The following is a 115343-nucleotide window of genomic DNA, read 5'->3' as shown; positions in this document are numbered from 1 at the left end:
GAAGCTCAGCCAGGTGCTCATCATCCGGCGGTTCTGCGGTTCGCTGAACGATGAGCCGATGCGGATGCTCACGGTCTCGATGCCGTAGCGATCGAAGTAGAAACTGGCCATGTCCTCGCCGTAGGATTTGGACAGACCGTAGTAGCCGTCCGGGCGACGCGGGGAGAGGGCGTCGAGGGCTTCGTCCTGCTTGTAGAAGCCGATCACGTGGTTGGAGCTGGCGAAAATCACCCGCTTGACCCCGTGCTTGCGGGCCGCTTCATAAAGATGGAACACACCGCTGATGTTGGCCCCGAGGATTTCTTCGAATGGCCGTTCAACCGACACGCCGCCAAAGTGCAGGATCGCATCGACGCCTTCCACCAACTGGTGCACGGCCTGTTTGTCGGACAGGTCGCACAGCATCACCTCTTCACTTTCATCGATGGCCGGGGCCATGTTGGCAATATCCGACAGGCGAATGTGTCGGGCGAATGGCTTGAGGCGTTCGCGCAGAACCTTGCCCAGGCCGCCGGCGGCCCCGGTCAACAGCAGGCGATTGAAAGGATGACGAATGTGTGTGGTAGTCATGGAGTTACCTGAGCGAACAGTGAGAGGTATCAGTTATAGGTTGCCGTTTTGACCGCTGGAAAAAGTCCTTGCCGTGGTAACGACCGAACCCATCTACGCCGCCATTTCCCTGTGGGAGCGAACTTGCCCGCGAAAGCGTTGGGTCAGCCCGCATCGATGTTGAATGTGACGATGCCTTCGCGAGCAAGCCCGCTCCCACATTGATCTTCAGCGGCCACAGGAATTTACGTACAGCACAAATCCCCTGTGGGAGCGGGCTTGCCCGCGAAAGCGTTGGGTCAGCTTGCATCGATGTTGAATTTGACGATGCCTTCGCGAGCAAGCTCGCTCCCACACTGATCTTCAGCGGCCACAGGAATTTACGTACAGCACAAATCCCCTGTGGGAGCGGGCTTGCCCGCGAAAGCGTTGGGTCAGCCCGCATCGATGTTGAATGTGACGATGCCTTCGCGAGCAAGCCCGCTCCCACACTGATCTTCAGCGGCCACAGGGATTTGCGTACAGCACAAATCCCCTGTGGGAGCGGGCTTGCCCGCGAAGACGGTGGCACCGTCACCACCTGAGTCAGCAGACCCACCGCAACCGCCTTACAACAAGCTGATCGGGTAGCTGATGAAAATGCGGTTTTCATCGAACTCGTTGGTGCTGAAATCCCGCCGCATCGTCGAGTTGCGCCATTTCACGTTGAGGCTTTTCAGCGCGCCGCTCTGCACGGTGTAGGCCAGTTCGGTTTCGCGGCCCCATTCCTTGCCATCGTCGACGGTAGCGGTGTGCACATTGTCGCCGCTGATGTAGCGGTTCATCAGGGTCAGGCCCGGCACGCCGACGGCGGCGAAGTTGAAGTCGTGGCGCAGTTGCCAGGATTTTTCCTTGGCATTGTCATAGCTGGAGTTGTAGCTGTCGTTGGCCAGGGTGCCGCCGCTGGTGCCGTTGACGCGCATCCACGCGTCATCGCCGCCGACTTTCTGCAGGCCGACGTAAAAGGTGTTGCCGCCGTACTTGGCCGAGAGCATGGCGAACGCGGTTTTGTTGTCCAGGTCACCGGCCAGTGCGCTGCCGTCTTCCTTGCCGATGAAGTAGCCAAGGTTGGCGCCCAGGGTCCAGTCGCCGATGGGCTGGCTGTGGGTCAGGTTGAAATACTGCTGCTGGTAGATGTCGGACAGCTCGGCGTACCAAACCCCGACCTGGGTGCGCTTTTCATTGAAGGCGTATTCGCCGCCGCCGAAGTTGAAACGGTCGGAGGTGAAGGCGCCCCGGCCGTTCATCGACATGTCTTCCATGCTCGCGTCGTTGCGCGGGCTGTTGCCGCGGAACTGACCGCCGTAGAGGCTCAGGCCGTTGATCTCGGTGGAGGTCACCTGGCCGCCACGGAAGGTCTGCGGCAGGGATCGGCCGTCGTCGGAACGCAGGATCGGCAGCACCGGCATCCATTCACCGACCTTCAGTTCGGTCTTCGACACCTTGGCCTTCAGGGCCACGCCCAGACGACCGAAATCATCGGCCGGACGACCGTCGTCATGCACCGGTAGCAACTGCGTACCCGCCGTGCCGCGACCGCCGTCGAGCTTGACCGAGTACAGGCCCAGCACGTCCACGCCGAATCCCACCACGCCCTGGGTGAAACCGGACTTGGCGTCGAGGATGAAGTTCTGGGTCCATTCCTCGGCTTTGCCCTGGGCGTTGTTCGGGTTGGTGAAGTTGCGGTTGAAATAGGCGTTGCGCAGCGTCAGCGTGGCCTTGGCGTCGTCGACGAAACCTTCGGCATTGGCCATGGTGGGAAGGAATGCGGCCAGGCTGCTGCAACCGAGCAGAATCAGGGTGGGACTGGTAGTGCGGAGGGTACGGCGGGTCGAACGGTGGTCGGGGGAAAAACGGACACGTGTGCTCACTATGACGGCTCCCTACTTTTTTGTTGTTTTTATTTGTCATACGTCGTCGTACAACATGTGGAAGATTATTGGTCGGCGCTAAGCGTTGTCAACTGGCCATGATCGGAATTATCCAATGGCTGGTTTCTTCAAAATAGGCTGGGTCAATGGTTTCAGCACAAGGGTGTGCAGAGATGGGCCCTGGCGACGGCTCTATCGCGGAGCTTCGAAGATGGCGTGGTCATGCGATGACTGGTCTAAGACATTAGTCGAATAAACCCTTCAAGGGGCTCTGGCAGCCCCTTGTGGCGAGGGAGCTTGCTCCCGCTGGGCGGCGCAGCCGCCCCAACATGAGTTGACACGGTGTACCTGAAACGCTGTGCCAGTCCGTTTTACGACTGCTGCGCAGCCGAGCGGGAGCAAGCTCCCTCGCCACAAAAGAGCGTCTGCGTCCGCTGGCCTGGTCACTTACTGTAGGGCTGTCTTGAACTCAATTCTGAGTGCCTATAGAGGAACGTACCGGTTCATGTTCGCTGACGAATTTTCCTGTTTGTCCTGTTGGCCCGCTCAGTCTTTCTAAACAGTTCTGGTTTGGCTGTTCGAAAAGCATCGCTCTTAACTGCAAGTTTAGCTTTCGCAACTGCTGATGTAAGGTTTGAGTCCGTCATTTTTTGGCCTCTTGAACCTCGTACAGTTCCACCTTTTCGGAAAACTTCCAGGTTTTTGTTAGTGAATTCAAGTCGTCTTAGATATTTTGGTTTAGCGTCTATGGTTGTGTCTGGATTGTTTCTTACAAATTGATCCCACATCCGCGCACCTTGTACGCGTCTATCGTAAAAACGCTGTTGTCGTCGCTGAGCTGGAGTTGGATTTGGATTTCGGTAAAGAGGTTGTCTACCCAGCTTTTCGGGCTCTAGATTTGCCGCCACACTACGTGTCCTTGGGGCAACTGAAGGATTGAGAATATCAGTCGAGGCGGATAATGGCGCGATATTATGTCGAGAAACAGTTAAATCAAGTGCCGCGCTAGGCATAGATAGGTCCAAGGGGACTTGTTGTGCTGGTGGAAGTGCGGATCTAAGTCGTTGTATTACATGAAACGGGATGTTTCCTGAAGGATCATACCGATTAACCGGATCCCCACCACAATAAGCATACGCATTGATCCCACCCTCCCCAAACGGGCTCAACTCATCCGGGCTGTTAAACCGCATCAACACCGGATTAAAAGCCCGATTCCCCTGTCCTAACAAATAGTGCCCTGTGACCGAGTCACTCCGCTCACCATTGAATCCCAACAAACAACTCAACCCACTTTCTCCTGAACGATGTCCATAGGCGGTATAAGCCATCCGCTGCGAATCCGTGTCTGTCAAAGCCACCAACGGCGAACGCTGTTGGTCCGTCGCTAACAGCGCCGTCTCGCTAACACCCATGACACTCAACCGCTGCGCCAGCGGCTGTTCCCCATGGCGCACAATCGTCAGCTGGGCCTCGCTGTCGATTTCATTGACCAGTTCGTCGTTCTGATAGAAGCGCTGCACGCCTGGGCTTTGCAGCGGTGTCAGGCCGCTGAGGCGGTCCAGAGGGTCATAGTGGTAGCGGCACAGGATCTTCATTGATGACGGTGGCATGGGTGGTTCTTCCTAGAGAAGGCGATGCTGTCAGGCTCTGGGATTTCTGAACGTGCGTCTACTAGCAGAACTGTTAGTCATGGTAGTGAGCCGCTCTTTGTCCTGTTGCGGACGAGCCCCGCTGCTGAAAGTCTAGAAGGATGTAGCCGATGTGTCTGACCTTTCTTGACTATGGAGGTGAGCCCAGATTATTCGGTACCTACCTACGAATCCTCTTAATATGTTGTTCCAAAATACCTTGCTTAAGGCGCTTTAGCGCGTGTCTCCGATTGTGGTCTGCGCGATGGATTTCCTCTTTCGACGCTTGTATAAGTTCGAGTTGTTGTAGTTCTTGACTGTGTAATATGTAACGCTCCCTGTCTACCTCGAGTCCCATTGTTGGGCTATGCGGCGGCATATAGTCATCGTAATAGCGTGCCTGCTCTGCAAGGGTTCTTTTATTCTCATAATTAGCTTGCTGTGTCGGGGTCCGCGTTGACTTTCTTGGTAGTGTATTTCGAGCTGCTCCTTCTCGAGGTAATTTGATTTTTCGATATGCTTCGCCCGCAGAAACTGTCGGAGGCAGATTATTTGGAACAGTGGCGGGCATGGCTGTAACGGAAGACTGATGTGACGAGTGCTGAAGCAAGAGAGAAACGGTGTTTGGTCGGCTGTGCGTACTATTAGGGGTATCCTCCCACGGCCGGTGTAATCTTTTAGGAACAGGAACAGGAACAGGAACAGGAACAGGAACAGGTGTAGGTGTAGGTGTAGGTGTAGGTGGAGGTGTAAAAGTAGTTCTGTTTTTTAGAAAGAACAAAGCACCGTTCCCACTCGGATCATACCGATTAACCGGATCCCCACCACAATAAGCATACGCATTGATCCCACCCTCCCCAAACGGACTCAACTCATCTGGACTGTTAAACCGCATCAACACCGGATTAAAAGCCCGATTCCCCTGTCCCAACAAATAATGCCCTGTGACCGAGTCACTCCGTTCACCATTGAACCCCAACAAACAACTCAACCCACTTTCCCCTGAACGATGTCCATAGGCGGTATAAGCCATCCGCTGCGAATCCGTGTCTGTCAAAGCCACCAACGGCGAACGCTGTTGGTCCGTCGCTAACAGCGCCGTCTCGCTAACACCCATGACACTCAGCCGCTGTGCCAGCGGCTGTTCCCCATGGCGCACAATCGTCAGTTGGGCCTCGCTGTCAATTTCGTTGACCAGTTCGTCGTTCTGATAGAAGCGCTGCACGCCGGGGCTTTGCAGCGGTATCAGGCCGGTGAGGCGGTCCAGGGGGTCATAGTGGTAGCGGCACAGGACCTTCATCGATGACGGGGGCATGGCGCGATCTTCCTGGGGCAGGCGATGCTCTCAGGCTCGGGGATTTGCGGGGTGGCGTCTACTAGCAGAACTGTTAGGTTTTGCGGGATTTGGGTGGGGTTGGTGGCTTCTTCGCGAGCAGGCCAGGCACTGCCGGTTGGCGACCCCGCGCAGGCAATGGGCGTGGATTTCAGCCATGCCGATAGGGAACGTGCCAGCGCGACGAGTGGTCGTATTTTTCATGCGAGCTGATCACACGGAGACCCGATGAACCAAGACGTCCCGAACACCGATACCAATCGTCGCCAATTGCTGCAGATCATCGCCGGCCTGTCGGACGGGGTGATGCTGGTCGAAGTCGACCAGACCATTGCCTGGGCCAATGACGCGGCACTGGCCATGCACGGGGTGAAGACCATCAGTGAGTTGGGCACTAATGCCGACGAGTACGCCCGGCGTTTCAATTTGCGCTACCGCAACAATCATCCGCTGACCGAGGACAATTACCCCATCGCCCGAGTGGCCCGTGGCGATGAGTTCAGCGACGTGTTGGTGGAAGTCACGCCCGAGGCTGACCCAGACCGTACCTGGGTGCACCGGATCCGCAGCATGGTGCTGACCGATCGCAGCGGTGAGCCGGAGTATCTGGTGCTGATCCTCAGCGACGCCACCGACTGGGCCAGCGCCGAGCAGCGTTTTGAAAGAACCTTCGGGGCCAATCCGGCACCGGCGGTGATCTGCCGTCTCAGCGACCTGCGCTACATCAAGGTCAACCAGGGCTTCCTGGAAATGACCGGCTACAGCCGCGAGCAGGTGATCGGGCGCTCGGTGTATGAGCTGGACGTGCTTGAAGCCGCCGAGCGGCGTGAGCTGGCCGTCGAGCGACTGGGGCAGGGCGCGACCATTCCGCAAATGGCGGCAGAGTTGAAATTGCCCGATGGCACCAGCAAGCAAGTGATCGTCGCCGGCCAACCCCTGGACCTGCACGACGAAGATTGCATATTGTTTTCGTTCATGGACATGGAGCCCCGGCGCAAGGCCGAAACCGCCCTGCGCCAGAGCGAGGAGCGCTTTGCCAAGTCGTTCCGCCTGTCGCCGGTGCCCACCTTCGTGTGCACGGCCGAGCAGTTGTTGCTGGAGGTCAACGAGGCTTTCGTCAACACCACCGGTTATGCCAGCGAAGAGTTGATGGGCAAGACCGTTGAAGAGATCGGCTTTCTCGACAAGGACGCCAGTGCGTCGTTGTTCGCCGTGCTGGAAAAAAGCGCGAGTGTCTCCGGTGTCGACGTCAAGGTGCACAAGAAGGGGGGAGAGCGCATCGACTGTGAAGTGGCGGCCGACACCGTGGTCATCCAGGACAAGCCGTGCTACTTGCTGGTGCTGATGAATATCACCGAACGCAAGCGCTCGGAGCTGGAACTGGTGGCGGCGATCGAGGAAGTGATGAAAGACGCTTCGTGGTTCAGCCGCACCCTGATCGAAAAACTGGCCAACGTGAAGAGCATCAACGCGCCATTGTCCTCGGCGTCGTTCACCGAGCTAACGGCTCGCGAGCGTGACGTGCTGGGGCTGATCTGCCAGGGGCTGGCGGACAAGGAAATCGCTGCGCGCCTGAAACTGGCCCCCAATACCGTGCGCAATCACGTGGCGACGTTGTACTCCAAACTGGATGTCCATAGCCGCAGCGAGGCGATCGTCTGGGCGCGTGAGCGGGGTTTGTTCGCCAACGAATGGCGCAACAAGGCACATTGATGGCCAGTGCATATGCACTGGCTGCGTTGGTGCAAATTCGGGTTCTGCTGCGGATGCCGGCTCCCTAGGCTGGGAGAGTGCGGCAATGTTTGTGAAGCCGCGTCCCCTACGTAACAATCAAGGAATACCGCCTAAATGCGCAGTAAACGATACAGCCGTACCATCGACAGGATGTCTGCAAAAGTCCTCCACCCGAACTTTCCCACCGCGCTCTTGCGACCTTGATGCCGAGGTGCAACCCATGACCCAATTGGCCCCTTTGCGCGCCCGCCTCGAACAAAGCTTCTCGCCGCTCGCTTGCGAATGCAGCCTCAATGGCGACGGCACCCTCACGGTACGCCTCTATCACCGCGACAGTGGCGAGGTAGACCTCGTGGTCAGCGGCATGAGCCTGGACAGTGTTCGTTCCGAAGAAAGCCTGGCTAAGCTGATCGACGAGCTGCGCTATGAGCTGCAGAACACGCCGTTGCATCGAGACGACAAACTCTGACTGCACCCACCGTGGCGAGGGAGCAAGCGCCCTCGCCACGGTTTGCAGGTAATAGGCGGCTACAGCTACAACAACGTCGCCCGACAATCGAGTAGCAACCGCGCCCCGCCATATTCGCTCCTGCCCACGTCCAGCGTGAACCCGTGCAGGTTGACAATCGCCGCGACAATCGACAAACCCAGGCCAAAACCGCCGTGCTGGCTGCTGCCTTCGGCGCGGTAGAAGCGCCGGAACACCGCCTTGCGCTCGGCTTCAGGGATGCCGGGGCCGGAGTCGAGCACTTCGATGCGGGTACTGTCGCCCTGATCGACCCCACGCAGGATCACCGTGCCGCCCGCCGGGGTGAACTTGATCGAATTGCTCAGCAGGTTCGACACCGCCTCGAACAACAAGGCCCGGTCGCCGGTGAGCAGGGGCAGGGTGTCGGGGACCTCCAAGGTGAACGTCAACTCGCCTTCCTCGGCCAGTGGCAGGTAGAAGTCGTGCAATTCCTGCAACAATTGCAACGGATCGAGGCGCACGAAGCCTGAACGACGCTGTTGGTCTTCCAGTTCGGAAATCCGCAACAAGCCGCGAAACCGCGCCATCAGGGTGTCGGTCTCGGCGATCACCTGGTCCATCTGCAACGCTTCGGGCGAGCCGTCCGGGGCTTGCTGCTGGATGCGATACAACTGCGCCCGCAGGCGGGTCAGCGGTGTGCGCAGGTCGTGGGCGATGTTGTCGCACACGCCCTTGACCTCGTTCATCAAGCGTTCGATGCGATCGAGCATGGCGTTGACGATCGCCGCCAGCATGTCCAGTTCATCGCGCCGGCTCGACAGCGGCAGGCGATGCTTCAGGTCCCCGGCGACGATGGCCTCGGCGCTGGCTTGCAGCTTGCGGATGCGTTGCAGCGGCCGGCGCCGCAGCAAATGCCAGCCGGCAATGCCCGGCAGGATGGTCAGCGAGACGCCCCAGAACAATGCATGCAGGATGATCCGCGTCACGGCGAACAGCGAACCGTTGTCCCGCGCCAGGATCAGCCAGCGGCCGTCCTGCACGCGGGTCGCCACCGCGTCGCAACTGTCGGAAGGAAGGCTGGGATCGTCGGAGTCGACGCAGCCGCCGAGCATGTGGATTTTGCCGTCCAGCGGCAGGTCGGCGGGGACGCGCATGATCGGCCCGCTCAAATGCCGCAGTTGCGGGTCGAACAGGCCGTAGGCGTCGACGCCACGCTCGTCCAGCGTCAGGCTGGCCATCAGCGCGTCTTCCAGTTGATCGCCGTGGATCCGGGCGAACAGGTGCTGGCGCTGCATCAAGGAGTGCTTGGCCAGGTTGTCGAGGTAGCCAAACACTTCGTAATACATCACGCCCATCAGGATCGCGCTCCACAGCACGAACAGCGCACTGTACAGCGCCAGCAGGCGACTGCTGGAGGAGCGCCAGCCCTTAGCGGGGTTCAGCAATGACATAGCCGGAACCCCGCACCGTGCGAATCAGCGGTTCCAGGCCCGGCGGGTCGATTTTCTTGCGCAGGCGCCCGATGTGGACGTCGATCAGGTTGGTGCCAGGGTCGAAGTGGTAGCCCCACACTTCCTCGAAAATCATCATGCGCGACAGGATCTGCCCGCAGTTGCGCATCAGGAACTCCAGCAACTTGTATTCGGTGGGCAGCAGGCTGAGCAATTGCCCGTTGCGGCTGGCTTCGCGGCTGATCAGGTTCAGCTCCAGGTCCGCCACCCGCAGCACGGTTTCCGGTTCCCGGGCACCATTGTTGCGTCGCAGCAGCACCTCGACCCGGGCGGCCATCTCATCGGTGGCGAAGGGCTTGGTCAGGTAGTCGTCGCCACCGGCCCGCAGGCCGCGCACGCGTTCATCGACGTCGGAGAGGGCGCTGATCATCAGGATTGGCGTGGCCACGCCCATGGTGCGCAGGGTGGTGACGATCACCAGGCCGTCGAGCTCGGGCAACATGCGATCGAGGGTGATCAGGTCATAGTCGCCGCTCACCGCGCGTTCCAGGCCTTCGCGGCCATTGTCGACCCAGTCGACGTCCAGGCCGTTGCGGGTCAGTTCGGCAACGATTTCACGGGCGGTCACGGCGTCGTCTTCAATGGTCAGGATGCGATTCATGGGCGGTACCGTGTTGAGAAATTCGCGCTATTGCGCAGCATTCTGCCAAAGAAAACCTGTCGGCTTTCTGAAAAAAAGTTCATGAGCCCGGCGGCCGGATTCCCTGGCCTGGATCAACACTTGGTCACAAATAATCCCTAACATAAATTTCGCGCGCATTATCCTGATGCGTCCGTTGCCCTGTTTTGGCGCGTTGTCGCGAGCAGGGGACGGACATGAATCGTTGGATGATGTACCGCAAGGAGCCTAGTCCTCACTGAACCTTCAAGGAAGAGCTGCATGATGCAACCTCAAGACTTTCTACGCCGAAAATTTGATATCCAGCCATTGGCCCGGGCCGACATGACGGTGCGCCTGGACGGTCGGGCCGTCAACGCTGCCGAGGGCGAAACCGTCCTCACCGTCATCCAGTCCCTGGGCCAGCGCCAGGTGGCCCGCAACGATCACGACCAGCTCAGCGGCGCCTATTGTGGCATGGGCGTGTGCCAGTGCTGCCTGGTCAAGATCGACGGGCGCCACAAGCGGCGCGCCTGCCAGACCCTGGTGCGCCCGGGCATGCAGATCGAAACCCGGGCCAACCGCATCACCGAATCGGAGGCGCCATGAGCCTGGGGCCAGTGATTGTCGGCGGTGGGCCGGCGGGTATGGCGGCGGCCATCGAGCTCGCCCGCCACGGGGTGCGCTGCACCTTGCTCGAAGAGGCGCCGCGCCTCGGTGGCGTGGTCTATCGCGGGCCGCTGCGCGAGGGTGTGCAGCTGGATTACCTGGGGGCACGCTACAGTGAAGCCCTGGAAAAACTCCATGGGGAATTCCAACGTTACGCGCAACTGATTGAGGTGCACGTAAACAGCCGGGTCATCGGCGCCGAAGGCTTTCGAGCGCTGATGGTCCTCGATGCCGAGGAGCGCCTGCGGGAAGTGGCCTATTCGCATCTGGTCCTGGCGGCCGGTTGCCATGAGCGCAGCGTGCCGTTCCCGGGCTGGACCCTGCCGGGGGTGATGCTGTTGGGTGGCCTGCAATTGCAGATCAAGAGCGGGGTGGTCAAGCCGCCGAGCCCGGTGGTGATCGCCGGGACGGGGCCGTTGCTGCCGCTGGTGGCCTGCCAGTTGCACGCGGCGGGGGTGGCGGTGGCCGGGGTCTATGAGGCCTGTGCATTCGGCCGGATTGCCAAAGAAAGCCTGGCCTTGTTGAACAAGCCGCAACTGTTCCTCGATGGCCTGGGCATGCTGGCCTACCTCAAGCTCAAGCGCATTCCCATGCACTATGGCTGGGGCGTGGTGGAGGCCCATGGCGAAGGTGAGCTGGGCAGCGTGACCGTCGCGCCATATGCCGACAACTGGGCACCGGACCTGACGCGCGCCGAACAGGTGCCGGCCCAGACGCTGGCGGTCGGCTACGGGTTCATCCCGCGCACCCAACTGAGCCAGCAGATGGGCCTGGAGCACGGCTTCAGCGAAGACGGTTACCTGCGGGCGGTGGCGGACGCCTGGCAACAAAGCAGCGAGGCTCACATCCATCTGGCCGGCGACATGGGCGGGATTCGCGGCGGTGAAGCGGCCATGCTCAGCGCTCGCATCGCTGCGCTGTCGATCCTGCTGCAACGCAACGAGCTGGATTCGGCCACGGCCCTCGATCAGCGCGAGCGCTACCAGGCACAGCTCGATCGCATCATTCGCTTCCGCGCCGCCGTGGATCGCTACACCCAGCGGGGTGCCGGGCAGATTACCTTGCCGGCGGCCGACACGGTGATCTGCCGCTGTGAACACGCCACCCGCGCCGACATCGATCGCGCCCTGGAGCAGGGTGTGCAGGACATGGCCGGACTTAAGATGCGTACCCGCGTCAGCATGGGCGATTGCCAGGGGCGCATGTGCGTGGGCTATTGCAGCGACCGTTTGCGTCAAGCCACCGGGCGGGCCGATGTGGGTTGGCTGCGACCGCGATTCCCGATCGACCCGATTCCCTTTTCCGCGTTCAAGGACGTTGGCACGGAGAGCCACCATGACTAAGCAACCAGACCTCAAGGACTATGACGTGGTCATCGCCGGCGGCGGTGTGATCGGGGCCTCCTGCGCCTATCAACTGTCCAAGCGCAAGCACCTGAAGATCGCCCTGATCGACGCCAAGCGTCCCGGCAATGCCACCCGTGCCTCGGCGGGCGGCCTGTGGGCCATCGGTGAGTCGGTGGGCCTGGGCTGCGGGGTGATTTTCTTTCGGATGATGTCGGCCAATCGCAAGCGCCAGACCCAGGGCGCCGCGGTGGCGGTGGACGCCAGCACGCCGCACATCCTGCCGCAGTCGTTCTTCGATTTCGCCTTGCAATCCAACGCGCTGTACCCCCAGTTGCACCGCGAGCTGATGGAGAACCATGGCATGGACTTCAAGTTCGAGGAGACCGGGCTCAAGTTCGTGATCTATGACGACGAAGACCGCTCGTACGCCGAGCACATCGTCGCCTGCATCCCGCACCTGGCGGACCAGGTGCGCTGGCTCGACCAGGCGGCCCTGCGAGAGGCCGAACCGAGTGTCAGCCATGAAGCCCAGGGCGCTCTGGAGTTTCTGTGCGATCACCAGGTCAGCCCGTTCCGCCTGGCTGACGCCTACACCGAAGGCGCGCGGCAGAACGGTGTCGACCTGTTCTTCAATACCAATGTGATCGAGGTGCTGCGCAGCGGCACGCGGGTCATCGGGGTGAACACCGCCGAGGCGGGTACTTTCCACTGCCGAACCTTGATCAACGCGGCCGGTGCCTGGGCGGCGGACCTGAGCGAGCAGGCCACGGGCGTGCGCATTCCGGTCAAGCCGGTCAAGGGGCAGATCCTGCTGACCGAGCGCATGCCGAAGATCCTCAACGGCTGCCTGACCACCAGCGACTGTTATGTGGCGCAGAAGGACAACGGCGAAATCCTCATCGGCAGCACCACCGAAGACAAAGGCTTCGACGTGACCACCACCTACCCGGAAATCGAAGGGCTGGTGCAAGGCGCGATGCGCTGCATTCCGCAACTGGCCGACATCAACCTGAAGCGAACCTGGGCCGGCCTGCGCCCAGGTTCGCCCGATGAGCTGCCGATCCTGGGGCCGATGCGCGGGGTAGAGGGCTACCTCAACGCCTGCGGCCACTTCCGCACCGGCATCCTCACCTCGGCCATCACCGGCGTGCTGCTGGATAAACTGGTGAACCACGAACCGTTGCCGCTGGACATCACGCCGTTCCTGGCAGACCGCTTCGAGGTCGCCCCGGTCAAACAAGCGAAGGCAATGGAACCAGCGTGAAGCCCCGCTGTGGGAGCGGGCTTGCTCGCGAAGGCGGTGTACCAGTGGGTGATGCTGCCGGCTGTGCCACCGTCTTCGCGAGCAAGCTCGCTCCCACAAAAGCGTCGGGGGATGTCCAGCATTTGCGTGAAATCCACTATCTCCTGTGAGAGCGGGCTTGCCCGCGAAAGCGGTGTACCAGTGGGCGATGCTGCTCGCTGTGCCACCGTCTTCGCGAGCAAGCTCGCTCCCACAAAAGCGTCGGGGGATGTCCAGCATTTGCGTGAAATCCACTATCTCCTGTGGGAGCGGGCTTGCCCGCGAAAGCGGTGTACCAGTGGGTGATGCTGCCGGCTGTGCCACCGTCTTCGCGAGCAAGCTCGCTCCCACAAAAGCGTCGGGGGATGTCCAGCATTTGCGTGAAATCCACTATCTCCTGTGGGAGCGGGCTTGCCCGCGAAAGCGGTGTACCAGTGGATGATGCTGCCGGCTGTGCCACCGTCTTCGCGACCAAGCTCGCTCCCACACAGGTGACAGCGGTGAACGCTTAATTTGCGGCGTACCAAGCATCCCCTGTGGGAGCGAGCTTGCTCGCGATGACCGCGGGTATGTTGGCGTCGATGCCTACTGCATCGGGGTGTCGATGAACACTTCCAGCCCTTCGGCATAGGCGGTATAGGCGCTGATCAATGGAAATGACCGGCCCTCCACCTGGTCCGGCACCACCAGGTTGGAGAAGCTCCAGGCCACTGCCAGCGTGATACCGGCCTGATCCAGCGTGCCATCAGTGGGCAGCGGCGCTCGCTGCAGTTCCTGTTCCAGCATCCCATAGGCAGCCGCGAGCTGGCCTTCCACTCGCTCTACCCAGGGCGCGTGCTGGATGTCTGTGGGCCGCAGGTTGCGTTCGTAGTAGATCTGCACCGATTTCTCACACGCCGCCAGCGCCAACCCGATCAGGCGCAGTGACCGCAACCGCTGCCCGGCATCGTCTGGCATCAGGCGCTTTCCTGGTGCTGCCAGGGTTTGCAGGTAATCGATGATCAACGTCGAATCCATCAGTACGCTGCCATCGTCCAGCACCAGGGTCGGTGCCTTGACCACCGGGTTGATTCGCTGGAACTGCTCGAAATGCCGGAACACCGAAACCGACTCATGCTCCAGGGCGATGCCCAGGCATTTGGCGGACAGGGCGGTGCGGCGTACATAGGGCGAATCCAGCATGCCGATCAGTTTCATGGCTTCTCCTTCAGCGGTGGGTGATACATCAGTCCTCGAACCCGACTTGTTCATGGATCTCATCGACCTTGAGCTCCAGCCGGTAGGCCACGGCAATGAACAACGCCTGGCACAGGCACAGCGTGGCGCTCAACGAGCGGAAGGCGAACGAACTGCCTTCGTTCACCAACAACACCGCGTTGGCCCGCTTGGCTAGGGGCGACAGGTTGCTGTCGGTGATGATCAGCGTCTTGGCCTGGTGGTGCTGGGCGATGCGCAGGCAGTGCTGGGTTTCCTTGCCGTAGGGCGTGAAGCTGATGGCGATGACCAGGTCGTTGGCCCGCACGCTGCGCATCTGCTCGCGGTAGCTGCCGCCCAGGCCGGACACCAGGTGAATACGCTTGTTGGTGTGTTGCAGGTTGTAGACCAGGTAGTCGGCCACCGCAAACGAACGGCGTACGCCCACCACATAGATGTTGTCGGCGTTGACCACCAGGTCCACGGCTTTTTCGAAGGCTTGGTCGTCGAGCTCCAGCCCCAGGCGTTCGATGCCCGACAGGGTCGCGTTGACGCATTCGCGGGCCAGGTCGCCGCCACTGGCTTTCTGCGACTTGTTGGCGATCATGCTGCGGATGCGTTGCTGGTAGTTCTGCACCGGCGTGGTCTTGTGGGTGTACGCCTCGCGAAACAGCGCCTGCATTTCGCTGAACCCACTGAAGCCAAAGCGCTGGGAGAAACGCACGATGGCCGAGGGGTGCACTTCGCATTCGCGGGCGATGTCGCTGATCCGGTCGACCATGATCCGGTCGCTCTGCTGGCTCATGTAGCTGGCAATGCGCTTGAGCTGGCGGGGCAGGCTTTCGTACTCCTCGGTAATCAGTTGCAGCAGGCGCTCGGCATTGATCGGAGGGCTCGGGAGCGTGGCGTCGGACGCGCGCTCGGACGGTGCCGGCAGATCATCGGGGCGGGTCATAGAAAATCCTTCTGGCTTTGTTCTTATAGGGCGGCTGTCACACACGGCCCTCGACAATAGGTTGGCTGATCGCAGTCTACAGCGTAGGCGCTGGGAAAATCATGGGTAGGGCAACGTTGGCGCCGCTGCTGAAACGATGCACTGCGTCTGGTCCGCTTCGGCTATAGCGTATTGGAAAAAATATTCCACGTAAAAAATATATAGAATAATTATTGATTATTGCCCGCGGCTCGTTTTAGTCTGCACCCACCAAGAGCGTTGGCGCCGGTTTCGGCGGCATGCGCAGGCTGATAAAAATAACAGGAGCCAGCATGGGCCAGACTCGTTTTGCCAGTGGGCGTCAATTGGATGTGATCTGCCTGGGACGCCTGGGCGTGGACCTTTATGCGCAGCAAGTCGGCGCACGCCTGGAAGATGTCAGCAGTTTCGCCAAGTACCTGGGAGGCTCGTCGGCCAACATCGCGTTCGGCACGGCGCGCCTGGGGCTCAAGTCGGCGATGCTGAGCCGAGTGGGCGACGACCACATGGGCCGTTTCCTGGTGCAATCGCTGGCGCGCGAAGGCTGCGATGTCAGCGGCATCAAGGCCGATCCGCAACGCCTGACAGCAATGGTCCTGCTGGGGATCAAGGATCGTGAGACCTTTCCCCTGGTGTTCTACCGCGAAAACTGCGCCGACATGGCGCTGCGGGCCGAAGACATCGACGAGTCTTACATTGCCTCCAGCAAGGCCCTGCTGATCACCGGCACGCATTTCTCCACCGACGGCGTCTATAAGGCCAGCATCCAGGCCCTGGACTATGCGCAAAAGCACCAGGTCAAGCGCATCCTCGATATCGACTATCGGCCGGTGCTCTGGGGCCTGACAGGCAAGGCCGACGGGCAGACCCGTTTTGTCGCCGACCAGAACGTCAGCCGGCACGTGCAAGGCATCCTGCCGCGTTTCGACCTGATCGTCGGCACCGAGGAAGAGTTTCTGATCGCTGGCGGCAGCGAAGACTTGCTCACGGCCCTGCGCACCGTGCGTTCGCTGACGGCGGCGACCCTGGTGGTCAAGCTCGGCCCGCAGGGCTGCACGGTGATCCATGGGGCGATCCCGGCGCGGCTCGAAGACGGCGCGATTTACCCGGGCGTTCGAGTCGAAGTCCTGAATGTGCTGGGCGCCGGCGACGCCTTCATGTCGGGGTTTCTCGCCGGTTGGCTGGAGGACGCCAGTGACGAGCGTTGCTGCCAGTTGGCCAATGCCTGCGGCGGCCTGGTGGTGTCGCGCCATGCCTGTGCCCCGGCCATGCCGACCCGGGCGGAGCTCGACTACCTGTTCAGCAGCCCGGTGCCGATCACCCGGCCGGACCAGGACGCCGTGCTGCAACGCCTGCATCAGGTCAGCGTGCCGCGCAAAGCCTGGAAGCAACTGTTCATTTTCGCGTTCGACCACCGTGGACAGTTAGTGGAACTGGCGCAAAAGGGCGGCCGCGACCTGAGTAGCATCGGCCAGCTCAAGCAACTGTTCATCCAGGCGGTGGAGCGGGTCGAAGCCGATTTGCAACGCCAGGGCGTCGAGGCCGATGTCGGCCTGTTGGCTGACCAGCGATTTGGCCAGGATTCGCTCAATGCGGCCACCGGGCGCGGTTGGTGGGTCGCGCGGCCGGTGGAAGTCCAGGGTTCGCGCCCGCTGGCGTTCGAACATGGGCGTTCCATCGGCAGCAACCTGATCGCCTGGCCGCAGGAACAGATCATCAAGTGCCTGGTGCAATTCCACCCCGATGACGAGCCGCTGTTGCGCCTCGAACAGGAAGCGCAGTTGATGGGGTTGTACAAGGCCTCCCAGGTCAGCGGCCATGAATTGCTGTTGGAAGTCATTCCGCCCAAGGATCATCCGTCGCCGCACCCGGACGTGCTGTATCGCGCCCTCAAGCGCCTCTACAACCTGGGCATCTACCCGGCGTGGTGGAAGATCGAGGCCCAGAGCGAGCAGGAATGGGAGCAGCTCGACGAGTTGATTCAGCAACGCGACCCGTATTGCCGCGGCGTGGTTTTGCTGGGCCTCAACGCCCCAGCCACGGCGCTGGCCGATGGTTTTCGCCAGGCCAGCCAGAGCACCACCTGCCGAGGGTTCGCCGTAGGCCGCACGATCTTCCAGGAACCGAGCCGAGCGTGGATGGCCGGGGAAATCGACGATGAAACGCTGATCCGGCAGGTGCAAGACCGGTTCGTGGAATTGATCGAGGCGTGGCGGGCGGCGCGGGCGTGACAGCGGCGCAAGAGCTTTTTTGTGGCGAGGGGATTTATCCCCGCTGGGCTGCGAAGCAGCCCCAAAACCCTACAACTCGGTGTGTCAGGCAGCCCACATTCAGCCGTTCGAGGGGCCGCTTCGCAGCCCAGCGGGGATAAATCCCCTCGCCACAGTTATGTATTCACAAATGGCTTTCGACATTCAGTTTGAAAACAATAAAAAGGTGCAGCCATGCCCGCTATTCGAATTGGCATCAACCCGATTTCCTGGAGCAACGACGACCTGCCTTCCCTGGGCGGTGAGACGCCGTTGAGCACCGCGCTGAGCGAAGGCAAAGCCATCGGCTACGAAGGCTTCGAGCTCAACGGCAAGTTTCCCAAGGACGCCAAGGGCGTTGGCGATGTATTGCGGCCCTATGACCTGGCCCTGGTTTCCGGCTGGTATTCCGGTCGCCTGGCCCAGCGTTCGGCAGCCGAGGAAATCGACGCCATTGCCAGCCATGTCGAGTTGCTGGCGCACAACGGCGCCACGGTGCTGGTGTACGGCGAAGTGGCCGATTCGATCCAGGGCCAGCGGATTCCCCTGGTCGAACGGCCGCGTTTTCACACCGACGACGCCTGGCAAGGCTACGCCGACAAACTCACCGAGCTGGCGCGCTTCACCCTGTCCAGGGGCGTGCGCCTGGGCTATCACCACCACATGGGCGCCTACGTCGAGTCGCCCTCGGACATCGACAAGCTGATGGCCCTGACCGGCAGCGAGGTGGGCCTGTTGTTCGATTCCGGCCACTGCTACATGGGCGGCGGCGAACCCTTGCAGGTGCTGCGCAAACACATCGAGCGTATTTGCCACGTGCATTTCAAGGACGTGCGCAAACCGGTGGTGCAGTTGGCGCGCAACCACCTCTGGAGCTTTCCCGACTGCATCATCAACGGCACCTTCACCGTGCCGGGCGATGGCGACATCGATTTTGCCGCGTTGCTGGACGTGTTGCTGGCTGCCCGTTACGAGGGCTGGCTGGTGGTGGAAGCCGAGCAGGATCCGGCCGTCGCGCCGAGTTACGCCTACGCCAAAAAAGGCTACGAGACCCTGCGCGCCTTGTTGCAGGAAAGGAGTGCGTCATGAGCCTGTTGATCAAGAGCCACGCCAGCGGCCGGACCATGGTCGAGCTGCCCGCCGGCGAGCTGGAATACGTCGGCTTCGCCGCCTATCGCCTGAGCCTGGGCGAAACCCTCGCGGTGGCGGCCGATGACAAGGAACTGTGCCTGGTGCTGCTCAGCGGTCGCATCAGCCTCAAGGGCGAGGCGCCAGGGCAGGGCGCGTTCGACTGGGACAACCTGGGCGACCGCCAATCGGTGTTCGAGGACAAGTCACCCTACGCCGCGTACCTGCCGCCCGGCAGCCAGGCTCAGGTCACCGCCCTGAGTGACGTGCAACTCGCCGTGTGTGCGGCGCCGGGGGCAGCCGGGGATCGCTACGCTCCACGGCTGATCCGCCCCGACAGCATGAAGCGCAGCGTGCGCGGCAAGGGTGCCAACACCCGCTACGTCTGCGACATCCTGCCGGACAGCGAGCCGGCCCATTCGCTGCTGGTGGTGGAAGTGCGCACGCCATCGGGACACTCGTCGAGCTACCCGCCCCACAAGCACGACACCGACGACCTGCCGCACCAGAGCTTCCTGGAGGAAACCTATTACCACCAGGTCAACCCGGCCCAGGGCTTTGTGTTCCAGCGGGTCTACACCGATGACCGCAGCATCGACCAGGCCATGGCCGTGGAGAACAGCGACCTGGTGGTGGTGCCCAAGGGCTATCACCCGGTCAGTGTGCCCTACGGGTACGAGTCGTACTACCTGAACGTCATGGCCGGGCCCAAGCGCGTCTGGCAGTTTCACAACGACCCGCAGCACAGTTGGCTGCTGGACCTCTGAATTGCACCATCCCCACGGAGAACAGGAACAATGAGCGACGCCCCGGTAGTAGGCCATTACCTCAACGGACAGGTGCAGGAACGCGACGCCACGCGCTTCAGCCCGGTCTTCAACCCGGCCACCGGTGCGGTCCAGGCACGGGTCGCGCTGGCCGAACCCGCCACTGTCGAGGCTGCGGTCGCCTCGGCACTGGCGGCGTTCCCGGCCTGGTCCGAACAGTCATCGCTGCGCCGTTCGCGGGTGATGTTCAAGTTCAAGGAACTGCTCGACCGCCACCATGACGAGTTGGCCGCGATCATCAGCCGGGAACACGGCAAGGTGCTGTCCGACGCCCACGGCGAAGTCACCCGGGGCATCGAGATCGTCGAGTACGCCTGTGGTGCGCCCAACCTGCTCAAGACCGATTTCAGCGACAACATCGGCGGCGGCATCGATAACTGGAACCTGCGCCAGCCCCTGGGCGTTTGCGCTGGCATCACGCCGTTCAACTTCCCGGTGATGGTGCCCTTGTGGATGATCCCGCTGGCGCTGGTGGCCGGTAACTGCTTCATCCTCAAACCCTCGGAACGCGACCCATCCGCCAGCCTGCTGATGGCCCGGTTGTTGACACAAGCCGGCTTGCCGGACGGCGTGTTCAACGTCGTCCAGGGCGACAAGGTGGCGGTGGATGCGCTGTTGCAGCACCCGGACATCGAAGCGGTTTCCTTCGTCGGCTCCACGCCCATCGCCGAATACATCCACCAGCAGGGCACGGCGAATGGCAAGCGCGTGCAGGCCCTGGGCGGTGCGAAGAACCACATGATCGTCATGCCCGACGCTGACCTCGACCAGGCGGCCGATGCATTGATCGGCGCCGCCTACGGCTCGGCCGGCGAGCGCTGCATGGCCATTTCCATTGCCGTGGCGGTGGGTGACGTGGGCGATGAACTGATCGCCCGCCTGTTGCCGCGCATCGATCAACTGAAGGTCGGCAACGGCCAGCAGCCGGGCACCGACATGGGGCCGCTGGTCACCGCCGAACACAAGGCCAAGGTGGAGGGGTTCATCGATTCGGGCGTGGCCGAAGGCGCGCGCCTGATCGTCGACGGGCGAGGCTTCAAGGTGCCCGGCGCCGAGCAGGGGTTCTTTGTCGGGGCGACGTTGTTCGACCAGGTCACCCCCGAGATGAGCATCTATCGGCAGGAGATCTTTGGCCCGGTGCTGGGCATCGTGCGCGTGCCGGATTTCGCCACGGCGGTCGCCCTGATCAACGCCCACGAGTTCGGCAATGGCGTGTCCTGCTTCACCCGTGACGGCGGCATCGCCCGGGCGTTTGCCCGCAGCATCAAGGTTGGCATGGTCGGCATCAACGTGCCGATCCCGGTGCCCATGGCCTGGCATTCGTTTGGCGGCTGGAAGCGCTCGCTGTTCGGCGACCACCACGCCTATGGCGAAGAAGGGCTGCGCTTCTACAGCCGCTACAAGAGCGTGATGCAACGCTGGCCCGACAGCATCGCCAAGGGCCCGGAGTTCAGCATGCCGACTGCCCAATAACCTGCTCGTACGAATGCCGGAGGGATAACAACAATGAACAAACCCCTGCGTTTTGCCCTGAACCGAATGGTCGCCCCGCGCCTGTCGCTGCCGGCCTTCATCGACCTGGCGCTGGCGTTGAAGACCGATGCCATCGAGATCCGCAACGACCTCAAGGGCGTCGAGATCGAAGACGGCATGCCGCCGGCCCAGGTGCGTGCGCTGTGCGAGGCACGCGGCATCAAGGTGTTGTCGATCAATGCCCTGTACCCCTTCGATGTGTGGAACGACGAACGCCGTGCCCAAGCCGTGCGGCTGGCCGACTACGCCCGCGAGTGCGGCGCCGAGGGGCTGGTGATGTGCCCGCTCAACGATCGCGCCGATCCGCGCAGCGAAGCGCAACGCGCGGCCGGCCTGCGCACCGCGTTGGGTGAACTGGCGCCGATCCTGCGGGCCTTCGGCATCTACGGTTTCATTGAGCCGCTGGGTTTCGAAGAATGTTCGTTGCGGCGCAAGGGCACGGCGGTGGCGGCGATCGAGGCGGTGGGCGGACTGGATGTGTTCCGCCTGGTGCACGACACCTTCCACCATCACCTGGCGGGCGAGCAGGCGTTCTTTCCCGAACTGACCGGCCTGGTGCACATCTCCGGTGTCGAGGATGCCCAGGCCCCGCTGGCGACGATCCGCGACGGCCACCGGGTGCTGGTGGGTGAGGCCGACATTCTCGGCAACGCCGCGCAGATCCAGGCGTTGCGGGCCGGAGGCTATGACGGCTACCTGTCCTTCGAGCCCTTCGCCGAGAGCATCCATGAATTGGCCGACATCCGCCAGGCGCTGGGGGCGAGCATGAGCCATTTGCAAAACCCGCAGGCCTGACACGATTGTTGGCCTGACGCAGATCCAAATGTGGGAGCGGGCTTGCTCGCGAAAGCAATGGCACATTCAACTTCGAGTTCGCCTGGTACACCGCTTTCGCGAGCAAGCTCGCTCCCACAAGGTTCTGCGCCAGCCGCCAGATTTTTGCATTCCAGGATAGGTGCAAGCATGACCACAACACGACTGACCATGGCCCAGGCCCTGGTGAAATTCCTCGATAACCAGTACGTCGAGGTCGATGGTGTTCAGAGCAAATTCGTCGCCGGGGTGTTTACCATTTTCGGCCACGGCAATGTGCTGGGGCTGGGCCAGGCGCTGGAGCAGGACGCCGGCGATCTGGTGGTGCACCAGGGCCGCAACGAGCAAGGCATGGCCCATGCCGCCATCGGGTTCGCCAAGCAGCACCTGCGGCGCAGGATCTACGCCTGCACCTCGTCGGTCGGCCCCGGCGCGGCGAACATGCTGACCGCTGCCGCCACGGCCACGGCCAATCGCATTCCATTGCTGCTGTTGCCCGGTGACGTCTATGCCAGCCGCCAGCCGGACCCGGTGCTGCAACAGATCGAGCAGTTCCACGACCTGAGCATCAGCACCAACGATGCGTTCAAGGCCGTGAGCAAATATTGGGACCGCATCAACCGCCCCGAGCAGCTGATGAGCGCCGCGATCCAGGCCATGCGCGTGCTCACCGACCCGGCCGAGACCGGCGCGGTGACCCTGGCGCTGCCCCAGGACGTGCAGGCCGAGGCCTACGATTATCCAGACTACTTCCTGCAAAAGCGCGTACACCGGATCGACCGTCGCCCGGCCACCGAGGCGATGCTCGACGACGCCCTGGCGCTGTTCAAGGGCAAGCGTCGGCCGCTGATCATCTGCGGCGGTGGCGTGCGCTATTCCGGGGCCAATGCCGCCTTGCAGGCGTTTGCCGAACGCTTCCAGATTCCGTTCGCCGAAACCCAGGCCGGCAAGAGCGCGGTGGTCTCCAGCCATCCGCTGAACGTCGGAGGTGTGGGCGAAACCGGTTGCCTGGCGGCGAACCTGCTGGCCGCGGAGGCGGACCTGATCATCGGTATCGGCACGCGCTACAGCGATTTCACCACCGGCTCCAAATGGCTGTTCCGCCAGCCGGGCGTGCGATTCCTTAACCTCAACGTCAGCCCGTGCGATGCGGTGAAGCTCGACGGCGTGCAGTTGCTGGCCGACGCGCGCGTGGGCCTGGAGGCGTTGGCCGGCGTGCTCGGCGACTATCGCGCCGAATGGGGCGGCCAAGTCGCCGACGCCAAGGCCCGGTTGGACGCCGAGGTGGATCGGGTCTACCAGGCCGATTACCAGGTCGAGGATTTCGTCCCGGAGGTGCGCGATCACCTGGACCCGGCGGTGTTTCGCGAATTCATCGAACTTACCGGCTCCTGCCTGACCCAGAGTCGCGTGCTGGGTACCCTCAACGAAAGCCTCGCCGATGACGCGATCATCGTCGCCGCCGCCGGCAGCTTGCCCGGTGACTTGCAGCGCAGTTGGCGCAGCAAGGGGGTGAACACCTATCACCTCGAATACGGTTATTCGTGCATGGGCTATGAGGTGAATGCGGCGCTGGGGGTGAAACTCGCCGAGCCGGATAAAGAGGTGTACGCGCTGGTGGGCGATGGCTCCTACATGATGCTGCATTCGGAGCTGGCCACCTCGATCCAGGAGCGGCGCAAGATCAACGTGGTGTTGCTGGACAACATGACCTTCGGTTGCATCAACAACCTGCAGATGGGCAACGGCATGGACAGCTTCGCCACCGAGTTCCGTTTCCGTAACCCGGACACCGGCAAGCTCAATGGCGGTTTCGTCCCGGTGGACTTCGCCATGAGCGCGGCGGCCTACGGCTGCAAGACCTACAAGGTCCGCACCCTTGACGAACTGCACGCGGCCCTGGCCGATGCACGGTTGCAGACTGTGTCCACCCTGATCGACATCAAGGTCCTGCCCAAGACCATGATCCACAGCTACCTGTCCTGGTGGCGGGTCGGCGTGGCGCAAGTGTCCACCAGCGCCCGCACCGACGCCGCCGCCAAAGCCCTCAATGAACGATTGGCCGAAGCTCGCCAATATTAACTGCCTCAACCGAATAAGGAGTTCCACATGTCTTTGAAACTGGGCGTCATTGGCACTGGGGCCATTGGCCAGGACCATATCCGGCGGTGCAGCCAGACGTTGCTCAATAGCCAGGTGGTGGCGGTGACCGACATCAACCTTGCCCAGGCGGCGAAGGTGGTGGCGGATTTGAACCTGACCGCCGAGGTCTACCCGGACGGGCACGCCCTGATCAAGGCGCCGGATGTCGAGGCGATCCTGGTCACTTCCTGGGGCCCGAGCCATGAGGAATACGTGCTGGCGGCGATTGCGGCCGGCAAGCCGGTGTTTTGCGAAAAGCCCCTGGCGGTCACCGCCCAAGGGTGCCGCCGGATCGTCGACGCGGAGGTGGCCCACGGCACACGCCTGGTACAGGTCGGCTTCATGCGGCCGTACGACGAAGGCTACCGGGCCCTCAAGGCGGTGATCGACAACGGTCAGATCGGCGAACCGCTGATGCTCCACTGTGCCCACCGCAACCCCAGGGTCGGCGAGAACTACAAGACCGACATGGCAATCACCGACACGCTGATTCACGAGCTGGATGTGCTGCGCTGGCTGTTGGCCGATGACTACGTTTCGGTGCAAGTGGTGTTCCCGCGCAAGACCAGCAAGGCCCTGGCCCACCTGCGTGACCCGCAGGTCGTGTTGCTGGAAACCGTCAAGGGCACCCGCATCGACGTGGAAGTGTTCGTCAACTGCCAGTACGGCTACGACATCCAGTGCGAAGTGGTGGGGGAGACGGGCATCGCCAAGCTGCCGGAACCGTCCCAGGTGCAACTGCGCAGCGAGGCCAAGCTGTCCAACGCGATCCTGATGGACTGGAAGGACCGCTTCATCGCCGCTTACGACGTCGAACTGCAAGCCTTCATCGACGGCGTGCGCGCCGGCCAGGTGGGCGGGCCATCGGCCTGGGACGGCTTCGCGGCGGCGGTGGCGGCCGATGCCTGCATCCAGGCGCAGCAGAGCGGGCAGATCGTTCCCATCGAATTGCCTGAGCGCCCGCGTTTCTACGGCTAACCCCAATCCTTGTGGGAGCGGGCTTGCTCGCGAAGACGGCGGCACATTCAACATTGATGTCGACTGACACTACGCCTTCGCGAGCAAGCCCGCTCCCACAGGGTCGATGTTTATCCAATGACTTTCAAGGGGGTTTCATGCGAATCGGACTGGTCGGCTACGGCAAGGGAGGGCGGTTTTTTCATGCGCCGTTGATCAGCAGTTTGCCGGGGGCGACGTTTGTCGGCGTGGTCACGCGCTCGGCTGAGCGGCGTGCGCAACTGGCAGGCGACTACCCGAACGCCCGCGCGTTTGACACGCTTGAGCAATTGGTGGCGGCGGGGGTCGACGCGGTGGTGGTGTCTACGCCGTTGGACAGTCGTCCGGCGGTGGTGATGCAAGCCATCGAGCACGGCGTGGCGGTGGTCAGCGACAAGCCATTTGCCCGTGACGCGGCCGAGGCCGAGGCGCTGGTAGTGGCGGCCGAGCGGGGCAAGGTGCCGTTGAGCGTGTACCAGAACCGTCGCTGGGATTCGGACTTCCTGACCTTGCGCAAATTGCTGGCCTCCGGTGCCCTGGGCCAGGTCATGCGCTTCGAGTCCAGTGTCGAGCGTTACTCGCCTTCGTCGGTGGGTAAAGGCAGCGGCGGCGGATTCCTGCGCGACCTCGGCAGCCATCTGGTGGACCAGGCACTGCAACTGTTCGGGCCGGTGGCGCGAGTCTACGCCGAGCTGGATTACCGAACGCCCGGCCAGGTTTTCGACAATGGCTTCTTTATGTCCCTGACCCATGTCGGTGGGGTCGTTTCACACCTGAGCGGCCATTGCCTGCAAAACGCCCCGCGCCCACGCTTTCGGGTCAGCGGCACCCACGGCTGCTACACCGTCGACGGCCTGGATGGCCAGGAGGCCCAGGCGCTGGCCGGATTGAGCCCGGCCAGCGCGGGCGAACGCTGGGGCGCCGAGGAACATCGGCGCTGGGGCTGGTTCGAGCACGGCAACGAGCGGGAGCGGGTGACCTCGGAACGCGGTTGCTGGATGACGTTCTACCAGCGCCTGCAAAGTGCCCTGCAAGGGGGCGGGCCGTTACCGGTGCAGGCCCGCGATGCCCTGGCGACCACGCGCATTCTGGACGCTGCGCGGCAGAGTGCCGAGCAGGGGCAGGTGGTGGTGATGTCCCCGCCCGTAGGCCATGGAATAAAAAACGAATAAAATTCTAAAACAAGTTGATATGGAAAATATTTTCCAATAAAGTCATTTCCAGGTTGCCGACATCCGGTTCCCATCCGAGCAAGCAAGTCTTAAACGGGTAGGGGACTTCACAAAAACAAGAAGCACAGCCAGGTACCGTCGATGAAAACCTTCAGCCGCTCTGCGTTTCACTTGCCAAGCCTGTCCTCTGTCGTATCCCTCTTCGGGTCCCTGTGCATCCAGCGCAAGGGCGCCGTGGTCTGTTGCATCCCCGGCGCGCCCATCGTGCGCTTGCCGCGCTCCTGATCCGCTACGCCTTATCCATAAAACCAACAAAAAAGTGGAGAAAGACCGTTCATGAAGACCAAGACCCGTATCGCCTCGCTGGCCCTGTCATTGATGCTCACCAGCGGCGCAGCCCTGGCGGACCTGAAGATCGGCGTCAGCATGTCCCAGTTCGATGACACCTGGCTGACCTACCTGCGTGAATCCATGGACAAGAAAGCCAAATCCCTGCCGGACGGCGTCAGCCTGCAGTTCGAAGACGCGCGCAGTGACGTGGTCAAGCAGCTGAGCCAGGTGGAAAGCTTCATCAGCCAGAAGGTCGACGCCATCATCGTCAACCCGGTGGACACCGCCGCGACCCAGCGCATCACCAAGGCCGCCGTGGCCGCCGGCATTCCGCTGGTCTACGTCAACCGGCGCCCCGACGATCTGAAGCTGCCGGCGGGCGTGGTCACCGTCGCTTCGGATGACCTGGAGGCCGGGCGGATGCAGATGCAGTACCTGGCGGAAAAAATGGGTGGCAAGGGCAACATCGTGATCCTGCTCGGTGACCTCGCCAACAACTCCACCACCAACCGCACCAAGGGCGTCAAGGAAGTGCTGGCCAAGTACCCCGGCATCAAGATCGAGCAGGAGCAGACGGGCACCTGGCTGCGGGACAAGGGCATGACGCTGGTCAATGACTGGCTGACCCAGGGCCGCGAATTCCAGGCGGTGGTCGCCAACAACGACGAAATGGCCATTGGCGCCGCCATGGCCCTCAAGGGCGCCGGCAAGGAGAAGGGCAGCGTACTGATCGCCGGGGTCGACGGCACGCCGGACGGCCTGAACGCGGTGAAGAAAGGCGAGATGGCCGTCTCGGTGTTCCAGGACGCCAAAGGGCAGGCCGACGGCTCGATCGACACGGCGGTGAAGATGGTCAAGAAGCAGCCGGTTGAACCCGCCGTGTGGGTGCCTTATCGCCTGATCACCCCGGAAAACGTCGACCAGTTCAAGTGAGGCCTGCCGTCCCCGCGGTTCCACCACAATAATAAGCAGGCAGGGTCGCGTCATCGACCTTGCCGAGGGAGTACCTGATCATGTTCGCTTCAGCGACTGCTTCGAGCACCCCGGCGATGAGTGTCCAGCCGGGCGTAATACCTGACGAACCGTACCTGCTGGAAGTCGTCAATGTCAGCAAAGGCTTTCCCGGCGTGGTGGCCCTGTCCGATGTGCAACTGCGGGTACGTCCAGGCTCCGTGTTGGCCCTGATGGGCGAGAACGGCGCCGGCAAATCCACCCTGATGAAAATCATCGCCGGCATTTACCAGCCCGACGCGGGTGAACTGCGCCTGCGGGGCAGGCCGGTGACGTTCGACACACCCCTGGCGGCCTTGCAGGCCGGGATCGCGATGATCCACCAGGAACTCAACCTGATGCCGCACATGAGCATCGCCGAGAACATCTGGATCGGCCGCGAGCAACTCAACGGCCTGCACATGATCGACCATGGCGAGATGCATCGCTGCACCGCCCGGTTGCTGGAGCGCCTGCGTATCAACCTCGATCCCGAGGAGCAAGTGGGCAACCTGAGCATCGCCGAGCGACAGATGGTCGAGATCGCCAAGGCCGTGTCCTATGACTCGGACGTCCTGATCATGGACGAGCCGACGTCGGCCATCACCGAAACGGAAGTGGCCCACCTGTTCTCGATCATTGCCGACCTCAAGGCCGAGGGTAAGGGCATCATCTACATCACCCATAAAATGAATGAAGTGTTCGCCATCGCCGATGAAGTGGCGGTGTTTCGCGACGGCGCCTACATCGGCCTGCAACGGGCCGACAGCATGGACGGCGACAGCCTGATCTCGATGATGGTCGGGCGTGAGCTGAGCCAGTTGTTCCCGGTGCGGGAAAAGCCCATCGGCGAGCGGGTACTGTCGGTGCGCGACCTGAGCCTGGACGGTATTTTCAAGGGCGTGTCCTTCGACCTGCACGCCGGCGAGATCCTCGGCATTGCCGGGTTGATGGGGTCGGGCAGGACCAACGTGGCCGAGGCGATTTTCGGCATCACGCCGGCGACGGGCGGTGAAATCCTGCTGGACGACCAGCCGGTGCGCATCAGCGACCCGCACATGGCCATCGAGAAAGGCTTCGCCCTGTTGACCGAGGATCGCAAGCTCAGTGGCCTGTTCCCGTGCTTGTCGGTGCTGGAAAACATGGAGATGGCCGTGCTGCCCCATTACGTCGGCAACGGTTTCATCCAGCAGAAGGCCCTGCGCGCCCTGTGCGAAGACATGTGCAAGAAGCTGCGGGTCAAGACGCCGTCGCTGGAACAGTGCATCGACACCTTGTCCGGTGGCAACCAGCAAAAGGCGCTCTTGGCCCGCTGGCTGATGACCAACCCACGCATCCTGATTCTCGACGAGCCGACCCGTGGCATCGACGTCGGCGCCAAGGCAGAGATCTACCGGCTTATCGCCTATCTGGCCAGCGAAGGCATGGCGGTGATCATGATTTCGTCCGAGCTGCCGGAAGTGCTGGGCATGAGCGACCGGGTCATGGTGATGCACGAAGGCGATCTGATGGGCACCCTCGACCGCAGCGAGGCGAGTCAGGAACGGGTCATGCAACTGGCGTCGGGCCTGTCCTGATGCAGCCCGTTCAAAACACAAAGTCGAGCGCAATTGTGGCGAGGGAGCTTGCTCCCGCTGGGCCGCGAAGCGGTCCCGTTTTCAGGGGGCTACACCCAAAAGCAATACCCCCTCGCCAAAGAACAAAAAAAGGTGAATGGCTATGAACGCAATACTGGAAAACAAACCCGCCGCCGCACCGGCCAGGACGCGCCGACGCCTGCCGACGGAACTGAGCATCTTCCTGGTGCTGATCGGCATCGGCCTGGTGTTCGAGCTGTTCGGCTGGATCATGCGTGACCAGAGCTTTTTGATGAACTCCCAGCGCCTGGTGCTGATGATCCTGCAGGTGTCGATCATCGGCCTGCTGGCCATCGGTGTGACCCAGGTGATCATCACCACCGGTATCGACCTGTCGTCCGGCTCGGTGCTGGCGCTGTCGGCAATGATTGCCGCCAGCCTGGCCCAGACGTCGGACTTCGCCCGGGCGGTGTTCCCCTCGCTGACCGACCTGCCGGCGTGGATCCCGGTGGTGGCCGGGCTCGGTGTCGGGCTGTTGGCCGGGGCAATCAACGGCAGCATCATCGCCATCACCGGCATCCCGCCGTTCATTGCCACCCTCGGCATGATGGTCTCGGCCCGTGGCCTGGCGCGCTACTACACCGAAGGCCAGCCGGTGAGCATGTTGTCGGACTCCTACACGGCCATCGGCCATGGCGCGATGCCGGTGATCATTTTCCTGGTGGTGGCGGTGATCTTCCACATCGCCCTGCGTTACACCAAGTACGGCAAGTACACCTACGCCATCGGCGGCAACATGCAGGCGGCGCGCACCTCGGGCATCAACGTCAAGCGCCACCTGGTGATCGTCTACAGCATCGCCGGGCTGCTGGCGGGGTTGGCCGGGGTGGTGGCCTCGGCGCGGGCGGCGACCGGGCAGGCCGGCATGGGCATGTCTTATGAACTGGACGCGATCGCGGCGGCAGTGATCGGTGGCACCAGCCTGGCGGGTGGGGTAGGGCGCATCACCGGGACGGTGATCGGGGCGCTGATTCTCGGGGTGATGGCCAGTGGGTTCACCTTTGTCGGTGTCGACGCCTACATCCAGGACATCATCAAGGGGCTGATCATTGTGGTGGCCGTGGTCATCGATCAGTACCGCAACAAACGCAAACTCAAGCGTTAAACAGCCTTGTAATGCGACAAAGCGCCACGCCTGACCCGCGTGGCGTTGCCATTTGTCTTCTTAATACAGCCATTGCAGCGAATTTCTTGTTATAAACGCACTCCGATGACCGCCGAAAGCGTGTCAGAGAACATTTCTAGGGGTTGTCGGACATTTTCCCTATGTTTTCGGTTGCTGGGGCCTCCACTCGGCCTTAGACTGCCGCCCCTCGTAAATTGAGTGCCGGGTGGCGCTTGGAATAGACGGCGCCTTCCTGACGAGCGTGGCAGCTGCGCTGCGGGACGCTCCATAATTCGCCTTAATGCACGTTTTTTTATAGAGATATCAATGACAAAGGAAAAGTTGCTGGCCATGCCGGCGGATGACTACATGAACGCCGAGCAGCTGGCTTTCTTCACCAAGCTGTTGCAGAACATGAAAGTCGAAACCCACGAGCGCATCGAACAGAACCGAATCGCCATTGAGAGCCTGGACACCCCGGCCGACCCGGCCGACGCTGCTTCCGTAGAAGAAGAGCGCACCTGGCTGGTCAACGCCATTGACCGTGACCAGCGCATGCTGCCGCAACTGGAGCAGGCCCTGGACCGCATCAACGATGACAGCTTCGGCTGGTGCGACGACAGCGGCGAGCCTATCGGCCTCAAGCGCCTGCTGATCAGCCCGACCACCAAGTACTGCATCGAAGCCCAGGAACGCCACGAGCAGATCGACAAGCACCAGCGCCAGGCCTGATCCCGCCTCTTGAAAGATCGCAACCGCGCACCGCAGGTTGCGATCTTCGCTCAATATCTCACCCTCCCTGCCGTTGACCTGATGCAAGAACCGCGACTAATGGACCATGGATAATGGCCCCATAGTGGCGTTTAATGCGCTCATAACAACGATAAGCGTGGGTGACGAACATGGCGACAGAAGGATCTCTGGCGGGTGCGGTGCCGGCCTCGGTACCGGTGACGAAAGGCCTGGCACGCTGGCTGACGCCGACCTTGCAGAGCCTTGCCCTGACCTTGCTGTTGTGTGGCATGACCCTGGGCGGCTGGTCCCTGTACCTGGGCCTGCCGTTGGTGATGCTCATCGTCTGGTTGCCACGCCTGCGCTCGCGGGTGGCCACGGTCCAGGCGCCGGCGACCGACCGGCTGTCCGAGCTGACTCGCGATTTGTCCTATACCACCAGTCATAACGCGCTGTCGGCCGCCGGTGTCGCCTATTCGGTCAAGCAACTGGCCGGCAAGGTCCAGTCGCAACTCGATGCGGCGGCGCGGATCGTCAGCAACGCCGAATCGATGATTGCCACCGAACAGGCGACTTCACACCTCAGCCAGCAGGCCCTGGGTGCCGCCAGCGAGGCCCATCGCAGCAGCGTGGCCGGGCGCAGCGAGCTGGTGGAGTCCATCAGTCGCATGCACCAGCTCAGCCAGCGGGCCAACGACAGTCGCGAGTTGATCGAAGCCTTGAGCGTGCGCAGCGATGAAATCCAGCGGGTCAGCCTGGTGATCCAGTCGATTGCCAGCCAGACCAACCTGCTGGCGCTGAACGCGGCCATCGAAGCGGCTCGGGCTGGCGAGCACGGCCGCGGATTTGCGGTGGTGGCCGATGAAGTCCGCGGCTTGGCCGGACGTACCGCGGCGGCGACCGGCGAGGTTGGGGTGATGGTCGCGGACATCCAGCAGCGCACGGCCCAGGTGGTGGAGCAGATCCGTCAACTGGCCGATGACCTGGACAGCGGCGTGCAGCAGGTCGAGCACACCGGCCAGCACCTGGAGAACATTGCCCGGCTCGCCGAAGGCGTGGAAACCCAGGTCGGCGCTATCGCCCAGGGCACCGACGCCAACCGCGAGCAGCTCGACAGCCTGTTCCATGCCATCGAGCAAATGCGCGGCGACCTGTCCATCAGCGACCAGCAGACCCAGCGCCTGGCCGAGGCGGCGGTGCAGATGGAAGGCCAGGCCGAATCCATCAGCGAACGCCTGGCCGAGGTGGGCCTCGATGACTATCACCAGCGCGTCTATGACCTGGCACGGGAAGGGGCGAGCCAGATTGCCGCGCAGTTCGAGGCCGATATCGACCAGGGCCGCGTCAGCCTGGATGACCTGTTCGACCGCAACTACCAGGCCATTCCCAATACCCAGCCCGCCAAGTTCCAGACCCGCTTCGACCGCTACACCGACCAAGTGCTGCCGCCGATCCAGGAACCGTTGCTCGCCCGGCACGAAGGCCTGGTCTTCGCGATCGCCTGCACCCAGCAAGGCTATGTGCCAACCCACAACAAGGTGTTCAGCCAGCCGTTGACCGGCGATCCCCAGGTGGACACCCTGAACAACCGCACCAAGCGCAAGTTCTCCGACCGCACCGGCATCCGCTGCGGCAGTCACCAGCAACCGGTGCTGTTGCAGACCTACACCCGCGACACGGGCGAACTGATGCACGACCTCTCCGTACCGATCATGGTCAAGGGCCGTCATTGGGGTGGGTTGCGGTTGGGTTACAAGCCTGAGAAGGCGCGTTGACGTTCACTCTATTGAATAAACGCAAAACCCCGTGGCGAGGGGATTTATCCCCGTTGGGCTGCGAGGCAGCCCCAAAAAGGCTGGTTGCAGCCGACCTGATACGCCGCAATGTGTGACCTAGGGGCTGCTACGCAGCCCAACGGGGATAAATCCCCTCGCCACAGGGGCTCAACCGATGGCCTCTAGGTTATTTACCGTCGTGCAAACGCACGTTCAGTTGGTCCACCAGGACCGCCTCTTCGCCGTCGGCCAGCAGCCATTCACGCAGCAGGGCTTTCTGCTGATCCGACCAGAAGTCGGCCTCCACCAGCTTGATCTCCGGTGCCAGCGGGTGGGCCACGATGAAATCGTCGATGGCTTTGCCGTCCGAGGGCAGGCCGAGTTGGTCGAACAGGGTACTGAGCTCGTGTGAAGGCTGTTCCATGGGGTTCTCCTTTGGCGGGCGCCGTCATGACGCCTGGGTTGCTTCTTTCTATCAGAGACAAGCGAGCGCCAGGAGTTCGATCGACATCAGGCCTTCAAGCACTCTGTTCGAGACGCCTGGCCAGGTAGCAGGCCTCGTTATGGTCGGTGCGGAAACCTCTTACACGCCCAGTGGATGTTTCTTCAATGTGAAAGAAACACTTTCCGGCCAGGACAACTCGATAACGCGGTTGAATCAACGAAATGGGCAGGTAATCGACACCGTCGAAGGTATCGGCTGTGTCGACGACACAAGGGACGATAGGGGGCCGGAGCGGGATGAAAATAGCCATGCGAATTCCTTTTCTAGGGTTTACCGACGAATTGTCGAGTGCTGCGAGTAGTCTCCACGCCTTCGGCTGCTCTAGAATCGGCAGTGTCGTGTAGACGGCTGCGCCTATCTAAAGCAATTTTTTTTGGGCTCGATGTCAGAAAAATGCTTTTCTAAGTGAGAAATTTCCCTAAAGTTAGTCGTCCCACTTTTCCGATGCTCAGCGTGGCGTTTTCCTTCAGCCTCTGACGCCCCCTCGGGAAAGACGGCGAGCGCGGCAACCTTTAGTCTGCTCTCGGCCGGGGATGGGGTGCGCCGTTCATTTCGAATTTCAAAGACAGGTCCATTGCGACACTACAGTCGGCACGGGTTCTCGTGGTCCGTCCTTTTAGCGGGTGGGCCGTTTTCAAAGATGGGGATGTTTCCTTGGCAGTAAGTAATCTGGACATGCATGCGTTGTTTGTACTCGGTGACCTGCGGGCAAAACTGGTCAAACTGTTCCAGTCGCGTTTCGTCTACATCACCGAGCAGACCCCGGAAGGGATCTATGTCGCCGAAATCGACACCGAGTCGGCCCTGGTGGTCGATGACAAGCCCAGGCTGGAACTCAAGGTCGGTGATCATTTTCGCGCGGCGGTGTTGCCCAGTCGTGAGGGCGGCAAGTTTGAAATCCGCTTTCGCGAAATCAAGTTGACGGTCTATGGCCTGGGTGACTATGCCTTCGTCACGACGCCCGCGGGCCATGCGATCCTGTTCAAGGAAGGCCATAGCGTGGTGACGGTGTTCGCCGCCCACGAACAATTGCAGGAAGGCCTGACCAAGACCCTGAAAGCCGTCACCGCCAAGGCCGCCAAATGGCGCAAGGGCGAGCTCGTGACCTTCAAGGCCAGCGAGTGATACGGCTTCACCGCTGAAAATGCCTCGAAAACCGTGTGCGCGGTGGCCATTGTGCCTGGCTCGCTCGCAGTTTCTCAGGGGGCCGCTGGAACCTCGGCTACAGTCAATTGACTGAACTATTCAGAGGCTTGCGTTCGCTGACGCAGGGCCGTTCGGTTATGTCTGTATCTGGCACGAGGTGCAAAGCATGAAACGAGTTCGACAGTGGCTGGCTGCCTGGGCCACCTTGGCTGTGTTGGGGGCGCCGTTTCCGGCGTCGGCGGCTTCGGCACCGATCCACTTCGCCGACCTGAACTGGGAAAGCGGCAGCCTGATCACCGATATCCTGCGGATCATCGTCGAAAAAGGCTACGACCTGCCGACCGACACCTTGCCGGGTACCACCATCACCCTGGAAACCGCCCTGGCCAACAACGACATCCAGGTCATCGGTGAAGAGTGGGCCGGCCGCAGCCCGGTGTGGGTCAAGGCCGAGGCCGAGGGCAAGGTGGTCGCCCTGGGCGATACGGTCAAGGGCGCGACCGAGGGTTGGTGGGTGCCCGAGTACGTCATCAAGGGCGACCCGGCCAAAGGCATCAAGCCCGTGGCGCCGGATTTGCGCAGTGTCCAGGACCTGGCGCGCTACAAGCACGTGTTCAAGGACCCGGAGAGCCCGGACAAGGGCCGTTTCCTCAACAGCCCCATCGGCTGGACATCCGAGGTGGTCAACAAGCAGAAGCTCAAGGCCTACGGCCTGACGGACAGCTATGTGAATTTCCGCAGTGGCTCGGGGGCGGCGCTGGACGCTGAAATCACCTCGTCGATCCGCCGGGGCAAGCCGATCCTGTTTTATTACTGGTCACCCACGCCCTTGCTTGGAAAGTTCAAGCTGGTGCAGTTGCAGGAGCCGCCGTTCGATGCCGAGGCCTGGAAAACCCTCACCGATGCCGACAACCCCAATCCGAAGCCGACCCGATCCCTGGCCTCGAAACTGTCGATTGGCGTCTCCACGCCGTTCCAGCAGCAACACCCGGACATCGCCGAGTTCTTCGCCAAGGTCGATTTGCCCATCGATCCATTGAACAAGGCCCTGGCCGACATGAGCGAGAAACGCACACCGCCGCGCGAGGCCGCCGAAGCGTTCCTCAAGGCCCATCCGCAGGTCTGGCAGGCCTGGCTGCCCAAGGAGGTGGCGGACAAAGTCGCGGCCAGTCTCTAAAGAATGGCCAGCCGTTAGAACTCTTGATCCTGGGCAATGCGTCTTTCGCCGCAAACGGGCAGTCTGCGCCCGTCCGGCGAATTGCCAAATTCGAGCTAGGATGATTGTTCAACCTTTTTCAGGAGGGCTGGCGAATGACGCTTTTCTTGGCTCGGTCGCTGGTCGCAGTGTTTGCGACCATCAGCTTGATTCACTTGTATTGGGCCCTGGGTGGGCGTTGGGCGGTTTTGGCGGTGGTGCCCCAGGTGCCGGCCAAGCACGGCGAAGCGCTGCGACCGGCGTTCGATCCGTCGGGCTGGTTGACGTTGCTGGTGGCCTTGGCGCTGCTGTTGATCGCGGTTCTGGTGAGCCTGCGGGGCGGGCTGTTGGCACCGCCGGTCACGCACCGGGCGCTGCAATGGCTGATCAGCGCGATTGCCTTGCTGATGTTCGCCCGCGCCATCGGCGAGTCGGAGCTGGTGGGTTTCTTCAAGGAGTTCAAGGAGTCGACGTTTGCCAGGCTTGATACCTGGATCTATTCGCCGTTGTGCGTGGTGCTCGGGGCCGGGTTGCTGGCAGTGGCGTGGGTCTGAGGACAAGGCTGCAACACTGTTGTGGCGAGGGAGCTTGCTCCCGCTGGAGGGCGACTGAAGGCATCACCGTGGCGAGGGGATTTATCCCCGTTGGGGCGCGAAGCGGCCCTTATAACGGCTGAACGTGGTCAATCGGATGTACACAGGTGGCAGGCTTTGGGGTTGCTCCGCAACCCAGCGGGGATAAATCCCCTCGCCACAAAGGCGTTCGCTCGAAATACCCGTTAGCCCTCACGGCGACTGCTCACCTCCGCCGGCACATCATCCCCCGCCATGCGTTTGCGAAACAGCGCCGCCCGGGCCAGCAGCAGGGTGGTCACCGGCACGGTGATCGACAGCAGGATCGGGATCAACCAGGCGTGCAACACCGGCCCGGACTTGAGCCCCGAAAAGTACAGGATCGAGGCCAACGCCACGCACCAGGCCCCCAGGGTGGACGCCAGGGCCGGCGGATGCATGCGCTGGAAGTAATCCTTCAGCCGCACCAGGCCGATGGCGCCGGCCAGGGCGAACAGGCTGCCGAGCACCAGCAGGATCGCCACCGGGATTTCGATCCACATCGATAACTCCACGTTCATTCGATCACCTCGCCACGCAGCAGGAACTTGGCCAGGGCAAACGAGCCGACAAAGCCGAACAGGGCGATCAGCAGCGCCGCCTCGAAATAGGTGTCACTGGCGTAGCGGATGCCCAGCACCAGCATCATCAGCATCGCCACGATGTACAGGTAGTCCAGGGCCAGGACCCGGTCCTGCGCCGACGGCCCCTTGAACAGCCGCAGCAGGGTCAGCACCATCGCCAGGGAAAACAGGAACAGGCTCAGGAGAATCGCGTTGGACAGCAACGGGCTCATTCGAAAATCTCCATCAATGGGCGCTCGTAGGTGGCCTTGAAGTGCGCGATGAAGGCCGCCTCGTCGTCTAGGTCGAACACATGCAGCAGCAGGATGCTGCGGTCCAGGGCCAGTTCCGACCAGACCGTGCCTGGCACCACCGTAGTGATCATCGACAGCGCGGCCAGGCCGTTGGCATCGTTCAGGTCCAGCGGCACCTTGACGAAGCGCGAGCGCGGCGGACGGCGACCGGCGTTCAGCACGCCCCAGGCCACCGCGAGGTTGGACACCAGCACGTCACGGCCCACCAGCAGGAACAGCCGCAGCATCACCCACGGTCGGCGGATGCGGATCGGCCGCGGGCGCAACGGGCGCATCATCAGCGGGGCCAGGAAGCCCAGCGCGGCTCCCAGCAACAAGTGGCCGGGGCTCAGGGACAGGTTCATCACCAGCCACAACCACCAGAGTGCCAGGGACAGCCACGGGGCAGGGAACAGGCGCTTCATGGCTGCACCTCCAGCGTCGCGGCGCGCGCCTCGGGGCTGGGGATGGCACGGGTGGCCAGCACTGACATCACGTAATGTTCCGGGTTGTTCAGCGCCTGGGCGGCGGACTGGGTATAGCGCAGCAGCGGCTCGGCCTTGAAGGTCAGGGCGATGCCCAGGCCCAGCAGCACGATGATCGGCAGGCATTCGAAGGGCCGCAGCAACGGCGACGGTCGTTCCTGTGGCGTCCAGAAGCGTTGCACGCCCAGGCGCGAGAACGCGATCAGCGAGGCCAGCCCGGACAGGATCAGCAGTGCCAGCAGGCCCCACGCCTGGTTCGACACAGGCGTCTCGGCGCTGGCCCCCAGCCCTTGGGGATTGAGCAGCGCGCTCAGCAGGCCCAGCTTGCCGATGAAGCCGGACAGCGGCGGCATGCCGATGATCAACAGTGCACAGAAAATGAAGCTCAGGCCGAGGAACGCCATGGTCCAGGGGATCACTTGCCCGACCACGGCTTTCTGCTCGTCATCGAGGTTGATGCCCTTGGGCGGCTGCAAGGATTCCAGCGGGCGCGGCAAGCTGTCGAAATCGTCTTCCAAGGCCAGTTCATTGGCCGAGCGCGAGCGTTCGATCAGTTCGGCCAGCAGGAACAACGCGCAGAGCGCCAGGGTCGAGCTCACCAGGTAAAACAGCGCCGCGGCCACCAGGTTCGGTTGGGCGAAACCGATGGCCGCCAACAGGATCCCGGCCGAAACCAGGATGCTCAGGCTAGCCATGCGCTCCAATCGCTGGGCCGCCAGGATGGCGATGGCCGCGCAGACGATGGTCGCCATGCCGCCGTAGATCAGCCAGTCGGCGCCGAAGTACGCCGAGGCGCCGGCCTGGCCGGAGAACAGCAGGGTCCAAAGGCGCAGGATGGTGTAGACGCCGACCTTGGTCATGATCGCGAACAGCGCGGCCACCGGCGCACTGGCCGCGCTGTAGGCCGGCACCAGCCAGAAGTTCAGCGGCCACATGCCGGCCTTGGCCAGGAATGCCACCGCGAGGATGCCGGCCCCGGCGTGCAGCAGGCCGCGGTCGGCTTCCGGCACCAAAGGCACCTTCAACGCCAGGTCGGCCATGTTCAGGGTGCCGGTGACACCGTAGATCAGCGCCGCGCCGATCAGGAACAGCGACGAAGCCAGCAGGTTGATGGAGATGTAATGCAGGCCCGACGACACCCGCGCCCGTCCCGAGCCGTGGAGCATCAAGCCGTAGGACGCCGCCAGCAGCACTTCGAAGAACACGAACAGGTTGAACAGGTCGGCTGTGAGGAAGGCACCGTAGAGGCCCATCAGCTGGATCTGGAAAAGCGCGTGGAAACTGGCGCCGGCGCGGTCCCAACGCGCCGTGGCGAACAGCAGGGCGCTGACGCCGATGAACCCGGTCAGCACCAGCATCAGCGCCGACAGACGATCGACCACCAGGACGATGCCGAACGGTGCCTGCCAGTTGCCGGGCAGGTACACGCCAATGGAGGCGGGCAGGTCCTGGCCCTGGGTCCAGGCCAGCAGCAACACGGCGATGCCCAGGCCGAGCAGGCTGGAAAACAGGTTGATCCGCGCCTTCAGCGGTCGGTGTTTCTCGCCGAGCATCAGCATCAACGCCGCCGTCAGCAGCGGCAACAGGATCGGGGCGGCGATCAGGTGCGGCGTCAACGTCATTCCCGGGGCTCCCGGCCGTCCACATGGTCGGTGCCGGTCAGGCCCCGGGACGCCAGCAGCACCACCAGGAACAGCGCGGTCATGGCGAAGCTGATCACGATGGCGGTCAGCACCAGGGCCTGGGGCAGCGGGTCGGTGTAGTGCAACAGGTCCTGGGGTACGCCATCCTTGATGATCGGCTCCTTGCCGATGAACAGGCTGCCCATGCTGAAAATGAACAGGTTGACGCCATAGGACAGCAGGCACAGGCCCATGACCACCTGGAAGGTCCGGGGGCGCAGTACCAGCCAGACACCGGAGGCGGCGAGCACGCCGATTGCGATTGCGATGACTTCTTCCATCAGGCAGTGGCTCCTTTGAGAGGGGCGGCTTTGGCCTGCAGGCCCGGTTTGTGCGCGCGCACCGATTGGTGGGCCAGGGCGGTGAGGATCAACAGGGTCGAGCCGACCACCACGGCGTATACGCCAATGTCGAAGAACAAGGCGCTGGCCAGGTGAATGTCACCCAGCGGCGGCAGGTTGAAGTGCCAGGTGTGCGTGGTCAGGAACGGGTAGCCGACGGCCATCGCCCCCAGGCCCGTGACGGTGGCGAACAGCAAGCCGGTGCCCATCCAACGCAACGGCCGCAGGCTCATCTGGGCCTCGACCCACTGGGTGCCGGCCACCATGTACTGGAGAATGAACGCCACCGACATCACCAATCCGGCGACGAAACCGCCGCCCGGCTGGTTGTGGCCACGCATGAACAGATAGAACGAAACCACCAGGGCAATCGGCAGCAGCAGGCGCACCAGCACCGACGGCACCATCATGAAGCCCAATGCGGTGTCGCTGGCCTGGCGCGGGTTGACCAGGTCGGTGACCACGTCCGGCGCCAGCAGGCGTTGTTGCGCCGGCAACTGCATGCTTTCCTTCGGCGGGCGGAAACGTCGCAGCAAGGCGAACACCGCCAGCGCCACCGCCACCAGCACGGTGATTTCCCCCAGGGTGTCGAAGCCGCGGAAGTCCACCAGCATCACGTTCACCACGTTGCTGCCGCCGCCTTCGGGCAGGGCCCGGCTCAGGTAGAACGAGGAAATGTCGTTGGGCGTCTGGCGCGTCAGCATCGCGTAGGACAGCAACGCCATGCCGCCGCCCACCGCGATGGACAGCAACAAGTCCCGCAGGCGGCGAATGCGTGCGCGGCGTTCGCTGTTGGGCAACGGCGAGGCGTCTTCGATCCGTCGCGGCAGCCAGCGCAGCCCGAGCAGGATCAACACCGTGGTCACCACTTCCACCACCAGTTGGGTCAGGGCCAGGTCGGGGGCGGAGAACCAGACGAAGGTCACGCAGGTCATCAGCCCGCAGACACTGACCATGGTCAGGGCCGCCAGCCGGTGGTACTTGGCTTGCCAGGCCGCGCCCACGGCACAGGCGATCGCCAGCACCCACAGGGTGACGAACACGATGGAGCCGGGGATCTTCGGCCGATCGCCCCAGACCAGCGAGCTGTGCAGCATCGGGATCAGCCCCGCCAGCAGCGCGGCCAGGACCAGCCAGAACAATTGGGCTTGCAGGCGACGGGTGCTGATCCGCCGCTCCAGGCGCCGGCCCTGGCGCATCATCAACACCAGGCAGCGCTCGAACAGGCGCTTGCCGCTGAGCCGGCCAATGAATGGCGGGTGCTTGATGTGCCCCAGCCTGAACTGATTGCGCAGCAGCAGGTACAGCACGATGCCGCCGGACATTGCCACCAGGCTCATGATCATCGGCGCATTGAGGCCGTGCCAGATCGCCAGGCTGTACTCGGGCAGCGTGCCGCCCACCACGGGCAATGCCGCCGCCGCCAACAGGGAACCGACCACCTGGGCCGGGAAAATCCCCACCAGCAGGCAGGTGAACACCAGCAGTTCCACCGGTGCGCGCATCCAGCGCGGCGGCTCGTGGGGGGTGTGGGGAAGGTCGGTGGCGGCGGGGCCGAAGAACACGTCCACGGTGAAACGCAGAGAATAGGCGACGCTGAAGGTCCCGGCGATGGTGGCGATGATCGGCAGCGCCAGTTCGACCCAGGCCGTGGCGGAAATGAACACCGTCTCGGCGAAGAACATTTCCTTGGACAGAAAGCCGTTGAGCAACGGGACCCCGGCCATTGCCGCGCTGGCGACCATGGCCAGCGTCGCGGTGAACGGGATCAACCGGACCAGGCCGCTGAGCTTGCGGATGTCGCGGGTGCCGCTTTCGTGGTCGATGATCCCGGCCGCCATGAACAGCGAGGCCTTGAACGTGGCGTGGTTGAGGATATGGAACACCGCCGCCACGGCCGCCAGTGGGCTGTTGAGGCCCAACAGCAGGGTGATCAGCCCGAGGTGGCTGATGGTGGAGTAGGCCAGCAGGCCCTTGAGGTCATTCTGGAACATCGCGCAATAGGCGCCCAGCAGCAACGTACAGGCACCGGCGCCGCCGACGATGTAGAACCATTCTTCACTGCCCGACAGCGACGGCCACAGGCGCGCCAGCAGGAACACCCCGGCCTTGACCATGGTGGCCGAGTGCAGATACGCCGACACCGGCGTGGGCGCGGCCATGGCGTGGGGAAGCCAGAAATGGAAGGGGAATTGTGCGCTTTTGCTCAAGGCGCCGATCAGGATCAGCGCCAGCAGGATGGGGTAGAGGGCATGGGCCCGAATCAGTTCGCCGGCGGCCAGGACCTTGTCCAGGTCATAGCTGCCGACGACATGGCCGAGCAGCATCACCCCGGCCAACAGACAGAGGCCGCCGGCCCCGGTCACCATCAAGGCCATGTAGGCGCCACGGCGGGCATCGGCGCGATGGTGCCAGTAGCCGATCAGCAGGAAGGAAAAGAGGCTGGTCAGTTCCCAGAAAAACACCATCTGGATCAGGTTGCCAGAGATCACCAGGCCGAGCATGGCGCCCATGAACGCCAGGAAAAACGCGAAGAAGCGCGGCACCGGATCGTCCGGCGACATGTAGTAGCGCGCGTACAACGACACCAGCGTACCGATGCCCAGCACCAACAATGAAAACAGCCAGGCGAAGCCGTCCAGGCGCAGGACGAAGTCCAGGCCCAGGCTCGGCAGCCACGAATAGGTCTCGCGGATCACACCGCCGTCGGCGATCTGCGGGTACAACAAGGCCACCTGCACGGTGCCGACCAGGGCCACGAGGCCTGCCAGCAGCGATTCGGCGTTACGGGCGTTATGCGGCAGCAGTGCCGCGACACAGCTGCCGATGAAGGGCAAAAGCAATAGAACTATCAGTGACATAGGCTTCTATTCGGCGGTAGGTTCTCAAGGATCATACGTGCCCTGACCCGGATCACCAACCGCGAGGGTGTCGCAGAATCCTACAAGATAGGTGGAGTTTTCCGACTTTGCCGGTTCAGAGGGCTGTCTCAGCCCTCGCGCTCCAGAACTTCATCCGCCTCGATCACGCCTTTGCCTCGGGTTTTCAACTCACTGACAATCACCGCCGCCACGATCAGGGCCGCGCCGAACAAGGCAATCGCCGGCAACCGCTCGCCCGCCAGGCGCCCGGCGATACCGGCCCAGACCGGCTCGCCGGCGTAGATCAGCGTGGCGCGGGTCGGCGAGACACTTTTCTGCGCCCAGTTCATCGCCACCTGGATCGCTGCGCTCGCTGCCCCCAGGCCGACGGCGCTGAACAGCAGCAGCCAGGAAAATTCCGGAAGCCTTTCCTGGGTGGGCACCACCATCAGGAACGCCAGCACGGCGGTGCTTGCCAGTTGCACCACGGTGACCCGGCGAACGTCGACCTGGCCGGCGTAGGCGCTGATCAGGATGATCTCGGCGGCAATCGCGATGGCGCTGATCAGCGTGGCGATTTCACCGGTGCTGAAATTCAACGAGGCCCCGGCCGGGCCCGATACCAGCATCAGCCCGGTGAACGCCAGCATGATGCCGATGCTGGGCATCAAGCCTGGCCGGCGGCCCAGCACCAGCCACTGCAACAGCGGTACGAAAGGCACGTAGAGCGCGGTGATGAACGCCGACTGGCTGCTGGGGATCGTCTGCAAGCCAACGGTTTGCAAGCCATAGCCGAGCATGATCGCCACACCGATGAAACCTCCGGCCTTGAGTTCGAACAGGGTCAGGTTTCGCAGGTGACGCCACGAGAACAGCGCCACGAATGCCGCCGCCGCGGCGAAGCGCAAGCCGACGAAAAACATCGGCCCGCTGACTGTCATGGCGTGCTGCACCAGCAGGAATGTCCCGCCCCAGATCATGGTGATCAGCACCAGCACGCATTCGGCCTTGCTGAATCGAGAGAAACGAGGGGAAGCTTGAGGGGAGTTCACCGATGCCATGACCTTGCGCGCCACATGAGGCAGACGCACAATGCGTCCGAAGTTGGGCAGTATAATGCGCAGCCCCAGTATGTGAGCAATATAGTGCACAAAGAATCCGGCCAGCGGGCGTCCGTCCTGCAACACGTCAGCCAGAATGTCCGCCGCCTGCGGCATGCCGCGCAGCTCAGCCAGAGTGCATTGGCGGAGCGGTCCGGGGTCAGCCGGCGAATGCTGGTGGCGATCGAAGCCGGCGAGAAGAATGTCAGCCTGACCACCCTGGACCGCATCGCCGAAGCCCTCGACGTGGCTTTCAGCGACCTGATCCAGGCCCCCGATGCCCGTGACCCCAGCCGCATCAATGAACTGGCCTGGGCCGGTACTTTCCCCGGCAGCAAGGCGGTGTTGCTGGCCAAGGCCACTGCCAGCCGCGAGGTCGAACTCTGGGAATGGCGCCTGGAGCCCGGAGAGCATTATCCTTCTGAACCCGACGCTGACGGCTGGAGCGAGCAGCTCTATGTGTTTGAGGGTTGCCTGACGCTGCTGCTGGGCGACGAAGCGCGGCAGATCGGCGCCGGTGAGTTTTTCATGTTCGCCAGCAACCAGCCCCACGCCTATCGCAATGAGGGGCCGGTGGCGGTGCGATTTGTACGCAATGTGGTGATTTGAAGCCTGGGGGAGAGCGGTATGCAGACAGCGCCGGAGCAACAGGCGAAGGACATCGCCCGTGAAGCCGATGTGATCATTGTCGGCGGCGGCCTGAGCGGTGCCTTGCTGGCGGCGCAATTGCTGCGCCTGCCGGGCCGCCGTGAGGTCCTGGTGGTCGAGCCACGCAGCGAGCTGGGCCGAGGCGAGGCCTATAGCGCCGTGGAACTGGGGCATACCCTGAACGGTAACGCAGCGCGGATGAGCGTCGATCCCGACAACGCCGATGACCTGACCCAATGGCTCACCGCGTTCATCGAGGCCGGTGGCTGGCCCGAGTCGGATCAGCAGCACGTGCCGATCAGCGAACTGTTTCCACCGCGGGGAATCTTTGGCCTGTACGTGCAACAACGCCTGGACGAGGCCCGGGCGGTCGGCGCTCAGCACGGCTCCGTGGCCGAGCACGTGCGCGGGGAGGTGGTGGATCTGCAGCTTGTCGAGGGTGCGGTGTTGCTGACGTTGAATGACGGCCAGGTCCTGCGCGGGCGTTTCGCCGTGCTGGCCACCGGCATGTTCCCGGCGGCGCGAACGCCGCAGACCGAATCCAGCGGCTTGAACGCCGCAGCCCTGGATCCCTGGGACGTGGCCGCGATGCGCCAGCTCGATCCCCAGGCCACGGTGCTGATCATCGGCTCGGGGCTGACCATGGTCGATGCGGTGGTGTCGTTGGAACAGGCCGGGCACCGTGGGCCCATCGAAGTGTTTTCCCGCCATGGGCTGTTGCCGCATGTGCGCCGCCAACCGCCGGCGTGGGCAGATTTTCTTGCCGAAGACCACAGCCTGCGTTCGCCGCGCCAACTGATGCGCGCGTTGCGTCACCAGTGCCGCCAGGCCCAGGCCCAAGGCATCGATTGGCAGGCGCCGCTGGACACGGTACGCGCGCATATCGGGCGCTTGTGGAGCCAGGCCAGCGATGTACTGCGCCGGCAGTTCGTGCGACATGTCCGGCCCTGGTGGGAGAGCCATCACCACCGTTCGCCGCCGTTGAGTGCGGAACTGGTGGCGCGTCTGCACGAAGAAGGGCGGTTGCGGATTCAGGCGGCGTCGTTCAAGGGGCTGGTCGAGTCGGCCGAGGGCACCGTCGCAATTCGCCTCCGTCGGCGCGGCGAGGCCGGGACGACCGTGGTGCAGGGCGCTGCGTTGATCAACTCCAGTGGCATCGAATACGACTGGCGCCGGGTGGCCCGGCCATTACCGCAGCAACTGCTGGCCCGCGGCCTGATCCAGCCCGGCCCGCTGGCCCTGGGCATCGCCGCCCGTGCCGACGGCGCGGTAATCAATGCCCGAGGCGAACCCGCCGACCGCCTGTTCGCCATGGGCCCGCCGCTGCGGGGGATGTGGTGGGAAAGTACCGCCGTGACTGATGTGGCGAGTCAGGCGAAGGTGTTGGCGGGGCGGTTGGTCGAGTTGCAAGGCCAGGGCTCAAACTGATTCGAGCCCCTGTGGCGAGGGAGCTTGCTCCCGCTGGGCTACGAAGTAGCCCTGAAACCATTCACCTGGGTGTGTCAGGTTGGTCGTATGCAGCATTCAGTCTCTTTGGGGTTGCTGCGCAACCCAGCGGGAGCAAGCTCCCTCGCCACAGGGCGTTCACTGAAGTGAGCGGTTGCGGTTATAACTCGCTGATGTTCACCCAACGCTGCTCCCGCGCCGCCAGGCGAATCGCCGCCGCCAGGCGTTCCACCGCCCAGGCCTCTTCGAAGTCCGTGCCGTGGCCCGCTTCGCCGGCCAGGGCCATGAGCAGTTCCTGCACCTCCAGCGTTTTCAGTTCGTTGTAGCCCAACTGGTGCCCGGCGGCCGGGCTGAAGGCGGCGTAGCCGGGGAGGTCCGGGCCGGCCAGCAGGCGCTGGAACCCGGTTTCGCCGGCGCGGCACAGGCGCAGTTCATTGAGCCGTTCCTGATCGAACGCCAAGGTGCCGAGGGTGCCGCTGATCTCGAAGGCCAGGTGGTTCTTGTAGCCGTGCTTGAGCCAACTGCTGCTCACCGTGCCACAGGCGCCATTGGCGAAGCGCAGCAGCGCGTGCACATGGTCGTCCACCGCGATGGTGCGCTGTTCGCGATTGCCGGCGCTGGCGGGGCGCTGGGTGTGCACGGTCTGGCTGACGGCACACACCGCCTCGACATCGCCCAGCAGATGCCGGGCCATCGCCAGCAAATGGCTGCCCAGGTCCGCCAGGGCACCGCCGGCGTGGGCCGCTTCGCAGCGCCATGACCAGGGCGAGGCCGGGTTGGCCATGAAGTCTTCGCTGAACTCGCCCTGGAAACTGACGATCGAGCCCAGTTCCCCGCGCTGGATGATCTCCCGCGCCAACTGGATGATCGGGTTGTGCTGGTAGTTGTAGCCGACCCGGGTGACCACGCCCGCCGCCTTGGCCGCCTGGCGCATCTGGTCGGCCTGGTCGAGGGACACGGCCAGGGGCTTCTCGCAATACACCGGTTTGCCCGCCGCCAGCGCCGCCATGGCCATGGGGAAGTGCAAATGGTTGGGAGTGGTGATGGCGACCAGATTGACCTTGGGGTCTTCGATCAACCGTTGCCAGTCACTGTGGGCCGTCTCGAAGCCCCAGCTCTGTGCGCATTGCCGGGCGCGCTGCGGGTCGGCGTCGGCCAGGGCCGCCAATGTCAGGGGGTGGGGAAGGTCAAAGACCGCCTTGGCCTGGTGGAACGCCAAGGCATGGGCACGGCCCATGAAGCCGGTGCCAATCAGACCGATGCCGAGTTCGCGCATGAGAAGAGCCCTTTGAGTTGTTATTGTCAGAGGGCTCTTTATGGAATAAAAATTCCCTAATTGCAAATATTGGAATAAATATTCATTGATGCAATGGAAAATCTCTGTGGGAGCGGGCTTGCCCGCGAAGAGGCCCGGGCTATCCAGCATCTCCATCGACTGACACACCGCTTTCGCGGGCAAGCCCGCTCCCACATCTGGGATATGCGGGTCTCAGGAAAGAAACCCGCCATCCACATTCAGCGCCACGCCCGTGGTGTAGCTCGACGCGTCGCTGGCCAGGTACAACACCGTGCCAGCCATTTCGCTCGGGTCGGCCACGCGCTTGAGCGGGATCTGGGCCAGGGCGGTCTTGAGGATGCTGTCGTTCTTGACCAGCGCCGAGGCGAACTTGGTGTCGGTCAGGCCCGGCAGCAGGGCGTTGCAGCGGATGCCGAACTGCGCGCATTCCTTGGCGAAGACCTTGGTCATGTTGATCACCGCCGCCTTGGTCACCGAATAGATGCCCTGGAAGATCCCCGGCGAGATGCCGTTGATCGACGCCACGTTGATGATGCTGCCGCCGCCGTTCTCGCGCATCAACTTGCCGGCTTCCACCGACATGAAGAAGTAGCCGCGGATGTTCACGTCCACGGTTTTCTGGAAGGCGCCCAGGTCCGTGTCCAGGACGTTGCAGAACTGCGGGTTGGTGGCGGCGTTGTTGACCAGGATGTCCAGGCGCCCGAACTGCTCGCGGATGCCCGCGAAGACCTGGCTGATCTGTTCCATTTCACCGATGTGGCAAGCGATGGCGGTGGCCTTGCCGCCCGCGGCGACGATGGCGTCGGCCACCTGCTGGCAGCCGTCGAGCTTGCGGCTGGACACGATCACGTGGGCGCCTTGCTGGGCCAGCAACTTGGCGATGGCCTCGCCGATGCCGCGACTGGCACCGGAAACGAAAGCGATTTTACCGTCGAGGTCGAACAACTGAGTCTTGGACATGCGGTTTCCCTTGTTATAGGTGCGCTCAGAGCGTGGATTTGCGGATGACCTGCAGGCTCATCTGCTCCAGCAGCTTGTTCATCTGAACGAACTGCGCGAAGCGTTTGTCCTGGGTCTGGCCGTGGTAGAAGCGGTAGTAGATCTGTTGGACGATACCGGCCAGGCGGAACAGGCCGTAGGTGTAGTAGAAATCGAAGTTGTCGATGCGAATGCCGGCGCGTTCGGCGTAGTAGTCGACGAACTCGCGGCGGGTCAGCATGCCGGGCGCGTGGCTGGGCTGGCGCCGCATCAGTTGCACCGGCGCCGGGTCGTCGGCCTCGATCCAGTAGGCGAGGCTGTTGCCCAGGTCCATCAGCGGATCACCCAGGGTGGTCAATTCCCAGTCGAGCACGCCGATGATCTGCATCGGGTTCTCGGGGTCCAGGATGACGTTGTCGAAGCGGTAGTCGTTGTGCACGATGCTGGACGTCGGGTGGTCGGCGGGCATCTTGTCGTTGAGCCAGTCCTTGACGGCCTGCCATTGCGGCGCGTCGGGGGTCAGGGCTTTTTCGTAGCGCTCGCTCCAGCCACGGATCTGCCGGGCCACGTAGCCTTGGGGCTTGCCCAGGTCCGCCAGGCCGCAGGCGTTGTAGTCGACCCGGTGCAGTTCCACCAGCCGGTCGATGAAACTCTTGCACAGCGCTTCGGTGCGGGCAGCGTCGAAACCCAGTTCCGGCGGTAGGTCGGAGCGCAGGATGATGCCCTTGACCCGTTCCATCACATAGAACTCGGCACCGATCACCGACTCGTCGGTGCAGTGCACGTAGGCTTTCGGGCAGTACGGGAACCCCTCGCGCAACTGATTGAGGATGCGGAATTCGCGGCCCATGTCGTGGGCGGACTTGGCCTTGTGGCCGAACGGCGGGCGCCGCAGGACGAACTCCTGTTCGGGGTACTCCAGCAGGTAGGTCAGGTTCGACGCGCCACCGGGGAACTGGCTGATCCGTGGCAAACCGGTGAGGCCCGGAATGTGGGCCTTGAGGTACGGGTCGATCAGACTGGCATCGAGTTCTTCACCGTCGCGCACGCGGGTGGACTGATCAGTAAACGCCATGCTTATCCCTTCTGCTTATTTTGGAGGCCATCGATCATTGGCTAATCTAATGGCGCGCGGGAGGCGTCACAAGCACGCCAGGGTCTTATAGGTTAGCGTGTTGCTGGATAATCAGCGGGCCTGATGCGTCCAGGTGAGCTATGGTTTCGGGGTCGCTTCAAGGAGTCGCCGCGATGGGATGCCCGCAGGTCTGCAGCACCGCCACCTTGCAATGCAGCTTCGGCGCCGCGCCAGCGGTGCTCAACGTATTGCCGGTCAACCGAATGCTGACTGGCGGGATGCCGGCAGCGAACATCATGGATCACATTCCGTTGGTGAACGTCACCACGTTCGGCATGTGCATGAGCCTGGCCAACCCGACCGTCGCCGCCGCCACGGCCGCCGCCCTGGGCGTGCTCACCCCATGCCCTGCATCCCCGCCACCGCCACCCCCTGGATCCCGGGCGGCCCACCGACCCTGCTGCTGGGCAACATGCCGGCCATCGATGCCAACAGCACCTTGATGTGCTCCTGGGCCGGGGTCATCAAGATTGTCGTGCCGGGGCAGGTGCAGATGTTGATTCCCTGACTGGCTGGGTGTGCAGCTATTGGTGGTCTCCTGCGCAGGTGCGAGCAAAAGCTGCGTACACCCCAAATCCCTTGTGGGAGCGGGCTTGCCCGCGAAAGCGGAGTGTCTGTCATGAATATGTTGAATGTGCCGCCGTCTTCGCGGGCAAGCCCGGCTCCCACAAGGGCAGTGGTGTCTGCAGAGGCGGTGTACACCCTCTACAAAAGTAAGGAGTTCAGGCCTGCGCCGGGTCGTTCCAGCGCCGCAGCCACCAGCGCAGCCGGGAGATCGGTTTGCCTTCGGCGTCCAGCGGGCGGCCGTCTTCGGCGTAGGCGTGGGCCGGTTCCAGCAGTTGGCCATTGAGGTAACGGGCCTCGACCGCGGGGTTGCCGTTGGCGTGCAGGCGGCGGTAACGGCCGTCGCGTACGCCGTCGCGATAGAACTCGGCCTCGGCCAGTTGCCCGTCGGGGAAGTAGTTATTGGCTTCGCCGTGGAGCAAGCCGGCGCGGTAGGTGGCCTGGCGCTGCAAACCGCCTTCGGCCGCATAAAAACTCGCCACCCCCTGCAGCTTGCCGTTGACGAAGGGCAGCACCGCCGAAACCTTGCCGTTGGGGTGATACAACGTACTGGTGCCTTGTAGTTCACCGCGGTGGTAGTTGAGTTTCGCCTGGGGGCGGCGGGCTTCTTCGATGTGCAGTGGGCCGTCGAGCCGGCCCTCGATCAACTGGCCGTTCAGTTGACTGTCGCCACGTTCCACGTCGAGTGTTTTCGAGGCCATCGATGCGCTCCCCTCAGTTGACCTTCACCAGGCCACCTTTGATGGTCAGCATGCCACCGCCGTCCACGGTCTGTTCGGCGGCGGCCTTGTTCACCAGGCTGATGCCGGCGTCGTTGGTCAGGGTGGTGCCGGCCTTGTTTTCCAGTGAAGTGCCGGCCTGGTTGCTCAGAGCCGTGCCGGCCTTCTGGCTGATGGACGTGCTGGCCTGGGCCGCCAGGTCGGCGCCACTCTTGATCGCGAAGCTGCCGCCGCTTTGCAGGGTCAGGGTGCCGCTGACCTTGATCGTCAGATTTCCGTCCACCGTGAGGTCGTAGTTGCCGGTGACCTTGTGCGCGTAGTTGCCGCCGGTGCTGTGGGTCTGGTCCGAACCCACGGTCACGCTGCGGGTGTCCTTGACGTCGAGGCTGTCGCTGCCGGTCTGGATCGTCACGCTGCGCTTGCCTTTCTCCAGGGTGACGGTCTCGTCGCCGTCCTTGACCGTGCGGGTACGGGCGTTCTGCACCGTGAGGGTTTCATCGTGGCCGACGGTGGCGGTGGTGTCGTTGAGCACGTTGATGTTGAGGTCCTTCTGGGCCTGGAGGAACACTTCTTCGGCGTCCTTCTTGTCCTCGAAGCGCAACTCGTTGAAACCGCCGCCGCCCTTGGACGATTGGGTCTTGATCCCGGATTGGGTCTGGTTCGCCGGCAGCGCATAGGGCAAGGCGTTGTCGCCGTTATAGACGCAGCCGGTCACCAGCGGACGGTCCGGGTCGCCGTCGATGAACGTGACGATGACCTCCTGGCCGATCCGGGGTACGAACTGCATGCCGAACCCCTTGCCGCTCCAGGGCAGGACCACGCGTACCCAGCAGGAGGAGGTTTCATCGTTCTTCTCGGTGCGATCCCAGGGAAACTGCAACTTGATCCGCCCGTATTCATCGGTCCAGATTTCCTCGCCGGCCTTGCCCACCACCACCGCGGTCTGGGGGTGCATGCGCGGTTTTGGCGTGAGGCGGGCCGGTCGGTAGGCCGTGGCCTTGGGAATCGCCTCGAACCGGTTGTAGTAGCTGTCGTGGCTGGCCTCGTGGCTGACCGAGGTCACCACCCAGTCGATGTTCAGCGCCGGGTCTTCATGCCCGGCCAGGGTGAACCAGTACCCCGGCACCAGCCAGCGGCAGTCGCTTTCGCCGACAAACCGCTGCGCCTGGCTGCGCAGGCCGTCGATTCGCTGCTTGGTCAGTGCGTCGCCCTGGGCCTTGGCGGTGTAGCCGCCCGGATGCTCGTACATCGAACTCGGCCCGGCCACGGCTTCGGCCTGGCTGTAGAGCGATGTGGTGGGGGTGGTGAATTCGTAGTCGGTCGCCTGGTAGACCCCGGCCACCGCTTGCAGGGACACGTGCCCGGTCCGGACGCCATGCAGTTCGCGGTCGCCAATTTTCTGCCCGAGGTAGTTCACCGTCGGTCCGTTAGGGATCGGCGCGAAGGCGTCGTTGTTGTCGGCCAGTACCAGCGTGTGCGTGCCTTGCGCGTGGGTGAAGAACCAGAAGATCCCGTCCTCTTCCAGCAGGCGCGAGACAAAGGCCAGGTCGGTTTCGCCGTACTGCACGCAATACTCGCGGGGGCTGTAGCTGCCGGTGAGCTCGAGCTTGAAGTCGGTAAAGCCGTGGGCCTTGAAAATCGTCGTGACGATGTCCGATGTCGCGAGGTTCTGGAACACCCGATTGTTGCTGGCCAGCCCCAACCACCAGAGCCAGGGCCTGAGCAGCAGTTGATAGCGCTCGGCGGTGGCGTCGGCGGGCAACTGGCGGATTTCGGCCACCAGCAGGTCCAGCGGGCGCAGCAGCGCGTCCTTGTGCAGGGTCGTGGTGACGTGGCTACCGATGGCCGTGGTGAGGGTCAATGGGGCGCCGTCGTTGAGGCCGTTGAGGACGTGCGAACCCAGTGCGTTGAGACGCTCTTCGCCGGACAGCGAGTCCGGGTACAGCGCGGCCAGCGTCGCGGCAGTGAGGGAAAGGGTGGTGTTGCTGTCGGTGGAGCGGGGCATGCGCTCAGCCTCTGACATCGAACAGGATGGGGCGGTGATCGGGGCCGGACATATCGAACACGTGGGCGAGCCCCGTGATGTCGACCGGCGTGACAGCGACATCCACGGAGGCCAGCACCCAGTCGAGGATGCCGCCCTTGCTTTGGGTTTGTTGGCCGCCCCAGCGCTCATAAGCCAGCCCGGCGGTGTCGAGTTCTCCCACCTTCTGGTAATCCAGGTTCAGATCGCCGGTCGCCACCCACTTGCCGCCCAAGGCCGTGCAGGACTTAAGCTGGCTTTTGGTCACACCGTTCTGTCCCGACTTGAAATGGGCAAGAAATACGTAGCCGGTGTAGCCCTTCACGCCGTGGGCTTCGACGGCAATCAGGTCCCTGTTCAAGGTGAAGAGGCTGCCCTGGCTGACCACCTGCAACCTCTCGAAGCTTTTGACCAGGACGATGTAGGCATTCGAATGACCGCCGGTGAAGGAATAGACGCTGTAGTTTTTGTAAATGGCAGCCAGGTTCGAACGGTAGTTATCGATCTGCGCCGAATGTATTTCACACAGGAAAACGAGGTCCGCGTCCCAATAATTGCTGGAGCAGCAGTTGTGGAGAAAGATATCCACCTGCGTCTGCTTTTCCAGCGTGGAGGACTTGCCGTTTTTTTCCACGTTGAAACTGCCAATTCTCATAAGGCCACCCCCCTGCGCTGCATCGGCGTTGCGTTTATTCCAGGGCCCACTGCGCCAACTTCCCCGTCACCTGCGTCATCAGCACATTTTCGATATCTCGCGCGCCGGCCGCGCTGCATTTGGCGAGCACGGCCTTGACGATCCCGGGGTCGAACTCGAACGGCTTGCCCGTCGCGGCCTTGTAGCGTGCACGCAGTTTTTCCAACTTCGCCAACACGATCCCCTCCAGCGTTGCCTCATCCAGCGGCCGGTACGCCACCACCGTCATGCGCGCCAGGAAGGCCGGACGAAACGCTTGCAACAACACCTTGCGCAAGGCTTCGTTGAAGGCATCGCTGCCCAGTTGCGCAGCCGGGGTGTCCAGCAGCAATTCGGCACCGACGTTGCTGGTGGCGAGCATCACGGTGTTCTTGAAGTCCACCACCAGGCCGGTGCCGTCCTCCATCAGCCCCTTGTCGAAGACGTTGTAGAACGCTTCGAGCACATCGGGGTGAGCCTTCTCGATTTCGTCCAGCAGCACCACCGAATAGGGTTTGCGCCGCACCGCTTCGGTGAGCACGCCACCGCTGCCGTAGCCGACGTAGCCGGGCGGGGCGCCTTTGAGCTGGCTGACGGTGTGGGCTTCCTGGTATTCCGAAAGGTTGATGCTGATCAGGTTGCGCTCGCCGCCGTACAAGGCATCGGCCAGGGCGTAGGCGGTTTCGGTCTTGCCCACGCCGGTGGGGCCCACCAGCAGGAACACCCCGACCGGTTTCTGCGGGTCGGTGAGGCCGGCGCGGTAGGCTTGCAGGCGTTGGGCGATGGTGTCGAGCGCCGGGCCCTGGCCCATCACCCGTTGCCCCATGCGCTGGCCCAGGGTGCGCACGGCGTGGGCCTCGTCGGCGAGCATCTTGCCCACCGGGATGCCGGTCCAGCCGGCGATCACGGCGGCGACGGTCTTGCTGTCCACCTGTTCGGGCACCAGGGGATCGTCCTGGCGAATGGCATCGAGGCCGGCTTCCAGGCGCAGCAATTCGGCGGCCAGGTGATCGATGCGGTTATCGACCTCGGTGTCGGGTTTTTCAGCATCGGCCCGTTCGCTCAGGGCCAGCAGTTCGCGCCGGGTGTCGAGCAGCTCGCGCACTGCTTCGCGTTCTTCGCCCCAGCGGGTTTCCAGCTCGCGGATGGCCTGCACGTTGCTGGCCGATTCGCTTTCCAGCAGGGTGATGCGTTCGCGGTGATCCAGGCCGGTGGCTTGCTCGCGTCGCAGGCGCTCGACTTCATCCTTGAGGCTGTTCTGACGGTGCCGCAGGCTTTCCAGCGGCGGCGGTACGTCGTGCTGGCCGAGGGCGACCCGGGCGCAGGCGGTGTCGAGCACGCTGATGGCCTTGTCCGGCAACTGGCGTCCTGAAATGTAGCGATGGGACAGCTTCACTGCTTCGTGGATGGCCGCGTCCAACACCTGCACGCCGTGGTGCTGCTCCAATTTAGTGGCGACGCCACGGAGCATTTCCACGGCGGTGAGTTCGTCTGGTTCTTCGACCTGCACAAGTTGGAAGCGGCGGGTCAGGGCCGGGTCTTTCTCGAAGTATTTCTTGTACTCCAGCCAGGTGGTGGCGGCCAGGGTGCGCAGTTCGCCTCGGGCCAGGGCCGGCTTGAGCAGGTTGGCGGCATCGCTGCCACCTTCGGCACCGCCGGCACCGATCAACGTGTGGGCTTCGTCGATGAACAGGATGATGGGTTTTTCGGCGCTGCGTACCGCGTCGATCACACCCTTGAGGCGTTGCTCGAATTCACCCTTGACGCCCGCGCCGGCCTGCAACAGGCCCAGGTCGAGCACCCGCAGCGTCACCTCTTGCAATGACGGCGGCACATCTGCGGCGGCGATGCGCAGGGCCAGGCCTTCCACCACGGCGGTCTTGCCGACGCCCGGGGCGCCCACCAGGATCGGGTTGTTCTGCCGACGCCTGAGCAGAATGTCGATGCATTGGCGGATCTCGCCGTCGCGTCCGACGATCGGGTCGATGCGACCTTCCCGGGCGTCGGCGGTCAGGTCCTGGGTGTACTGGTCGAGTACCGGGTCCTGCTTTTGCGGCGCCTCGCCAGGCTTGGCAGCGCGTACGCCGCCGGTATGTTCGTGGGAGCTTTCGGTCCACTCCAGCAGGTGGGTGCGCAGGGCGTCCCGGGGGATGCGCAGCAGCGATGAAGCACTGTTGAGCAGCAAGCCGCGGCGCTCGTCGCGATCGAGCAGGGCCAGCAACAACAGCCCGGAACGGATGCTGTCCAGGCCCAGTACGCTGGCCTGCACCACGGCATCCTCCAGCAGGCCGATGGTCTGCGCCGACAGGGCAGGGGTGCGAGTGCTGCCGGACTTGAACAGCTCCAGGGCCCGATTGGTTTCAGTCGCCACGGCGTCGCGTTCCAGGCCGAAGCGCGGCAGCAGGCAGGCGAAGTCACCCCCTTCGATGTCCAGCAGTTCCAGCAACAGGTGTTCGATCTCGACGTAATGATGGCCGCGTTGCAGGCAGCGTTGCGCGGCCCGTTCCAAGGCGCGGCGGTTGTCCGGGTTGAGGCGTCCGATCAGGCTGGCCAGTTCCATTTCAGGCGATCTCCGGCTGACGAAGGCGGGTTTCGATGCGTTGCACGGCCAGGCTCGGCTGGCGTTGCAGGCCGCCGTTCCAGCTCAAGCGCGGCGCCGTCGAGTGGCCGAGTTGCAACGGCCCGGCGCCACGGACCAGCAGCACCAGCGTGCAGTCCAGGTCCGGGCCGAAATACAAGGCATAGAGACTGGCGAGCAGCGGATGGACGTCGCCGTCAGGCAGCAGGCCGTTGGCCTGGACGGTGCTCAGTGGGCCCAGGGTCAGGCGCACGCCGGCATGCTCGTCCCAGACCCGGGTCCCGGCCACCGCCGTGCGGCCCAGGCACAGGTTGCGTCCCCCGACCTGCAAGCGGCTGCGGCTGGCCGGCGGGATTTCCCGCCAGCCCCCGGCATAGCCGGTCAGTTCCACGGGCAGGCCGAATTGCTCACGGACAATGGCCGCGAAGCCGGCCAGGGAACGACGGCCGTCGGCGTACAGCGCGGTGCAGGCGAGCACGGCGCAATCGGGAGCGGCCTGGCGCTCTTGCAGGGCCTTGGGCAGCAGGCCGGTCAGCGCCCGCAACTGCGCCTGTACGGCCGAAGCCCCGGGGGCGGTGAAGCCCAAGGCAATGCGGTGCTTGCGCATCACCTTGTACAGCAGGCTGAGCAGACGATGCTGGAACAGGTCGAGAAATTCCGCTGGGGCGTGGTCCCGCGCCCGTGCCCGTTGTTGCAGCCATTCCTGGTAGGCGTAGGGCAGCGGACCGTCCGGGCCGCCGAGGCCGAAGATCGGTGTGGTCAGGGTCGGTGGTGAGCCGGTGTCCTGCTCCAGGCGCTCGACTTCGCTGGCGGCGAACACGGGCGTCAGCGGCCCACGCAAGCGCAGCGCCTCGGCGTGCGGGGCGGTGCCGCTGCCGAGGGTTTCGGCCTGGGGATGCTCGCGCTCCAGCACCTGCAACGCCTGGAGCCATTCGAAGCGTTGCGGGTCGCGTCGCAGGCGTTGGCTCAGGTTCAGAGCGTCAGGGGCTTGCCGGCTTGGGGTTGCCATGTCTTCACCTCCTTGTCGGACTGGACCAGCACCGTGCGCACGAAGCGGTTGGCGGTGGCGTAGAGGGAAAAGAACTGCGCCAGCACCCCGGAGAACAGCACGGCGCTGCTGCCGACGAAATGCTGCGGGTCCAGTTGCAGGCGCACTTCCAGGCCGTTGCGCCAACCGCGCCAGGCGTCCTCGCCAACATGGGCGATGACCCGTTCGCAGCCCAGCCCCAACACGCCGTCGATCTGGCGCCGGGCGCTGGCCTCGTCGCGCAGGTTATGCAATTCCAGGATCTCGCGCAGGGCATCGAGCGCCTGGGGGCCTTCCACCAGGGACAAATGGTTGAGGGTCAATTGCGACACCAGTCGCCAGCGCGATTCGCCGTCCAGTCGCGGCAGGCTCTGGGGGCTGGGTGGGTTGCGCAGGCGGGCCCAGGCCACCGGCCCCGGGCGCTCGAAGCCCAGCGGGGTGCCGGCGGGCAGGCTCTGGGCCAGGTGTCGGTTGGTGCAGAGCAGTTCGGCGGTGAGGCTGTAGTCGCGGGTCTCGGCCAGTGGGTCGAACCGGGTGTCCACCAGACTGACCATCAGGTCGGTGCCCAGCCGGTTCGGGCTCATGCCGCTGACCCGCCGTGCATGCCAGTAGCACGACGGGTCGTTGCCATGCTGGCTGCCGTAGTAGGCCGGCACCTTGCGCACGCCCTGGCTGGAACTGGCGCGCATGCCACGGATGCTGTGGATCTCGACGCTGTTTTCCCGATGACTGTCGGCCACCAGGCGGTATTCACTGCGAGTGCCGTCCGGGCGCAGCGGTTCCGAAGTTCTGGGGAACAGGTTGATCACCGGGGTGCAGCCCAGCGCGATGTCGCTGGCCTGGAGCGGCAGGCGGCTGGCCGGAGCGCGGTCGAACACGATGTAGAGGTACAGGGAGGCGTTGTCGCTGTTCGCGCCGGCCAGTGGCAGGTCGAAGAAACCGAATTTGTCGGGGAAGGCAAAGTACTCAGCCAGCAGACGCATACCCGGGTGCACGCCGTCCTCGTCCGGCAGCAAGGCCTGGTCGCTGCCGAAACCGACTATTTGCGGCAGGCCGGCCAGTGGCTCCGGCACGCTGCCGGGTGGCCCGGCGAGGACCTTGATGGCGTGGGCGCCCAACAGGTCATAGAGCCAGGCATTGATGATCGGCGAGGCGGCTAGGTGCACCCGCAGGTGCTCGATCCCCAGTGTCGACCACTGGCTTTCACCCAGGCAACGCAGGTTCAGGCGCAAGGCCGAACGGGCCTGGACCACCCCGGTCAGCCCTTGGGCCTCGTCGCTGCCCAGTAGCAGCGCCTCGCTGATTTCCAGCGGCCACAGATGCACGGCGGCGGTGGTGCGAAAGTGAATGCTCTGGCCCTTGTCAGTGGTGACGAACAACGGCGTGTCGCGGGGCAGGGGGTAGCCCTCGTCGAGGTTGCCCTTGCTCGGGTCGGGTTCGAACTGGACGATGGCACACGATGGCAACGGGCGCATGGCCAACGGGTAGAGCTGTTCGAGCAGGGCGTCGCTGAACTCGGCGTAATCGTCGTCCAGCCGACGTTGCAGGCGCGCCGCCAATAACGCGAAACCCTCCAGCAGGCGCTCGACGTGGGGGTCCGGGCATTCGCCAGGGGACAACTCCAGGCGCCGGGCGACCTTGGGGTAGCGTTCGGCGAACAGGCTCCCGGCGTGACGCAGCCAGGTCAGTTCGCGCTGATAATAGTCCAGCAGTTGCGGGTCAATCGAGTCGCTCATGGCGCACCTCAAGGCCGTCGTCGGCGGGCTCGATCACAAAGGCCACCGGCCAGGCGTGGGGGTCGCCGCGCAGTTCGCCCAGCAGCCGGATGCACAACTGTTGTGGCTGACCGGGCACCGGGCAGACCTGTACCTCGCCCAGGCGCAGGCGAGGTTCGAAGTGGCTGACCGCCTGGCGGATCTCCCGGGTCAGTTGGCGCCGATCATCGCTGCGTTGCTGTTGCAGCGCGGTCCAGTCGGCAATGCCGTAGTCGAGGATGCTCGGTGGCTCGGTCAGTGCCCGTGGCCCGCGCCGGGTGTTGAACAGCCGCGACAGTTCGGTGTGGACCGAGTCCTGCAACGCCTGGCGATCGAACGCCCGACCGGTGTCGTCCGCCGGGCTGGCCAGGCGTTCGAACAGCGGCGGACGAAACCCGAAGCCGGCCATGGCGCAGCCTCCTTACTTGGTCATTTTGTTGGCCGCCAGGTCCCAGGTCGTGCCCGCCGTACCTTCCTTGGTGCCGTCGTCTTTCTGGGCGGTGAGCTCCCATTTGATCTTGGTGAAGTTCAGCGACAGGGTTTCCACCGGCTTGCCGCCCGTGCCGCCGCTGACGCTGACGTTGGACAGCACGACGTTGGTGAGGGTGTAGACGATGAACGGCATGATCTTGCCGCTGCCCTCGGCGGCGTTGCGGCCGATGGTGATGACGGCCTGTGGGATCGGCTTGCCGGCGCAGCAATACTCGTTGAGCGAGGGCGTGGAGCTGTCGATGAACTTGGTCAGGGTGAACTCACCGATGTGCGGCCGGCCGGAGGTGCGCTCCGAGTTGCTGACGTCATTGGTGACCTGCATGGCCACGTTGTGGCTGTAGGACATGACCTCGATCTTGTCCGTGAAGCCCTCCAGCAGGCTGTCGCCCTTGATGTCGCCGCCGAGGTCGAGAATGATTGCATCCATGGTGTGGGACTCCTGAAGAAAACGAATAGGTGGTGCCAATACCGTAAGAACGAACGCCAAACCTTGTGGCGAGGGGATTTATCCCCGATGGGCTGCGCAGCAGCCCCTTGTGCCGATGACTCAATCTGTCGCAAGCACCGAGTCGCCGGGAATCGGGGCCGCTTCGCGCCCCATCGGGGATAAATCCCCTCGCCACAAAACTCCCTCGCCGCAGGCTTCGGTCGTCAGGCCGCAACCGGTGGCGGCAGGGTCGCCACCAGGCGGATCGACGCGGTCAGTTCCTCGAGCTGGAAGTGCGGCCGCAGGAACACCGTGGCCTTGTAGGCGCCCGGCTTGCCGGCCACTTCCGTCACGTCCACCCGCGCCTCGCGCAACGGGTACTGCGCCTTGATCTCCTGCGGCGCGTTGTCGTTGATCAGGACGTAGTCGGCGATCCAGTTGTTGAGGTAGGTCTGCACGTTGTCGCGGGTCATGAAGCTGCCGACCTTGTCGCGCATGATCACCTTCAGATAGTGGGCGAAGCGCGAGGCCGCCAGCACGTACGGCAGCATCGCCGAGATGCGCGCGTTGGCGTTGGCTTCATTGGTGTTGTAGAGCTTGGCCTTGTTGGTGGTCTGGCCGCCGAAGAACACCGCCACGTCGCTGTTTTTCTTGTGGCACAGGGAAATGAAACCGAGGTCGTTGAGTTCTTTTTCGCGGCGGTCGGTGATCGCCACTTCGGTCGGGCACTTGAGCGAAAGGTCCCCGGAGCTGGTGCGGAAGGTATGGGCCGGCAGGCCTTCCACCGCGCCACCGCCCTCGGCGCCGCGGATCGCCGCGCACCAGCCGTACTTGGCGAAGGCCTCGGTGATGCGTTGCGACAGCGCCCAGGCGGCGTTGCCCCACAGGTACTTGCTGTGGTCGGTGCCGTTGACGTCCTCGACGTAGTTGATGCCTTCCACCGGCAGAGTGTCCGGCCCATAGGGCAGGCGCAACAGGAAGTGCGGCAGCACCAGGGACACATAGCGCGAGTCTTCGCTTTCGCGGAACGAGCGCCACTTGATCAGTTCCTGGCTCTCGAAAATCTTCGACAGGTCACGGGGAACCGCCAGTTCGGTGAAACTGGTCATGTCGAACAACCGGGGGCTGGCGGCGGCAATGAACGGCGCATGCGCCGCTGCCGCCACGTTCGAGAGTTTTTCCAGCAGGCCGATGTCCTGCGGGTGCCGGCCGAAGGTGTAGTCGCCCACCAGCAGGCTGAACGGGTGCCCGCCGAAGGTGCCGTATTCTTCTTCGTAGATCTTCTTGAACAGCGCGCTCTGGTCGAATTCGACGGCCTTCTCCAGGTCGTTCTGCAGCTCCTTCTGGGTCACGTTGAGCAGGCGCAACTTGAGCCGGGTGCTGGTTTCGGTGTTCTGCACCAACAGGTGCAGGCCGCGCCAGGAGGCTTCGAGTTTCTGCAGCTCGGGATGGTGCAGCACTTCGTTGAGCTGGGCGCTGATCAATTCGTCGATCTGGCTGATGCGGTCGTTGATCATCGCCACGGTGTCCTTGTCGATGGCCATGCCTTCGTCGAGAACCTGGGTGGCGAATTCGGCCAGCATGTCGCGGGCGTAGTCCTGCTGGCTGTCGTCGTGGGCCATGCGGCCCTCGGCGATGATCTTGTCCAGCAGGGACAGGGTCTGGGTCGTGCTCTCGCTGGTTTGAGCGCTGGATGAAGCAGGCATGGCTTTATCTCCCTTGAATGATGAGCGCGATCAGGCCTTTGGTTCGGCGGGGGCCGGGTCATCGTTGGCGGCTACGGCGGGCAGTTCCGGCGAGGCGTCCTGGGGCCGCGCCGACTTGATCTCCTGCAGGCCCTCGGTGTTGGCGATCACGTCGCGCAGCAGCTTGTCCAGGTCGTCGTTGCCATCGAGCTTGGTCAGCAGGTCGCGCAGGCGTTGGCGGGCTTCGAACAAGCGCCGCAGCGGGGTGACCTGCTCCACGACCTTGACCGGGTCGAAGTCGTCGATGTGGCGGAAGTTGAGTTCGATGTTGAGCTTGCTGTCGTCGCCACTGAGGGTGTTGTTCACCTGGAGCGTGGCACGTGGGGAGATGGAGGCGAGCACCTCGTTGAAATTGTCCCGGTCGATCTCCGTGAATCGCCGCTCATTGAGCTTGGGCAACGGGTCCAATGGCTTGCCCGAGAGGTCGGCCAGGATGCCGACCACCAGTGGCAATTCCTTTTTCTCGATGGCGTTGCCGATTTCCACGTCATAGGTGATCTGGACGCGGGGAGGGCGAACTCGGTCGAGCTTGTGCTGGGTACTTTCTGCCATGGTGGCCGTCTCCGATGCATGTGGGGCGCAATGCATCGGGAGGCCCGCTCATCGCAATCCCTTGCTGATCCACAGGTTGCAAATGAAGGGCAGAAAACCTGTCATTCCCTTGACGAACCTGGCGCATTCGACCGTGCTGGCCGAACTATCCAAGACGCTAGAACAGGTCTATAAAAATGCAAGCAAAAACAATTTTTGACCGCTGAGAAAAGGAAGATTCATTTTGCGTGTGTTTTTTTCCGGATTTTTTTTGAGCCTGGTGCTCACCGGTTGCTCGCTCTTTGCTCCCAGCGTCGACCTGGACAGCCTGACCCTGGACGTCGCTTCCGGGGCCAATGACAACACGCCGATCGCGGTGGATTTCATCGCCGTCGAAGACCCGGACCTGCTCAAGCAGTTGTCGGGGATCACCGCCCGCCAATGGTTTGCCGAACGCGAACAGTTCCAGCGCGATTATCGTCAACGCATGGCGGTCTGGGGACTGGAGCTGGTGCCGGGGCAATTCATCGACCATCAGCCCTTCCCCTTGGAGGGGCGGCGTGCCGCTGGACTTTTGGTCTTCGCCAGCTATAACACTCCCGGAGCCCACCGGCTTCGGCTGGACGACCAGCGCACGGCCTGGCTGAAGTTCGAAAGTCGTGAGATGACACTGGTCAATGACGGCCAGCCCGAGTGACCGCGGGCCGCCCTGGGGGCGGCGACATTGAGATGTCGAAGGGAGTCGTATGAGTCTGTTACCTGACGCGGTGTGCTGGCATGAGGGCATGCAATTGCTGCCCCAGCATTTTCAATTGCAAGGGCTGCGCGCCGAGGCCCTGGCCGCGCATTTCGCCGGTGCCTGCAACCCCTGGTTCTGGGGCGTCAGTCAACTGGACGTCGACCCCTCGGCCCTGAGCGCCGGCCAGGTGCGACTGCTGCAACTGCAAGGCACCTTGCCGGACGGGTTGGCGGTCAACCTGCAGGCCGGGGTCGGGCCGACCCTGGAGCTGGACATCAACGAGGCGGTCAACAAGACCGACGACGCCACCGTGACCGTGTACCTGGCCGTCAGTCCGCTCTGGCGTGCCGGGCAACTGCTGCCGCTCAAGGGGCGCCTGCAATCGGTGGTCGGCGAGGCATTGCCAGACCTGACCAGCGGCGAGTTTCCCGAGTCGATCACGGTCTGGCGACCCAACCCCAGGCTGTGCACGCAGTTGAGCCGGGCCGACTCGATCTGCCTGCCGCTGCTGCGCATTCGCAAGGAGGGCGGCGGCTTCTGGCGCGTGCCCTACACGCCACCGACGCCGGTCCTGTTGCCGGAATCGCTGTTGGGCCGGCGCATCGTCGGGCTGTGCGCCCGGGCGCGGGAAAAATGCATGTTCCTCGCCGGCCGGTTGCGCCAGGCCCAGGCCGCCGGCAACCAGGACGACGCCCTGGAGATCCGTCGACAATTGACGGCGCTGTGGGCGCGGCTGCCGGAAGTCGAAGGGGCGCTGAACACCCGGGTGGCGACGCCGCAATCGCTTTACGGCGCGCTGCTGGGGTTGGCTGGCGCGTGGTCGGCCCTCGATCCGCTGGCGGGCGTGCCGGCTTTCGCGCCGCTGGATTTCCTCGAATTGCAACGCGGCTACGAGCCGTTGCTCGACTGGCTGGAAACCACCCTGGAGTTGATCCGCGCCGGTTATCGCAGCCTGGCCTTCGAACGTAACGACCAGGTCTTCTCGATCCAGTTACCCGACGACCAACCGACCCAACGCCTGGTGATCGGCCTGCGCATGCCCAACGGCGCCAGCGAGCAGGCGGCGGGTGAATGGCTGCGTGGCGCGATCATCGCCTCCGCGCCCCATGTACCGCTGCTGAGTCGACAGCGCATGAGCGGGTTGCCCCACCAGGCCATGAGCCGCAATGAGCAGGTCGCCTACAGCGTCGGCGACGACACCCGTCTGTTTGTGGTGGCCGCCAGCGGGCAATGGTTCGACGGGCAATTGCCGCTGCACATCGTGGCGCCGGCGTCGGCCCAGGCCAGCAGCCCGTGGCAAGTGGTGTTGTTCGTGGCGCAAGCCGGTGAAAGTGCCTGATCGCAAAAGGGGAGTCGTATGCCAGACGGAAGTGGCGGGGCGGTTCGGGGTCTGCACGAGGCGCCGCTGAGCAGCGCTTTTCGCCAGGCCTGGCTGAAGTGGTCCCAGGAATGGCAGGACCTGCCCAAGGAAAGCGACCCCGCCGTCGTGGTCAGCCGCGTGGTGGAGTTTTCCGGGCGCTGCGCCCAGCGCCTGTGGCGAATGGCGTTCGCCACCGTTGGCGACGCCGCGAGCGAGCAGGTCAAGTCGGTGGTCTATGCCTTCGTCGCCCTGGTGGACGAAACCCTGCTGTTCACCCCGTGGCCAGGGCAACTGGCCTGGCAGCAGCATCCGCTCGAATCGCGAATGTATTCCAGTCGCCAGGCCGGCGAGCGCTTGCCCGCGGCGATCAAGAAACTGCTGGATGAGCAGATGCCCGGCACCCGCGACCTGGCCAATGTCTACCTGCAATGTTTGATCCTCGGTTTCCAGGGCCGCCTGCGGGGCGAGCCTGGCCAGGTCCTGCATGAAAAATGGCGGGTGGCGCTGTTCACCTTCGCCTGGCAGCACGAACCGGACTTTGTCGATGTCAGCGAACGCCTGGCGCTGTCGGCGGCGGCACCGCCGCTGCGGTTGCCGGCGCAGCAATCGCTGCCGGACGGGTTGCGTCTGGGGCTGGCGATCCTGGCGATGGTGGTGTTGCTGACGGGGTTGGGGCAGGTGTTCTGGCGCGACATCCGTGGGGCACTCGAACCGGTGCTGCAACTGAACGAATCGGTGGTCCAGGAGCAGGACTCATGAGCTCTTTGAGCATCGTCGCGCTGGTGGTGCTCGCCATTCTTCTGGTGCTGTTGGTGGTGGCGGCGCTCTGGTGGCTGCGCACCCAGGGCGGGGCGGCGATCCGCAGTTTCTATGGGGCCGTGCGCCACATGGAGCAAGAGCAAGGCGTGCGGGACCGCTACCAGATGCCCTGGCTGCTGATGCTCGGCAACGACACTGACGGGGCCCAGCTGTGCGCCCAATGGCGCCTGCAACCGACGGACAAGGCGGCGTGGTTTGGCCGCTGGTGGTCGGATGCCGAGGGCGCGGTGCTGGTGGTGCCCCAGGCGTTGTTCCTGCCCGAGGAAGGCATGAACCGGCAGCGGGGCAATTGGTGGCGCCTGTTGGGACTGCTCCTGCGCTTGCGCAGCAAGCGGCCACTGGATGCGGTGATCTGGACCGTGCCGTTCGACCGGCTCGGCGACATCGAGCACACCGCCGACTTTAGCCTTAAGGTCCGGCGCAGTTTCATCGACCTGCTGCAACGCTTCGGCCTGAGTCTGCCGGTGTACGTGGTGATTACCGGGATGCAAGAACTGCCCGGCTTCCAGGAATTGATCAGCGCACTGCCCGCCGAGGCACGGGAATCGACGCTGGGCTGGTCGTCACCCTACCTGCCGGAGGCGGCGTGGCAGTCGCAATGGAGCGATCAGGCGCTGGATCAGGTCAATGCCGCGTTGTCGCAATCGATCATCGAAATCGGGGCGCTGTCGGGCCAATTGAGCAGTGATCTCTATGGGCTGCCGGAGCGCTTCGAAGGTTTGCGCCGAGCCTTGCAGATCCTTCTGGAGCCGGTGTTCCAAGGCAATGCCCAAGGCGAGGCGCCGCGTTTTCGCGGTGTGTATTTCACCGCCAGCCAGGCGTCGGCCACTGGCGCCGACGCCGTGATCGCCAGTGACAGCGCCTTGCGTCAGACGGTGTTCGCCCGGCAGTTGTGGGCACGGCGGCTGGTGGCCGAGCGCGGCCTGGCGCAGCCGGTGCCCCGACTGTTGCGCTTGCGCCAGCGTTGGCATCGGTTGGCCGGTGCGGTGGCGCTGGTGGTTGGGTTGGCCTGGATGGGGGGCATGGTCTGGGTCTGGCAGGACTCGATCGAACAGGCCGAGGAGCTCTCGCAACTGATCCTCAGCACCCACAAGAACCATTGGGTGCTCGACCCGGACAAGCCCCGTCTGGAACCGACCCGACACAATGTGCAGAACTATTGGAGCATGCTGGAGAAGGCACCGCGCTGGCGCTTCGTCTCGGTGGTGTTCCCGACGTCGTGGTTTTCCTCGGTGGACACGCAATTGGAGGAGGGCTTGCGCCTGACGGCCCGGCACCATTGGATACTGCCGTTGCGCGACCTGCTGGCGGCGGACCTGGAGCAGCTCAAGGCGATCCGCAACACCGAGCGACGTGGCAACGTGCAAAGTGAAGACCCGGCGCAATGGCAGAGCTACGTGAAGGCCAAGGACCTGGTGGAGCGGGCGGTACGCCTGGAGCAGCACAACCAACTCTTCAACCAGGCGGTGAACAACCCCAAGGCGCCCCTGGATGAACTGGTGCAACTGAGTGACAACGCGTTGTCGCTGAACCTCAACACCGGCACCTTGAGCCGCGCACGCTTCTACAACCGGGTGCTGTTTGACGCCCACAACGATGATTTGAAGGGGCTGGACCTGAACGCCGCGCGACCGGTGGTCTCGGACAATTTCACCGGCCTGATGCAGCGCTGGCTCGATCATTACTTCCTGGCGGACAACTTCGTGCGCCAGGCCGGCTACCTCAAGCTGCACCTGCAACGGCTGGAGGCCGGTGGCGGCAACTCCTTGAGCGAGCTCGAAGACCTGATGGCGCTGATCGACGATTTGCAAACACTGGTGAGCCTGACCAATGCGGCCTGGGGGCGCGGCAAGGGTCAGGACCTGGTGCCCGGTTACACACAACTGATGGACAAGGTCGGCCACAGCACGCTGCTTGGTCCCGACATCGAGCAGGACCTGGAGAGCCAGGCGGCGAAGCTGCAGCAGAGTTTTCGCGACCAGTGGATTGTCCAGGCCGGTTCCCGGGACAACTTGCTGGTGCAACAGGGCAGTGGGCTGTTGGTGTTGCAGGATCACGTCACGGCGCTGAACGGCGCGGTCCAAGCCTTGTTCAAACGTGATTTCGTCGCGTTGGCGTTGCAGAAGGCCCCGTCGGACAGCGACACCGATCCAACAGGGCAGGGCAGCGGCAGCGATGACTTCAGCGTGGCCCTGAATTACTTCGCCAGCTACAAGAGTTACACCAACGAGGAACTGTCGCGCATCCCGCCGGTTTACCGGGAGGCCCTGATCCAGGCGGCTGAAGGCGCCGCGGCCCGGGCGATGTGGCTGAGCCTGGATGAGAGCGACGAACAGTTGCCGGGCATGCCCTTCAACGTGCAAACCACCCAGGCAGTGGCCTTGCAAAAAGCCTTCATGGACGTGCACCGCAGCGATCTGGCGACGCGCTTGCAGCGCTTGCTCAATCGCCGCGCCCTGGCGCAGATCAGGAGCGCTCAGCAGGAGATCGAAGCCCAGCCGCTGTTCAGCCAGCGGGCGGATGTCCAGCGCTGGAACGGGTCGAAGAACTTTGGCCTGCAACTGTATGGCGCCACCGATCCCCAGGACCTGAAGCTGAACCTCAACCAGCAGTTCGCCGCCATGTTGCAGATCGCCGAGCAGCGTATGCCGGCGCTGGAATGGCTGATCGTCCAGCAGGACAACCTGTCGGCCCTGGAACATGACCAGGTGGCTCGGTTCATGGCCCTCAATGACGAGTTGCTCAAGTACAAGAGCCAGAACCCGGCAAGTTCGGCGGCGCAGTTCGAACAGTTGGTGAGCCGCGACTTCATCGAGATGGACACGGCCTCCTGCGCGCAGATCCTGCAGACCTCCAACCTGTCCGGCGGGCGCGGCGACGTGGCCCAGCGTGCGGTCGCACTGCAACAGAGTGCCCTGCAACGCTGCCTGTACCTGCAGCAGAACCAGGCGGCGACCGCCTGGAATGACCTGGCCGACTACTTCAATCAGTACCTGGCCGGGCGCTTTCCGTTTTCCCAGGATGTGCGCGCCAGCGACGCTGACCCGGCGCGGGTGCAGCGGCTGCTGGAGTTGATCGACACCCGCTTGCCTCTGGCCCAGGCGGGGCTGACCCTGAGCCAGACCCCGGACCGCCTGGCCGCCGAAGATTTTCTCAAGGGCTTGAAACAGGCCGGTACCTGGCTCGGGCCTCTATTCGTGCGGGACAAGAGTGGCCTTCTCGGCGTGGAGATGGACGTGCGCTGGCGCACCGATCGCGAGCAGGAACGTGGCGCCGACCAGGTGATCGCCTGGGATTTGAGCGCCGGCAACCAACAGATCAACTACCCGGGCGAGGCCCAGCAGAATCTGCGCTGGATGGTCGGGCAACCCGTCAGTCTGACGCTGCGCTGGGCGCGCAACGGCTACCAGCGTCCGGCCAACGACCCCCTGCAGCCGAACCTGGTGGTGCGCGACCTGGAGGCGGGTTGGCAGTACCAGGGGCCGTGGTCATTGCTGCGCCTGATGCGTTCGCTGGTGTCGGCCCAGCGCCAACCCAACGTCGACTACACCGATTTCCCGTTGACCTTGCAGTTGCCGGTGATCGCCCGCAATCCGACGCAGGCCCCGCAGCCTCAGGGCCTGGCCCAGGATCGCGTCGCCCAGCAAACCCTGATGTTCGTGCGCGTGTCGTTGATGAGCCAGGGCTCGAAGCTGCCGCTGTCGATGCCGCCGCTGCCGACCCGGGCGCCCCGTTCGCCGTTCATGGCGACCTCGTCGACGTCGACCATCGCCACCCGTGAGGAGACCCCATGAGCTTGCCGATCAGCCCATTGCCCGAATTGGTCACGCAACTGCTGGAACCGCTCGACGCCCAGGCGCCCTGTGGCCAGGATTTGCGCTACGAACCGGTGTACGACCGATTGCGCGAGATGCGTCGCGAGGACGACACCAGTCTGCCTGCTGGTGTCTGGGAGTCGCCGATCAAGCGCGCCCAATGGCCGGAGCTGGAACGGCTCGCCACCCTGCTGCTGCTTGAGCGCAGCAAGGACCTGATGATCAGCGCCTGGCTGGGGGAGGCCTGGCTGCACCTGTCGGGCCTGGAGGGCTTGCCGGGCAGCTTGGCGCTGGTGGCGGGCCTGTGCGAACGCTACTCGGAGCACTTGCACCCCCAGGCCGAGGACGGCGACTGCTCCTGGCGGGTGATGCCGTTGGAGTGGTTGGTGCGACGCTACAGTGAGGTGCTGCTGACCCGGGTGCCGTTGCTCAATGGAGATGACCCGACCTACGCCAATTTCTGCCTGCATGACTGGCAACGCCTGCAACGCCGGCTGGTGCTGGGCAATGACAGCAAGAGCGCCAAGGTCGCGGTCGAGACGGCGCGGACCGATCAAAAGAAACTCGACGAACTGATTCGCGGCACGCCGTTGTCGTTCTGGTTGCATCGCCAGGGCAGCCTGATGTTGAGCCTGCAACACCTGCAACGGCTCCAAGCCTGGAGCGATGCCTGCCTGGACCAACTGGCCCCGAGCTACAAACCCCTGCAGGATGTGATGCAGGCCTGGCTGGCCTTGGTAGAGGAGTTCATTGCGATGCACCCACAACAACCCAGCGTCGCGCCGGCACCCGCTGCGCCGACGGCTGCGACGTCGGCCGAGCCGTCACAGGTGGCGCCGGCCCAGGTCTTCCAGGAACCGGCCAACCGCGAAGAAGCCTATCGCCAACTGCTGGTCATTGCCGGTTACCTGGCCCGCACCGAGCCCCACAGCCCGGTGCCCTATTTGATCCGGCGGGGCGTGGAGTGGGGCAACAAACCGTTGAGCGAGCTGCTGGGCGAGTTGATCAGCGCCGACGCCGAATCCCGACGGCTGTGGACGTTGCTGGGGGTGCTGTAAGCCCTGTCCTGTGGCGAGGGCGCGAGCGCCCCTGCCACGATCAGCTGTAGGACTCGGGCAGCGGGACCGGGGTCAACACCGGTTTGCCTGAAAAGAATGCGTCCAGGTTCTGGCCGACCAACTCGACCGTGCCACGGGTCGCTTCCGGTGACAGGCCGGCCACATGGGGAGTCAGGACCACATTGGGCAGGCTTTTCAGCGCATCCGGCACTTCGGGCTCGTGATCGAACACATCCAGGGCCGCCCCGGCAATCCGCCGGTGTTCAAGCGCGCTGATCAGTTCGGCGGTGGCAACCACGCTGGCCCGGGCGATGTTCACCAGAAAACCGTTCGGGCCCAGGGCATCGAGGGCCTGCTTGTTGATCAACTGGCGCGTATCCAGGCCGCCGGGCGTGGCGACGACCAGGAAATCCGAAGCCCGTGCCAGTTCCGTCGGCGTGGCGCAGAAGGTATAGGGCACGTCGTTGCGCATCCGGCGATTGTGGTAGCTGACGCTCATGTCGAAGCCGAGGGCGGCCCGTTTGGCAATCGCCATGCCCACGGCGCCCAGCCCGAGCACGCCCAGTCGCTTGCCGGCCAGGGACGGGCGCATGACCTTGGACCACTCGCCCCGGCGCACGCTGGCGTCGGCCCGGGGGATGTCGCGCACCAACGCCAGCAGCAGTGCCATGGCATGGTCGGCCACCGAGGAGGCGTTGACCCCGGCGCCGTTGGTCACCACGATGCCGCGGCTGCGCGCTGCCTGCAGGTCGACCTGCTCGTAGCCGGCGCCGATCACGCAGATGATCTGCAGGTTGGGCAGGGCGGCCATTTCCTCCGCCGTCAAGCCCAGGGGACCACGGGTCAGCACCGCGTTGAACCGTTCGCCATGTTCGAAAATCGCGGCCTTGCGCTCGGCCGGCGTCGGCGCCAGTTCCAGGTGATAGCCCTGGCGCTCGAGGATCGGCAGGTATTCATTGACGGTTTCAACCAGTACCAGGACGGTGACGGGCATGCTGTGCTCCTTTGGGCTTTGGCGCGATCGGGCGGGCTCAATCAGCGTGGGAGCGAGCAGGCTCGCTCCCACAGGTTGCATTTTGTCCTGAGTGTAGGAGCTGGTGTAAAGCGGCGATAGCCTGGCCAGCGCGTGCCCCGGCATTTTTGTTGTGATGGGCAACCACTCCTCAGCTAAGCCTTTGCTTCTGCTCGCTAATCCCGGACAATCGCGCCCCTGTTTCGGCCAGGGCGCTGCCTGTCGGGGTTTTCCGACTCGTCTTGGCCGGGTGCATGTGACCGGAACGCGGAGATCCGACCGGATGAATGATCAGGCCAATAGCGTCGAAGAGCGCTTTGAAACGATAGCCCCAGCCACTCTCGATCAATGGAGTCGCCAGGACACGACCTGGATGCTCGGGCTGTTTGGCACCGCCATCGGTGCGGGCACGCTGTTTTTACCGATCAATGCGGGCCTCGGCGGTTTCTGGCCGCTGCTGATCCTGGCCCTGCTGGCATTCCCCATGACGTTCTATGCCCACCGTGGGTTGACCCGCTTCGTGCTGTCCGGTCGTGATGGCGCCGACATCACCGAGGTGGTGGAAGAGCATTTCGGCATCAAGGCCGGTGCGCTGATCACGCTGCTGTACTTCTTCGCGATTTTCCCGATCCTGCTGATCTACAGCGTGGCGCTGACCAATACCGTGGGCAGCTTCCTGGAGCATCAACTGCACATTCAGCCGCCTCCCCGGGCGGTACTCTCGCTGGTGCTGATCCTCGGCCTGCTGGCGGTGGTGCGTTGCGGCGAGCAGGTGATCGTCAAGGCGATGAGCCTGATGGTCTACCCGTTCATCGTGGCGCTGCTGTTCCTGGCGGTGTTCCTGGTCCCGCACTGGAATGGTGGCATCCTGAGTACCGCGTCGACGGTGCCTGAGCCTTCCGCGCTGCTGCACACCTTGTGGCTGGCGATCCCGGTGATGGTGTTTTCGTTCAACCATTCGCCGATCATCTCGGCGTTTGCGGTGGACCAGAAGCGCCGTTACGGCGCCAATGCCCAAGCGCGCAGCGCGCAGATCCTGTCGCGTGCCCATGTGTTGATGGTGGTGATGGTGCTGTTCTTCGTGTTCAGTTGCGTGTTGACCCTGTCCCCGGCGCAACTGGCCGAGGCCAAGGCGCAGAACCTGTCGATCCTGTCGTACCTGGCCAACCACTTCAGTAATCCGACCATTGCCTTTGCGGCGCCGTTGATTGCGTTCGTGGCCATCTCCAAGTCGTTCCTCGGGCACTACATCGGTGCGAGCGAAGGCCTCAAGGGGCTGATCGTCAAGAGCGGCCGTCGTCCCGCTCCCAAGACCCTGGACCGCCTCACGGCCGCGTTCATGCTGGTGGTGTGCTGGATCGTCGCCACGCTCAACCCGAGCATCCTGGGCATGATCGAGACCCTGGGCGGCCCGGTGATCGCGGCCATCCTGTTCCTGATGCCGATGTACGCCATCCGCAAAGTCCCGGCCATGGCCCGTTATCGTGGCCAGGCGTCGAATGTCTTTGTGGTGCTGGTAGGCCTGGTGGCGATCACCGCGCTGGTCTACTCCCTCGCCGCCTGACCTGCAACCCTCACCTTGTGGGAGCGAGCTTGCTCGCGAAAGCGTTGGATCAGGCACGAAGATGTTGGCTGAGCTGACGCCTTCGCGGGCAAGCCCGCTCCCACAGTGGTTCTGTGGTGTTGATGGGAGTCAGGTTCACCTCCATCCCTGTGGGAGCGGGCTTGCCCGCGAAGGCGATGGTTCGGCTGGCACCAATCTACAGGCATAAAAAAACGCCGCCCCTCACAAGAAGGGCGGCGTTTCAGTCGAGCGTCTAAGCCTTAGGCTTGAACGACCGGGATGTTGGCGTTTGCAGCCGCTTCACGGAACTCGGCGATCTGGTCGAAGCTCAGGTAGCGGTACACGTCCGCTGCCATGCTGTCGATCTTGCCGGCGTATTCCAGGTACTCCTCGACGGTCGGCAGGCGACCCAGGATCGAAGCCACGGACGCCAGCTCGGCCGAAGCCAGGTAGACGTTCGCGCCGTCGCCCAGACGGTTCGGGAAGTTACGGGTCGACGTCGACACCACGGTGGAGTTCGGCTCCACGCGTGCCTGGTTACCCATGCACAGCGAGCAACCTGGCATTTCCATCCGTGCACCGGCCTTGCCGTAGATGCCGTAGTAGCCTTCTTCGGTCAGCTGGTGAGCGTCCATCTTGGTCGGCGGCGACAACCACAGGCGGGTTGGCAGCTGGCCCTTGACCTGATCCAGCAGCTTGCCGGCGGCGCGGAAGTGACCGATGTTGGTCATGCACGAACCGATGAACACTTCGTCGATCTTCTCGCCAGCAACGCTGGAGAGCAGACGGGCGTCGTCCGGGTCGTTCGGCGCGCAGAGCACAGGCTCGCTGATGTCGGCCAGGTCGATTTCGATGACTTCGGCGTATTCGGCGTCGGCATCGGCTTCCATCAGCTCTGGGTTGGCGATCCAGGCTTCCATCGCTTGTGCACGACGCTCCAGGGTCCGGGCATCGCCGTAGCCTTCGCCGATCATCCAGCGCAGCAGGGTGATGTTGGACTGCAGGTACTCGGTGATCGACTCTTTCGACAGCTTGATGGTGCAACCGGCGGCGGAACGTTCGGCCGAGGCGTCGGACAGCTCGAAAGCCTGTTCCAGGGTCAGGTTTTCCAGGCCTTCGATTTCCAGGATGCGGCCGGAGAAGGCGTTTTTCTTGCCTTTCTTCTCGACTGTCAGCAGGCCTTTCTGGATGGCGAAGTAAGGAATGGCATGAACCAGGTCACGCAGGGTGATGCCAGGCTTCATCTTGCCTTTGAAGCGCACCAGGATCGATTCCGGCATGTCCAGCGGCATGACGCCGGTGGCTGCGGCAAACGCCACCAGGCCAGAACCGGCCGGGAACGAGATGCCCATCGGGAAGCGGGTGTGCGAGTCACCACCGGTGCCCACGGTGTCTGGCAGCAGCATGCGGTTCAGCCACGAGTGGATGATGCCGTCGCCCGGACGCAGGGAAACGCCGCCGCGGGTCATGATGAAGTCAGGCAGGGTGTGGTGGGTGGTCACGTCGATCGGCTTCGGATACGCCGCGGTGTGGCAGAAGGACTGCATCACCAGGTCAGCGGAGAAGCCCAGGCAGGCCAGGTCTTTCAGCTCGTCACGGGTCATCGGACCGGTGGTGTCCTGGGAGCCCACGGTGGTCATCTTCGGTTCGCAGTAGGTGCCAGGACGCACACCGGCTACGCCGCAAGCCTTGCCGACCATCTTCTGCGCCAGGGTGAAGCCCTTGGTGCTTTCGGCAGGTGCTTCAGGCTTCTTGAACAGGTCGAACGGTGGCAGGCCCAGCTCGGCGCGCGCCTTCTCGGTCAGGCCACGGCCGATGATCAGCGGGATACGGCCGCCGGCACGCACTTCGTCGAGCAGGACCGGGGTCTTCATTTCGAACGTGGTGATGACTTCGTCGGTACCGTGCTTGCAGACCTTGCCGGCATGCGGGTACAGGTCGATCACGTCGCCCATGTTCATGTTCGACACGTCGAATTCGATCGGCAGGGCGCCGGCGTCTTCCATGGTGTTGTAGAAGATCGGGGCGATCTTGCTGCCGAAGCAGAAACCACCGGCACGCTTGTTCGGTACGTACGGGATGTCGTCGCCGAAGAACCACAGCACCGAGTTGGTGGCGGATTTACGCGAGGAACCGGTGCCGACCACGTCGCCGACGTAGGCGATCGGGAAGCCCTGGCCGCGCATTTCTTCGATCTGCTTCATCGGGCCGGTCTTGCCTTGCTCGTCCGGAACGATGCCGTCACGGGCCATTTTCAGCATGGCCAGGGCGTGCAGCGGGATATCAGGGCGCGACCAGGCGTCCGGGGCAGGGGACAGGTCGTCGGTGTTGGTTTCGCCAGGAACCTTGAACACGCGCAGGCTGATCTTGTCGGCCAGCACCGGGCGCTTCTTGAACCACTCGCCTTCGGCCCAGGATTGCAGCACGGCCTTGGCGTGAACGTTGCCGTTCTTGGCTTTTTCAGCCACGTCGTGGAAGGCGTCGAACATCAGCAGGGTGTGCTTGAGTTCTTCGGCGGCCACTGGCGCCAGTTCGGCGTCGTCCAGCAGCTCGACCAGGGTCACGATGTTGTAGCCGCCCTGCATGGTGCCGAGCAGCTCGACGGCACGCTTCTTGTCCAGCAGGGGGGATTGGGCCTGGCCCTTGGCCAGTGCGGAGAGGAAACCGGCCTTGACGTAGGCGGCTTCGTCGACTCCAGGCGGAACGCGATTGGTGATCAGGTCAACGAGGAAAGCTTCTTCGCCCGCCGGAGGATTTTTCAGCAGCTCGATCAGGCCTGCGGTTTGTTCGGCGTTAAGCGGCTGGGGAACGATACCCAGTGCGGCGCGCTCTTCGATATGTTTGCGGTAGGCTTCAAGCACAGTTATTACCCTCATCAGTGGTCCCAAATGGGTGTCCGGGACGCTCATCCAGAAACCCGCGGTACTCATGCGCGTCGGGGGCTTTTTGGGCCACCACGCCAGAGTTTCCGGGGTTCCTCACAGAAGCTGCTTTCAAAGTTTTACGCCTGCAGAACGGGGAGCTGATGAGGGTTGGCGTTGGGCTTTCCCCGCTGGAAAGACCCTCCGCCAACACCGCTCTGAAGGAACGACTGTGCTCGTGACGCTTTGAAAACAGCTTCTAACGGACATTGGCGCCTTAAAAGGCTGGCTGATTCTACGGCAAAAAAAAATTAAAGGTAAGTTCGAGCGGGAAGTTTGAGGGGTGATCAATCTTAGACAAAGGGCTAACATGCCGGCCTGTCCTGCTTTTGCGTGTGTTTTTCCTTATGCCCAACCAGCTCATCAAGACCCCTTGTGTCGGCCTTTGCTCCACTGTCTACGGTGACCTGGTGTGCCGGGGCTGCAAGCGGTTCCACCATGAAGTGATCCACTGGAACGGCTACAACGAGGACGAGAAGCGCGCGGTGTGGATGCGCCTGGAGCAGTTGCTGGTGCAGGTGATGGTGGCCAAGCTGGAGGTGTTCGACCCCGGCCTGCTGCGCCGGCAGCTCGAAGATCGAAAGATCCGCTTCGTGCCGCACCAGTCGGAGTATTGCTGGGCCTATCAGTTGATCGCCCGCGGCGCGCGGGTCATCAATAATCTGGAAGCCTACGGCATGGTATTGCTGCCGGAGTTCCGCGATTGGGAGCTGCCGGACCTGCGGGACGCCATCGATCGAGAGTTTTTCCTTTTGTCCGAAGCCCATTACCAGCGCTACATTGCGCCAGGGTTTCTCAAGGATGCGTTTGGCGGTTGAGACAGTGATGTGCCGCCTGGGAACTGCAGAAACACCTGTGGCGAGGGGATTTATCCCCGTTGGGCTGCGAAGCAGCCCTAGTGTGGTCGATACGATCGACCTGACATGCTCGGTTGCCTGATTTGGGGCCGCTTCGCGGCCCAGCGGGGATAAATCCCCTCGCCACAAGATCGGTTCGCTTCAATCCTTGACCGCCAGCTCCACCAGATGGTCCTCCACCTCCTGCGGCTTGAGCACCAGCACGTCGCTTTCCAGCGTATCGAGCACCGCTTCGGCGGTGTTGCCAATCAGGGCCCCGGACAGCCCGGAGCGGGCCACGGTGCCGATCACCGTCACCGCCGCCTGCAGCTTGTGGGCCATGAACGGGATCAATACGTCCGCCGGGCCTTCGGAGACGTGCAGGTGCTGGTCGTCGATGTCGAATTCTGCCTGGAACGCCCGGCATTGTTCGCGATAACGGGCCTCGATGGTTTCCTTGAGCTGGAAGGTCGGGTCGGCCGCCGAGAGCATTGGCGAAGGGTGGGCACTGATGACGTGCAGGTGCCCCTTGGCCAGGCCGGCGATGTCATAGCCGTGGTCAATGATGGTGGTGTGCAGGTGGCGGTGCTCGCCGTCGGCATTGCCCACGTCAACGGCGGCCAGGATCACCTTGTCCTTCCATGAACCGGCGGTTTTCACCAGCAGCACCGGGGTCGGGCAATGGCGCAACAGCTTCCAGTCGGCGGGGGTGAGCAGGGCTTTTTTCAGCGGGCTGTCGGGGAAGTGCTGCTTGATCACCAGGCCGCAACCTTCGGCCTGTTGCACGTCGATGATGGTTTCATGAAGGCTTTCGTTCCAGGCCTGTTCGGTCGTCACGCTGTAGCCGTCCGCCGCCAACCCGGCTTTGAGCACACTCAGCAGGCCGGCATGGTCATGCCGCTTGTCGCAGACCAACAGATGCAGGTGGGCCTGGGTCACGCCGGCGATCAACTTGGCGCGCTTGAGCGCCAGGCTTTCCGCATGTTCGGGTTCGATGACCACCAGGATGCTGCGAATGGCTTGCATGATCGGCGTCTCCTGCAATGAAAAGGCATGGCGTTGCTCAACTATAGTTGCTGTGGGTCAACCGTCGACTTGATGCATATCAACAGTCGTGGCTGGTGGTCTTGAGGCGGGCCGGTATAATCGGCGCCCTTCGCTCGATTACCTTTGTCCGTGAGCCCCATGATCCTTCCCGAAATCCACGAGTTCCTTGGCTGCCGTACACCCGACGGTTGGGTCCAGGCGGCATTGGCCGACCAGGAAACCTTGCTGATCGACCACAAGAACTGCGAGTTCAAGGCCGCCAGTACCGCCCTGAGCCTGATCGCCAAGTACCATTCCCACGTCGACCTGATCAACCTGATGTCGCGCCTGGCCCGGGAAGAGTTGGTGCATCACGAGCAGGTCATGCGCCTGATGAAAAAACGCAAGATCGGTTTGCGCCAACTCTCGGCCGGGCGCTATGCCTCGGGGTTGCGCAAGGTGGTGCGCAGCCATGAACCGGTCAAGCTGGTGGACACCCTGGTGGTGGGCGCCTTCATCGAAGCACGCAGTTGCGAGCGTTTCGAGGCGTTGGTGCCGCATCTGGACGAAGAGCTGGGCAAGTTCTATTTCGGCCTGTTGAAAAGCGAGGCCCGGCATTTCCAGGGGTATCTGAAACTGGCCTACCAGTACGGGGACGCCAAGGACATTGCCCAGGTGATCGACAAGGTCCGCGAGGCCGAGCGGGAACTGATCGAATCGCCGGATGTGGAGTTTCGTTTCCACAGTGGTGTGCCTGTGGCATAGGGCTGTTTGCCTTGACGCCATCGCGAGCAAGCTCGCTCCCACATTGGACTTGGGAAGTTCACAAATCCCTGTGGGAGCGAGCTTGCTCGCGAAGGGGCCTTATGCAGCACTGCATTTCTAAGTGACCAGCCCCAGGCGCTCATGCCACCGAGCAATGGACTCCTCGGGATAAACCTCGAACAACTGGTCATCCGGATGCGCCTCGACTTCCACCCACGGCGCCCTGGAACCCAGCATCAGATGGGTGTGCTCCGGCGGTACCGGCAGCGGTGTGTCGATGGCCGAGGCAAAGGGGTGAATCAGCTCCGGCCATTCGGGGCTGAACAGCCATAGCCCCGAACCGCACAAGGAACAGAAATGTCGTTCGGCACTGCTGCGGTGGGCGCGTTTATCGCCTTCGTCCTTGAGCCGCGCGTGGTAGACCGAGATGTGCTTGCGTCCGCGCACTTTCAAGGTCCGCGCATCGCCACCCAGGTTGATCGCAAAACCACCACCGCCCTGGGTCTTGCGGCAGATTGAGCAGTAACAGCGTTGGTAAGGGTAGGGGTGAGCACTGTCGAGGGTGAACGACACCGCGCCGCAGTGGCAGGATCCTTCTAGCTGCATGGGGAGCCTCCAGTGGGATTGGAAATGACTCAGTACAGCCTAGACAATCTGTGTCATGGCAGTTGAGTTGAGGCTGGCCATGAGACCGCCTTCGCGAGCAAGCCCGCTCCCACAGGGGATCTGTGTCGGGTCTTCTGCCCGCTCTCGGTCAGTGTGGGAGCGGGCTTGCTCGCGAAGACGTCGGTGCAGCCAACATTATTTCGGCATTCGCCACAGGTACCACGCCGCCACCGTCCGATAAGGGCTCCAGGCCTGGCCGATGTCCAGCATCTGCCGGCGACTGGGTTGTTGTTCCAGTCTTTTCAGCCGTCGGTAGCCCTCTCGAACCCCAAAGTCATCGACCGGTAGGATATCGGGGCGCTCCAGGCTGTAGATCAACAGCATCTCGACGGTCCAGCGTCCGACGCCACGCAGGGTGACCAGGCGTTCGATCAGCGCTTCGTTGTCCATGGCCAGCGCGGTGGGGTAATCCGGCACGATTCCGTCCAGCGCCGCCTGGGCGATGCCGTGAATGGTGGCAATCTTGCTGGCGGAAAAGCCGCAACCGCGCATCTGCGCGACGTCTGTGGCCAGCAATTGCTCGGGCGTCGGGAAGGCCTGGCCCGGGAACAACGCCAGCAAGCGGCCGTGAATCGCATCGCCGGCCTTGGCATGCAGTTGCTGATAGGCAATCGCCCGCACCAGCGCTTCGTAGGGGTCGCGGGTCGGCCTGGGCTGCAACAGGCAGGGGCCGGTCGCTTCGACGTGTCGTTGCCAGTCTTCATCGAGCTGGGCCAGGAAGACGCTGGCGTCATGGTAGGGAACGGGCATCGGCAGCTCTTGTGAAGTCGATCAAAACGCCAGGGGCAATGAAACCTGCGTTGCGGCGTGTTCCAGCCGCAATAGAAAGGCTTTGCGCGGCTGTCCACCACCATAGCCGGTCAACGCGCCGTCCGCACCGATCACCCGATGGCAAGGGACGACGATGGCCAAGCGGTTCTGCCCGTTGGCCAGGCCCACGGCCCGGCTGGCACCGGGGCTGCCCAACACCGCGGCGATGCTGCCATAGCTGCGGGTTTCGCCATAAGGGATCTTGAGCAGTTCGGCCCATACCCGGGCGGCGAAGGCGCTGCCGGGCATGTGCAACGGGACGGTGAACGCCGTGAGCTTGCCGGCGAAGTAGTCCGCCAGTTCGCCTTCGATCTGCTGCAAGTGGGCGTTGTGCCCCGGTGCGAGCGTGTAGCCGTAGCGCTGCTGCAGCTCTTCCAGTTCCTTGGTCAGGGCAGGGCGGTCGAGGAACTCCAGCAGCACCAGGCCGCGCCGTTCGGCCATGGCCAGCATCGGTCCCAACGGCGTGGTCAGGCGCGTGAACAGCAAGGGTTCGCTGAGGGCGGCGCGTCCTGGGGTGATGTGGAAGGATTTCACGAAGGCATCGCGAAAGCCGCTCAAGGATTCGTAGCCGGAATCGAACGCCGCGTGGTCGATGGACGCCCCGGCCTTGATCCCGCCCAGGGCGATCCCCAGGCGGCGGGTGCGCAGGTAGGCGTGGAAGGTCATGCCGAAATGCTGCTTGAACCAGCGCCGCAGTTTCAGCGGCTCGATGCCTTGCTCCAGCAGCAGGGCGTCGGTCCAGCGCAGGTCTGGTTCGGCGTCCACGGCCTTGAGCAGGGCCTGGATCCAGTCCGGCGCGATGGCCGCGGCGTCCAGCGGCTTGCAGCGCAGGCAGGCGCGGTAGCCAGCGGACAGGGCTTCGTCGGCGTGGGCGAAGAACTCCACGTTTTCCGGCTTCGGCTTGCGCGCCGTGCAACTGGGGCGACAGAAAATGCCAGTGGTCTTGACCGCCGTGAAGAACACCCCCTCGTAGGCGGTGTCTCGTTCGAGCATGGCGCGGACCATTTCGGCGTGGGGCGGGAGCAGCGAGTCATGTAGGTTCATGGGGTTGAGCATAGAACCGTGCCCGCTACGACTCCACCGCAAAATCGACAGTGAATTCTTTGTGCCGGATCAAGGCAGTTTTCTTCAATACACCCCGCCATGGGCCTTTTACCCTGATCGCCACCTCACAGACATGAAGAAGGTATGCGATGACTCTGATTCTATCCATGGCGGCGTTTGCCTTGGTGGCCTCCATCACGCCGGGACCGGTGAATATCGTGGCCCTCAGCTCCGGCGCCCGATATGGCTTTCGAGCCACCTTGCGCCATGTGGGCGGCGCGACCCTGGGGTTTGTCCTGCTGCTGGTGTTGATGGGGCTGGGGTTGCATGAAGTGCTGCAACGCTGGCCGGCACTGACCCGGGTGGTGCAACTGGGTGGCGTCGGGTTTCTATTGTTCATGGCCTGGAAACTGGCGATGGACGACGGGCAGCTGGCTGGGGCGGATGAGGGTCGGGCGCCTTCAATGTTATACGGCGCGCTGATGCAATGGCTCAACCCCAAGGCCTGGCTGGCCTGCGTCGCGGGGATGGGTGCGTTCGTGGCTGACGGCGAGGCGCGGCTGGTGTGGCAGTTCGCGGCGATCTACCTGGTAATCTGCTACGTCTCGGTGGGCTGTTGGGCCTATGCCGGGAGCTTTCTGCGCACCTGGCTGGGTAATCCGGCGACCCTGCGCCTGTTCAACCGGGCGATGGCGGTGTTATTGGTGGCCAGTGCGGTGTATTTATTGTTGCCTTGAGCACAAGTGTTTTCGAGGCGGGATGCTGTTGTGGCGAGGGAGCAAGCTCCCTCGCCACAGAGGTCCACCTGTTTTTGGTCCAAACAAGGTGGTGGGGCAGTATCAACCGCGATACTGGCCCGGCGTGGCCGCCAGGTGTTGCTTGAAGGCCCGTTGGAAATGCGCCTGGTCGGCAAACCCGCTGTCCAGCGCCACATCGGCGATCAGCCGGCCTTCGCGCAACTGGCGGCGGGCGAACTGGATCCGTCGATTGACCAGGAACGCGTGAGGCGTCATCCCGTAATGGCGCTTGAACGCCCGGCTCAGGTAGGACGGCGAGAGCTGAGCGGCGGCGCAGATGTCTTCCAGCTTCAGGGCTTCGGTGCAGTGGTCATGAATGAATTGCGCCGCCCGCATCAAGCCCGGATGGCTGCCCCGGTCCGGGCGACCGGCCGGGTTGAGGCGCTGTTGCAGGTCCGTGAAGAACGCTTCGGCGGCGGCGTGCTTGTGATGGGCGGCGAGCCGTTCATCCACCAGTTGCCCATACAGGCGCTGCAACGCTGCAAACAACTCGACGTCGCGACTGTGGGTGGTGGCGAAGCCTTGGAACTCCAGGCCCTGGTCAAAGCCGATACGCCGTTGCAGGTCCCGCAGCCATTGGCTGTCCACGTACAACATGAGGTATGACCAAGGCTGGTCGTCGATCGGGTTGCAGGCATGAACGGCGCCGGGGTTCATCAACACCACCGTGCCGCTTGCCACCTGCAAGTGCGAGTGCTCGTGAATGTAAGTGCTGCGTCCGGCAGTGATCGCGCCGATGGAGAAATGGTCGTGGGCGTGGCGCGAATAGCAGACCTTGCGCCCGTCGGCGATGGCTCGGGCCTCGATGAAGGGCAGGGCCGCGTCGCGCCAGAAGCGGGGGGCGGCGTCAGGGGTGGCGTGCTTCATCGGTCGATGTGCTCTGGTTGAACCTGGGTCGCAGTGTATAAGCGCTGGCAGGCAAATGCCCACTCGATTCGACCTCGCACGGGATCAACGGTGGAAGCACTGTGGGTCTGGTCTAGACTTCGAGGAGTTCCGTCAATGGAGTTCCCGATGCTCGAGCCAGGCAAACCTGACAACGAAGCTGTTCGTGTGAAGAATCTACAGTCGCTCAAACTGCTTGATACAGCGCCCGAGGAGCGCTTCGATCGCCTGACCCGGCTTGCCCGGCGACTGTTCGATGTGCCCATTGCGCTGGTGTCGCTGGTGGATGCCAACCGGCAGTGGTTCAAGTCCAACGCCGGCCTGGACGCCACGGAAACGCCGCGGTCGGTGTCGTTCTGTGGCCATGCGATCCTGCAGGACCACATCATGGAAATCAGTGATGCGGAGCTGGACGAGCGGTTTCGCGACAATCCCCTGGTCACGGGCCTGCCGGGTATCCGTTTCTACGCTGGGCACCCGCTGGGGCTGGAAGATGGCAGCAAACTGGGGACGTTGTGCCTGATCGACACCCGCCCGCGCACCCTCAACGAAGAAGAGCGTGAACTGCTGCGTGACCTGGCGAGCATGGCCGAGCAGGAAATGATCGCCGTGCAGATGGCGAGCATGGATGAACTGACGCTGCTGTCCAATCGGCGCGGGTTCATGACCCTGGCCCAACATGCCTTGGGCGTGTGTGAGCGCTTGTCCCGACCGGCGACGCTGCTGTTTTTCGACCTCAATGACTTCAAACCCATCAATGATCGATTCGGCCACGCCGAGGGCGACGCCGCGTTGAAGACCTTCGCCGACGTGCTGCGCATTGCGTTTCGCGAAAGTGATGTGGTCGGCCGCCTGGGCGGCGATGAGTTCGTGGCCTTGCTCACCGGCTCGTCCCATGTCGAGACTACCGCGATCATGGCGCGCCTCAGGGAAATCCTCGATGAACGCAACGCGATGTTGCGGCGGGGCTATGACATTCGCTTCAGCGTCGGCCAGATCGAATACGACCCGCAGCGCCACCACAGCATCGAGGGCCTGATGGCTGATGCGGACGCTGCCATGTACACCCAGAAACAGGCGAATCGGCGCTAGGCTCTGTCTGAAAAGCCTTGATACTTGTTCATGCTGCATTGGGGCCGCAATGAAAAACGCCGCGGGGCCTTTGCAGGCGCCGCGGCGTTTTCATGGGCGGTGAAGATTACTCTTCGATGTTGCCCATGGCGGTGGTGTTGAAGCCGCCGTCCACGTACATGATTTCACCGCTGATGCCCGACGCCAGGTCGGAGCACAGGAAGGCGCCGGCGTTGCCGACTTCTTCGATGGTGACGTTGCGACGCAGCGGGGTTTGCGCTTCGTTGGCGGCCAGCATCTTGCGGAAGTTCTTGATGCCGGAGGCAGCGAGGGTGCGGATCGGACCGGCCGAGACGCAGTTGACGCGGGTGCCGTCCGGGCCCAGGGAGCCGGCCAGGTAACGCACGCCGGCTTCCAGGGAGGCCTTGGCCATGCCCATGACGTTGTAGTTCGGCATGGTGCGCTCGGCGCCCAGGTACGACAGGGTCAGCAGGCTGCCGTTGCGGCCTTTCATCATTTCGCGACCGGCCTTGGCCAGGGCCACGAAGCTGTAGGCGCTGATGTCGTGGGCAATGCGGAAGCCTTCGCGGGTGGTGGCTTCAGTGAAGTCGCCGTCCAGTTGGTCGCCCGGTGCGAAGCCGACGGAGTGCACGATGCAGTCCAGGCCGTCCCATTTCTGGCTCAGTTGCTCGAAGACCTTGGCGATTTCTTCATCGCTGGCCACGTCGCACGGGAAGCACAGCTCAGGGCTCGAACCCCAGCCTTGCGCGAACTCTTCGACACGACCCTTGAGTTTGTCGTTCTGATAAGTGAAGGCAAGCTCAGCGCCCTCGCGATGCATGGCGGCGGCGATGCCGGATGCGATGGACAGCTTGCTGGCGACACCGACGATCAGTACGCGCTTACCGGCGAGAAAACCCATGTGTTGCTCCTCTTTCAGGTTATTCGGCAGTTGTTGGGGCCAGGAAGGCGGCCTCCAGCAACTGCTGTGTATAGGGGTGTTGCGGCGCAGCGAATAGGCTGCGGGCATCACCGTGTTCGACCACTTGGCCATGCTTGACCACCATCAGTTGGTGGCTCAGCGCTTTGACGACAGCCAGATCATGGCTGATAAACAGGTACGTCAGGTTGTACTTGGTTTGCAACGACCGCAACAGCTCCACCACCTGGCGTTGCACGGTACGGTCCAGGGCCGACGTGGGTTCATCCAGCAGGATCAACGCCGGCTTGAGCACCAGGGCCCGGGCAATGGCGATACGCTGCCGCTGCCCTCCGGAAAATTCATGGGGGTAGCGGTGCCGGGTGTCCGGATCCAGGCCTACCTCCTTCAATGCCGCGATTATCGCTTGTTCCTGCTCGGCTTCGGTGCCGATCCGGTGGATCCGCAGGCCTTCACCGACAATCTGGCTGACACACATCCGCGGGCTCAGGCTGCCGAACGGGTCCTGAAACACCACTTGCATCTCCCGGCGCAGCGGTCTTACCTGCTGCTGCGACAGGCTGTCGAGCTGTTTGCCTTCGAACCGGATCCCGCCCTGGCTGGCGATCAACCGCAAGATCGCCAACCCCAGGGTGGACTTGCCCGAACCGCTCTCGCCGACGATGCCCAGGGTCTGGCCCTGGGGCAGGCTGAAGCGGATACCGTCCACGGCCTTGATGTAGTCTACCGTGCGCTTGAACAGGCCTTTCTTGACCGGGAACCAGACTTTCAGGTCCTCGACCTCCAACAGCGGCGGGCCGACAACGTTGTTCGCCGGGGTGCCGCTGGGTTCGGCACCCAGCAGTTCCCGAGTGTACGGATGCTGCGGCGCGCGGAACAATTCTTCGCACGATGCCTGTTCGACGATGCAACCGCGCTGCATGACACATACGCGATGCGCAATTCTTCGCACCAGGTTCAAATCGTGGCTGATCAGCAGCAACGACATGCCCAATCGTGCCTGCAGATCCTTGAGCAGATCGAGGATTTTCAGCTGGACGGTGACGTCCAGGGCCGTGGTCGGCTCGTCGGCGATCAGCAGTTCCGGCTCGTTGGCCAGGGCCATGGCGATCATCACCCGTTGGCGCTGGCCACCGGACAATTCATGGGGCAGGGCCTTGAGTCGCTTGTGCGGCTCGGGGATGCCGACCAGCTCCAGCAGCTCCAGGGTGCGCCGGGTCGCGACCTTGCCGCTCAGGCCCTTGTGAATGCCGAGCACTTCATTGATCTGTTTTTCAATGCAGTGCAGCGGGTTCAGCGAGGTCATCGGTTCCTGGAAGATCATCGCGATGCGGTTGCCGCGCAGGTGGCGGAGGGTCTTTTCCTTCAGGCCCAGCAGGTCCTGCCCGGCGTAGCGGATCGTCCCGGTGGGGTGGTGGGCCAGCGGGTAGGGCAGCAACCGCAGGATCGAGTGGGCCGTCACCGACTTGCCCGAGCCGCTTTCACCCACCAGCGCCAGGGTTTCACCGCGGTGGATGTCGAAGCTGACGCCTTCGACCACGCGCTGGCGGCGTTCGCCGACAATGAACTCCACCGCCAGGTCGCGGACTTCGATCAGGTTGTCAGTGTTCATGTCATTTCCTCGGATCGAAGGCATCGCGCGCGGATTCGCCGATGAACACCAGCAAGCTCAACATCAGGGCCAGCACGGCGAACGCGCTGATCCCAAGCCAGGGGGCCTGGAGGTTGGATTTACCCTGGGCCACCAGTTCGCCCAGGGACGGCGAGCCAGCGGGCAAGCCGAAACCGAGGAAATCCAGGGCGGTGAGGGTGCCAATGGCGCCGGTGAGGATGAACGGCATGAACGTCATGGTCGAAACCATGGCATTGGGCAGGATGTGGCGGAACATGATCGCGCCGTTCTGCATGCCCAATGCCCGTGCGGCACGCACGTATTCCAGGTTGCGCCCGCGCAGGAACTCGGCGCGCACCACGTCCACCAGGCTCATCCAGGAAAACAGCAGCATGATCCCCAGCAGCCACCAGAAATTCGGCTGCACGAAGCTGGCCAGGATGATCAACAGGTACAGCACCGGCAGCCCGGACCAGATTTCCAGGAAGCGCTGGCCAGCCAGGTCGACCCAGCCGCCGTAGAAGCCCTGCAGGGCGCCGGCGATCACGCCGATGATCGAACTGAGCACGGTCAGGGTCAGGGCGAACAACACCGAGATACGAAAGCCGTAGATGACCCGGGCCAGCACGTCGCGGCCCTGATCGTCGGTGCCCAGCCAGTTCATGGCCGAGGGCGGTGCCGGTGCCGGGACCTTCAGGTCGTAGTTGATGCTCTGGTAGCTGAACGGAATCGGTGCCCACAGCACCCAGGCGTTCTTGGCGGCCAGCAGTTCGCGGATATACGGGCTCTTGTAGTTGGCTTCCAGCGGAAACTCGCCGCCGAAGGTGGTTTCCGGGTAGCGCTTGAGGGCCGGGAAGTACCAGCCGTCGTCGTAATGCACCACCAGCGGCTTGTCGTTGGCGATCAGCTCGGCGCCCAGGCTAAGTATGAACAGCGCCAGGAACAGCCACAGCGACCACCAGCCACGCTTGTTGGCCTTGAACAGTTCGAAACGGCGGCGATTGAGCGGGGAAAGGTTCATCTCAATGCTCCCGACTTTCGAAGTCGATGCGCGGATCGACAAAAGAATAGGTCAGGTCGCCGATCAGTTTCACCACCAGCCCCAGCAGGGTAAAGATGAACAGGGTGCCGAAGACCACCGGGTAGTCGCGGTTGATGGCCGCCTCGAAGCTCATCAGGCCGAGGCCGTCGAGGGAGAAGATCACTTCCACCAGCAAGGATCCGGTGAAGAAGATCCCGATGAAGGCCGAAGGAAAGCCGGCGATCACCAGCAGCATGGCATTGCGGAACACGTGGCCGTAGAGCACCCGGCGGCGGGTCAGGCCCTTGGCCTTGGCGGTGACGACGTATTGCTTGTTGATTTCGTCGAGGAAGCTGTTCTTGGTCAGCAGGGTCATGGTGGCGAAGTTGCCGATCACCAGGGCGGTCACCGGCAGGGCAAGGTGCCAGAAGTAGTCGAGGATCTTGCCGCCCAGGGTCAGTGTCTCGAAATTGTTCGAGGTCAACCCGCGCAACGGGAACCAGTCGAAGTAACTGCCGCCGGCAAACACCACGATCAGCAGGATGGCGAACAGGAACGAGGGGATCGCGTAGCCGACGATGATCGCCGAGCTGGTCCAGACGTCGAAATGGCTACCGTGCCGCGTGGCCTTGGCGATCCCCAGCGGGATCGACACCAGGTACATGATCAGCGTGCTCCACAGCCCGAGGGAAATGGACACCGGCATCTTTTCCTTGATCAGGTCGATGACCTTGGCATCGCGGAAGAAACTGTCGCCGAAGTCCAGCTGGGCGTAGTTCTTGATCATGATCCACAGGCGCTCGGGAGCCGACTTGTCGAATCCGTACATCCGCTCGATTTCCTTGACCAGGCTGGGGTCCAGGCCCTGGGCGCCGCGATAGCTGGACCCGGCCACCGACACCTCGGCGCCGCCGCCGGCGATGCGACTGGTGGCGCCTTCGAACCCTTCGAGCTTGGCGATCATCTGCTCGACCGGCCCGCCAGGCGCGGCCTGGATGATGACGAAGTTGATCAAGAGGATGCCGAACAGCGTCGGGATGATCAGCAGCAGCCGCCTGAATGTATAAGCCAGCATCGGGTTACTCCACGCTCGCAGGAGCAGCGTTGTTCTGTTGTTCCATCACTTGTTTTTCTACTTCCACGGCAGGCTTGGTGTCGGGCTTGACCCACCAGGTGGTGGTGCCGATGTCATAGGTCGGTGTCACTTTCGGGTGGCCGATGTGGTTCCAGTAGGCCACGCGCCAGGTCTTGATGTGCCAGTTGGGGATCACGTAGTAGCCCCATTGCAGCACCCGGTCCAGCGCCCGGGCATGGGCCACCAGGCTCTTGCGCGAGTCGGCGTTGATCAACTGTTCCACCAATTGGTCGACCGCCGGGTCCTTGAGGCCCATGGTATTGCGGCTGCCAGGCCTGTCGGCGGCGGCCGACATCCAGAATTCGCGCTGTTCGTTACCCGGCGAGCTCGATTGCGGGAAACTGCCCACCACCAGGTCGAAGTCCCGGGAGCGCACGCGGTTGATGTACTGGGACACGTCCACCCGGCGGATTACCAGGTCGATGCCCAGGTCGCTCAGGTTGCGCTTGAACGGCAGCAGCACCCGTTCGAACTCGGTCTGGGCGAGCAGGAACTCCAGCACCACCGGTTTGCCCTGGGCATCGACCATCTTGTCGTCGACGATACGCCAGCCGGCTTCCTGCAACAGTTGGTAGGCGTTGCGCTGCTGGTCGCGGATCATGCCGCTGCCGTCACACATCGAAGGTTGGAACGCTTCGGTGAAGACCTGTTCGGGAATCTTGCCGCGCAGGGGTTCGAGGATCTTCAGTTCGTCTTCATCGGGCAGGCCGGTGGCGGCCATTTCCGAGTTTTCGAAATAACTGCGGGTGCGGGCATAGGCGCCGTTGAACAGCTGCTTGTTGGTCCATTCGAAATCCAGCAACAGGCTCAGGGCCTTGCGCACCCGCACATCCTGGAACACCGGCCGGCGCAGGTTGAAGACAAAACCCTGCATGCCGGTGGGGTTGCCGTTGGGAATCTGTTCCTTGATCAGGCGCCCCTCGGTGACGGCCGGGATGTTGTAGGCGTTGGCCCAGTTCTTGGCGGTCATCTCCAGCCAGAAGTCGAACTGCCCGGCCTTCAGGGCCTCGACCGCCACGGTGTTGTCGCGGTAATAGTCGGTGGTCAGCACGTCGAAGTTATAGAAACCGCGGTTGACCGCCAGGTCCTTGCCCCAGTAGTCCTTCACTCGCTCATAGCGGATCGAGCGCCCGGCCTTCACTTCGGTGACCTTGTAGGGGCCGCTGCCGAGGGGAATCTCCAGGTTGCCTTTGTTGAAATCGCGATCGGCCCACCAATGTTTCGGCAATACCGGCAGTTGGCCGAGGATCAACGGCAATTCACGGTTATTGGTGTGCTTGAACTTGAACAGGACCTTGAGCGGGTCTTCGGCGATGGCTTCGGCGACGTCGTTGTAGTAGCCGCGAAACATCGGGGCGCCGTCCTTGGTCAGGGTCTGGAAGCTGAACACCACGTCTTCGGCGCGCACCGGGTGGCCGTCGTTGAACCGGGCCTCGGGGCGCAGGTAGAAGCGGACCCAGGCGTTGTCCGGGGCCCGTTCGATTTTCTCGGCGATCAAGCCGTATTCGGTGAAGGGTTCATCCAGGCCCTGTTTGGCCAGGGTGTCGTAGATCAGGCCGATGTCGTCGGCCGGCACACCCTTGCTGATGAACGGGTTGAGGCTGTCGAAGCCACCGAAGCCGCCCTGGCGGAATATCCCGCCCTTGGGGGCGTCGGGGTTGACGTAGTCGAAATGCTTGAAGTCGGCCGGGTATTTCGGCGGTTCGTTGTACAGGGTCAAGGCGTGCTGCGGCGCGGCGCAGGCCAGCCCGGCGAACAGCAGGCCGCCTGCATGCAGGAGCAGGGCACGTATAGGCTTCATTGATCTTTCTCCGAAGACTTCAGCCACCAGGCGCTCAGGCCCAGAGTGTAGGGCGGCGTGGTGACGAAGGCGAACCGGTTGCGGTACGCCAGGCGATGATAGTTGAGATACCAGTTGGGAATGCAGTAGTGCTGCCAGAGCAGCACGCGGTCCAGGGCCTTGCCGGCGGCGACCTGTTCGTCCCGGGTCTGGGCGGCCAGCAGCTTTTCCAGCAGATGGTCGACCACCGGGTCGGCGATCCCGGCGTAGTTCTTGCTGCCCTTGACCCCGACCTGGCTGGAATGGAAGTACTGCCATTGTTCCAGGCCCGGGCTCAGGGTCTGGTTCAGGGTCAGCAGGATCATGTCGAAGTCGAACTGGTCGAGGCGCTGCTTGTACTGGGCGCGGTCCACGGTGCGCAACCGGGCCTGGATGCCGATACTGGCGAGGTTCTCGACGTAAGGTTGCAGGATGCGCTCCAGGTTCGGGTTCACCAGCAGGATCTCGAAGCTCAGCGGGCGGCTGTCGGCGTCCAGCAGTCGCTGGCCGTTGAGCGTCCAGCCGGCTTCTTTCAAGAGCCCCAGCGCCTTGCGCAGGGTTTCCCGGGGAATGCCGCGACCGTCGGTCTGGGGCAGGCTGAAAGGTTCGGTGAACAGGCGCGGCGGCAGTTGTTCGCGGTAGGGCTTGAGCAGCAGCCATTCATGGCCCACAGGGAGGCCGCTGGCGGAAAATTCGCTGTTGGGGTAGTAACTGAGGGTGCGCTTGTAGGCGCTGCTGAACAACGTGCGGTTGGTCCACTCGAAATCGAACATCAGCCCCAGCGCTTCACGCACCTTGACCTGCGCAAACGTGGCGCGCCGGGTGTTCATGAACAGGCCCTGGGTCTGGGTCGGGATCTGGTGGGGGATCTGCGCCTTGATCACTTCGCCGCGCCTGACTGCCGGGAACTCGTAGCCGTTGGCCCAGTTCTTGGCCTGGTGCTCGATGTAGATGTCGAACTCACCCGCCTTGAAGGCTTCGAAGGCGACATCGCTGTCGCGGTAGAACTCCACCTCCATGCGGTCGACGTTGTACTTGCCACGATTGACCGGCAGGTCCTTGCCCCAGTAATCCTTGACCCGCTCGAACACCAGTTGGCGGCCCGGTTGCACCTTGGTGATGCGGTATGGCCCGCTGCCCAGGGGCGGCTCGAAGGTCGTTGCCTTGAAGTCGCGGCCTTTCCAGTAATGTTGGGGCAGCACGGGCAGTTCGCCCAGGCGCAGGATCAACAGGGGGTTGCCGGCGCGCTTGAAGACAAAGCGGATCTTGAGTGGGTTGAGGATATCGACCCGTAGCACTTCCTGCAGGTTGGTGCGGTATTGCGGGTGACCGTCCTTGAGCAAGGTGCGGTAGGAGAAGGCCACGTCGTAGGCGGTGATCGGCACGCCGTCATGGAACCGCGCTTCGGGTCGCAGGTTGAACACCACCCAGCTGCGGTCTTCGCTGTACTCCACCGACTGGGCGATCAGACCGTAGCTGGACGTCGGCTCATCGCCGGACGGCGCGTACTGGCCGGTGCCGACCATCAACGGTTCGTTCAGCTCGTTGATGCCGTATTGCAGGAAATTAGGCGTGGAAACCGGACTGCTGCCCTTGAAGGTATACGGGTTGAGTGTATCGAAAGTGCCGAATGCCATGACCCGCAAGGTACCGCCCTTGGGCGCTTGCGGATTGACCCAGTCGAAGTGGGTGAATCTGGCCGGGTACTTGAGCGTGCCGAACTGCGCATAGCCATGGCTTTCGCTGATGGTGGCGCTGGCGCAGGGACTCAAGGCCAGGCTGATCAGGAGCAAGAGGAGGGGACGTATCAAGTCTGAGATCCGATCCAGGCGGCTTGGGCGTTATGGCAGGTACAGTAACAGCTTGTATCGGCAGGAAAAAGGCGGGGGCTCAAAGCTTCAGGGTTTGCTTGAGCTGTGGCGAGGGGCCTTGCTCCCGCTGGGGTGCGAAGCGACCCCGAACCTGGCACCTCGGTGTGAGAGATGATTGAGTCGCTGCTTTTGGGGTTGCTGCGCAACCCAGCGGGAGCAAGCTCCCTCGCCACAAAGCTGCCCCGGCTACATGACTGTCAGTGCGGGGAGTAGACCGTCAGCATCTGCCCGGGCTTGAGCGCCTTGCCCATCCGCGGGTTCCAGCGCTTGAGATGTTGCATCTCGACGTTGAAGCGTTTGGCCACCACGTACAGCGAGTCACCTTGCTTGACCTTGTACTGGGTCTGCTTCTTCTGGTCCTTGCTGTTGGCGGCCACCACGGTGTTGATGCGCTTGCCGTTGGCCTTGGGAGTCTTGGTGTCCTGCATCACCAGGGTCTGGCCAACCTTGAGTTTGTTGCCGCTCAGCTTGTTCCAGCGTTGCAGGTCCTTGGTCTGGACATTGTTGGCCTTGGCGATCTGGGCCAGGTTGTCGCCGCGCTTGACCCGGTAGCTGCGCCGGGCGCCTTCGACTTCGCTGTCGTCGGCGGTTTCGAAGACCGGTTTGAGCGAGCGCGGGCTGATCAACTCCTCCGGGCGCATGGTCGACAGGCTGGCGGTCAGCAACTGGGCCTTGGAGGTGGGTACGAGCAAGTGTTGCGGGCCGTCGATCGTGGTGCGCTGCTTGAAGGCCGGGTTGAGCTGGAACAGCTCGTCCTCGTCGATATTGGCCACCGCCGCGACCTTGGACAGGTCCATGCGCTGGTTGATCTCGACGACCTGGAAGTAGGGTTCGTTGGCGATCGGGTTGAGGTTCACGCCATAGGCATCGGGGGCGAGCACCACCTGGGACAATGCCAGCAGCTTGGGCACATAGGCCTGGGTCTCGGCGGGCAGTGGCAGGTTCCAGTAGTCGGTGGGCAGGCCGAGCTTCTCGTTGCGCTCGATGGCGCGGCTGACCGTGCCTTCGCCGGCGTTGTAGGCCGCCAGGGCAAGCAGCCAGTCACCGTTGAACATGTCGTGCAGCCGCGTCAGGTAGTCCATGGCGGCCGTGGTGGACGCGGTGATGTCGCGGCGTCCGTCATAGAAACGGGTCTGGCGCAGGTTGAAATAACGCCCCGTGGACGGGATGAATTGCCATAGCCCCACCGCGTTGGCCCGGGAGTAGGCCATGGGGTTGTAGGCGCTTTCGATCACTGGCAGCAGGGCCAGCTCCAGCGGCATGTTGCGTTCTTCGAGGCGTTCGACGATGTAGTGGATGTAGAGGCTGCCGCGTTCACCGGCCCCTTCGAGGAACGACGGGTTGCTGGCGAACCAGAGCCGCTGCTGCTCGATACGGGGATTGACGCCGGCCGTTTCCTGCAACTGGAAGCCCTGGCGCATGCGCTCCCAGACATCCTGGGGCACCTGGGGGCTGGGTTTTTCGCTGAGCCACAACGGCTTCTGCTTGGCCCGGGCAGCGAGGTTCGGCGTGTGGGCCGCGTCGGTTTGCGGCACCTGGCTCGTGCTCTGGCAGCCCGCCAGCGTGGCGGACACAGCCACCGCGATGGCCTGGGCCAAGCGGGTCAATGTGTCTGACTGGGCGGACCTGCGTATAGATGACGACATTGGCTGGAAGTAAGTTCCGGGCGAAAATGTCGGGCGATTCTAGAAAGCGCACCCCAACAGGTCAACCATTCAGAATTTTTGTATCAATCGGTAGCGCCCTTAGAACGTATCTTTCCAAGCCCTCAAGGCCGCAAAAACCTCACTCGGCGTCTGGTTTCGCTGGCCGCTCCGTTCGTCTGCTTTTTGTTTAACGGATGTTTCAGTGGTGCGCAGGAACGGATTGGTGAGTTTTTCCAAGGCCAGGGTCGAGGGCAGGGTGGTGACGCCGTCGCTGCGTTGTTGGCTGACTTTGGCCAGGCGCGCGGCGATGTCAGGGTTGTCCGGCTCGACGGCCGCGGCGAATTTCAGGTTGCTGAGGGTGTACTCGTGGGTGCAGTAGACCAGGGTGTCTTCAGGCAGCGCGGCGAGGCGGCTGAGGGAGTGATGCATCTGCGCCGGGGTGCCTTCGAACAGGCGGCCGCAGCCGGCGGCAAACAAGGTGTCGCCACAGAACAGCAAGCCGTGGTGGTAGTAGGCGATATGCCCCAGGGTGTGGCCGGGCACGGCGAAGACCTCGAAGTCCCAGCCCAGCACGTTGACCGTATCGTGGTCGTTCAGCGCGGTGTCGCGCGCCGGGATGTTCTCGCCAGCCGGGCCGTGGACGGTGGCGCCCGTCGCCTTTTTCAGCGCCTGCACGCCACCGACGTGATCATGGTGATGATGGGTGATCAGGATGTCGCTCAGTACCCAGCCGGGGTGCGCATCGAGCCAGGCCTGGACCGGTGCGGCATCGCCCGGGTCGACCACCGCGCAACGCCGGGTCGAGTGATCCTGTAACAACCAGATGTAGTTATCGGTGAACGCGGGCAGGGCACTGATCTGTATCATCGCGGAATTCGCCAAGCTGAAAACAAAGGCGCATCTTAGAACTTCCTGACGCGTTGGAGAATGCAATGACTGATGAAGCGTTCGCCCAGGCCGATCCCGACTGGCTGGCGTTGATCAGCGCCGCCCGTGAATGGCTGTCCGGTCCTGTCGGGCAATTTTTGCTGGATGAAGAACGACGCATGCTCGAAGACGAGCTGGGCCGGTTCTTTGGTGGCTACCTGGTGCACTACGGGCCTTCGGCGCAGACGCCGCCGTCGGCGCCGCAGGTCCAGCGCAACGTGCGCCTGGGCGCGCCCTTGCCCGGGGTGGAAATTGTCTGCGAGGAACAGGCCTGGCCGCTCAGCGAACACGCCGCCGATGTGGTGGTCATGCAGCATGGCCTGGACTTCTGCCTGTCGCCCCATGGCTTGTTGCGTGAAGCGGCGAGCAGCGTGCGCCCCGGCGGGCACCTGCTGATCATCGGTATCAACCCCTGGAGCAGTTGGGGCCTGCGCCGCGTCTTCGCCCAGGACGCCTTGCGCCAGGCCCGTTGCATCTCGGCCTCGCGGGTGGGCGACTGGCTCAACCTGCTCGGTTTCGCGCTGGAGAAACGCCGCTTCGGGTGCTATCGTCCGCCGCTTGCGTCGCCCAAGTGGCAGGCCCGCCTGGCCGGCTGGGAGCGCAAGGCCGGTGACTGGCAACTGTCCGGCGGCGGTTTCTACCTGCTGGTGGCGCGCAAGATCGCCGTAGGGCTGCGCCCGGTACGCCAGGTGCGCCGGGAGCCGATGGGCAAGCTGATTCCCTTGCCCATGGCCAAGGTCAATCGTCGCCACATCGAGCCGTAAACCTTTTTCTGATGATCGGCCGACATTTCGGTCACGGGCGTCGTTGGCTTCGACCAGCGGGCCTTTGCATTTTTTTCCTGGATAGATTGGCATGAGCGATAGCGTAGAACTCTTTACTGACGGCGCCTGCAAGGGCAACCCTGGCCCGGGTGGCTGGGGCGCGTTGCTGGTGTGCAAGGGCGTGGAGAAGGAGCTCTGGGGCGGCGAAGCCAATACCACCAACAATCGCATGGAACTGATGGGCGCCATTCGTGGCCTGGAAGAGCTCAAGCGGCCGTGCGACGTGCTGCTGGTGACCGACTCGCAGTACGTGATGAAGGGAATCAACGAATGGATGGCCAACTGGAAGAAGCGTGGCTGGAAGACGGCCGCGAAGGAACCGGTGAAGAACGCCGACCTGTGGAAACAGCTGGATGAGCAGGTCAACCGCCACAACGTCACCTGGAAATGGGTGCGCGGCCACATCGGTCACGCGGGTAACGAGCGGGCCGACCAGTTGGCCAACCGCGGAGTGGATGAAGTGCGGGGCTACAAGCAGGGCTGACACCGCGGCTGTGCTGCCCAGACCACGCCAGCCTTCACGGGCCGGCGTGGCTCAACTTCTGGCGGTCAACGGCATCAGAACCCCGTGGTGTTGATGGACACGTCGGGTTTTGGATGCCAGGGATTGAAGGGCTCCCCAGCGGGGCCCTGTTCCGAGAGCGTGATCCGGCGGCCAATGTCATAACCCAGCGCTCGGTGACCGTTGACCTGCGTTCTGGGGTAATTGATGTCCTGGGTCGCCACTTGCGGAAAGCGATCACATTCGCCAAGCCATTGGTGTTTGCACGCAGACAATCCCTGCTGGTAGAGCCAGACCGCTTCGCAGGAAAAGTCATTGTCGCCATCGCAGTTCGACAACCGGCGACTCCAGTCCGGGTTTGGCGGCATGGACGCTTCCTGGGTCGACAGTTTGACGTACAGAACCCGGATCCGGTTTTCGGGCGTGCACCCTTGGTCGGGGCAGATATCGAACCGAAAGAAGGGGTTGGATTTAACGAAGTTGAATCCAATATCCTTGCGGCTAAACGTTTCACAGGCATCGGCGTCGAGAAACTTGTCCGGGACGGTGGCCGAGCCTTCTACCTTGTAGAACTTCAGTCCTTCCTCCTTGCCCAGATGGCACCGCAAGCGCTGCAAGGCGTCGAACACGGCCATCCGCTGGTCGCCCTGGCTGGTGGCTTCGTGTTCTGCGTCAACCGTGATGATGTTCTTGACCCGTCTTTTCACCAGGGCGTAGAGCCCGAGGTTTTCCGAGTGCCCACCGTCACTGAGGTAAACCGAGTCTCGAGTTTCGTCATATCGCCGGTTGGTGGCGAAGTAGAAAGGGAACGGCAGGGCTTTGTGCCAAGCGCGAGTGGCCGGCTCAACCCTGGGGTTTGCCACGTACCGGCCGAGCGACAGATTCAGGGCGTCGGCCAGCGCATCCACGGGGACATAGGCCAGGGGCTGGTCGGTCAGTTTAAGGTCGTCGACAGCGGCGCCCGACATCATGACGGCTTCGGAGAGCCTGGGCGCGCGGGCGGGGTAGCAAGGTACTCCGTAGGTTGCCCTCTTTGTGTCGTCCTGATAGTCGCAGTAGCCAAACGCGGTATTGCCGTAGGCCAGCGGTGAAAATTCATAAACGACGCTCGCCAGGTCGGAGTTGAAGCCCGCGAAGTCGGCGGTGCGCAGCCATTCGACGCTGCCTCCGTAGGCGGCGGTGGTGTTGACGATGAAAAACGGTATCTCACCGCGTTTTGCCGCGTCCGCCAATTCGCCGTAACTGGGCGGCGCGTCTTTTAAGGTTGAATGCCAGTCTGTCGGATAGGCCGCGAACGTCCGGTCGATCCCGTGCTGGTAGGCCGACTCCCAAGGGTTCAAGTTGACCTGCCACCTGAAGAGGCCGTTCGCGAGAATATTGAGGGGCACGGAAGGCACCCAGACCGCCCCGCGCCCGACCATTTCGCCGATGTAGCTGCTCTGGTTGATAAACGCGCCGTAATTCGAATCCTGCGTCCTGGTGATCAGGTAGCTGTTGTTTTCAAGGTAGGTCTGGAACCGTCTGGTTGTTTGATCGGCATGGTGGGGGCGCGCCATGGGTTCGATGTCCGGGCTATCCCGCACGGCCTTGTACACGTAATAGCTTTTGAACAACTCGTCAGGCGTGACAGTGTGTGCGGCGTAGTGCCTGGCGCCGAAGAGCTGGTGGGTGAGCCATAAGTTGGCATAACTGCCGCCTGATACCGAAGAGACAATGTCGATCTTGTCGAGCAGCCCCTGTTTTTGCAGGCCCGCGAGAACCCCGATGGAAAACGTCGCCGAGCGCATCCCGCCGCCAGACAGGGACAGGCCGAGTTCCGGACGATAGCCGGCGATTTCCTGCCCGGTACAGGGGGCGACGATGGCGTTGGCTGGCGTGTGAAGCTGTTGCCGATACGAGCGCAGGAGGCAATTCTCGGCCGCCCTCAGCGCCGCGCTTCTTTCTTCGTAGCGTGCCGGATCGGGTTGCTCGCCGTCGGTACGGCCGAGGTCGGGCTTATCGTCGATCGACGCGCAACCGGATAACAGGGCGAGGGTGAACGTTGCCCACTTCGTGGCGCCAGCGCCGAGTGTTTTTTCATGGGGTCGAGGGATGTGATACATGTCACGCTCCTTAGGGACCTGGCGTTGAGCGAAGGCCAGTGGCGTGAGGCTAGCACCTGGGTGGCTTAGTGCCACTGAGCCATCATTCATTTGCACCAGCCGGGTCGCGGAAATCCCTTGGCGAAGGGAGCGTGCTAACATCCGCGCTTTTGCAAGCCTGCCCGTTGAGAGCTGAACACTGATGGCCAACAGATCTGTTGTACTGGATACCGAAACCACCGGCATGCCGGTGACCGATGGTCACCGGATTATCGAAATCGGTTGTGTCGAGCTGATCGGCCGGCGCCTGACCGGTCGCCATTTCCACGTTTACCTGCAACCGGACCGCGAGAGTGACGAGGGCGCCATTGGCGTCCACGGCATCACCAACGAGTTCCTGGTGGGCAAGCCGCGGTTTGCCGAAGTGGCCGATGAGTTCTTCGAATTCATCAAGGGCGCGCAGTTGATCATCCACAACGCGGCGTTCGACGTTGGGTTCATCAACAACGAATTCGCGCTGATGGGCCAGCATGACCGCGCCGACATCAGCCAGCATTGCACCATCCTCGATACCCTGGTGATGGCCCGGGAGCGGCACCCGGGGCAGCGCAACAGCCTCGACGCCTTGTGCAAGCGCTACGACGTCGACAACTCCGGCCGTGAGCTGCACGGCGCCTTGCTCGACTCGGAAATTCTGGCCGACGTCTACCTGACCATGACCGGCGGGCAGACCAGCCTGTCCCTGGCGGGCAACGCCTCCGATGGCAACGGTTCGGGCGAGGGGTCGGGCAACCAGGCCACGGAAATCCGTCGCCTGCCGGCAGACCGCCGTCCCGCCCGGATCATTCGTGCCAGCGAAAGCGACCTGGCCGAACATGCCGCGCGTCTGGAAGCCATCGCCAAGTCGGCCGGTGCTCCGGCACTGTGGACGCAGTTGGCTGAGGCTTGAGGGCTTTGGCGCATAAATGCCTGTGGGTGCGAGCCCGCTCGCTCCCGCGGACCCACCTTGTTCATTCGCCACAATCGCCATGACCTTCTAACCTCAGGTTACGGGCAGGCTACGGATCCCGCTTGATGAGTGAAGATTTGAAAGACCAGGGCAATGGATGGCTATGCGCCGTTGGTTGTCTCAAGGAATGAGGACGTTTCCCAGTATGCAACCGGTCATGAATCCCAAGCACCCCGGGCTGTCGGTGCGCATTGTCGATGACGGTTTCGCTGCCTATATCTGGGGCAGTGACTTCAGCTTCGAGGTCAGTGACTACGGCACGGCGCAGGTCGGTCGCCCGGTGAGCCAGTGGCCGGTGACGCCGATCGTTCCCTATCGCAAGTGCTATGGCATCGATCCCGAGGAGTTCAGCAGCTTCCGCGATGCTCCGGACAGCGAAATCTTCATGGCGTACCTGGATGACCAGCCGGTGGGGCACCTGGTGGTCAGTACCAACTGGAACGGGTTCGCCCACATCGACGAGCTGGCGGTGCATGCCCCGGCCCGTCGCCATGGGGTGGCCAAGGCCTTGCTCGACGTCGCGCAGTTCTGGAGTCGCAAGAAAAAGCTGCCGGGCATCATGCTGGAAACCCAGAACAACAACCTGGGCGCGTGCCGGCTCTACGAGCGTTGCGGTTACGTACTGGGTGGGATCGATCACCTGCGCTATCGCGGCATCGACCGCCACACCGCCGAAGTGGCGCTGTTCTGGTATCGGCTGTTCGACGATCCGCTGGGCATGGCGATCAGTGGCCCAGCAGCGCCTCGGCTTGTTCCTTGACTCGTTCGAGAAGTGATTCAAGGGCGGGCGAGGGCTCGCGGCCTTTGAGGCTCAATGCATAAAGGTCAATCAGGATGGCGGGTGCCAGCGGGCAGGTGTCCAGGCCCGCGCTCTTGGCGCCCGACGCGGTAAAAGGGTCGACGATGGCCAGGCCTTCGCCAGCCTCGACCATGGCCCGCATCATCTGGTGGGTCTGGACGCGGATCTGGATCACCGGCGCCGGGCGCAACGCCGCCAACTTGTGCTCGAACGCCGGGCTCAACGGGTCGTGCCCTTCGAGCCCCACCAATGATTGTCCCGCCAGGTCCTGGAGCGAAATGTACTTCTGCCGCGGTTGCAGCCAGCCATGGGGAGCCAGCAACTGCAGTTTGCCCTGGGCGATCACCTGGCAATCGATGTCGGGATGTTCAGGGTTGTGCAGGCTGAGGCCCAGGTCGCTTTCGCGCAGGAGCAAGCTCTGGACGATGCCGCGGGTTGGCTGGCTGAGCAGGGTGCAAGGGGCATCCGCGAAGCGCCGGCGCAAGGCGGCGATGCTCTGGGGCAACAATTGCTGGGCCAAGGGCGGGGTGCAGATGATGCGCAGTGGCGGCGCCTGGTAGTGTTTCAGGCTGCTGGCCAGCCGCTGCACCGGTTCGAGGGTGTCGTACACCTGCGTGATGCCGTCGCGCAGTTCGAGGGTTTCCCGGGTGGCCTGCAAGCGTCCGCGCACACTGGCAAACAGCATGAACCCCAGTTGGGCCTCGGCATCACGCAGAATTGCCTCGACCTCTGCCACTGGCAGTTGCAGCCACTCGGCCGCTGTGCCGAGATGGCCGGTCTGCAGCAGCGCCTGGATCACTTCGATGTGGCGTAAACGCATGCAAGAAGTCCGTGTTCGGCGGATAAGCCATTGGGTGGCCGAATCCTAACCCAAGTCCGGGCATGACTTCTGCTCATAACAACGGTTACGAGGCGATTTGCGTTTCAGGTTCGCGGATGAGCTCGATACCCGACTGCACCAGCAGGAAGCGGTCTTCGTCGAGTTTGTTGACGCGATCACCAATGGCCAGCTTATAAGTGGTGACAGGCTCCTTGCCGTATCCCTCGGGCGACGGGGTCGATTCCTGGAACTCATGCACCGAATAGACGCGGCCTTCGGCGTCTCGCGCATGGAATTGTCCGACAAGTACTGCTGCCATTGCTTAGAACCTCTGGAAATAGATCACTCGATTTGCGGTTCTGTAGACCTTGGTCTATCGCGGTAAGTTTTCCTACAAGAAAAAAATAGTCCAGCCGGCAGGATTTCGTCGCTCCACTGGTCCAAATGTAACGCCGATCATCTATAACTACAGATCCTTTGAGCCGACAGTCGAGAAGCCTCTCATGAGTAATGTCTACACCGTGGCCGTTTTGGTGGGCAGCCTGCGCAAGGCGTCGATCAACCGCAAGATCGCCCTGGCCCTGGCCGACCTGGCACCCGCCAACTTGAAGCTGGAGATCGTCGAGATTGGCGACTTGCCCCTCTACAACGAAGACATCGACGTGACGCCGGCACCGGCCGCCTACGCGACATTCCGCCAGCGGGTGGGCGCGGCCGATGCGCTGTTGTTCGTCACCCCGGAGTACAACCGTTCGGTGCCGGCCCCTTTGAAAAATGCCATCGACGTGGGCTCGCGCCCTTACGGCCAGAGTTGCCTGAGCGGCAAGCCGGGCGCGGTGATCAGCGCTTCCCCAGGTGCCATCGGTGGCTTCGGCGCCAATCACCATTTGCGCCAGTCCCTGGTGTTCCTCGATGTGCCCTGCATGCAGCAACCGGAAGGCTACCTGAGCGGCGCCGGTACGGCGTTCGACGAGGCGGGCCAGTTGTCGGAGTCGCTGAAGCCGTTCCTGCAGAAATTTATCGCGGCCTATGGCCAGTGGGTCGAGCAGCATAAAAAGGCCTGAACCCCGGGGCCTCAGGCGGTCTTCTGTGGCGAGGGGATTTATCCCCGTTGGGGCGCGAAGCGCCCCCTTCAATCTGTCTGAAACACCGTTGCTCAACTTTTTGGGGCTGCTTTGCAGCCCATCGGGGATAAATCCCCTCGCCACAAAAGTGCTCTGCGCGCTCGATCCTGGCTTTACCGAATGTCTAGGTTTACCTATATTCGCCCCTCTTTCCCCCTCAGCTATCCCTCTGCGCAAGGCTGTAACGCATGCTCATCGCGTCATTGATTTTCCTGCTGACCATTACGCTGGTGATCTGGCAACCCAAAGGCCTTGGCGTTGGCTGGAGCGCGACGCTCGGCGCGTTGTTGGCCCTGTTGAGCGGGGTGGTGCACCTGGCCGACATCCCGTTGGTGTGGCAGATCATCTGGAACGCCACCGGCACGTTCGTCGCGTTGATCATCATCAGCCTGTTGCTGGACGAGGCGGGGTTCTTCGCCTGGGCGGCCCTGCACGTGGCCCGATGGGGTCGGGGCAGCGGGCGCAAGCTGTTTGCCTACATGGTGTTGCTCGGGGCGCTGGTGTCGGCGCTGTTTGCCAACGACGGGGCGGCGTTGATCCTGACGCCGATCGTGATCTCGATGCTCCTGGCGCTGCGCTTTTCCCCGGCGGCGACCCTGGCGTTCGTGATGGGCGCCGGCTTCATCGCCGACACCGCAAGCCTGCCGCTGGTGGTGTCGAACCTGGTGAACATCGTGTCGGCAGACTTTTTCGGCATCGGCTTCAACCGCTACGCGGCGGTCATGGTGCCGGTGAACCTGGTGAGCGTGGCGGCCAGCCTGGGGATTCTGCTGTGGTTCTTCCGGCGCGACATTCCCGGCGATTATGACCCGCAACAACTGGACGATCCGGCCACGGCGATCCACGACAAGGCGACGTTCTATGCCGGTTGGGCGGTGCTGGTGATCCTGCTGGTGGGCTGCTTTGCCCTGGAGCCGCTGGGCATTCCGATCAGTGCGATCTCGGCGGTGTGCGCCGCGTTGCTGCTGGGCGTGGCGGCCCGCGGACACAAGATTTCCACCCGCAAGGCGATGAAGGAAGCGCCGTGGCAGATCGTGATCTTCTCCCTCGGCATGTACCTGGTGGTCTATGGCCTGCGCAACGCCGGGCTGACCGGCTATCTCGCCCATTGGCTCGACAGCTTTGCCGCGTACGGCGTATGGGGCGCGGCCATGGGCACCGGCGTGCTGACGGCGCTGCTGTCGTCGGTGATGAACAACCTGCCGACGGTGCTGATCGGTGCCTTGTCCATCGACGCCAGCCAGGCCACCGGGGCGGTGAAGGAGGCGATGATCTACGCCAACGTGATCGGCAGCGACCTGGGCCCGAAAATCACCCCGATCGGCAGCCTGGCCACCTTGCTCTGGCTGCATGTACTGGCACGCAAGGACATTCGCATCGGCTGGGGCTATTACTTCAAGGTCGGGATCGTGCTGACGGCACCGGTGTTGCTGGTGACGTTGGCGGCGCTGGCTGTGCGGTTGTCCTTCTAAAGCGAGGTGGCCGCCTTCGCGGGCAAGCCCGCTCCCACAGGGTTTTGTGGTTGCCAGCAAGATTGCAGACGCTGCGGTCATTGTGGGAGCGGGCTTGCCCGCGAAGGCGGCCATCCAGGCACAGCAACGTTCAGCCATTACCCGGCACAGCCGGCCAGAGATCCGCCACCAGGAACACTCGCTCGGCTTCTTCCCACTCGCCCGCGCTGTTTTCCCCCAGGCGCACCAGCAATTGCGCTGGCGCCATCGGGTCCAGGGCCTGTCGCCAGGCTTGCAGTTGTGCGCTGCTCCAGGTCTGTTCGGCCGGATAATGCGCCGGGGCCAGCCAGGCGGCGCGGGGCAGGGGTTGCCAGCGCCCTGGCGGACGTTGGGCAACGAATGCCGGCCAATCGCGCTGATGCAACCAACTGCCGCGCAGATGCCGGGGGTGGGCGCCCAAGGGTGGTTCGGCGTGGTTCGGCCAGGGGTAGAGCAGATAGCCGCCCAGCCAGAGTTCGGAGTGCAGCCGCTCGTCGCCTGAGGGTTCGATGCCCAGCGCCGCCAGGGCCTCACGGCTTTCCGGGCGCGCCGAGATCGGCAACTGGTGTTCGCGCAGGTGCGCCAGTTTACGGTCGAGCCGGTCATGGCTGCCCGGGCCCAGCCATTGCGCGGCGTCTTGCCCATCGCCCTGTTGAGGGCCCAGGTACAGCTTGATCGCCAGTTCCAGGTGATGAATGCCGTCGTCGTCGCGCAACAACAGGTCCAGTTCCCCCAGCGTATGGCCCTCGCGCCGGATCGGCAGGTTCGCGGCGATCAGTTCGATGCCCGGTGCGTGCTGTACGGCGAACTGCCACAACCTTTCGTAATACAGCCCCAGGCGTCGCGTCCGTCCCTGTGACAACCACTGCAGCAACGAATAGCTGTCGCGGTCCAGCTGCCTGAGCCAGTGTTCCAGTCGGTCGGGGTTTCGCACCCAATCGCTGCGGGTCAGCGGATGGCGCTGGGGCCAGGGCGTGTCGATGAGCATCGGTGGGGCCAGCAGCGCCCACGCCAGGTCGCGCACCTCGGGGTGGCGCAGGCGACGGGGCAGGTCCAGTAATTCAGGGAACAGGATCATTTTGCGAGCATAGCTGCTGCGGCGAAGGCTTAAAGAATTTTGTCTATGGAGCGCTTTCGCCCATAATCGTGATTTTCGCCCGCCGCAGACCCTCGCAGGAGCCTCATGGAGCAATTTCGCAATATCGGCATCATCGGTCGCCTGGGCAGTTCACAGGTGTTGGACACCGTTCGCCGTCTCAAACGTTTCCTCCTGGAGCGACACCTGCATGTGATCCTCGAAGACACCATCGCCGAAGTGTTGCCCGGCCACGGCTTGCAAACGTCGTCGCGCAAGATGCTCGGCGAGGTTTGTGACATGGTGATCGTGGTTGGCGGTGATGGCAGCCTGCTGGGGGCTGCGCGGGCCCTGGCGCGGCACAATATCCCGGTGCTGGGGATCAACCGCGGCAGCCTGGGCTTCCTGACCGATATCCGGCCGGACGAGCTGGAGATCAAGGTCGCCGAGGTGCTGGACGGCCACTACCTGGTGGAAAACCGTTTCCTGCTGCAAGCCGAGGTGCGCCGGCACGCCGAAGCCATCGGCCAGGGCGACGCCCTCAACGACGTGGTGCTGCACCCGGGCAAGTCCACGCGGATGATCGAATTCGAGCTGTACATCGACGGCCAGTTCGTCTGCAGCCAGAAGGCCGACGGCCTGATCGTCGCCACGCCCACCGGTTCCACGGCCTACGCGCTGTCCGCCGGCGGCCCGATCATGCACCCCAAGCTCGACGCTATTGTGATTGTGCCCATGTACCCCCATACCTTGTCTGGGCGACCCATCGTGGTCGATGGCAACAGTGAGCTGAAAATCGTCGTGTCCAAGGATATGCAGATCTACCCGCAAGTGTCCTGTGACGGCCAGAACCATTTCACCTGCGCGCCGGGTGACACCATCACCGTCAGCAAGAAAGCGCAGAAGCTGCGCCTGATCCACCCGCTGGATCACAATTACTATGAAGTCTGCCGGACCAAGCTCGGCTGGGGCAGTCGGCTCGGAGGTGGAGGCGACTGATGCTCGATCCTGCGCGCAGTTACGATCTGATCGGTGACGTGCACGGATGCGCCCTGACTCTGGAACACCTGCTGGACCGACTCGGTTATCACAAGCAGGGCGGGGTCTGGCGACATCCGTCGCGCATGGCCGTGTTCCTGGGCGATATCATCGACCGTGGCCCGCGGATCCGCGAAGCGCTGCACATCGTCCACGACATGGTCGAGGCCGGCCAGGCGCTGTGCATCATGGGCAACCACGAATTCAACGCCCTGGGTTGGAGCACCCCGGCATTGCCCGGCAGCGGCCAGCGCTACGTGCGCGAGCACACCCCGCGCCACGCTCGCCTGCTGCACGAGACCCTGACGCAATTCGAGCAGCACCCCGGCGACTGGCATGACTTCCTCAAGTGGTTCTATGAATTGCCGCTGTTTGTCGACGCGGGCCGGTTCCGGGTGGTGCACGCCTGTTGGGACGCCGGCCTGATCGAACCGTTGCGCGGCCTGTTCCCTGACGGCTGCGTCGACGAGCACTTCCTCCAGGCGTCGGCGCAACCGGGCAGCTTCGCCTGCACGGTGTTCGATCGCCTGCTGCGCGGCACCGACATGCGCCTGCCCCACGGGATGACCCTCACCGGTGGCGATGGCCTGACCCGGTCGTTCTTCCGCACCAAGTTCTGGGAAGACGATCCCAAGACCTACGGCGACATCGTGTTCCAGCCCGACGCCTTGCCCGAACCGGTGGCGCGCAGGCCATTGTCGGCCGACGAAAAGAACAACCTGTTGCGCTATGGCATCGATGAACCCCTGTTGTTCGTCGGCCACTATTGGCGCAGCGGCAAGCCCGCGCCGATCCGTCCGAACCTGGCGTGCCTGGACTACAGCGCGGTGCTTTACGGCAAGTTGGCGGCCTACCGGCTCGACCAGGAAACCCGCCTGGACCCGCATAAGTTCGTCTGGGTCGATGTCGAGCGGCCTGAGGTGATGCCGTGAACCTGGTCGCGGTGTTGCGTTTGCCGTTGACAGCGGACCTGAGCGGTTTCGTCACGTTGCTGCAACGCCTGCAGGTGCCACACCGGGTCAGCGAGGAGGCGGGCGAGCAAGTGCTCTGGGTGCCGGACGAGATGGGCGAAGATGTGCGCACCCTGTATGGCCGTTTTCCGCAGGGCGATCCCCAACAGACCCTGGAGCTGCCGGCCATCGGCCCTGCGCCGAAAAGGCCGGGCGTCGTCGAGCAACTGACGCGAAGCCCGATGACCGCCCTGGTGTTGCTGTTGAGCCTGGTGGTCGGTGTCGTGACCCTGTTGGGCGAGAATCTCCAGGCATTGCGTTGGCTGACCTTCCTCGAATTTCGCGTTGCCGGTGACTACATCCAGTTCACCCCCCTGGCCGACAGCCTGGCGGCGGGGCAGTGGTGGCGCCTGGTGACACCGATGCTGATCCACTTCGGTTTCCTGCACATTGCCATGAATGGCCTGTGGTATTGGGATTTGGGGCGGCGGATCGAGGCGCGCCAGGGCGGCATCAATCTGTTGGGGCTGACGCTGCTGTTCAGCCTGGTGTCCAATTTCGTCCAGTACCTGGTCAGCGGCGCATCACTGTTCGGCGGTTTGTCCGGCGTGTTGTATGGCCTGCTGGGGCATTGCTGGATTTATCAATGGCTGGCACCGAATCCGGTTTACCGCCTGCCCCGTGGCGTCCTGGCGATGATGCTGGGGTGGCTGCTGCTGTGCATGTCCGGGCTGGTTTCGCTGGTCGGTTTCGGAGAAATCGCCAACGGCGCCCACGTGGGCGGCCTACTCATCGGTTGCTTCACGGGCTTGTTGGGCGGGCTGTTCGCTCGCCGTAAAATGGCCCGACCATGATCCTGTGGCGAGGGAGCTCGCTCGCCACGAATGACCAATAGTCCACTTATCTTTATTGTCACTAACGAACGCGCGGAGAACCCATGTCCTCGTTCAACGAAATGATCCAGAACATCACCCCCGACATCTATCGCAGCCTGAAGCTGGCGGTGGAGATCGGCAAATGGGCCGATGGCAACAAACTCACCGCCGAACAGCGCGAGTTGTCGTTGCAGGCGATGATCGCCTGGGAAATCCAGAACCTGCCCGAAGAAGAGCGCACCGGTTACATGGGGCCGCAGGAATGTCAGTCCAAGGCGCACGAAGTGCCGAACATCCTGTTCAAGTCGGACGCCATCCATTGATCGAGATTGGCCGCGGTGCAATCAGCAAGATGTCGGCGCGCCTTGACGGGCCGAACGTTCAGTATGCCTTGCGTCTGGGCGATCTCGAGGTGCCGGTCAATCCGTTGATCGGCAGCAGGGTGCGCCTGGAGTTCCTCGGTGCGATCCATTGCAGCCATTGCGGGCGCCGGACCAAGACCAGCTTCAGCCAGGGGTATTGCTACCCGTGCATGACCAAGCTGGCGCAGTGCGATGTGTGCATCATGAGCCCCGAGCGCTGCCATTTCGAGGCGGGCACCTGCCGCGAGCCGGCATGGGGTGAGCAGTTTTGCATGACCGATCATGTGGTGTATCTGGCGAACTCGTCCGGCGTGAAGGTCGGCATCACCCGTGCCACCCAACTGCCGACCCGCTGGCTGGACCAGGGCGCGAGCCAGGCGTTGCCTATCCTGCGGGTCGCCACCCGTCAGCAGTCGGGGTTTGTCGAAGACCTGTTCCGCAGCCAGGTGGCGGACAAGACCAATTGGCGCGCCTTGCTCAAGGGCGACGCCGTGGCGGTGGACCTGCCGCAGATCCGCGATGCGCTGTTTGAAAGCTGCGCCCCGGGATTGCAGGGGTTGCAGGAACGATTCGGCTTGCAGGCGATCCAGACCATAGCGGACGTCGAACCCCTCGAGATCCGTTATCCGGTGGAGCAATACCCGACCAAGATCGTCAGCTTCAACCTGGACAAGGACCCGATCGCCGAAGGCACGTTGCTGGGGATCAAGGGCCAGTACCTGATTTTCGACACTGGCGTGATCAACATTCGTAAATACACGGCCTACCAGCTGGCCGTGCATCAGTAGAAGGATTCGACCCATGCGCACCGAACAACCGAAGATGATTTACCTGAAGGACTATCAGGCGCCCGAGTACCTGATCGACGAGACGCACCTGACCTTCGAGTTGTTCGAGGACCACAGCCTGGTCCATGCGCAACTGGTGATGCGCCGCAACCCCGAGCGCGGTGCCGGCCTGCCGCCGCTGGTGCTCGATGGTCAGCACCTGGAGCTGATTTCGATCAAGCTCGACGACACTGACCTGGCTTCGGGTGACTATCAGTTGGACGACAGTCACCTGACCGTGCAGCCCACGGCCCAGGCCTTTACCGTCGACACCACCGTCCGGATCCACCCGGAAACCAACACCGCCCTGGAAGGCCTGTACAAGTCCGGCGGCATGTTCTGCACCCAGTGCGAGGCCGAGGGTTTCCGCAAGATCACCTATTACCTCGACCGCCCGGACGTGATGAGCAAGTTCACCACCACCGTGGTGGCCGAGCAGCACAGCTACCCGGTGCTGCTGTCCAACGGCAACCCGATCGCCAGCGGTCCTGGCGAAGACGGTCGGCACTGGGCGACCTGGGAAGACCCGTTCAAGAAGCCGGCCTATCTGTTTGCCCTGGTGGCCGGTGACCTGTGGTGCGTCGAAGACACCTTCACCACCTCGAGCGAGCGCAGCGTGGCGCTGCGCATTTATGTCGAGCCGGAAAACATCGACAAATGCCAGCACGCCATGACCAGCCTGAAGAAGTCGATGCGCTGGGACGAGCAGGTGTATGGCCGCGAGTATGACCTGGACATCTTCATGATTGTCGCGGTCAACGACTTCAACATGGGGGCCATGGAAAACAAGGGCCTGAACATCTTCAACTCCAGCGCGGTGCTGGCCCGCGCCGAAACCGCCACCGACGCCGCGCACCAGCGGGTCGAGGCGATCGTCGCCCACGAGTACTTCCACAACTGGTCGGGCAACCGCGTGACCTGCCGCGACTGGTTCCAGCTGTCGCTCAAGGAAGGCTTCACGGTGTTCCGCGACGCCGGTTTCTCCGCCGACATGAACTCCGCCACCGTCAAGCGCATCCAGGACGTGGCCTACCTGCGCACCCACCAGTTCGCCGAAGACGCCGGCCCCATGGCCCACCCGGTGCGTCCGGACAGCTTTATCGAGATCTCCAACTTCTACACCTTGACCGTGTACGAAAAGGGCTCGGAAGTGGTCGGCATGATCCACACGCTGCTGGGGGCGCAAGGGTTCCGCAAGGGCAGCGACCTTTACTTCGAGCGCCACGACGGCCAGGCCGTGACCTGCGATGACTTCATCAAGGCCATGGAGGATGCCAACGGCGTCGACCTGACCCAGTTCAAGCGCTGGTACAGCCAGGCCGGTACGCCACGGCTGGCCGTGACCGAGTCCTACGACGCGGCGGCTCGTACCTACAGCCTGACCTTCAGCCAAAGCTGCCCGCCAACTCCGGACAAGCAGGAAAAACTGCCGTTCGTGATTCCCGTCGAGCTGGGCCTGCTGGACCGCCAGGGCGCTGAGATACCCTTGCGCCTGGCCGGTGAAGCCGCCGCGAGCGGCACGTCGCGGGTCATCTCGGTGACCGAGGCCGAGCAGACCTTCACTTTTGTCGACATCGCCGAACAACCGCTGCCATCGCTGCTGCGCGGCTTCTCGGCACCGGTCAAGCTGAGCTTCCCGTACAACCGCGACCAGTTGATGTTCCTGATGCAGCACGACAGCGACGGTTTCAACCGCTGGGACGCCGGCCAGCAACTGTCGGTGCAGGTGTTGCAGGAGTTGATCGGCCAGCACCAGAAGGGGGCGAGCCTGGTGCTGGACCCGCGCCTGGTCACCGCATTGCGCACGGTGCTGTCGGACGAATCCCTGGACCAGGCCATGGTCGCGGAAATGCTTTCGCTGCCGAGCGAAGCCTACCTGACGGAAATCAGCGAAGTGGCGGACGTCGAGGCGATCCACGCCGCCCGCGAGTTCGCCCGCCAGCAGTTGGCCGAGAGCCTGTTCGAGGCCTTGTGGCTGCGCTACGAAGCCAACCGCGACCTGTCCAGGCGTACGCCGTACGTGGCCGAGGCCGAGCATTTCGCCCGGCGCGCCTTGCAGAACATTGCGCTGTCGTACCTGATGCTTACCGACAAGCCGCAGGTGTTGAGTGCCACGTTGGAGCAGTTCGACACCGCCGACAACATGACCGAACGCCTGACGGCGCTGGCGGTGCTGGTCAATTCGCCGTTCGAGGCCGAGAAGGCCCGCGCCCTGGAAGTGTTCGCGGAAAACTTCAAGGGCAACCCGCTGGTCATGGACCAATGGTTCAGCGTCCAGGCCGGCAGCCCGCTGCCCGGTGGCCTGGCGCGGGTCAAGGCGTTGATGGAACACCCGGCGTTCAATATCAAGAACCCGAACAAGGTGCGGGCGCTGATCGGCGCGTTTGCCGGGCAGAACCTGATCAACTTCCACGCCGCCGACGGCTCGGGCTATCGCTTCCTGGCCGACCTGGTCATCCAGCTCAACGGCTTCAACCCGCAGATCGCCTCGCGCCAGTTGGCGCCGCTGACCCGCTGGCGCAAGTACGACAGCGCTCGCCAGGCGCTGATGAAGGCCGAACTGGAGCGCATCCTGGCCTCCGGCGGGCTGTCCAGCGATGTGTTCGAGGTGGTGAGCAAGAGCCTGGCGTAAATCACCCGTCGTGGCGAGGGAGCTTGCTCCCGCTGGCCTGCGAAGCAGGCCCGATCCTGACTCACGTCTCGCTGGAAACAGTGGATGAATCAGGGCAGGGAGTCCTTCGGCCTCCAGCGGGAGCAAGCTCCCTCGCCACATCCATCATCCTCGCGAATACCTTCTGATTCACCCTCGGCCGATCTCCCCATGGTTAACAAAAGATAACGTGGCGTCGATTGTCAGACCTTTCGAAAGCCCGATAGGATAGGTCAGCTTCCGAAGTGGCTCTAGATTGCAGGTTTGCGCCGCGATCAAGTTGCTTACGGCGCCCTGAAAGGTTGAATGACCAACAATAATAAATGGGGGAAAGGTCTATGAATGAGCCTGTCATGGCGGTGGGCCGCTGTCGCCCGCCGGTGCTGCGCAGAGTGGCGTTGCTGGCTTCGGCGCTCTCGCTGCTGGGCTCTGCCGTGTTGTCGGCGCCGGTGATGGCCGTTGCGGCGTCGACCACCGATGTCATCTATTCCGTCGAATCGGCCAAGGCCAGCAAGACCCTGATGCTCGACGTGGTACACGCCGGCCAGCGGCTGGTGGCGGTTGGCGACCGGGGCCACATTGTCTACTCGGACGACCAGGGCACTACCTGGACCCAGGCCAAGGTGCCGACCCGCCAGATGCTCACCGCCGTGTTTTTCGTCGACGACAAGCACGGCTGGGCCGTGGGCCACGACGCGCAGATCCTGGCCAGTGACGACGGTGGCAGCACCTGGACCAAGCAATTCGAAGAACTCAAGCGCGAAGCGCCGCTGCTGGACGTCTGGTTCAAAGACCCCAGCCATGGCTTCGCCGTCGGCGCCTATGGCGCGCTGTTCGAAACCACCGACGGCGGCAAGCACTGGGAAGACGCCAGCGACCGCCTCGACAACGAAGACCAGTTCCACCTCAACGCCATCACGGCCGTGAAAGACGCCGGCCTGTTCATCGTGGGCGAGGCCGGCAGCATGTTCCGCTCCAGCGATTGGGGCCAGACCTGGGAAAAGCTCGAAGGCCCCTATGAAGGCTCGCTGTTCGGCGTCATCGGCACCGCCCAGCCTTCCACGCTGCTGGCCTACGGCTTGCGCGGCAACCTCTATCGCTCCACCGACTTCGGCGGCTCTTGGGAGCAGGTCGAACTCAAGGCCGCCCGCGGCGCCCTGGAGTTCGGCCTGTCGGGGGGCACGCTGCTGGCGGACGGCTCCATCGTGATCGTCGGCAACGGCGGCAGCGTGGTGCGTAGCACCGACGATGGCGTGAGCTTCAGCGTGTACAACCGTCCGGACCGGATTTCCGTGGCCGCGGTCACGGCGGCGGGCAACGGCAACCTGATCCTGGCGGGGCAAGGCGGCGTGCGCGCCACCACGGCCACCGGTGCTGAACTGAGCAAATGAGTCGAGCCTGCACGACGGGCACAAAAACAAGAAGGCGGACCCCATGAGCAGTCATCACCAAGACAAGGCGACGTTCCTTGAGCGCCTGATTTTCAATAACCGCCCGGCAGTGATCGTCATTTGCCTGCTGGTCAGCCTTTTCCTGTTCTGGCAGGCCACGCTGATCCGGCCGTCCACCAGCTTCGAGAAAATGATTCCGCTCAAGCATCCTTTCATCGAGAAGATGCTCGAACACCGCAATGACCTGGCAAACCTGGGCAATACCGTGCGGATCTCGGTGGAAGCCACCGACGGTGACATTTTCTCCAAGGAATACATGGAGACCCTGCGCCAGATCCACGACGAGGTGTTCTACATTTCCGGCGTCGACCGTTCCGGGCTCAAGTCGCTGTGGAGCCCGAGTGTGCGCTGGACCGAGGTGACGGAGGAGGGCTTTGCCGGTGGCGAGGTGATTCCCCAGAGCTACAACGGTTCGGCCGACAGCCTCGACCTGCTGCGCAACAACGTTCTCAAGTCCGGCCAGGTCGGGCGCCTGGTGGCCAACGATTTCAAGTCGAGCATCATCGACATCCCGTTGCTGGAGTCCTACCCGGACCCGCAGGACCAGGGCAAGTTGCTGGCGCTGGACTACCAGAAGTTCTCCCACGAGCTTGAAGACAAGATCCGCAACAAGTTCGAGGCGCAGAACCACAACGTGCAGATCCACATCGTCGGTTTCGCCAAGAAGGTCGGCGACCTGATCGATGGCCTGATCATGGTGGTGATGTTCTTCGGCGTGGCCTTCGTCATCACCCTGGTGCTGTTGTACTGGTTCACCCACTGCATGCGCAGCACCATTGCGGTACTGAGCACCACGCTGGTGGCGGTGGTCTGGCAACTGGGGTTGATGCACGCCGCCGGTTTCGGCCTCGATCCCTACTCGATGCTGGTGCCGTTCCTGATCTTTGCCATCGGCATTTCCCACGGCGTGCAGAAGATCAACGGCATCGCCTTGCAGTCCAGCGAGGCGGACAACGCCCTGACCGCCGCGCGGCGCACGTTCCGCCAGCTGTTCCTGCCGGGAATGATCGCGATCCTGGCGGACGCCGTCGGCTTCATTACCCTGCTGATCATCGACATCGGCGTGATCCGCGAGCTGGCCATCGGTGCCTCCATCGGCGTGGCGGTGATCGTGTTCACCAACCTGATCCTGCTGCCCGTGGCGATTTCCTACGTCGGCATCAGCAAGCGTGCCATCGAGCGCAGCAAGAAGGACGCGACCCGCGAGCATCCGTTCTGGCGTGTGCTGTCGAACTTCGCCAGCGCCAAGGTCGCGCCGGTGTCCATTGCCCTGGCCCTGATCGCCTTCGGCGGCGGCCTGTGGTACAGCCAGAACCTGAAGATCGGCGACCTCGACCAGGGCGCGCCGGAACTGCGGCCGGACTCGCGCTACAACCAGGACAACAATTTCATCATCAGCAACTACTCCACCAGTTCCGACGTGCTGGTGGTGATGGTCAAGACCAAGGCCGAGGGCTGCTCGCGCTACGAAGCCATGGCGCCGATCGACGAGCTGATGTGGAAGATGCAGAACACCGAGGGCGTGCAGTCGGCGATTTCCCTGGTGACCGTGTCCAAGCAGATGATCAAGGGCATGAACGAGGGCAACCTGAAGTGGGAAACCCTGTCGCGCAACCCTGACGTGCTGAACAACTCCATCGCCCGGGCTGATGGTCTGTACAACAACAGTTGCTCCCTGGCGCCGGTGCTGGTGTTCCTCAACGACCACAAGGCCGAGACCCTGGACCGCGCCGTCACGGCGGTGCAGGAATTCGCCAAGGAAAACAACCGCGATGGCCTGGAGTTCATCCTCGCCGCCGGTAACGCCGGCATCGAAGCGGCCACCAACGAGGTGATCAAGGAGTCGGAGCTGACCATCCTGATCCTGGTGTACATCTGTGTGGCGACCATGTGCATGATCACCTTCCGCTCCTGGGCGGCGACCTTGTGCATCGTGCTGCCGCTGGTGCTGACCTCGGTGCTGGGCAACGCGCTGATGGCGTTCATGGGCATCGGTGTGAAGGTCGCGACCCTGCCGGTGGTGGCGTTGGGCGTGGGGATTGGCGTGGACTACGGCATCTACATCTACAGCCGCCTGGAAAGCTTCCTGCGGGCCGGGTTGCCGTTGCAGGAAGCGTACTACCAGACGCTCAAGTCCACCGGTAAAGCCGTCCTGTTCACCGGCCTGTGCCTGGCCATCGGCGTGTGCACCTGGATCTTCTCGGCCATCAAGTTCCAGGCCGACATGGGCCTGATGCTGACGTTCATGCTGTTGTGGAACATGTTCGGTGCGCTGTGGCTGCTGCCGGCACTGGCGCGATTCCTGATCAAGCCGGAAAAACTGGCGGGGCAGAAGGGCAATTCGTTGTTTGCCCATTGATGGATCAAGGCTGGCGCAGACCCCTGTGGCGAGGGGATTTAGCGAAACGTCGCACCGCCCCGCTGGACTGCGCCAGCAGTCCCAAAAACCTGACACGCCAGTGTGTCAGGTTGATTGAGGTGGCAGAGTTGGGGTCGCTTCGCGGCCCAGCGGGGATAAATCCCCTCGCCACAAAAGCGGACGCTATCGCTCCAGCGATCACGGCGCCAACGGCAGAAACCGGCTCTGGGCCAGCGACTTGCTGATCTGCCCTCGATGTACATTCACCACCGCATAGGGGCTGGTGGCCTTGGCCAGCAGTGAGTGGTAGTGCTCCTTGCGTTGCTCCTTGGTCTTGAGGTGCGCAACGCTGAAGTTGTCCTTCGGTGTGTCGGCCGCTTCGTAATGAAAATGCGCGTACCAGATCGGGAAGCCGTCTCGGTCGTTGATGGCGTATTCCTGGAGGAAGTCCTTGCGGGCGCCTTGCAGGGCCGTGCGGTCGCCGAGCCGGGCCACCTGTATCAGGTTTTTCTCGAACAGGAACCGCAGGTTGCCGTCGGTGGGTGGCAGTTTCAGGCTCAGTTCGATACGCAGGTCGCTGCCCTTGGTGGTCAGTTGGTGGGCGGCGTCTGACAATTGTCGGCTCAGTTCCTCGTTGGCCGGGGTGCGCGAGGCGGGCGATGCACTGAACGCCCGGTCGAGTTCTTCGCCGAGCGTGCGGAAGTGACTTGCCTCATTGTTCAGGATTTCCTCTATTTCCTGAGGATGCCGACAGTGTGTCTTGTAGCTTTCGGCGCGGCTCATGCGCTTGTCCAATTCGTCGAGCAGTTCTCGTGCCTGGGTTCGGATGGCCTTGAACGATCGGGTCTGGGGCGCCGGGGTCGGGCGGCGTACATCGACCACATCCCAGACATCCTCGTGGCGCGAATAGGTGGCAAGTATTTGGTTGCTGCCCTTGGAGTGCATTTCGACAACTTCGATGGGTTGGCTCGTGCCGGCGGGTTTCAGGTCGCCGATCAAGACGCCATTGTGGCGGGTTCTGATCAACTTTTTCTGCGGCAGCCCGGCGCCGGTCCTGGGGCGCTTCGGTATACGCTTGCGCGGTTTTGGCTCGGGTTTGATTTCAGCGGCGAGTTTGTTGGAGACCTCCTGGTAAAGACCCTCGACCAGTTTGAGCAACCTGTCGAAATAGGATTCGTTGATGTCGTCCAGGTAAAGGGCCTTTGTCCCCTTCAACGTATCCAGGGTCTTGCCGTAGTGCTCGGTCAGGCTTTCCAGCACTTCGATTCTGTCTGACGGGGAGACGTCGTAGGTTTGCAGGTCATCGTGGGAACGGATGTGTTCCATCAGTGGTATGAGAATGCGCAGCAGGCGGTCGGGCAGGGCGGATTGGCGGTTTTTCACCGACAACATGGGGAGCGTGGTGAGTTGCCGGATTTTACTGCCAAAGGCGTTACTCTCATTGGCGGGACGGTTGCGGGTCAGCCGTTCGAACGCCCGTGCGCCCGAGGCGTCGAGGTTC

98 protein-coding genes and 1 pseudogene (2 of these 99 cut by a window edge) are annotated in these 115343 nt (G+C 63.1%); 48 read left to right on the top strand and 51 right to left on the bottom strand.

The genetic code is table 11. From position 1 onward, the window contains the following. The 4 genes from KI241_RS15225 to KI241_RS15210 form a co-directional block, all read right to left on the bottom strand. Nucleotides 1-570, bottom strand: partial view of an NAD(P)-dependent oxidoreductase gene (locus KI241_RS15225; RefSeq protein ID WP_047738886.1) — the 5' portion only. It extends 252 nt beyond the left edge of the window; 570 of the gene's 822 nt are visible here — the first part of the coding sequence; its start codon is at nt 568-570; the stop codon falls past the left edge of the window. Nucleotides 571-1157: 587 nt separating this feature from the next. Next, the gene (locus tag KI241_RS15220; RefSeq protein ID WP_212802676.1) at nt 1158-2459 is read right to left on the bottom strand and encodes an OprD family porin; all 1302 of its coding nucleotides are present in this window, start codon (nt 2457-2459) and stop codon (nt 1158-1160) included. A gap of 503 nt (nt 2460-2962) precedes the next feature. Next, nucleotides 2963-4072: an RHS repeat-associated core domain-containing protein gene (locus tag KI241_RS15215; protein ID WP_212802675.1), complete on the bottom strand. Its 1110-nt coding sequence runs from the start codon at nt 4070-4072 to the stop codon at nt 2963-2965. A gap of 199 nt (nt 4073-4271) precedes the next feature. Beyond that, a complete protein-coding gene (locus KI241_RS15210; protein ID WP_212802674.1) occupies nt 4272-5405 on the bottom strand; it encodes an RHS repeat-associated core domain-containing protein in 1134 nt (377 codons plus the stop codon). A gap of 246 nt (nt 5406-5651) precedes the next feature. Here KI241_RS15210 and KI241_RS15205 point away from each other — a divergent pair, with 246 nt between their 5' ends. Then, nucleotides 5652-7136, top strand: a complete 1485-nt coding sequence (locus tag KI241_RS15205; RefSeq protein WP_042732516.1) for a helix-turn-helix transcriptional regulator — start codon at nt 5652-5654, stop codon at nt 7134-7136. A gap of 241 nt (nt 7137-7377) precedes the next feature. Then, nucleotides 7378-7626, top strand: coding sequence for a DUF1652 domain-containing protein (locus KI241_RS15200; protein WP_042732515.1), 249 nt, complete (start codon nt 7378-7380; stop codon nt 7624-7626). Between the two features lie 65 nt (nt 7627-7691). Here KI241_RS15200 and KI241_RS15195 read toward each other — a convergent pair whose 3' ends face one another. Next, nucleotides 7692-9077, bottom strand: a complete 1386-nt coding sequence (locus KI241_RS15195) for a HAMP domain-containing sensor histidine kinase (RefSeq protein ID WP_123578957.1) — start codon at nt 9075-9077, stop codon at nt 7692-7694. After that, nucleotides 9055-9738, bottom strand: a complete 684-nt coding sequence (locus tag KI241_RS15190) for a response regulator transcription factor (protein WP_042732930.1) — start codon at nt 9736-9738, stop codon at nt 9055-9057. The genes KI241_RS15195 and KI241_RS15190 overlap by 23 nt, the downstream gene beginning before the upstream one ends. Nucleotides 9739-10020: 282 nt before the next feature. On the opposite strand from KI241_RS15190, the gene hcnA reads away from it, so the two are divergent. From hcnA to hcnC, 3 genes are read left to right on the top strand one after another with little or no spacing between them, the layout of a single operon-like run. Then, nucleotides 10021-10344 carry a cyanide-forming glycine dehydrogenase subunit HcnA gene (gene hcnA / locus KI241_RS15185; RefSeq protein WP_042732931.1) on the top strand — a complete coding sequence of 108 codons (324 nt, stop codon included), beginning with the start codon at nt 10021-10023 and terminating at the stop codon, nt 10342-10344. Next, a complete protein-coding gene (gene hcnB, locus KI241_RS15180; RefSeq protein ID WP_212802673.1) occupies nt 10341-11747 on the top strand; it encodes a cyanide-forming glycine dehydrogenase subunit HcnB in 1407 nt (468 codons plus the stop codon). The genes hcnA and hcnB overlap by 4 nt, the downstream gene beginning before the upstream one ends. Beyond that, nucleotides 11740-13014, top strand: coding sequence for a cyanide-forming glycine dehydrogenase subunit HcnC (hcnC, locus tag KI241_RS15175; protein WP_042732933.1), 1275 nt, complete (start codon nt 11740-11742; stop codon nt 13012-13014). Before hcnB ends, hcnC begins: the two co-directional genes overlap by 8 nt. Nucleotides 13015-13617: 603 nt before the next feature. Here the strand turns inward: hcnC and KI241_RS15170 are convergent. Together KI241_RS15170 and KI241_RS15165 are read right to left on the bottom strand one after the other, a co-directional pair. Beyond that, the gene (locus KI241_RS15170; protein WP_212802672.1) at nt 13618-14229 is read right to left on the bottom strand and encodes a glutathione S-transferase; all 612 of its coding nucleotides are present in this window, start codon (nt 14227-14229) and stop codon (nt 13618-13620) included. 28 nt (nt 14230-14257) lie between these two features. Next, complete coding sequence (locus KI241_RS15165; RefSeq protein WP_042732351.1) at nt 14258-15181, bottom strand: MurR/RpiR family transcriptional regulator; 924 nt, start codon at nt 15179-15181, stop codon at nt 14258-14260. A 311-nt stretch (nt 15182-15492) separates the two neighbouring features. Between KI241_RS15165 and iolC the strand changes: the two genes are divergently transcribed. The 13 genes from iolC (at nt 15493) to KI241_RS15100 (ending at nt 32628) form a co-directional block, all read left to right on the top strand. Beyond that, complete coding sequence (gene iolC, locus KI241_RS15160) at nt 15493-17430, top strand: 5-dehydro-2-deoxygluconokinase (protein WP_123578960.1); 1938 nt, start codon at nt 15493-15495, stop codon at nt 17428-17430. A gap of 213 nt (nt 17431-17643) precedes the next feature. Then, on the top strand, nt 17644-18537 hold the full coding sequence (gene iolE / locus KI241_RS15155; protein WP_123578961.1) for a myo-inosose-2 dehydratase: 894 nt from the start codon (nt 17644-17646) through the stop codon (nt 18535-18537). Then, nucleotides 18534-19343 (top strand): 5-deoxy-glucuronate isomerase, encoded by an 810-nt coding sequence (gene iolB, locus KI241_RS15150; RefSeq protein WP_042732354.1) that lies wholly within the window; start codon nt 18534-18536, stop codon nt 19341-19343. Before iolE ends, iolB begins: the two co-directional genes overlap by 4 nt. Before the next feature lie 30 nt (nt 19344-19373). Further along, a complete protein-coding gene (locus KI241_RS15145; RefSeq protein ID WP_047738879.1) occupies nt 19374-20876 on the top strand; it encodes a CoA-acylating methylmalonate-semialdehyde dehydrogenase in 1503 nt (500 codons plus the stop codon). 33 nt (nt 20877-20909) lie between these two features. Continuing rightward, entirely contained in the window at nt 20910-21731 is an 822-nt protein-coding gene (locus KI241_RS15140) for a TIM barrel protein (protein WP_047738878.1), read from the top strand. A 168-nt stretch (nt 21732-21899) separates the two neighbouring features. Continuing rightward, nucleotides 21900-23831, top strand: coding sequence for a 3D-(3,5/4)-trihydroxycyclohexane-1,2-dione acylhydrolase (decyclizing) (gene iolD, locus KI241_RS15135; protein ID WP_212802671.1), 1932 nt, complete (start codon nt 21900-21902; stop codon nt 23829-23831). Nucleotides 23832-23858: 27 nt separating this feature from the next. Next, entirely contained in the window at nt 23859-24869 is a 1011-nt protein-coding gene (locus tag KI241_RS15130; protein ID WP_212802670.1) for a Gfo/Idh/MocA family oxidoreductase, read from the top strand. Nucleotides 24870-25006: 137 nt separating this feature from the next. Next, on the top strand, nt 25007-26059 hold the full coding sequence (locus KI241_RS15125) for a Gfo/Idh/MocA family oxidoreductase (RefSeq protein ID WP_212802669.1): 1053 nt from the start codon (nt 25007-25009) through the stop codon (nt 26057-26059). Between the two features lie 336 nt (nt 26060-26395). Continuing rightward, nucleotides 26396-27322 carry a sugar ABC transporter substrate-binding protein gene (locus KI241_RS15120; protein WP_042731371.1) on the top strand — a complete coding sequence of 309 codons (927 nt, stop codon included), beginning with the start codon at nt 26396-26398 and terminating at the stop codon, nt 27320-27322. Nucleotides 27323-27402: 80 nt separating this feature from the next. Further along, a complete protein-coding gene (locus KI241_RS15115) occupies nt 27403-28956 on the top strand; it encodes a sugar ABC transporter ATP-binding protein (protein ID WP_042731370.1) in 1554 nt (517 codons plus the stop codon). 142 nt (nt 28957-29098) lie between these two features. Continuing rightward, entirely contained in the window at nt 29099-30121 is a 1023-nt protein-coding gene (locus tag KI241_RS15110) for an ABC transporter permease (protein ID WP_042731369.1), read from the top strand. Between the two features lie 327 nt (nt 30122-30448). Beyond that, nucleotides 30449-30853, top strand: a complete 405-nt coding sequence (locus KI241_RS15105; RefSeq protein WP_003202859.1) for a TraR/DksA C4-type zinc finger protein — start codon at nt 30449-30451, stop codon at nt 30851-30853. Between the two features lie 170 nt (nt 30854-31023). After that, the gene (locus KI241_RS15100; RefSeq protein ID WP_047738869.1) at nt 31024-32628 is read left to right on the top strand and encodes a methyl-accepting chemotaxis protein; all 1605 of its coding nucleotides are present in this window, start codon (nt 31024-31026) and stop codon (nt 32626-32628) included. A 187-nt stretch (nt 32629-32815) separates the two neighbouring features. On the opposite strand, the gene KI241_RS15095 is transcribed toward KI241_RS15100, so the two are convergent. Both KI241_RS15095 and KI241_RS15090 read right to left on the bottom strand, forming a co-directional pair. Next, on the bottom strand, nt 32816-33052 hold the full coding sequence (locus KI241_RS15095) for a DUF2789 family protein (RefSeq protein ID WP_042730576.1): 237 nt from the start codon (nt 33050-33052) through the stop codon (nt 32816-32818). 94 nt (nt 33053-33146) lie between these two features. Then, nucleotides 33147-33383, bottom strand: a complete 237-nt coding sequence (locus tag KI241_RS15090; RefSeq protein WP_152622935.1) for a hypothetical protein — start codon at nt 33381-33383, stop codon at nt 33147-33149. 425 nt (nt 33384-33808) lie between these two features. Between KI241_RS15090 and KI241_RS15085 the strand changes: the two genes are divergently transcribed. The 3 genes from KI241_RS15085 to KI241_RS15075 all read left to right on the top strand — a co-directional run bounded on the left by KI241_RS15085 (nt 33809) and on the right by KI241_RS15075 (nt 36028). Continuing rightward, entirely contained in the window at nt 33809-34258 is a 450-nt protein-coding gene (locus KI241_RS15085; protein WP_042730575.1) for a hypothetical protein, read from the top strand. Between the two features lie 187 nt (nt 34259-34445). Further along, on the top strand, nt 34446-35456 hold the full coding sequence (locus KI241_RS15080) for an ABC transporter substrate-binding protein (protein ID WP_047738866.1): 1011 nt from the start codon (nt 34446-34448) through the stop codon (nt 35454-35456). 134 nt (nt 35457-35590) lie between these two features. Continuing rightward, on the top strand, nt 35591-36028 hold the full coding sequence (locus tag KI241_RS15075; protein WP_042730573.1) for a DUF3995 domain-containing protein: 438 nt from the start codon (nt 35591-35593) through the stop codon (nt 36026-36028). A gap of 224 nt (nt 36029-36252) precedes the next feature. Here the strand turns inward: KI241_RS15075 and KI241_RS15070 are convergent, their stop codons facing one another. The 7 genes from KI241_RS15070 to KI241_RS15040 form a co-directional block, all read right to left on the bottom strand. After that, entirely contained in the window at nt 36253-36606 is a 354-nt protein-coding gene (locus KI241_RS15070) for a Na+/H+ antiporter subunit G (RefSeq protein ID WP_042730572.1), read from the bottom strand. After that, nucleotides 36603-36881, bottom strand: coding sequence for a K+/H+ antiporter subunit F (locus tag KI241_RS15065; protein ID WP_024780040.1), 279 nt, complete (start codon nt 36879-36881; stop codon nt 36603-36605). The genes KI241_RS15070 and KI241_RS15065 overlap by 4 nt, the downstream gene beginning before the upstream one ends. After that, nucleotides 36878-37366 (bottom strand): Na+/H+ antiporter subunit E, encoded by a 489-nt coding sequence (locus KI241_RS15060; RefSeq protein WP_042730571.1) that lies wholly within the window; start codon nt 37364-37366, stop codon nt 36878-36880. The genes KI241_RS15065 and KI241_RS15060 overlap by 4 nt, the downstream gene beginning before the upstream one ends. Continuing rightward, on the bottom strand, nt 37363-39048 hold the full coding sequence (locus KI241_RS15055) for a monovalent cation/H+ antiporter subunit D (RefSeq protein ID WP_212802668.1): 1686 nt from the start codon (nt 39046-39048) through the stop codon (nt 37363-37365). Before KI241_RS15055 ends, KI241_RS15060 begins: the two co-directional genes overlap by 4 nt. Continuing rightward, complete coding sequence (locus KI241_RS15050) at nt 39045-39389, bottom strand: Na+/H+ antiporter subunit C (RefSeq protein ID WP_003180540.1); 345 nt, start codon at nt 39387-39389, stop codon at nt 39045-39047. Before KI241_RS15050 ends, KI241_RS15055 begins: the two co-directional genes overlap by 4 nt. After that, complete coding sequence (locus KI241_RS15045; RefSeq protein WP_212802667.1) at nt 39389-42310, bottom strand: monovalent cation/H+ antiporter subunit A; 2922 nt, start codon at nt 42308-42310, stop codon at nt 39389-39391. The genes KI241_RS15050 and KI241_RS15045 overlap by 1 nt, the downstream gene beginning before the upstream one ends. Nucleotides 42311-42438: 128 nt before the next feature. Beyond that, nucleotides 42439-43461: a DMT family transporter gene (locus tag KI241_RS15040; protein ID WP_212802666.1), complete on the bottom strand. Its 1023-nt coding sequence runs from the start codon at nt 43459-43461 to the stop codon at nt 42439-42441. On the opposite strand from KI241_RS15040, the gene KI241_RS15035 reads away from it, so the two are divergent. Beyond that, on the top strand, nt 43456-44019 hold the full coding sequence (locus KI241_RS15035; RefSeq protein WP_212802665.1) for an XRE family transcriptional regulator: 564 nt from the start codon (nt 43456-43458) through the stop codon (nt 44017-44019). The two genes, KI241_RS15040 and KI241_RS15035, sit on opposite strands and share 6 nt — an antisense overlap. Nucleotides 44020-44037: 18 nt before the next feature. Beyond that, the gene (locus KI241_RS15030; protein WP_212802664.1) at nt 44038-45486 is read left to right on the top strand and encodes an FAD/NAD(P)-binding protein; all 1449 of its coding nucleotides are present in this window, start codon (nt 44038-44040) and stop codon (nt 45484-45486) included. 178 nt (nt 45487-45664) lie between these two features. Here the strand turns inward: KI241_RS15030 and KI241_RS15025 are convergent, their stop codons facing one another. The 4 genes from KI241_RS15025 to KI241_RS28015 all read right to left on the bottom strand — a co-directional run bounded on the left by KI241_RS15025 (nt 45665) and on the right by KI241_RS28015 (nt 49152). Continuing rightward, the gene (locus KI241_RS15025) at nt 45665-46780 is read right to left on the bottom strand and encodes a Gfo/Idh/MocA family oxidoreductase (RefSeq protein WP_042730565.1); all 1116 of its coding nucleotides are present in this window, start codon (nt 46778-46780) and stop codon (nt 45665-45667) included. A 213-nt stretch (nt 46781-46993) separates the two neighbouring features. Next, nucleotides 46994-47761, bottom strand: a complete 768-nt coding sequence (locus KI241_RS15020) for an SDR family oxidoreductase (RefSeq protein WP_042730564.1) — start codon at nt 47759-47761, stop codon at nt 46994-46996. 25 nt (nt 47762-47786) lie between these two features. After that, nucleotides 47787-48854, bottom strand: coding sequence for a phosphotransferase family protein (locus tag KI241_RS15015; protein ID WP_047738853.1), 1068 nt, complete (start codon nt 48852-48854; stop codon nt 47787-47789). A gap of 157 nt (nt 48855-49011) precedes the next feature. After that, nucleotides 49012-49152, bottom strand: a complete 141-nt coding sequence (locus KI241_RS28015) for a hypothetical protein (RefSeq protein ID WP_280529471.1) — start codon at nt 49150-49152, stop codon at nt 49012-49014. Between KI241_RS28015 and KI241_RS15010 the strand changes: the two are divergent. Further along, nucleotides 49091-49422 (top strand): annotated as a pseudogene (locus tag KI241_RS15010) (DUF4280 domain-containing protein). The gene KI241_RS28015 and the pseudogene KI241_RS15010 sit on opposite strands and share 62 nt — an antisense overlap. A gap of 214 nt (nt 49423-49636) precedes the next feature. Here KI241_RS15010 and KI241_RS15005 read toward each other — a convergent pair. The 10 genes from KI241_RS15005 to tssB all read right to left on the bottom strand — a co-directional run bounded on the left by KI241_RS15005 (nt 49637) and on the right by tssB (nt 61468). Further along, nucleotides 49637-50179: a toxin-antitoxin system YwqK family antitoxin gene (locus KI241_RS15005; RefSeq protein WP_042732223.1), complete on the bottom strand. Its 543-nt coding sequence runs from the start codon at nt 50177-50179 to the stop codon at nt 49637-49639. A gap of 13 nt (nt 50180-50192) precedes the next feature. Then, nucleotides 50193-52202, bottom strand: coding sequence for a type VI secretion system tip protein VgrG (tssI, locus tag KI241_RS15000; RefSeq protein WP_212802663.1), 2010 nt, complete (start codon nt 52200-52202; stop codon nt 50193-50195). A gap of 4 nt (nt 52203-52206) precedes the next feature. Then, the gene (locus KI241_RS14995; RefSeq protein WP_212802662.1) at nt 52207-52875 is read right to left on the bottom strand and encodes an endonuclease/exonuclease/phosphatase family protein; all 669 of its coding nucleotides are present in this window, start codon (nt 52873-52875) and stop codon (nt 52207-52209) included. Nucleotides 52876-52909: 34 nt separating this feature from the next. After that, the gene (tssH, locus tag KI241_RS14990; RefSeq protein WP_212802661.1) at nt 52910-55453 is read right to left on the bottom strand and encodes a type VI secretion system ATPase TssH; all 2544 of its coding nucleotides are present in this window, start codon (nt 55451-55453) and stop codon (nt 52910-52912) included. Between the two features lies 1 nt (nt 55454). Next, a complete protein-coding gene (tssG, locus tag KI241_RS14985; RefSeq protein ID WP_042732956.1) occupies nt 55455-56480 on the bottom strand; it encodes a type VI secretion system baseplate subunit TssG in 1026 nt (341 codons plus the stop codon). Then, nucleotides 56444-58234 carry a type VI secretion system baseplate subunit TssF gene (gene tssF, locus KI241_RS14980; protein WP_212802660.1) on the bottom strand — a complete coding sequence of 597 codons (1791 nt, stop codon included), beginning with the start codon at nt 58232-58234 and terminating at the stop codon, nt 56444-56446. Before tssF ends, tssG begins: the two co-directional genes overlap by 37 nt. Further along, nucleotides 58218-58661 (bottom strand): type VI secretion system baseplate subunit TssE, encoded by a 444-nt coding sequence (gene tssE / locus KI241_RS14975; RefSeq protein WP_042732188.1) that lies wholly within the window; start codon nt 58659-58661, stop codon nt 58218-58220. Before tssE ends, tssF begins: the two co-directional genes overlap by 17 nt. Before the next feature lie 12 nt (nt 58662-58673). After that, nucleotides 58674-59171 (bottom strand): Hcp family type VI secretion system effector, encoded by a 498-nt coding sequence (locus tag KI241_RS14970; protein ID WP_024776584.1) that lies wholly within the window; start codon nt 59169-59171, stop codon nt 58674-58676. 224 nt (nt 59172-59395) lie between these two features. Then, nucleotides 59396-60877 carry a type VI secretion system contractile sheath large subunit gene (gene tssC, locus KI241_RS14965; protein ID WP_042732187.1) on the bottom strand — a complete coding sequence of 494 codons (1482 nt, stop codon included), beginning with the start codon at nt 60875-60877 and terminating at the stop codon, nt 59396-59398. Between the two features lie 30 nt (nt 60878-60907). Then, nucleotides 60908-61468, bottom strand: coding sequence for a type VI secretion system contractile sheath small subunit (gene tssB, locus KI241_RS14960; RefSeq protein ID WP_042732186.1), 561 nt, complete (start codon nt 61466-61468; stop codon nt 60908-60910). A 223-nt stretch (nt 61469-61691) separates the two neighbouring features. Here tssB and KI241_RS14955 point away from each other — a divergent pair, with 223 nt between their 5' ends. Genes KI241_RS14955 through tssA form a run of 5 tightly spaced genes read left to right on the top strand, consistent with a single transcriptional unit; the run spans nt 61692 to nt 69238 of the window. Then, nucleotides 61692-62144 (top strand): hypothetical protein, encoded by a 453-nt coding sequence (locus KI241_RS14955; RefSeq protein WP_042732185.1) that lies wholly within the window; start codon nt 61692-61694, stop codon nt 62142-62144. A gap of 49 nt (nt 62145-62193) precedes the next feature. Next, nucleotides 62194-63525: a type VI secretion system baseplate subunit TssK gene (gene tssK / locus KI241_RS14950; RefSeq protein WP_042732184.1), complete on the top strand. Its 1332-nt coding sequence runs from the start codon at nt 62194-62196 to the stop codon at nt 63523-63525. 18 nt (nt 63526-63543) lie between these two features. Next, the gene (locus tag KI241_RS14945) at nt 63544-64305 is read left to right on the top strand and encodes a DotU/TssL family secretion system protein (RefSeq protein WP_047738836.1); all 762 of its coding nucleotides are present in this window, start codon (nt 63544-63546) and stop codon (nt 64303-64305) included. Beyond that, nucleotides 64302-68159 carry a type VI secretion protein IcmF/TssM N-terminal domain-containing protein gene (locus KI241_RS14940; protein ID WP_042729185.1) on the top strand — a complete coding sequence of 1286 codons (3858 nt, stop codon included), beginning with the start codon at nt 64302-64304 and terminating at the stop codon, nt 68157-68159. Before KI241_RS14945 ends, KI241_RS14940 begins: the two co-directional genes overlap by 4 nt. Continuing rightward, nucleotides 68156-69238, top strand: coding sequence for a type VI secretion system protein TssA (gene tssA, locus KI241_RS14935; RefSeq protein WP_212802659.1), 1083 nt, complete (start codon nt 68156-68158; stop codon nt 69236-69238). The genes KI241_RS14940 and tssA overlap by 4 nt, the downstream gene beginning before the upstream one ends. Before the next feature lie 40 nt (nt 69239-69278). Here the strand turns inward: tssA and KI241_RS14930 are convergent, their stop codons facing one another. After that, the gene (locus KI241_RS14930) at nt 69279-70232 is read right to left on the bottom strand and encodes a 2-hydroxyacid dehydrogenase (protein ID WP_042729183.1); all 954 of its coding nucleotides are present in this window, start codon (nt 70230-70232) and stop codon (nt 69279-69281) included. 301 nt (nt 70233-70533) lie between these two features. On the opposite strand from KI241_RS14930, the gene KI241_RS14925 reads away from it, so the two are divergent. Further along, nucleotides 70534-71814, top strand: coding sequence for a serine/threonine transporter (locus KI241_RS14925; protein ID WP_042729182.1), 1281 nt, complete (start codon nt 70534-70536; stop codon nt 71812-71814). 260 nt (nt 71815-72074) lie between these two features. On the opposite strand, the gene acnB is transcribed toward KI241_RS14925, so the two are convergent. Beyond that, entirely contained in the window at nt 72075-74675 is a 2601-nt protein-coding gene (acnB, locus tag KI241_RS14920) for a bifunctional aconitate hydratase 2/2-methylisocitrate dehydratase (RefSeq protein ID WP_042729181.1), read from the bottom strand. Between the two features lie 407 nt (nt 74676-75082). On the opposite strand from acnB, the gene KI241_RS14915 reads away from it, so the two are divergent. Next, nucleotides 75083-75553, top strand: coding sequence for a DUF1289 domain-containing protein (locus tag KI241_RS14915; RefSeq protein WP_042729180.1), 471 nt, complete (start codon nt 75083-75085; stop codon nt 75551-75553). Nucleotides 75554-75733: 180 nt separating this feature from the next. Here the strand turns inward: KI241_RS14915 and KI241_RS14910 are convergent, their stop codons facing one another. Beyond that, a complete protein-coding gene (locus tag KI241_RS14910) occupies nt 75734-76597 on the bottom strand; it encodes a universal stress protein (RefSeq protein ID WP_042729179.1) in 864 nt (287 codons plus the stop codon). A 159-nt stretch (nt 76598-76756) separates the two neighbouring features. Between KI241_RS14910 and miaE the strand changes: the two genes are divergently transcribed. Continuing rightward, entirely contained in the window at nt 76757-77362 is a 606-nt protein-coding gene (gene miaE / locus KI241_RS14905) for a tRNA isopentenyl-2-thiomethyl-A-37 hydroxylase MiaE (protein WP_042729178.1), read from the top strand. Nucleotides 77363-77479: 117 nt separating this feature from the next. Here miaE and KI241_RS14900 read toward each other — a convergent pair whose 3' ends face one another. From KI241_RS14900 to KI241_RS14890, 3 genes are all read right to left on the bottom strand, one after another. After that, complete coding sequence (locus KI241_RS14900; protein WP_042729177.1) at nt 77480-77968, bottom strand: GFA family protein; 489 nt, start codon at nt 77966-77968, stop codon at nt 77480-77482. Nucleotides 77969-78163: 195 nt separating this feature from the next. After that, nucleotides 78164-78778 carry a DNA-3-methyladenine glycosylase gene (locus tag KI241_RS14895; RefSeq protein WP_042729176.1) on the bottom strand — a complete coding sequence of 205 codons (615 nt, stop codon included), beginning with the start codon at nt 78776-78778 and terminating at the stop codon, nt 78164-78166. Between the two features lie 21 nt (nt 78779-78799). Beyond that, nucleotides 78800-79882, bottom strand: a complete 1083-nt coding sequence (locus KI241_RS14890) for a trifunctional transcriptional activator/DNA repair protein Ada/methylated-DNA--[protein]-cysteine S-methyltransferase (protein WP_042729175.1) — start codon at nt 79880-79882, stop codon at nt 78800-78802. Between the two features lie 149 nt (nt 79883-80031). Here KI241_RS14890 and KI241_RS14885 point away from each other — a divergent pair, with 149 nt between their 5' ends. Continuing rightward, nucleotides 80032-80619 carry a LysE family translocator gene (locus KI241_RS14885; RefSeq protein ID WP_042729174.1) on the top strand — a complete coding sequence of 196 codons (588 nt, stop codon included), beginning with the start codon at nt 80032-80034 and terminating at the stop codon, nt 80617-80619. A gap of 102 nt (nt 80620-80721) precedes the next feature. Here the strand turns inward: KI241_RS14885 and KI241_RS14880 are convergent, their stop codons facing one another. Then, nucleotides 80722-81546: an AraC family transcriptional regulator gene (locus tag KI241_RS14880; protein WP_042729173.1), complete on the bottom strand. Its 825-nt coding sequence runs from the start codon at nt 81544-81546 to the stop codon at nt 80722-80724. A 147-nt stretch (nt 81547-81693) separates the two neighbouring features. Here KI241_RS14880 and KI241_RS14875 point away from each other — a divergent pair, with 147 nt between their 5' ends. Then, entirely contained in the window at nt 81694-82656 is a 963-nt protein-coding gene (locus KI241_RS14875; RefSeq protein WP_042729186.1) for a sensor domain-containing diguanylate cyclase, read from the top strand. 106 nt (nt 82657-82762) lie between these two features. Here KI241_RS14875 and fabI read toward each other — a convergent pair whose 3' ends face one another. From fabI to gloB, 8 genes are all read right to left on the bottom strand, one after another. Next, nucleotides 82763-83557, bottom strand: a complete 795-nt coding sequence (gene fabI, locus KI241_RS14870) for an enoyl-ACP reductase FabI (protein ID WP_042729172.1) — start codon at nt 83555-83557, stop codon at nt 82763-82765. Nucleotides 83558-83576: 19 nt separating this feature from the next. Beyond that, nucleotides 83577-85187 carry an ABC transporter ATP-binding protein gene (locus KI241_RS14865; protein WP_042729171.1) on the bottom strand — a complete coding sequence of 537 codons (1611 nt, stop codon included), beginning with the start codon at nt 85185-85187 and terminating at the stop codon, nt 83577-83579. Between the two features lies 1 nt (nt 85188). Next, nucleotides 85189-86208, bottom strand: a complete 1020-nt coding sequence (locus KI241_RS14860; RefSeq protein WP_042729170.1) for an ABC transporter permease — start codon at nt 86206-86208, stop codon at nt 85189-85191. Between the two features lies 1 nt (nt 86209). Then, nucleotides 86210-87283, bottom strand: a complete 1074-nt coding sequence (locus tag KI241_RS14855; RefSeq protein WP_042729169.1) for a microcin C ABC transporter permease YejB — start codon at nt 87281-87283, stop codon at nt 86210-86212. 4 nt (nt 87284-87287) lie between these two features. After that, on the bottom strand, nt 87288-89144 hold the full coding sequence (locus KI241_RS14850; protein ID WP_047738817.1) for an extracellular solute-binding protein: 1857 nt from the start codon (nt 89142-89144) through the stop codon (nt 87288-87290). Then, a complete protein-coding gene (locus KI241_RS14845; protein ID WP_161796105.1) occupies nt 89141-90970 on the bottom strand; it encodes an extracellular solute-binding protein in 1830 nt (609 codons plus the stop codon). Before KI241_RS14845 ends, KI241_RS14850 begins: the two co-directional genes overlap by 4 nt. A gap of 260 nt (nt 90971-91230) precedes the next feature. After that, nucleotides 91231-92679, bottom strand: coding sequence for a transglycosylase SLT domain-containing protein (locus KI241_RS14840; protein WP_212802658.1), 1449 nt, complete (start codon nt 92677-92679; stop codon nt 91231-91233). 99 nt (nt 92680-92778) lie between these two features. Then, nucleotides 92779-93546, bottom strand: a complete 768-nt coding sequence (gene gloB, locus KI241_RS14835; protein ID WP_212802657.1) for a hydroxyacylglutathione hydrolase — start codon at nt 93544-93546, stop codon at nt 92779-92781. 65 nt (nt 93547-93611) lie between these two features. On the opposite strand from gloB, the gene KI241_RS14830 reads away from it, so the two are divergent. Both KI241_RS14830 and rnhA read left to right on the top strand, forming a co-directional pair. After that, entirely contained in the window at nt 93612-94370 is a 759-nt protein-coding gene (locus KI241_RS14830; RefSeq protein WP_042729980.1) for a methyltransferase domain-containing protein, read from the top strand. Nucleotides 94371-94461: 91 nt separating this feature from the next. After that, nucleotides 94462-94914 (top strand): ribonuclease HI, encoded by a 453-nt coding sequence (gene rnhA / locus KI241_RS14825; RefSeq protein WP_042729981.1) that lies wholly within the window; start codon nt 94462-94464, stop codon nt 94912-94914. A 74-nt stretch (nt 94915-94988) separates the two neighbouring features. On the opposite strand, the gene KI241_RS14820 is transcribed toward rnhA, so the two are convergent. After that, nucleotides 94989-97034, bottom strand: coding sequence for a patatin-like phospholipase family protein (locus KI241_RS14820; protein ID WP_212802656.1), 2046 nt, complete (start codon nt 97032-97034; stop codon nt 94989-94991). Between the two features lie 181 nt (nt 97035-97215). Here KI241_RS14820 and dnaQ point away from each other — a divergent pair, with 181 nt between their 5' ends. After that, entirely contained in the window at nt 97216-97962 is a 747-nt protein-coding gene (gene dnaQ / locus KI241_RS14815) for a DNA polymerase III subunit epsilon (RefSeq protein WP_042729983.1), read from the top strand. Nucleotides 97963-98167: 205 nt separating this feature from the next. Then, complete coding sequence (locus tag KI241_RS14810; RefSeq protein WP_042729984.1) at nt 98168-98782, top strand: GNAT family N-acetyltransferase; 615 nt, start codon at nt 98168-98170, stop codon at nt 98780-98782. Here KI241_RS14810 and KI241_RS14805 read toward each other — a convergent pair. Further along, complete coding sequence (locus tag KI241_RS14805; RefSeq protein WP_212802655.1) at nt 98748-99641, bottom strand: LysR substrate-binding domain-containing protein; 894 nt, start codon at nt 99639-99641, stop codon at nt 98748-98750. The genes KI241_RS14810 and KI241_RS14805 overlap by 35 nt on opposite strands. Nucleotides 99642-99726: 85 nt before the next feature. Next, nucleotides 99727-99960 (bottom strand): hypothetical protein, encoded by a 234-nt coding sequence (locus tag KI241_RS14800; protein WP_042729986.1) that lies wholly within the window; start codon nt 99958-99960, stop codon nt 99727-99729. Nucleotides 99961-100144: 184 nt separating this feature from the next. On the opposite strand from KI241_RS14800, the gene KI241_RS14795 reads away from it, so the two are divergent. Then, entirely contained in the window at nt 100145-100705 is a 561-nt protein-coding gene (locus KI241_RS14795) for an NADPH-dependent FMN reductase (protein ID WP_042729987.1), read from the top strand. Between the two features lie 248 nt (nt 100706-100953). Then, on the top strand, nt 100954-102237 hold the full coding sequence (locus KI241_RS14790; protein ID WP_042729988.1) for an arsenic transporter: 1284 nt from the start codon (nt 100954-100956) through the stop codon (nt 102235-102237). Nucleotides 102238-102367: 130 nt separating this feature from the next. Here KI241_RS14790 and KI241_RS14785 read toward each other — a convergent pair whose 3' ends face one another. Then, nucleotides 102368-103333: a DUF1853 family protein gene (locus KI241_RS14785; RefSeq protein WP_212802654.1), complete on the bottom strand. Its 966-nt coding sequence runs from the start codon at nt 103331-103333 to the stop codon at nt 102368-102370. 105 nt (nt 103334-103438) lie between these two features. On the opposite strand from KI241_RS14785, the gene KI241_RS14780 reads away from it, so the two are divergent. From KI241_RS14780 to KI241_RS14745, 8 genes are all read left to right on the top strand, one after another. Next, on the top strand, nt 103439-104329 hold the full coding sequence (locus KI241_RS14780) for an NAD(+) kinase (RefSeq protein WP_003180647.1): 891 nt from the start codon (nt 103439-103441) through the stop codon (nt 104327-104329). Next, entirely contained in the window at nt 104326-105300 is a 975-nt protein-coding gene (locus tag KI241_RS14775; protein WP_185057668.1) for a metallophosphoesterase, read from the top strand. The genes KI241_RS14780 and KI241_RS14775 overlap by 4 nt, the downstream gene beginning before the upstream one ends. After that, nucleotides 105297-106172, top strand: coding sequence for a rhomboid family intramembrane serine protease (locus KI241_RS14770; RefSeq protein WP_212802653.1), 876 nt, complete (start codon nt 105297-105299; stop codon nt 106170-106172). Before KI241_RS14775 ends, KI241_RS14770 begins: the two co-directional genes overlap by 4 nt. Nucleotides 106173-106255: 83 nt before the next feature. After that, the gene (locus KI241_RS14765; protein WP_042729992.1) at nt 106256-106516 is read left to right on the top strand and encodes a DUF1315 family protein; all 261 of its coding nucleotides are present in this window, start codon (nt 106256-106258) and stop codon (nt 106514-106516) included. Next, nucleotides 106513-107343: a DUF2797 domain-containing protein gene (locus tag KI241_RS14760; RefSeq protein ID WP_212802652.1), complete on the top strand. Its 831-nt coding sequence runs from the start codon at nt 106513-106515 to the stop codon at nt 107341-107343. Before KI241_RS14765 ends, KI241_RS14760 begins: the two co-directional genes overlap by 4 nt. A gap of 13 nt (nt 107344-107356) precedes the next feature. Next, entirely contained in the window at nt 107357-110014 is a 2658-nt protein-coding gene (gene pepN, locus KI241_RS14755) for an aminopeptidase N (protein WP_212802651.1), read from the top strand. A gap of 356 nt (nt 110015-110370) precedes the next feature. Then, a complete protein-coding gene (locus KI241_RS14750) occupies nt 110371-111423 on the top strand; it encodes a YCF48-related protein (protein WP_212802650.1) in 1053 nt (350 codons plus the stop codon). Nucleotides 111424-111466: 43 nt separating this feature from the next. Further along, complete coding sequence (locus KI241_RS14745; protein ID WP_047738801.1) at nt 111467-113842, top strand: RND family transporter; 2376 nt, start codon at nt 111467-111469, stop codon at nt 113840-113842. Between the two features lie 198 nt (nt 113843-114040). On the opposite strand, the gene KI241_RS14740 is transcribed toward KI241_RS14745, so the two are convergent. Next, nucleotides 114041-115343 carry the end of a DUF6543 domain-containing protein gene (locus KI241_RS14740; RefSeq protein WP_212802649.1) on the bottom strand. 3404 nt of this gene lie beyond the right edge of the window, so only the last 1303 of its 4707 coding nucleotides appear in the window; the start codon falls outside the window, past its right edge — the gene reads right to left on this strand; its stop codon occupies nt 114041-114043.

The sequence above is a fragment of the Pseudomonas sp. Cab53 genome, from assembly GCF_018325965.1.
Taxonomy (GTDB): domain Bacteria; phylum Pseudomonadota; class Gammaproteobacteria; order Pseudomonadales; family Pseudomonadaceae; genus Aquipseudomonas; species Aquipseudomonas chlororaphis_E.
The sequence above is the reverse complement of the archived record's forward strand: the minus strand, read 5'-3'. Positions and strand labels throughout refer to the sequence as shown.

Coding starts and splice junctions, on each gene's coding strand:
- KI241_RS14830 (WP_042729980.1), top strand. CDS start 93,612: ATGACTGATGAAGCGTTCGCCCAGGCCGATCCCGACTGGCTGGCGTTG.
- KI241_RS14940 (WP_042729185.1), top strand. CDS start 64,302: ATGAGCTCTTTGAGCATCGTCGCGCTGGTGGTGCTCGCCATTCTTCTG.
- KI241_RS15170 (WP_212802672.1), bottom strand. CDS start 14,229: ATGAAACTGATCGGCATGCTGGATTCGCCCTATGTACGCCGCACCGCC.
- KI241_RS15015 (WP_047738853.1), bottom strand. CDS start 48,854: ATGGCGTTTACTGATCAGTCCACCCGCGTGCGCGACGGTGAAGAACTC.
- KI241_RS15145 (WP_047738879.1), top strand. CDS start 19,374: ATGAGCGACGCCCCGGTAGTAGGCCATTACCTCAACGGACAGGTGCAG.
- KI241_RS15165 (WP_042732351.1), bottom strand. CDS start 15,181: ATGACCCGCCCCGATGATCTGCCGGCACCGTCCGAGCGCGCGTCCGAC.
- KI241_RS14800 (WP_042729986.1), bottom strand. CDS start 99,960: ATGGCAGCAGTACTTGTCGGACAATTCCATGCGCGAGACGCCGAAGGC.
- KI241_RS14930 (WP_042729183.1), bottom strand. CDS start 70,232: ATGCCCGTCACCGTCCTGGTACTGGTTGAAACCGTCAATGAATACCTG.
- hcnC (WP_042732933.1), top strand. CDS start 11,740: ATGACTAAGCAACCAGACCTCAAGGACTATGACGTGGTCATCGCCGGC.
- KI241_RS15140 (WP_047738878.1), top strand. CDS start 20,910: ATGAACAAACCCCTGCGTTTTGCCCTGAACCGAATGGTCGCCCCGCGC.
- KI241_RS15095 (WP_042730576.1), bottom strand. CDS start 33,052: ATGGAACAGCCTTCACACGAGCTCAGTACCCTGTTCGACCAACTCGGC.
- KI241_RS14820 (WP_212802656.1), bottom strand. CDS start 97,034: ATGTATCACATCCCTCGACCCCATGAAAAAACACTCGGCGCTGGCGCC.
- iolB (WP_042732354.1), top strand. CDS start 18,534: ATGAGCCTGTTGATCAAGAGCCACGCCAGCGGCCGGACCATGGTCGAG.
- KI241_RS14795 (WP_042729987.1), top strand. CDS start 100,145: ATGAGTAATGTCTACACCGTGGCCGTTTTGGTGGGCAGCCTGCGCAAG.
- fabI (WP_042729172.1), bottom strand. CDS start 83,557: ATGGGTTTTCTCGCCGGTAAGCGCGTACTGATCGTCGGTGTCGCCAGC.
- KI241_RS15125 (WP_212802669.1), top strand. CDS start 25,007: ATGCGAATCGGACTGGTCGGCTACGGCAAGGGAGGGCGGTTTTTTCAT.
- KI241_RS15075 (WP_042730573.1), top strand. CDS start 35,591: ATGACGCTTTTCTTGGCTCGGTCGCTGGTCGCAGTGTTTGCGACCATC.
- KI241_RS14895 (WP_042729176.1), bottom strand. CDS start 78,778: ATGCCCGTTCCCTACCATGACGCCAGCGTCTTCCTGGCCCAGCTCGAT.
- KI241_RS14865 (WP_042729171.1), bottom strand. CDS start 85,187: ATGAACACTGACAACCTGATCGAAGTCCGCGACCTGGCGGTGGAGTTC.
- gloB (WP_212802657.1), bottom strand. CDS start 93,546: ATGATACAGATCAGTGCCCTGCCCGCGTTCACCGATAACTACATCTGG.
- KI241_RS14945 (WP_047738836.1), top strand. CDS start 63,544: ATGCCAGACGGAAGTGGCGGGGCGGTTCGGGGTCTGCACGAGGCGCCG.
- KI241_RS15060 (WP_042730571.1), bottom strand. CDS start 37,366: ATGAAGCGCCTGTTCCCTGCCCCGTGGCTGTCCCTGGCACTCTGGTGG.
- KI241_RS15120 (WP_042731371.1), top strand. CDS start 26,396: ATGAAGACCAAGACCCGTATCGCCTCGCTGGCCCTGTCATTGATGCTC.
- KI241_RS15115 (WP_042731370.1), top strand. CDS start 27,403: ATGTTCGCTTCAGCGACTGCTTCGAGCACCCCGGCGATGAGTGTCCAG.
- KI241_RS14925 (WP_042729182.1), top strand. CDS start 70,534: ATGAATGATCAGGCCAATAGCGTCGAAGAGCGCTTTGAAACGATAGCC.
- KI241_RS15100 (WP_047738869.1), top strand. CDS start 31,024: ATGGCGACAGAAGGATCTCTGGCGGGTGCGGTGCCGGCCTCGGTACCG.
- KI241_RS15130 (WP_212802670.1), top strand. CDS start 23,859: ATGTCTTTGAAACTGGGCGTCATTGGCACTGGGGCCATTGGCCAGGAC.
- KI241_RS15200 (WP_042732515.1), top strand. CDS start 7,378: ATGACCCAATTGGCCCCTTTGCGCGCCCGCCTCGAACAAAGCTTCTCG.
- KI241_RS15085 (WP_042730575.1), top strand. CDS start 33,809: ATGCATGCGTTGTTTGTACTCGGTGACCTGCGGGCAAAACTGGTCAAA.
- KI241_RS15110 (WP_042731369.1), top strand. CDS start 29,099: ATGAACGCAATACTGGAAAACAAACCCGCCGCCGCACCGGCCAGGACG.
- KI241_RS14810 (WP_042729984.1), top strand. CDS start 98,168: ATGCAACCGGTCATGAATCCCAAGCACCCCGGGCTGTCGGTGCGCATT.
- tssI (WP_212802663.1), bottom strand. CDS start 52,202: ATGCCCCGCTCCACCGACAGCAACACCACCCTTTCCCTCACTGCCGCG.
- KI241_RS28015 (WP_280529471.1), bottom strand. CDS start 49,152: ATGATGTTCGCTGCCGGCATCCCGCCAGTCAGCATTCGGTTGACCGGC.
- KI241_RS14840 (WP_212802658.1), bottom strand. CDS start 92,679: ATGTCGTCATCTATACGCAGGTCCGCCCAGTCAGACACATTGACCCGC.
- KI241_RS15045 (WP_212802667.1), bottom strand. CDS start 42,310: ATGTCACTGATAGTTCTATTGCTTTTGCCCTTCATCGGCAGCTGTGTC.
- KI241_RS14860 (WP_042729170.1), bottom strand. CDS start 86,208: ATGAACCTTTCCCCGCTCAATCGCCGCCGTTTCGAACTGTTCAAGGCC.
- KI241_RS15205 (WP_042732516.1), top strand. CDS start 5,652: ATGAACCAAGACGTCCCGAACACCGATACCAATCGTCGCCAATTGCTG.
- KI241_RS14915 (WP_042729180.1), top strand. CDS start 75,083: ATGCCCAACCAGCTCATCAAGACCCCTTGTGTCGGCCTTTGCTCCACT.
- KI241_RS14995 (WP_212802662.1), bottom strand. CDS start 52,875: ATGAGAATTGGCAGTTTCAACGTGGAAAAAAACGGCAAGTCCTCCACG.
- KI241_RS14745 (WP_047738801.1), top strand. CDS start 111,467: ATGAGCAGTCATCACCAAGACAAGGCGACGTTCCTTGAGCGCCTGATT.
- KI241_RS15070 (WP_042730572.1), bottom strand. CDS start 36,606: ATGAACGTGGAGTTATCGATGTGGATCGAAATCCCGGTGGCGATCCTG.
- tssH (WP_212802661.1), bottom strand. CDS start 55,453: ATGGAACTGGCCAGCCTGATCGGACGCCTCAACCCGGACAACCGCCGC.
- iolE (WP_123578961.1), top strand. CDS start 17,644: ATGCCCGCTATTCGAATTGGCATCAACCCGATTTCCTGGAGCAACGAC.
- KI241_RS15105 (WP_003202859.1), top strand. CDS start 30,449: ATGACAAAGGAAAAGTTGCTGGCCATGCCGGCGGATGACTACATGAAC.
- KI241_RS14885 (WP_042729174.1), top strand. CDS start 80,032: ATGACTCTGATTCTATCCATGGCGGCGTTTGCCTTGGTGGCCTCCATC.
- KI241_RS14765 (WP_042729992.1), top strand. CDS start 106,256: ATGTCCTCGTTCAACGAAATGATCCAGAACATCACCCCCGACATCTAT.
- miaE (WP_042729178.1), top strand. CDS start 76,757: ATGATCCTTCCCGAAATCCACGAGTTCCTTGGCTGCCGTACACCCGAC.
- KI241_RS14875 (WP_042729186.1), top strand. CDS start 81,694: ATGCTCGAGCCAGGCAAACCTGACAACGAAGCTGTTCGTGTGAAGAAT.
- KI241_RS15210 (WP_212802674.1), bottom strand. CDS start 5,405: ATGCCCCCGTCATCGATGAAGGTCCTGTGCCGCTACCACTATGACCCC.
- tssC (WP_042732187.1), bottom strand. CDS start 60,877: ATGCCTGCTTCATCCAGCGCTCAAACCAGCGAGAGCACGACCCAGACC.
- KI241_RS14780 (WP_003180647.1), top strand. CDS start 103,439: ATGGAGCAATTTCGCAATATCGGCATCATCGGTCGCCTGGGCAGTTCA.
- KI241_RS15090 (WP_152622935.1), bottom strand. CDS start 33,383: ATGGCTATTTTCATCCCGCTCCGGCCCCCTATCGTCCCTTGTGTCGTC.
- hcnA (WP_042732931.1), top strand. CDS start 10,021: ATGCAACCTCAAGACTTTCTACGCCGAAAATTTGATATCCAGCCATTG.
- hcnB (WP_212802673.1), top strand. CDS start 10,341: ATGAGCCTGGGGCCAGTGATTGTCGGCGGTGGGCCGGCGGGTATGGCG.
- KI241_RS15195 (WP_123578957.1), bottom strand. CDS start 9,077: ATGTCATTGCTGAACCCCGCTAAGGGCTGGCGCTCCTCCAGCAGTCGC.
- KI241_RS14805 (WP_212802655.1), bottom strand. CDS start 99,641: ATGCGTTTACGCCACATCGAAGTGATCCAGGCGCTGCTGCAGACCGGC.
- KI241_RS14890 (WP_042729175.1), bottom strand. CDS start 79,882: ATGAACCTACATGACTCGCTGCTCCCGCCCCACGCCGAAATGGTCCGC.
- KI241_RS14910 (WP_042729179.1), bottom strand. CDS start 76,597: ATGCAAGCCATTCGCAGCATCCTGGTGGTCATCGAACCCGAACATGCG.
- KI241_RS15080 (WP_047738866.1), top strand. CDS start 34,446: ATGAAACGAGTTCGACAGTGGCTGGCTGCCTGGGCCACCTTGGCTGTG.
- KI241_RS14855 (WP_042729169.1), bottom strand. CDS start 87,283: ATGCTGGCTTATACATTCAGGCGGCTGCTGCTGATCATCCCGACGCTG.
- KI241_RS14790 (WP_042729988.1), top strand. CDS start 100,954: ATGCTCATCGCGTCATTGATTTTCCTGCTGACCATTACGCTGGTGATC.
- KI241_RS15055 (WP_212802668.1), bottom strand. CDS start 39,048: ATGACGTTGACGCCGCACCTGATCGCCGCCCCGATCCTGTTGCCGCTG.
- KI241_RS15020 (WP_042730564.1), bottom strand. CDS start 47,761: ATGTCCAAGACTCAGTTGTTCGACCTCGACGGTAAAATCGCTTTCGTT.
- KI241_RS14900 (WP_042729177.1), bottom strand. CDS start 77,968: ATGCAGCTAGAAGGATCCTGCCACTGCGGCGCGGTGTCGTTCACCCTC.
- KI241_RS15215 (WP_212802675.1), bottom strand. CDS start 4,072: ATGCCACCGTCATCAATGAAGATCCTGTGCCGCTACCACTATGACCCT.
- iolC (WP_123578960.1), top strand. CDS start 15,493: ATGGGCCAGACTCGTTTTGCCAGTGGGCGTCAATTGGATGTGATCTGC.
- KI241_RS15065 (WP_024780040.1), bottom strand. CDS start 36,881: ATGAGCCCGTTGCTGTCCAACGCGATTCTCCTGAGCCTGTTCCTGTTT.
- KI241_RS15005 (WP_042732223.1), bottom strand. CDS start 50,179: ATGGCCTCGAAAACACTCGACGTGGAACGTGGCGACAGTCAACTGAAC.
- tssA (WP_212802659.1), top strand. CDS start 68,156: ATGAGCTTGCCGATCAGCCCATTGCCCGAATTGGTCACGCAACTGCTG.
- tssE (WP_042732188.1), bottom strand. CDS start 58,661: ATGGCCGGCTTCGGGTTTCGTCCGCCGCTGTTCGAACGCCTGGCCAGC.
- pepN (WP_212802651.1), top strand. CDS start 107,357: ATGCGCACCGAACAACCGAAGATGATTTACCTGAAGGACTATCAGGCG.
- rnhA (WP_042729981.1), top strand. CDS start 94,462: ATGAGCGATAGCGTAGAACTCTTTACTGACGGCGCCTGCAAGGGCAAC.
- KI241_RS14880 (WP_042729173.1), bottom strand. CDS start 81,546: ATGAAGCACGCCACCCCTGACGCCGCCCCCCGCTTCTGGCGCGACGCG.
- tssB (WP_042732186.1), bottom strand. CDS start 61,468: ATGGCAGAAAGTACCCAGCACAAGCTCGACCGAGTTCGCCCTCCCCGC.
- KI241_RS15050 (WP_003180540.1), bottom strand. CDS start 39,389: ATGGAAGAAGTCATCGCAATCGCAATCGGCGTGCTCGCCGCCTCCGGT.
- KI241_RS15030 (WP_212802664.1), top strand. CDS start 44,038: ATGCAGACAGCGCCGGAGCAACAGGCGAAGGACATCGCCCGTGAAGCC.
- KI241_RS14970 (WP_024776584.1), bottom strand. CDS start 59,171: ATGGATGCAATCATTCTCGACCTCGGCGGCGACATCAAGGGCGACAGC.
- KI241_RS14850 (WP_047738817.1), bottom strand. CDS start 89,144: ATGAAGCCTATACGTGCCCTGCTCCTGCATGCAGGCGGCCTGCTGTTC.
- KI241_RS15025 (WP_042730565.1), bottom strand. CDS start 46,780: ATGCGCGAACTCGGCATCGGTCTGATTGGCACCGGCTTCATGGGCCGT.
- dnaQ (WP_042729983.1), top strand. CDS start 97,216: ATGGCCAACAGATCTGTTGTACTGGATACCGAAACCACCGGCATGCCG.
- KI241_RS14785 (WP_212802654.1), bottom strand. CDS start 103,333: ATGATCCTGTTCCCTGAATTACTGGACCTGCCCCGTCGCCTGCGCCAC.
- tssF (WP_212802660.1), bottom strand. CDS start 58,234: ATGAGCGACTCGATTGACCCGCAACTGCTGGACTATTATCAGCGCGAA.
- KI241_RS14750 (WP_212802650.1), top strand. CDS start 110,371: ATGAATGAGCCTGTCATGGCGGTGGGCCGCTGTCGCCCGCCGGTGCTG.
- iolD (WP_212802671.1), top strand. CDS start 21,900: ATGACCACAACACGACTGACCATGGCCCAGGCCCTGGTGAAATTCCTC.
- tssG (WP_042732956.1), bottom strand. CDS start 56,480: ATGGCAACCCCAAGCCGGCAAGCCCCTGACGCTCTGAACCTGAGCCAA.
- KI241_RS15190 (WP_042732930.1), bottom strand. CDS start 9,738: ATGAATCGCATCCTGACCATTGAAGACGACGCCGTGACCGCCCGTGAA.
- tssK (WP_042732184.1), top strand. CDS start 62,194: ATGAGTCTGTTACCTGACGCGGTGTGCTGGCATGAGGGCATGCAATTG.